The sequence below is a fragment of the Flagellimonas pelagia genome (assembly GCF_003584135.1).
Classification (GTDB): Bacteria; Bacteroidota; Bacteroidia; order Flavobacteriales; family Flavobacteriaceae; genus Flagellimonas; species Flagellimonas pelagia.
Map to the genome: position 1 here is coordinate 346,029 of NZ_QXFI01000033.1, position 115,343 is coordinate 461,371.

The 115,343-nt window shown below is 43.9% G+C and carries 111 protein-coding genes and 2 tRNA genes (2 of these 113 cut by a window edge); 50 read left to right on the top strand and 63 right to left on the bottom strand.

Annotation, left to right across the window (positions count from 1 at the left end; all coding sequences use genetic code 11):
• From polA to D2V05_RS15640, 7 genes are all read left to right on the top strand, one after another.
• Positions 1-759: the 3' portion of a DNA polymerase I gene (gene polA, locus D2V05_RS15610; protein WP_119648503.1), read on the top strand. 2,076 nt of this gene lie to the left of the window's left edge; 759 of the gene's 2,835 nt are visible here — the last part of the coding sequence; its start codon lies beyond the left edge, outside the window; its stop codon occupies positions 757-759.
• Between the two features lie 113 nt (positions 760-872).
• Positions 873-1,391, top strand: coding sequence for a hypothetical protein (locus D2V05_RS15615; protein ID WP_119648504.1), 519 nt, complete (start codon positions 873-875; stop codon positions 1,389-1,391).
• A 21-nt stretch (positions 1,392-1,412) separates the two neighbouring features.
• Positions 1,413-1,925 (top strand): hypothetical protein, encoded by a 513-nt coding sequence (locus tag D2V05_RS15620; RefSeq protein WP_119648505.1) that lies wholly within the window; start codon positions 1,413-1,415, stop codon positions 1,923-1,925.
• Positions 1,926-1,976: 51 nt separating this feature from the next.
• Entirely contained in the window at positions 1,977-3,161 is a 1,185-nt protein-coding gene (locus tag D2V05_RS15625) for an MFS transporter (RefSeq protein WP_119648506.1), read from the top strand.
• A 31-nt stretch (positions 3,162-3,192) separates the two neighbouring features.
• On the top strand, positions 3,193-4,002 hold the full coding sequence (locus tag D2V05_RS15630) for an NIPSNAP family protein (RefSeq protein ID WP_119648507.1): 810 nt from the start codon (positions 3,193-3,195) through the stop codon (positions 4,000-4,002).
• Positions 4,002-4,283 carry a thioredoxin family protein gene (locus D2V05_RS15635; protein WP_119648508.1) on the top strand — a complete coding sequence of 94 codons (282 nt, stop codon included), beginning with the start codon at positions 4,002-4,004 and terminating at the stop codon, positions 4,281-4,283. Before D2V05_RS15630 ends, D2V05_RS15635 begins: the two co-directional genes overlap by 1 nt.
• Positions 4,284-4,384: 101 nt before the next feature.
• Complete coding sequence (locus D2V05_RS15640; RefSeq protein WP_119648509.1) at positions 4,385-5,005, top strand: SET domain-containing protein; 621 nt, start codon at positions 4,385-4,387, stop codon at positions 5,003-5,005.
• Positions 5,006-5,049: 44 nt separating this feature from the next.
• Here D2V05_RS15640 and D2V05_RS15645 read toward each other — a convergent pair whose 3' ends face one another.
• Positions 5,050-5,613, bottom strand: coding sequence for a hypothetical protein (locus D2V05_RS15645; protein ID WP_119648510.1), 564 nt, complete (start codon positions 5,611-5,613; stop codon positions 5,050-5,052).
• 276 nt (positions 5,614-5,889) lie between these two features.
• Here D2V05_RS15645 and D2V05_RS15650 point away from each other — a divergent pair, with 276 nt between their 5' ends.
• Positions 5,890-6,639 (top strand): sulfite exporter TauE/SafE family protein, encoded by a 750-nt coding sequence (locus tag D2V05_RS15650; RefSeq protein ID WP_119648511.1) that lies wholly within the window; start codon positions 5,890-5,892, stop codon positions 6,637-6,639.
• Here D2V05_RS15650 and D2V05_RS15655 read toward each other — a convergent pair.
• The gene (locus D2V05_RS15655; RefSeq protein ID WP_119648512.1) at positions 6,624-7,070 is read right to left on the bottom strand and encodes a MarR family winged helix-turn-helix transcriptional regulator; all 447 of its coding nucleotides are present in this window, start codon (positions 7,068-7,070) and stop codon (positions 6,624-6,626) included. The two genes, D2V05_RS15650 and D2V05_RS15655, sit on opposite strands and share 16 nt — an antisense overlap.
• Before the next feature lie 178 nt (positions 7,071-7,248).
• On the opposite strand from D2V05_RS15655, the gene hppD reads away from it, so the two are divergent.
• The 6 genes from hppD to hisC all read left to right on the top strand — a co-directional run bounded on the left by hppD (position 7,249) and on the right by hisC (position 13,869).
• Positions 7,249-8,382, top strand: a complete 1,134-nt coding sequence (gene hppD / locus D2V05_RS15660) for a 4-hydroxyphenylpyruvate dioxygenase (RefSeq protein ID WP_119648513.1) — start codon at positions 7,249-7,251, stop codon at positions 8,380-8,382.
• 77 nt (positions 8,383-8,459) lie between these two features.
• Complete coding sequence (locus tag D2V05_RS15665; protein ID WP_119648514.1) at positions 8,460-9,617, top strand: homogentisate 1,2-dioxygenase; 1,158 nt, start codon at positions 8,460-8,462, stop codon at positions 9,615-9,617.
• Positions 9,618-9,700: 83 nt separating this feature from the next.
• Positions 9,701-10,921: a fumarylacetoacetase gene (gene fahA, locus D2V05_RS15670; protein WP_119648515.1), complete on the top strand. Its 1,221-nt coding sequence runs from the start codon at positions 9,701-9,703 to the stop codon at positions 10,919-10,921.
• Between the two features lie 79 nt (positions 10,922-11,000).
• On the top strand, positions 11,001-11,870 hold the full coding sequence (locus tag D2V05_RS15675) for a flavin reductase family protein (RefSeq protein ID WP_119648516.1): 870 nt from the start codon (positions 11,001-11,003) through the stop codon (positions 11,868-11,870).
• 131 nt (positions 11,871-12,001) lie between these two features.
• Positions 12,002-12,460 carry an SRPBCC family protein gene (locus tag D2V05_RS15680; protein ID WP_119648517.1) on the top strand — a complete coding sequence of 153 codons (459 nt, stop codon included), beginning with the start codon at positions 12,002-12,004 and terminating at the stop codon, positions 12,458-12,460.
• A gap of 308 nt (positions 12,461-12,768) precedes the next feature.
• Positions 12,769-13,869 (top strand): histidinol-phosphate transaminase, encoded by a 1,101-nt coding sequence (hisC, locus tag D2V05_RS15690; RefSeq protein WP_119648519.1) that lies wholly within the window; start codon positions 12,769-12,771, stop codon positions 13,867-13,869.
• Between the two features lie 255 nt (positions 13,870-14,124).
• Here hisC and D2V05_RS15695 read toward each other — a convergent pair whose 3' ends face one another.
• Positions 14,125-16,683, bottom strand: a complete 2,559-nt coding sequence (locus D2V05_RS15695) for a DUF5916 domain-containing protein (protein ID WP_119648626.1) — start codon at positions 16,681-16,683, stop codon at positions 14,125-14,127.
• Positions 16,684-17,025: 342 nt separating this feature from the next.
• Here D2V05_RS15695 and rplM point away from each other — a divergent pair, with 342 nt between their 5' ends.
• The 4 genes from rplM to tsf all read left to right on the top strand — a co-directional run bounded on the left by rplM (position 17,026) and on the right by tsf (position 20,071).
• A complete protein-coding gene (gene rplM / locus D2V05_RS15700) occupies positions 17,026-17,481 on the top strand; it encodes a 50S ribosomal protein L13 (RefSeq protein ID WP_119638541.1) in 456 nt (151 codons plus the stop codon).
• Positions 17,481-17,867 carry a 30S ribosomal protein S9 gene (gene rpsI, locus D2V05_RS15705; protein ID WP_119648520.1) on the top strand — a complete coding sequence of 129 codons (387 nt, stop codon included), beginning with the start codon at positions 17,481-17,483 and terminating at the stop codon, positions 17,865-17,867. Before rplM ends, rpsI begins: the two co-directional genes overlap by 1 nt.
• A gap of 210 nt (positions 17,868-18,077) precedes the next feature.
• On the top strand, positions 18,078-19,163 hold the full coding sequence (rpsB, locus tag D2V05_RS15710; RefSeq protein WP_119648521.1) for a 30S ribosomal protein S2: 1,086 nt from the start codon (positions 18,078-18,080) through the stop codon (positions 19,161-19,163).
• Between the two features lie 83 nt (positions 19,164-19,246).
• Positions 19,247-20,071: a translation elongation factor Ts gene (gene tsf, locus D2V05_RS15715; protein ID WP_119648522.1), complete on the top strand. Its 825-nt coding sequence runs from the start codon at positions 19,247-19,249 to the stop codon at positions 20,069-20,071.
• Positions 20,072-20,140: 69 nt separating this feature from the next.
• Here the strand turns inward: tsf and D2V05_RS15720 are convergent, their stop codons facing one another.
• The 4 genes from D2V05_RS15720 to D2V05_RS15735 are packed head-to-tail and all read right to left on the bottom strand — an operon-like array spanning position 20,141 to position 23,203.
• Positions 20,141-20,950: a DUF4097 family beta strand repeat-containing protein gene (locus tag D2V05_RS15720; protein WP_147378297.1), complete on the bottom strand. Its 810-nt coding sequence runs from the start codon at positions 20,948-20,950 to the stop codon at positions 20,141-20,143.
• A gap of 4 nt (positions 20,951-20,954) precedes the next feature.
• Positions 20,955-21,821, bottom strand: coding sequence for a DUF4097 family beta strand repeat-containing protein (locus D2V05_RS15725; RefSeq protein WP_147378298.1), 867 nt, complete (start codon positions 21,819-21,821; stop codon positions 20,955-20,957).
• A gap of 60 nt (positions 21,822-21,881) precedes the next feature.
• Positions 21,882-22,679, bottom strand: coding sequence for a HEAT repeat domain-containing protein (locus tag D2V05_RS15730; protein ID WP_119648525.1), 798 nt, complete (start codon positions 22,677-22,679; stop codon positions 21,882-21,884).
• Complete coding sequence (locus D2V05_RS15735; protein WP_119648526.1) at positions 22,676-23,203, bottom strand: RNA polymerase sigma factor; 528 nt, start codon at positions 23,201-23,203, stop codon at positions 22,676-22,678. Before D2V05_RS15735 ends, D2V05_RS15730 begins: the two co-directional genes overlap by 4 nt.
• Positions 23,204-23,391: 188 nt before the next feature.
• On the opposite strand from D2V05_RS15735, the gene pyrH reads away from it, so the two are divergent.
• The 6 genes from pyrH (at position 23,392) to D2V05_RS15765 (ending at position 30,790) form a co-directional block, all read left to right on the top strand.
• Positions 23,392-24,099 (top strand): UMP kinase, encoded by a 708-nt coding sequence (pyrH, locus tag D2V05_RS15740; protein WP_119638533.1) that lies wholly within the window; start codon positions 23,392-23,394, stop codon positions 24,097-24,099.
• A gap of 36 nt (positions 24,100-24,135) precedes the next feature.
• On the top strand, positions 24,136-24,690 hold the full coding sequence (gene frr, locus D2V05_RS15745; RefSeq protein ID WP_119648527.1) for a ribosome recycling factor: 555 nt from the start codon (positions 24,136-24,138) through the stop codon (positions 24,688-24,690).
• 75 nt (positions 24,691-24,765) lie between these two features.
• A complete protein-coding gene (locus D2V05_RS15750; RefSeq protein ID WP_119648528.1) occupies positions 24,766-27,162 on the top strand; it encodes an efflux RND transporter permease subunit in 2,397 nt (798 codons plus the stop codon).
• 88 nt (positions 27,163-27,250) lie between these two features.
• Entirely contained in the window at positions 27,251-28,684 is a 1,434-nt protein-coding gene (asnS, locus tag D2V05_RS15755) for an asparagine--tRNA ligase (protein WP_119648529.1), read from the top strand.
• A 46-nt stretch (positions 28,685-28,730) separates the two neighbouring features.
• On the top strand, positions 28,731-30,188 hold the full coding sequence (gene rpoN / locus D2V05_RS15760) for an RNA polymerase factor sigma-54 (RefSeq protein WP_119648530.1): 1,458 nt from the start codon (positions 28,731-28,733) through the stop codon (positions 30,186-30,188).
• Positions 30,188-30,790 carry a hypothetical protein gene (locus tag D2V05_RS15765; protein WP_119638528.1) on the top strand — a complete coding sequence of 201 codons (603 nt, stop codon included), beginning with the start codon at positions 30,188-30,190 and terminating at the stop codon, positions 30,788-30,790. The genes rpoN and D2V05_RS15765 overlap by 1 nt, the downstream gene beginning before the upstream one ends.
• On the opposite strand, the gene D2V05_RS15770 is transcribed toward D2V05_RS15765, so the two are convergent.
• The 8 genes from D2V05_RS15770 to D2V05_RS15805 form a co-directional block, all read right to left on the bottom strand.
• Complete coding sequence (locus D2V05_RS15770; protein WP_119648531.1) at positions 30,785-31,486, bottom strand: porin family protein; 702 nt, start codon at positions 31,484-31,486, stop codon at positions 30,785-30,787. The genes D2V05_RS15765 and D2V05_RS15770 overlap by 6 nt on opposite strands.
• A 72-nt stretch (positions 31,487-31,558) precedes the next feature.
• Positions 31,559-32,041, bottom strand: coding sequence for an ExbD/TolR family protein (locus D2V05_RS15775; RefSeq protein ID WP_119638526.1), 483 nt, complete (start codon positions 32,039-32,041; stop codon positions 31,559-31,561).
• A gap of 14 nt (positions 32,042-32,055) precedes the next feature.
• On the bottom strand, positions 32,056-32,661 hold the full coding sequence (locus tag D2V05_RS15780; protein ID WP_119638525.1) for an ExbD/TolR family protein: 606 nt from the start codon (positions 32,659-32,661) through the stop codon (positions 32,056-32,058).
• Between the two features lie 10 nt (positions 32,662-32,671).
• Complete coding sequence (locus D2V05_RS15785) at positions 32,672-33,109, bottom strand: hypothetical protein (RefSeq protein ID WP_119648532.1); 438 nt, start codon at positions 33,107-33,109, stop codon at positions 32,672-32,674.
• 27 nt (positions 33,110-33,136) lie between these two features.
• On the bottom strand, positions 33,137-33,859 hold the full coding sequence (locus D2V05_RS15790; RefSeq protein WP_119648533.1) for a MotA/TolQ/ExbB proton channel family protein: 723 nt from the start codon (positions 33,857-33,859) through the stop codon (positions 33,137-33,139).
• A 79-nt stretch (positions 33,860-33,938) separates the two neighbouring features.
• Positions 33,939-34,026 (bottom strand) — tRNA-Ser (locus D2V05_RS15795).
• 66 nt (positions 34,027-34,092) lie between these two features.
• Complete coding sequence (locus D2V05_RS15800) at positions 34,093-35,124, bottom strand: asparaginase (protein ID WP_119648534.1); 1,032 nt, start codon at positions 35,122-35,124, stop codon at positions 34,093-34,095.
• Between the two features lie 2 nt (positions 35,125-35,126).
• Positions 35,127-35,894 (bottom strand): TatD family hydrolase, encoded by a 768-nt coding sequence (locus D2V05_RS15805; RefSeq protein WP_119648535.1) that lies wholly within the window; start codon positions 35,892-35,894, stop codon positions 35,127-35,129.
• A gap of 104 nt (positions 35,895-35,998) precedes the next feature.
• Between D2V05_RS15805 and D2V05_RS15810 the strand changes: the two genes are divergently transcribed.
• Positions 35,999-36,439 carry a retropepsin-like aspartic protease family protein gene (locus tag D2V05_RS15810; RefSeq protein WP_119638519.1) on the top strand — a complete coding sequence of 147 codons (441 nt, stop codon included), beginning with the start codon at positions 35,999-36,001 and terminating at the stop codon, positions 36,437-36,439.
• Between the two features lie 72 nt (positions 36,440-36,511).
• Here the strand turns inward: D2V05_RS15810 and odhB are convergent, their stop codons facing one another.
• Positions 36,512-37,729, bottom strand: a complete 1,218-nt coding sequence (gene odhB, locus D2V05_RS15815; RefSeq protein ID WP_119648536.1) for a 2-oxoglutarate dehydrogenase complex dihydrolipoyllysine-residue succinyltransferase — start codon at positions 37,727-37,729, stop codon at positions 36,512-36,514.
• A gap of 22 nt (positions 37,730-37,751) precedes the next feature.
• Positions 37,752-40,550, bottom strand: a complete 2,799-nt coding sequence (locus tag D2V05_RS15820; protein ID WP_119648537.1) for a 2-oxoglutarate dehydrogenase E1 component — start codon at positions 40,548-40,550, stop codon at positions 37,752-37,754.
• Positions 40,551-40,760: 210 nt separating this feature from the next.
• On the opposite strand from D2V05_RS15820, the gene D2V05_RS15825 reads away from it, so the two are divergent.
• Entirely contained in the window at positions 40,761-41,861 is a 1,101-nt protein-coding gene (locus D2V05_RS15825; RefSeq protein WP_119648538.1) for an acyltransferase family protein, read from the top strand.
• Positions 41,862-41,866: 5 nt separating this feature from the next.
• On the opposite strand, the gene D2V05_RS15830 is transcribed toward D2V05_RS15825, so the two are convergent.
• The 3 genes from D2V05_RS15830 to D2V05_RS15840 are packed head-to-tail and all read right to left on the bottom strand — an operon-like array spanning position 41,867 to position 44,437.
• Positions 41,867-42,223, bottom strand: a complete 357-nt coding sequence (locus tag D2V05_RS15830) for a hypothetical protein (RefSeq protein ID WP_119648539.1) — start codon at positions 42,221-42,223, stop codon at positions 41,867-41,869.
• 26 nt (positions 42,224-42,249) lie between these two features.
• Positions 42,250-43,281 (bottom strand): UDP-glucose 4-epimerase GalE, encoded by a 1,032-nt coding sequence (gene galE / locus D2V05_RS15835; protein ID WP_119648540.1) that lies wholly within the window; start codon positions 43,279-43,281, stop codon positions 42,250-42,252.
• Between the two features lies 1 nt (position 43,282).
• Entirely contained in the window at positions 43,283-44,437 is a 1,155-nt protein-coding gene (locus D2V05_RS15840; RefSeq protein WP_119648541.1) for a DegT/DnrJ/EryC1/StrS family aminotransferase, read from the bottom strand.
• Positions 44,438-44,519: 82 nt separating this feature from the next.
• On the opposite strand from D2V05_RS15840, the gene D2V05_RS15845 reads away from it, so the two are divergent.
• From D2V05_RS15845 to D2V05_RS19730, 3 genes are all read left to right on the top strand, one after another.
• Positions 44,520-45,761, top strand: coding sequence for a 3-deoxy-D-manno-octulosonic acid transferase (locus D2V05_RS15845; protein WP_119648542.1), 1,242 nt, complete (start codon positions 44,520-44,522; stop codon positions 45,759-45,761).
• A gap of 32 nt (positions 45,762-45,793) precedes the next feature.
• The gene (locus D2V05_RS15850) at positions 45,794-47,185 is read left to right on the top strand and encodes a sugar porter family MFS transporter (RefSeq protein WP_119648543.1); all 1,392 of its coding nucleotides are present in this window, start codon (positions 45,794-45,796) and stop codon (positions 47,183-47,185) included.
• 105 nt (positions 47,186-47,290) lie between these two features.
• On the top strand, positions 47,291-47,437 hold the full coding sequence (locus D2V05_RS19730) for a hypothetical protein (RefSeq protein WP_182859079.1): 147 nt from the start codon (positions 47,291-47,293) through the stop codon (positions 47,435-47,437).
• Here the strand turns inward: D2V05_RS19730 and D2V05_RS15855 are convergent.
• The 5 genes from D2V05_RS15855 to D2V05_RS15875 form a co-directional block, all read right to left on the bottom strand.
• Positions 47,434-48,060, bottom strand: coding sequence for a hypothetical protein (locus D2V05_RS15855; RefSeq protein ID WP_119648544.1), 627 nt, complete (start codon positions 48,058-48,060; stop codon positions 47,434-47,436). The genes D2V05_RS19730 and D2V05_RS15855 overlap by 4 nt on opposite strands.
• 47 nt (positions 48,061-48,107) lie before the next feature.
• Positions 48,108-48,407: an HPF/RaiA family ribosome-associated protein gene (locus D2V05_RS15860; protein WP_119638508.1), complete on the bottom strand. Its 300-nt coding sequence runs from the start codon at positions 48,405-48,407 to the stop codon at positions 48,108-48,110.
• An 80-nt stretch (positions 48,408-48,487) separates the two neighbouring features.
• Positions 48,488-49,810 (bottom strand): ATP-dependent 6-phosphofructokinase, encoded by a 1,323-nt coding sequence (locus D2V05_RS15865; RefSeq protein ID WP_119648545.1) that lies wholly within the window; start codon positions 49,808-49,810, stop codon positions 48,488-48,490.
• Positions 49,811-49,821: 11 nt separating this feature from the next.
• Positions 49,822-51,438 (bottom strand): phosphoenolpyruvate carboxykinase (ATP), encoded by a 1,617-nt coding sequence (pckA, locus tag D2V05_RS15870; RefSeq protein ID WP_119648627.1) that lies wholly within the window; start codon positions 51,436-51,438, stop codon positions 49,822-49,824.
• Positions 51,439-51,633: 195 nt separating this feature from the next.
• Positions 51,634-52,425, bottom strand: a complete 792-nt coding sequence (locus D2V05_RS15875) for a universal stress protein (protein ID WP_119648546.1) — start codon at positions 52,423-52,425, stop codon at positions 51,634-51,636.
• A gap of 195 nt (positions 52,426-52,620) precedes the next feature.
• Between D2V05_RS15875 and D2V05_RS15880 the strand changes: the two genes are divergently transcribed.
• Together D2V05_RS15880 and D2V05_RS15885 are read left to right on the top strand one after the other, a co-directional pair.
• Positions 52,621-53,589 (top strand): ROK family protein, encoded by a 969-nt coding sequence (locus D2V05_RS15880; protein WP_119648547.1) that lies wholly within the window; start codon positions 52,621-52,623, stop codon positions 53,587-53,589.
• A gap of 90 nt (positions 53,590-53,679) precedes the next feature.
• Positions 53,680-54,408, top strand: coding sequence for an energy transducer TonB (locus tag D2V05_RS15885; protein ID WP_119648548.1), 729 nt, complete (start codon positions 53,680-53,682; stop codon positions 54,406-54,408).
• Positions 54,409-54,468: 60 nt separating this feature from the next.
• On the opposite strand, the gene D2V05_RS15890 is transcribed toward D2V05_RS15885, so the two are convergent.
• Together D2V05_RS15890 and D2V05_RS15895 are read right to left on the bottom strand one after the other, a co-directional pair.
• A complete protein-coding gene (locus D2V05_RS15890; RefSeq protein WP_119648549.1) occupies positions 54,469-55,671 on the bottom strand; it encodes a succinylglutamate desuccinylase/aspartoacylase family protein in 1,203 nt (400 codons plus the stop codon).
• 2 nt (positions 55,672-55,673) lie between these two features.
• On the bottom strand, positions 55,674-57,518 hold the full coding sequence (locus tag D2V05_RS15895; protein WP_119648550.1) for a CBS domain-containing protein: 1,845 nt from the start codon (positions 57,516-57,518) through the stop codon (positions 55,674-55,676).
• A 183-nt stretch (positions 57,519-57,701) separates the two neighbouring features.
• Here D2V05_RS15895 and hemN point away from each other — a divergent pair, with 183 nt between their 5' ends.
• The gene (gene hemN, locus D2V05_RS15900; RefSeq protein WP_119648551.1) at positions 57,702-59,060 is read left to right on the top strand and encodes an oxygen-independent coproporphyrinogen III oxidase; all 1,359 of its coding nucleotides are present in this window, start codon (positions 57,702-57,704) and stop codon (positions 59,058-59,060) included.
• Between the two features lie 17 nt (positions 59,061-59,077).
• On the top strand, positions 59,078-59,899 hold the full coding sequence (locus tag D2V05_RS15905) for a universal stress protein (RefSeq protein WP_119648552.1): 822 nt from the start codon (positions 59,078-59,080) through the stop codon (positions 59,897-59,899).
• Positions 59,900-59,988: 89 nt separating this feature from the next.
• Here D2V05_RS15905 and D2V05_RS15910 read toward each other — a convergent pair whose 3' ends face one another.
• From D2V05_RS15910 to D2V05_RS15950, 9 genes are read right to left on the bottom strand one after another with little or no spacing between them, the layout of a single operon-like run.
• Positions 59,989-61,257 (bottom strand): acetyl-CoA hydrolase/transferase family protein, encoded by a 1,269-nt coding sequence (locus D2V05_RS15910; RefSeq protein ID WP_119648628.1) that lies wholly within the window; start codon positions 61,255-61,257, stop codon positions 59,989-59,991.
• 16 nt (positions 61,258-61,273) lie between these two features.
• Entirely contained in the window at positions 61,274-61,984 is a 711-nt protein-coding gene (locus D2V05_RS15915; RefSeq protein WP_119638498.1) for a sulfite exporter TauE/SafE family protein, read from the bottom strand.
• Between the two features lie 2 nt (positions 61,985-61,986).
• Positions 61,987-62,433: a FixH family protein gene (locus D2V05_RS15920; RefSeq protein WP_119648553.1), complete on the bottom strand. Its 447-nt coding sequence runs from the start codon at positions 62,431-62,433 to the stop codon at positions 61,987-61,989.
• A gap of 11 nt (positions 62,434-62,444) precedes the next feature.
• On the bottom strand, positions 62,445-63,854 hold the full coding sequence (ccoG, locus tag D2V05_RS15925) for a cytochrome c oxidase accessory protein CcoG (protein WP_119648554.1): 1,410 nt from the start codon (positions 63,852-63,854) through the stop codon (positions 62,445-62,447).
• 49 nt (positions 63,855-63,903) lie between these two features.
• Positions 63,904-64,863 (bottom strand): cbb3-type cytochrome c oxidase N-terminal domain-containing protein, encoded by a 960-nt coding sequence (locus tag D2V05_RS15930; RefSeq protein ID WP_119648555.1) that lies wholly within the window; start codon positions 64,861-64,863, stop codon positions 63,904-63,906.
• 4 nt (positions 64,864-64,867) lie between these two features.
• On the bottom strand, positions 64,868-65,056 hold the full coding sequence (locus tag D2V05_RS15935) for a CcoQ/FixQ family Cbb3-type cytochrome c oxidase assembly chaperone (RefSeq protein WP_119638494.1): 189 nt from the start codon (positions 65,054-65,056) through the stop codon (positions 64,868-64,870).
• A 2-nt stretch (positions 65,057-65,058) separates the two neighbouring features.
• Entirely contained in the window at positions 65,059-67,260 is a 2,202-nt protein-coding gene (gene ccoN / locus D2V05_RS15940) for a cytochrome-c oxidase, cbb3-type subunit I (RefSeq protein ID WP_119638493.1), read from the bottom strand.
• 2 nt (positions 67,261-67,262) lie between these two features.
• A complete protein-coding gene (gene ccoS, locus D2V05_RS15945; protein ID WP_119638492.1) occupies positions 67,263-67,469 on the bottom strand; it encodes a cbb3-type cytochrome oxidase assembly protein CcoS in 207 nt (68 codons plus the stop codon).
• A gap of 59 nt (positions 67,470-67,528) precedes the next feature.
• Positions 67,529-69,913 carry a heavy metal translocating P-type ATPase gene (locus D2V05_RS15950; RefSeq protein ID WP_119648556.1) on the bottom strand — a complete coding sequence of 795 codons (2,385 nt, stop codon included), beginning with the start codon at positions 69,911-69,913 and terminating at the stop codon, positions 67,529-67,531.
• Between the two features lie 119 nt (positions 69,914-70,032).
• Between D2V05_RS15950 and D2V05_RS15955 the strand changes: the two genes are divergently transcribed.
• The 3 genes from D2V05_RS15955 to D2V05_RS15965 all read left to right on the top strand — a co-directional run bounded on the left by D2V05_RS15955 (position 70,033) and on the right by D2V05_RS15965 (position 72,717).
• Entirely contained in the window at positions 70,033-70,722 is a 690-nt protein-coding gene (locus D2V05_RS15955; protein ID WP_119648557.1) for a Crp/Fnr family transcriptional regulator, read from the top strand.
• An 81-nt stretch (positions 70,723-70,803) separates the two neighbouring features.
• On the top strand, positions 70,804-71,715 hold the full coding sequence (locus tag D2V05_RS15960) for a universal stress protein (RefSeq protein ID WP_119648558.1): 912 nt from the start codon (positions 70,804-70,806) through the stop codon (positions 71,713-71,715).
• A 66-nt stretch (positions 71,716-71,781) separates the two neighbouring features.
• Positions 71,782-72,717: a threonine ammonia-lyase gene (locus tag D2V05_RS15965; protein WP_119648559.1), complete on the top strand. Its 936-nt coding sequence runs from the start codon at positions 71,782-71,784 to the stop codon at positions 72,715-72,717.
• Between the two features lie 10 nt (positions 72,718-72,727).
• Here D2V05_RS15965 and D2V05_RS15970 read toward each other — a convergent pair whose 3' ends face one another.
• From D2V05_RS15970 to D2V05_RS15980, 3 genes are all read right to left on the bottom strand, one after another.
• Positions 72,728-74,179 (bottom strand): sensor histidine kinase, encoded by a 1,452-nt coding sequence (locus D2V05_RS15970; RefSeq protein ID WP_147378299.1) that lies wholly within the window; start codon positions 74,177-74,179, stop codon positions 72,728-72,730.
• 56 nt (positions 74,180-74,235) lie between these two features.
• Positions 74,236-74,628, bottom strand: coding sequence for a response regulator (locus D2V05_RS15975; RefSeq protein WP_119648561.1), 393 nt, complete (start codon positions 74,626-74,628; stop codon positions 74,236-74,238).
• A 324-nt stretch (positions 74,629-74,952) separates the two neighbouring features.
• Positions 74,953-75,037, bottom strand: a tRNA-Leu gene (locus D2V05_RS15980).
• 97 nt (positions 75,038-75,134) lie between these two features.
• Here D2V05_RS15980 and D2V05_RS15985 point away from each other — a divergent pair.
• Positions 75,135-76,523: a dipeptidase gene (locus D2V05_RS15985; protein WP_119648562.1), complete on the top strand. Its 1,389-nt coding sequence runs from the start codon at positions 75,135-75,137 to the stop codon at positions 76,521-76,523.
• On the opposite strand, the gene D2V05_RS15990 is transcribed toward D2V05_RS15985, so the two are convergent.
• Positions 76,520-77,098, bottom strand: coding sequence for a PhnA domain-containing protein (locus D2V05_RS15990; protein ID WP_119648563.1), 579 nt, complete (start codon positions 77,096-77,098; stop codon positions 76,520-76,522). The two genes, D2V05_RS15985 and D2V05_RS15990, sit on opposite strands and share 4 nt — an antisense overlap.
• Before the next feature lie 132 nt (positions 77,099-77,230).
• On the opposite strand from D2V05_RS15990, the gene D2V05_RS15995 reads away from it, so the two are divergent.
• From D2V05_RS15995 to D2V05_RS16010, 4 genes are all read left to right on the top strand, one after another.
• A complete protein-coding gene (locus D2V05_RS15995; RefSeq protein ID WP_119638483.1) occupies positions 77,231-77,596 on the top strand; it encodes a BlaI/MecI/CopY family transcriptional regulator in 366 nt (121 codons plus the stop codon).
• Positions 77,597-77,598: 2 nt separating this feature from the next.
• Complete coding sequence (locus D2V05_RS16000; protein ID WP_119648564.1) at positions 77,599-80,037, top strand: M56 family metallopeptidase; 2,439 nt, start codon at positions 77,599-77,601, stop codon at positions 80,035-80,037.
• Positions 80,038-80,145: 108 nt separating this feature from the next.
• A complete protein-coding gene (locus tag D2V05_RS16005; RefSeq protein ID WP_119648565.1) occupies positions 80,146-81,246 on the top strand; it encodes a DUF4407 domain-containing protein in 1,101 nt (366 codons plus the stop codon).
• Between the two features lie 176 nt (positions 81,247-81,422).
• Entirely contained in the window at positions 81,423-82,871 is a 1,449-nt protein-coding gene (locus D2V05_RS16010) for a serine hydrolase domain-containing protein (RefSeq protein WP_119648566.1), read from the top strand.
• 217 nt (positions 82,872-83,088) lie between these two features.
• On the opposite strand, the gene D2V05_RS16015 is transcribed toward D2V05_RS16010, so the two are convergent.
• Genes D2V05_RS16015 through D2V05_RS16040 form a run of 6 tightly spaced genes read right to left on the bottom strand, consistent with a single transcriptional unit; the run spans position 83,089 to position 87,356 of the window.
• The gene (locus tag D2V05_RS16015; RefSeq protein WP_119648567.1) at positions 83,089-84,858 is read right to left on the bottom strand and encodes a MutS-related protein; all 1,770 of its coding nucleotides are present in this window, start codon (positions 84,856-84,858) and stop codon (positions 83,089-83,091) included.
• A 6-nt stretch (positions 84,859-84,864) separates the two neighbouring features.
• On the bottom strand, positions 84,865-85,224 hold the full coding sequence (locus D2V05_RS16020) for an MmcQ/YjbR family DNA-binding protein (protein WP_119648568.1): 360 nt from the start codon (positions 85,222-85,224) through the stop codon (positions 84,865-84,867).
• A 2-nt stretch (positions 85,225-85,226) separates the two neighbouring features.
• The gene (locus D2V05_RS16025; protein WP_119648569.1) at positions 85,227-85,625 is read right to left on the bottom strand and encodes a Dabb family protein; all 399 of its coding nucleotides are present in this window, start codon (positions 85,623-85,625) and stop codon (positions 85,227-85,229) included.
• Between the two features lie 6 nt (positions 85,626-85,631).
• The gene (locus tag D2V05_RS16030; RefSeq protein ID WP_119648570.1) at positions 85,632-86,255 is read right to left on the bottom strand and encodes a DUF4230 domain-containing protein; all 624 of its coding nucleotides are present in this window, start codon (positions 86,253-86,255) and stop codon (positions 85,632-85,634) included.
• A 1-nt stretch (position 86,256) separates the two neighbouring features.
• A complete protein-coding gene (locus tag D2V05_RS16035) occupies positions 86,257-86,607 on the bottom strand; it encodes a DUF4260 domain-containing protein (protein ID WP_119648571.1) in 351 nt (116 codons plus the stop codon).
• Positions 86,604-87,356, bottom strand: a complete 753-nt coding sequence (locus D2V05_RS16040; RefSeq protein ID WP_119648572.1) for a cyclase family protein — start codon at positions 87,354-87,356, stop codon at positions 86,604-86,606. The genes D2V05_RS16035 and D2V05_RS16040 overlap by 4 nt, the downstream gene beginning before the upstream one ends.
• 167 nt (positions 87,357-87,523) lie before the next feature.
• Here D2V05_RS16040 and D2V05_RS16045 point away from each other — a divergent pair, with 167 nt between their 5' ends.
• Positions 87,524-88,273: a hypothetical protein gene (locus tag D2V05_RS16045; RefSeq protein WP_119648573.1), complete on the top strand. Its 750-nt coding sequence runs from the start codon at positions 87,524-87,526 to the stop codon at positions 88,271-88,273.
• Between the two features lie 119 nt (positions 88,274-88,392).
• Here D2V05_RS16045 and hemW read toward each other — a convergent pair whose 3' ends face one another.
• The 9 genes from hemW to D2V05_RS16090 all read right to left on the bottom strand — a co-directional run bounded on the left by hemW (position 88,393) and on the right by D2V05_RS16090 (position 97,232).
• On the bottom strand, positions 88,393-89,520 hold the full coding sequence (gene hemW / locus D2V05_RS16050; RefSeq protein ID WP_119648574.1) for a radical SAM family heme chaperone HemW: 1,128 nt from the start codon (positions 89,518-89,520) through the stop codon (positions 88,393-88,395).
• Positions 89,521-89,554: 34 nt separating this feature from the next.
• Entirely contained in the window at positions 89,555-89,911 is a 357-nt protein-coding gene (locus D2V05_RS16055; RefSeq protein WP_119648575.1) for a four helix bundle protein, read from the bottom strand.
• A 113-nt stretch (positions 89,912-90,024) separates the two neighbouring features.
• Entirely contained in the window at positions 90,025-90,582 is a 558-nt protein-coding gene (ruvC, locus tag D2V05_RS16060) for a crossover junction endodeoxyribonuclease RuvC (protein WP_119648576.1), read from the bottom strand.
• A gap of 3 nt (positions 90,583-90,585) precedes the next feature.
• A complete protein-coding gene (locus tag D2V05_RS16065) occupies positions 90,586-91,065 on the bottom strand; it encodes a hypothetical protein (protein ID WP_119638469.1) in 480 nt (159 codons plus the stop codon).
• A 44-nt stretch (positions 91,066-91,109) separates the two neighbouring features.
• Positions 91,110-92,246 (bottom strand): tetratricopeptide repeat protein, encoded by a 1,137-nt coding sequence (locus D2V05_RS16070; RefSeq protein WP_119648577.1) that lies wholly within the window; start codon positions 92,244-92,246, stop codon positions 91,110-91,112.
• Positions 92,247-92,255: 9 nt separating this feature from the next.
• On the bottom strand, positions 92,256-93,914 hold the full coding sequence (locus D2V05_RS16075) for a M56 family metallopeptidase (RefSeq protein ID WP_119648578.1): 1,659 nt from the start codon (positions 93,912-93,914) through the stop codon (positions 92,256-92,258).
• Positions 93,911-94,273, bottom strand: a complete 363-nt coding sequence (locus D2V05_RS16080) for a BlaI/MecI/CopY family transcriptional regulator (protein WP_119648579.1) — start codon at positions 94,271-94,273, stop codon at positions 93,911-93,913. Before D2V05_RS16080 ends, D2V05_RS16075 begins: the two co-directional genes overlap by 4 nt.
• A gap of 120 nt (positions 94,274-94,393) precedes the next feature.
• A complete protein-coding gene (locus tag D2V05_RS16085; RefSeq protein ID WP_119648580.1) occupies positions 94,394-96,622 on the bottom strand; it encodes a TonB-dependent receptor in 2,229 nt (742 codons plus the stop codon).
• Between the two features lie 172 nt (positions 96,623-96,794).
• Positions 96,795-97,232, bottom strand: coding sequence for a hypothetical protein (locus D2V05_RS16090; RefSeq protein WP_147378300.1), 438 nt, complete (start codon positions 97,230-97,232; stop codon positions 96,795-96,797).
• 113 nt (positions 97,233-97,345) lie between these two features.
• On the opposite strand from D2V05_RS16090, the gene D2V05_RS16095 reads away from it, so the two are divergent.
• The gene (locus D2V05_RS16095; RefSeq protein WP_119648582.1) at positions 97,346-97,858 is read left to right on the top strand and encodes a DUF456 domain-containing protein; all 513 of its coding nucleotides are present in this window, start codon (positions 97,346-97,348) and stop codon (positions 97,856-97,858) included.
• On the opposite strand, the gene D2V05_RS16100 is transcribed toward D2V05_RS16095, so the two are convergent.
• On the bottom strand, positions 97,855-98,409 hold the full coding sequence (locus D2V05_RS16100) for a nitroreductase family protein (protein WP_119648583.1): 555 nt from the start codon (positions 98,407-98,409) through the stop codon (positions 97,855-97,857). The genes D2V05_RS16095 and D2V05_RS16100 overlap by 4 nt on opposite strands.
• Positions 98,410-98,572: 163 nt before the next feature.
• Positions 98,573-99,460 carry a LysR substrate-binding domain-containing protein gene (locus tag D2V05_RS16105; RefSeq protein ID WP_119648584.1) on the bottom strand — a complete coding sequence of 296 codons (888 nt, stop codon included), beginning with the start codon at positions 99,458-99,460 and terminating at the stop codon, positions 98,573-98,575.
• 75 nt (positions 99,461-99,535) lie between these two features.
• On the opposite strand from D2V05_RS16105, the gene hutH reads away from it, so the two are divergent.
• The 4 genes from hutH to hutG are packed head-to-tail and all read left to right on the top strand — an operon-like array spanning position 99,536 to position 105,341.
• The gene (gene hutH / locus D2V05_RS16110) at positions 99,536-101,113 is read left to right on the top strand and encodes a histidine ammonia-lyase (RefSeq protein ID WP_119648585.1); all 1,578 of its coding nucleotides are present in this window, start codon (positions 99,536-99,538) and stop codon (positions 101,111-101,113) included.
• A 1-nt stretch (position 101,114) separates the two neighbouring features.
• Complete coding sequence (gene hutI / locus D2V05_RS16115) at positions 101,115-102,347, top strand: imidazolonepropionase (RefSeq protein ID WP_119648586.1); 1,233 nt, start codon at positions 101,115-101,117, stop codon at positions 102,345-102,347.
• 2 nt (positions 102,348-102,349) lie between these two features.
• Positions 102,350-104,365 (top strand): urocanate hydratase, encoded by a 2,016-nt coding sequence (locus tag D2V05_RS16120; RefSeq protein ID WP_119648587.1) that lies wholly within the window; start codon positions 102,350-102,352, stop codon positions 104,363-104,365.
• A gap of 4 nt (positions 104,366-104,369) precedes the next feature.
• Positions 104,370-105,341, top strand: coding sequence for a formimidoylglutamase (hutG, locus tag D2V05_RS16125; protein WP_119648588.1), 972 nt, complete (start codon positions 104,370-104,372; stop codon positions 105,339-105,341).
• A gap of 713 nt (positions 105,342-106,054) precedes the next feature.
• Here the strand turns inward: hutG and D2V05_RS16130 are convergent.
• Both D2V05_RS16130 and D2V05_RS16135 read right to left on the bottom strand, forming a co-directional pair.
• On the bottom strand, positions 106,055-106,504 hold the full coding sequence (locus D2V05_RS16130; protein ID WP_119648589.1) for a LexA family protein: 450 nt from the start codon (positions 106,502-106,504) through the stop codon (positions 106,055-106,057).
• Positions 106,501-107,760: a Y-family DNA polymerase gene (locus D2V05_RS16135; protein WP_119648590.1), complete on the bottom strand. Its 1,260-nt coding sequence runs from the start codon at positions 107,758-107,760 to the stop codon at positions 106,501-106,503. The genes D2V05_RS16130 and D2V05_RS16135 overlap by 4 nt, the downstream gene beginning before the upstream one ends.
• Positions 107,761-107,808: 48 nt before the next feature.
• On the opposite strand from D2V05_RS16135, the gene D2V05_RS16140 reads away from it, so the two are divergent.
• Both D2V05_RS16140 and D2V05_RS16145 read left to right on the top strand, forming a co-directional pair.
• On the top strand, positions 107,809-108,177 hold the full coding sequence (locus D2V05_RS16140) for a DUF7009 family protein (protein WP_119648591.1): 369 nt from the start codon (positions 107,809-107,811) through the stop codon (positions 108,175-108,177).
• 9 nt (positions 108,178-108,186) lie between these two features.
• The gene (locus D2V05_RS16145; RefSeq protein WP_119648592.1) at positions 108,187-110,487 is read left to right on the top strand and encodes an FdhF/YdeP family oxidoreductase; all 2,301 of its coding nucleotides are present in this window, start codon (positions 108,187-108,189) and stop codon (positions 110,485-110,487) included.
• A 4-nt stretch (positions 110,488-110,491) separates the two neighbouring features.
• Here the strand turns inward: D2V05_RS16145 and D2V05_RS16150 are convergent, their stop codons facing one another.
• Positions 110,492-111,670 carry an acyl-CoA dehydrogenase family protein gene (locus D2V05_RS16150; protein WP_119648593.1) on the bottom strand — a complete coding sequence of 393 codons (1,179 nt, stop codon included), beginning with the start codon at positions 111,668-111,670 and terminating at the stop codon, positions 110,492-110,494.
• 145 nt (positions 111,671-111,815) lie between these two features.
• Positions 111,816-112,526: a tRNA1(Val) (adenine(37)-N6)-methyltransferase gene (locus tag D2V05_RS16155; protein WP_119648594.1), complete on the bottom strand. Its 711-nt coding sequence runs from the start codon at positions 112,524-112,526 to the stop codon at positions 111,816-111,818.
• 213 nt (positions 112,527-112,739) lie between these two features.
• Between D2V05_RS16155 and D2V05_RS16160 the strand changes: the two genes are divergently transcribed.
• Complete coding sequence (locus D2V05_RS16160) at positions 112,740-113,315, top strand: OmpW family outer membrane protein (protein ID WP_119648595.1); 576 nt, start codon at positions 112,740-112,742, stop codon at positions 113,313-113,315.
• 63 nt (positions 113,316-113,378) lie between these two features.
• Here the strand turns inward: D2V05_RS16160 and D2V05_RS16165 are convergent, their stop codons facing one another.
• Positions 113,379-114,809, bottom strand: coding sequence for a sulfatase family protein (locus D2V05_RS16165; protein WP_119648596.1), 1,431 nt, complete (start codon positions 114,807-114,809; stop codon positions 113,379-113,381).
• A 37-nt stretch (positions 114,810-114,846) separates the two neighbouring features.
• On the bottom strand, positions 114,847-115,343 hold the 3' portion of the coding sequence (gene rimM, locus D2V05_RS16170; protein WP_119648597.1) for a ribosome maturation factor RimM. Its footprint extends 34 nt past the window's final position; only the last 497 of its 531 coding nucleotides appear in the window; the start codon falls outside the window, past its right edge; it ends in the stop codon at positions 114,847-114,849.

The following is a 115,343-nucleotide window of genomic DNA, read 5'->3' on the forward strand; positions in this document are numbered from 1 at the left end:
AACATCCCCATCCGCACGGAGCGGGGAAGACAGGTGCGCAAGGCCTTTATCCCAAGGGATGAAAACTACCTGTTGCTTTCTGCGGATTACTCCCAGATAGAATTGCGCATCATTGCGGCCTTGAGTGAAGAGGACACTATGATCTCCGCCTTCAAAAATGGGGAGGACATCCACGCGTCCACGGCATCTAAAGTATTCAATGTGCCGATTGACCAAGTGACCCGCGAACAGCGTAGCAATGCCAAAACGGTGAACTTCGGGATCATTTATGGGGTATCAGCCTTTGGGTTGAGCAACCAAACGGATTTGAGTCGCACCGAGGCCAAGGAACTCATCGATACCTATTACAAGACCTATCCGAAGTTGCGCAATTACATCAGTGAGCAGATAGATTTTGCCCGCGAGCATGGCTATGTACAAACGGTTTTGGGCCGAAGAAGGTATTTAAAGGACATCAACGCGGGCAACCAAGTGGTGCGTGGGGCGGCGGAACGCAACGCGGTGAACGCCCCCATTCAGGGAAGTGCGGCGGACATCATCAAGATTGCCATGATCAACATCCACAACAAACTTTCCGAAGGAAAATACAAGACCAAAATGTTGTTGCAGGTACACGATGAATTGGTGTTCGATTGCTATAAACCGGAACTGGAGGACATGAAAAAACTCATCAAGACCGAAATGGAACATGCCTATACCCTAGCGGTACCGTTGGAGGTGGAAGTAGGCGTGGGCGAAAATTGGTTGGAGGCGCATTGATAGGTTATTTGCATGATTAGTACATAGTCATTAATCTTATTAGGCTTTGGGCTTGCACTTGAAAAATGTAATTTACATATTGGGACTGCTAGTTTTGGTTTGCTGCAAACCAGATGCGAAGCCTCGAAAAGTATCTTATTACCCCATCAAAAGAACATTTTGATGACAAATCTGTACTAACCCCTATTGATTTGGACACCACAAGCTTAAGCTTTTGGGACATATTTTTAATGACACCAGATATTGATTACCGGAAAAACGTGCCTTTTTTTGAAATTGAAAATGATTCCAATATTAAAAGAATAGTTCCATTTATTCCTACGCATGTCAAGTTAACCGAATTGATGACCATCACTATGGATTCTGTCATCACCGACAAAAGATATAATCTTTCAGATTTGGACACTGTGATGCAAAATACTTTCGGGAATCAAGAGGTTTCAGCCTTTTATGATTACAGGGAAAGCCAACATGCTGTTCGGGTATTAATTGATATCGATACTAGTAGTTCGGGAAAGGAATTAAAGAAAATTCTACTGAAAACGACCGATGCATTTGATAAGGTAAAAAATACTGCCTCGGATTCGTTGTATCTATACATATATTTTTCAGCATTGCGTAGTCTTTATTAAACTAATTGCTATTACTTATAGATGTTAAAAGAGCAGATAAAATCTACCAAAGTTTATTACAAAATAGGATCACACGAATGGTTAACATATTTTGGACTTCCAATAGCTCTTATTTTTCAAGGGATTTTTGGCTGCTCATTTTATCTACGAGATACCACCTCTATAAAAGCAGATAATTTTTTGAGGGTTGGCATTCCTGTGTTAATAGTTGGAATTTTGACCTATTGGTGGCAATCCAAGAGATTGAATTTCAAAAAATTAAGTCTAAATCAAGATTTAGAAGAATTCAAAAGACTTGCAAGAGAAATATTCATAGAGTACAATTGGCAAATTGAAAATGATAATAAAAACTTCATGGTTGCCTCTTCTCAAAAGAAACTGTTTAGCTCTGATATGATTGTCCTTAAATTTGGCAAAAAAGAGATACAATGGAATTTATTGGAACACCCTTGGACTCATAATTCCGGTGCAGCACTATTGGGTCTAAAATTAGAGGGAAAGAAAGTTTTGAAAAAGATAAAATCCATAGCTTGAAAATTGAATTTTTATAATCCTGAAAAATTATAAAACCCAACCACACCTAAAATGAAACCCTCCAAAACCATACTTCCCATTATTGTGGTATCGCAGTTTTGCTGTACTTCGCTTTGGTTTGCCGGGAATGGGGTCATGCATGACCTCATCGCAAATTTTGGTTTGGCCGAAAGTGCCTTGGGCCATTTAACCTCTGCGGTGCAATTCGGTTTTATATTGGGTACTTTGATCTTTGCCGTGTTGTCCATTGCAGACCGGTTCTCTCCCTCCAAAGTGTTTTTATGCTGTGCCATATTGGGCGCCATTTTCAATTTGGGCACCATTTGGAAAGGCAATAGTTTGGGCAGCATACTCACTTTTCGGTTTTTTACGGGTTTTTTCCTTGCCGGGATCTATCCCGTAGGCATGAAAATTGCCGCCGATTACTTTGAAAAAGGTCTTGGTAAATCGTTGGGCTATTTGGTCGGCGCCTTGGTGGTGGGCACTGCCTTTCCCCATTTATTAAAAGACATGACCACGGCATTTCCATGGAAATATGTATTGATCGGCACGTCTTCTTTGGCGGTATTGGGCGGTGTTTTGATGGCAAGTCTGGTCCCCGATGGTCCATACCGAAAACCAGGTCAAAAAATCTATTTATCCGCTTTTCTACAAGTGTTCCGAAATCGTAATTTCCGCTCCGCGGCTTTCGGGTACTTTGGCCACATGTGGGAACTGTACGCCTTTTGGGCCTTTGTTCCCGTGATGCTAAAAACCTACAGCACCATCCATCCTGATGTTGCCTTCAACATACCCTTGTTATCCTTCCTCATCATTGCAACGGGAGGGTTGGCCTGTGTGCTGGGAGGGTATTTGGCCCAAACTTTGGGCACTAAAAGGGTTGCCTTTTTGGCATTGATGCTTTCTTGTGGCTGTTGTTTGGTTTCTCCCTTGGTTTTTGCCCAAAGCGAAGCCATTCTTTTTGTGGCATTCCTGCTCTTTTGGGGCATGGTGGTCATCGCCGACTCTCCCTTGTTTTCCACTTTAGTGGCCCAAAATGCCCAACCCGAAATAAAAGGGACCGCACTCACCATTGTAAACTGCATCGGTTTTGCCATCACCATTGTCAGCATCCAATTACTTACCGGAATAAAAGAAGTGACTACATCAAATTCCGTTTACATGCTATTGGCCCTGGGACCCATTCTGGGATTGATGGTTTTATCGAAAAAAAAGCCAACAAAGTGGTATCTTTAACCTTCACACCACAAACCAAACTACACTTCAAATGAAAACATTCCAACTTCTTGCATTATTGGTAACCGTAGCGTTAGCCAGTTGCGGCAATCCCAACCCTGAAACCACTGAAACCACCGAAACTGTTGTCAACGAACGGGAATTTTACCAACTCAAGGTATACACTTTCAGTTCGGAAGACCAAATTGCCACTACGGACAATTACCTTCAAAACGCTTTTATCCCTGCCGTAAAAAAACAGGGCATCGATAAGGTCGGCGTTTTTAAATTCCGCACCAACGAAAAGGACACGGTTCAAAGAACCTATGTGCTTCTTCCCTTCAAATCTATGGAGGAATTTTTGGCGTTGGAGGGCAAACTGAGCGAGGATGCCGAATATGCAGCAGCGGGAAGTGCATACCTTAATGCACCGTATGACAATACACCGTATGATCATATCGAGTCCATCCTCATGCAGGCCTTTACCGATATGCCCATGATGCAGGTTCCCAATCTGGACAGTCCAAGATCGGAGCGTATATACGAATTGCGTAGCTACGAGTCCCCTACCGAAAAATACTACTGGAACAAAGTGGACATGTTCAATGCTGGTGGCGAAGTAAAATTATTCGACCGTTTGCAGTTCAATGCCGTGTTCTATGGCGAAGTGCTTTCTGGTCCACGTATGCCCAATTTGATGTACATGACCACCCATGCCGATATGGCCACCAGGGACAAAAACTGGGAAGCTTTTGTGGATTCCCCTGAATGGAAGGCCCTTACTGCCATGCCCAAGTATGAGAACAATGTTTCCCATGCCGATATTTGGTTTTTGTATCCCACGGAGTATTCGGATTATTGATGGAAACACCCAAAATTGAACTCCTTTATTTTACCGGCAAAACCTGCGGGGTCTGCAAAGTTTTGAAACCAAAGTTGTTGGAAGCCGTCCAGGAAAACTTCCCAAAAGTGGACATTCGCGTGGTGGATGTGGAAGAGGAAATCGAATTTACAGGACAGTCCATGGTCTTTACCTTACCTGTCGTGATTCTAAAGGCCGATGACAAGGAAATGTACCGTTTTGCCAGAAGTTTTTCGGTGTATGAAGTGTTGGACAAGCTAAAGCGATTGAGTGGAGAGTGAGACCATGACACTCCTTTTTTAGTTCATTTTCCACCCTCTAAAATTCCCACCAACGGATCGAACAATTTTATACCTTCATTCGAAAATTCATTACGTATAAAATGATTCATCCAGATACAGAATTACGCTTTATCAGCAACGAAATTGGGTATGGCGTTGTGGCCACCAAGTTCATTCCCGCAGGTACCATTACCTGGGTACTCGACGAATTGGACCGTGAGTTCACCCCATTGGAACTGCAACAAATGGCCCCTATTTACCAAAACATTTTGGACACCTACACCTTCCGCAACAACAAGGGCAATTACATCCTCTGTTGGGACAACGGCCGGTACGTGAACCACAGTTTCAATTCCAACTGTTTGACCACCGCCTACGATTTTGAGATTGCCATCCGCGACATTCAGCCCGGGGAACAACTCACTGACGATTATGGCTACCTCAACATTCCCATTCCATTCAGGGCCGTAGATGAGGGCACGCGCCGAAAAGTGGTCTATCCTGACGATTTGTTGAAATACTATAAGGTGTGGGACAACAAGATCAAGAAAGTTTTTGGGACCATTACCAAACAACAACAGCCGCTACGTCCAATTTTAAATGAAGGACTTTGGGAGAAAATTGGGGACATCACTTCAGGCAAAGAGGAAATGGAATCCATCTTGACTAATTTTTATAATGGTAGCCACACTGAAGACTTGGAATACCATACCAACAATTAAAAAAGGCGCCTCATCGGCGCCTTTTCCATTCCTTTTTCATAGTATTAATTGCCAAAGCTGTTGACCAATCGTGGTTTAGGGCTTTTGCTCCTTATAAACAAATCCGTAAGCGGTTTAAAGTGTCGCTTCCACTGAAATGGAGCAAAATCGAACCACAATTTAACTTCCAGGGCCTCTCCACCTTTCACTTGGAAGCCGTTCTCCACGGCAAAATCCAAGCGTTCAAATTGGTTGGCGGATTCCTCTACCCCATCCTGATAAATGAACTGGTTACCCCATCCTGCCAAATAAAAACGTAGGGTGGTGTAGTTTCCTTCGGGCAAGGAAAGAACGCTTTTGGAACGTAAGAAGCTTCCAGAAGGAATTCCCTTTAGGGAAACAGGGTTCTGACCAGGAAAATCGATTATAAAGTGCTCATTGCCATGCTCGTCCAATGCGGAGAACTTAACAATGTTAAGGGACATTTCAGAAACTTTGAGAGCCTCAGCAGCCTCATTTTTCAAGATCAACTCGGCCCCCTTCTCTGGGGAGGCGTACCAATCCGCCATTACATTTGGGGTGTAAGGCGATGTTGACCATAACGTTGGATAAAAGCTCATTTTTTTCATAGCTGTATAGTTTAACGTATACAGGGACAAAGTTGCAGCAGTTTTCCTACCCCTACTTCCAATAAATTGACCAGTTTCTATGCTCTATTACCCCAATTATCCTATTTTAAGATTTTATTTGGTTAAAATGACATAATTCATGAAAAATTGAATCAAAATTCAATGTCATAAAGGCCCATTATATCCAAAAAGACCATATAAAGAATATGCGCTACAAACTTAAGTCAGCTATTACCTGTGCTAAAAAGAGTATCTTTCTTTTTGTAAAGTCAAGCAATGAAAATCAACTATATTTTTCTGTTATTGGCATTAGTGGCCGAAATTGTGGGTACTATCGGGGGATTTGGTTCCTCGGTCTTCTTTGTGCCTATCGGTAATTTTTACTTTGATTTTTATTCCGTCCTGGGGATGACGGCAATTTTCCATCTATCCAGTAACCTTAGTAAGATATGGCTCTTCAAAAAAGGGTTGGACAAAAGATTATTGCTGTACATTGGACTACCTTCAGTGGTTTTTGTGATCTTGGGTGGATTTATGTCAAAATGGGTCAATAGTGGTGCACTGGAAATTGTTTTGGGGGTTTTCTTGGTAGTCTTCAGCCTTTTATTTCTCATAAAAAGCGAGATCATAGTATTTCCAAATAAAAAGAATGCCATTATCGGGGGGACATTATCGGGATTTTCCGCAGGACTTTTGGGAACTGGGGGTGCCATTCGAGGACTTACCATGGCCGCCTTCAATCTGGAAAAAAATGCTTTCATCGCCACTTCGGCTTTTATCGACTTTTTGATCGATTTCTCCAGAACTTTTGTATACTATGAAAATGGCTATATCGGAAAACTGGAACTCACCTACCTCCCATTTCTATTTGTCATCGGTTTGGTGGGCACCTATCTGGGCAAACGGATATTGTACCACATTCCCCAGGATAAATTCAGGAACTTGAGCTTGTTGTTCATTCTTCTTATTGGTTTGGCCACCATTGCCAAGTTGGCTTTTGACCACTTGGGTCAATTGTCCTCGTAATTATCCCCGATTTGGTCCAACACCTTTAAAAAAATCTCGAATTCGGAAGAATCGATTTGCTTCACGGCCAATTTTCGCAACTGCATGGCCGAAGGAAGGGTCAAGTCCAAGATTTTTTGCCCTTCCGGTGTCAAGGCCAATTTAAAACGCTTTTGGTCTCCCTCGAATCGGGTTTTGGTAATCCAGCCCTTGCGTTCCAAGCCGCCGATGACCCGTGAAGTAGTGGCCCGATTACGGAAATTACTCTTTACAATATCCCTTTGGCTGGCCTCTTCACCCAGCTGATGGATTTGGTACAAAATCACCCATTGCTCAATGGTGATATCCACCCCAAGTGCATCAAAAGCAAGTAGATAGGCTTTTTGAATTTTTCGGAGTACCAGGTCCAAGTGTAGACCCATCCCCTGTATTTCATCGATTCGATTGAGCATTTTTCCAACAATTGCCACAAAAATAGCAATTCAGTTTTTGATGCGGTTTATGACATTCTGACCACAACCATCAATTTTAACCTAAAATTTGATCTACGAAAACGCTTTCGTATCCAAAAATAGTTATTTTTGTTGCATCAACAACAAAATTGACTGAACAACAAAAAGATAGCACATTATGCAAACATCGACCCTAAACAAAACAGCGGATACCTCACAAGATTTCATGCCCATCAACGGCACGGATTATATTGAATTATATGTGGGCAATTCCAAGCAGGCGGCCCACTTTTACAAGACCGCTTTTGGATTTCAATCCTTGGCCTATGCCGGATTGCAAACCGGACTCAAGGACCGTGAAAGTTATGTGGTGGTACAGGACAAAATCCGTTTGGTGCTGACCTCCCCGTTAAAAAGTGGCACCGAAATCGGGAAACATATTGACAAACATGGTGATGGTGTTAAAGTAGTTGCCCTTTGGGTAGACGATGCCACCTACGCCTACAATGCTGCCATGGAGCGTGGCGCCAAATCCTATATGGAGCCCAAAGTTGAGGAAGATCAAACTGGAAAAGTGGTTCGCTCCGGTATCTATACCTATGGTGAAACGGTTCACATCTTTGTGGAACGAAAGGATTATAAGGGCACGTTTTTACCCGGTTTCAAAAAATGGGAAACCCCTGATTATAATCCAACTTCCACAGGACTCTTGTATGTAGATCACATGGTAGGTAACGTAGGTTGGAACAAGATGAACCATTGGGTGGGCTTTTACGAAGATGTGCTTGGGTTCCGAAATATCCTATCATTCGATGACAAGGACATTTCCACAGAATACACCGCACTGATGAGTAAGGTGATGAGCAACGGGAATGGACGTATCAAATTCCCGATCAACGAACCTGCAGAAGGAAAGAAAAAATCCCAAGTGGAGGAATACCTCGATTTTTATGAAGGTGAAGGTGTGCAACACGTTGCCGTGGCCACCGATGACATTATCAAGACTGTTCGCGATTTAAGAAGCCGTGGTGTTGAATTCCTTCAGGTTCCCGCTTCGTATTACGATGCTGTTACCGACCGTGTGGGTGAAATCGATGAGGATATCGCACCATTGAAAGAACTGGGTATCTTGGTAGATCGTGATGACGAAGGCTACCTACTTCAAATTTTCACCAAACCGGTGGAACCTAGACCTACAATGTTCTTCGAAATCATCCAAAGAAAGGGTGCACAATCGTTTGGAAAAGGTAACTTTAAGGCACTGTTCGAAGCTATTGAACGCGAACAGGAACTACGAGGTACGTTACATTGATTAATTGTAAGTGTTCAATGTTAAGTTTTGAATTAGAATAACCCAACATTTAGCACTTAGAACTAAAAACTAATCCAATGCCCATCTATCACAAACTCGGGAAAATTCCGCAAAAACGACATACCCAGTTCGAAAAACCGAACGGAGGGCTCTATTATGAGCAGCTTTTCGGCACTATCGGTTTCGATGGCATGTCGTCCCTGTCCTATCACGTCCATCGCCCTACGCAGGTAAAGGACATTGGGAAGGCTATTGACATGTCGCCCAAAATTGCGGTGGAAAAGAACATCACCAGTAGAAAACTTATTGGGTTCGATGTGCAGCCCAAGGATGATTTTTTGGAAGCCCGCGAGCCTCTTTTGGTGAACAACGATGTGCACATTGGCTTGGCTGCGCCGAAAAATTCCATCACGGATTATTTTTACAAGAATGCCGATGCCGATGAGATGCTCTTTATCCATAAAGGATCGGGAACCTTGAAGACCTTTTTGGGCAACATTCCGTTTGAATATGGGGATTACCTCATCATTCCCCGCGGGATGATCTACCAAATCGAATTTGATACCGAGGATAACCGCATCCTGTATGCGGAATCGTTTCATCCCATTTACACCCCAAAACGGTACCGAAACTGGTTCGGGCAGTTATTGGAACATTCGCCCTACTGTGAACGGGACTATAAATTGCCGCAAGACCTTCTGACTTTTGATGAAAAAGGAGATTTTTTGATGAAGATCAAAAAACAGGGCATGTTGCACCAATTGGTGTATGCCAGCCATCCTTTTGATGTGGTCGGTTGGGACGGGTATAATTTCCCCTATGGATTTTCCATCCACAATTTTGAACCCATCACGGGCCGTGTACATCAACCGCCACCAGTACATCAAACATTTGAGACGAGTGCCTTTGTGGTTTGTTCGTTCTGCCCAAGGCTGTACGACTACCATCCCAAAGCAATTCCGGCTCCCTACAACCATTCCAACATAGACTCGGACGAGGTCTTATATTATGTGGATGGGGACTTTATGAGCCGCACCGGGATTGGCCCCGGGTATATTTCGTTACACCCGGCGGGTATTCCACACGGGCCACATCCAGGCACCTATGAGGCCAGCATCGGCAAAAAGGGCACAGAGGAATTGGCAGTGATGATCGATACCTTCAAACCGTTGATGGTCACCGAAAATGCCCTGAAAATTGATGACGGCAAGTATTACAAATCTTGGTTGGAGTAAAGCCCATGCTGTCATTCCTGCGAAAGCAGGAATCCATAAAGAAAAGATTCCCGTTTTCACGGGAATGACATAAAAACGCATTCATGATCATAAACATCCCTGAAAACTCAGACTTTTCAATCCATAATATTCCCTTCGGGATTTTTTCCGCCGAAGACAGGAGTCCACGTGTAGGTGTGGCCGTTGGGGAACATATCCTCGATTTGGCCGCCGTGGCGGAACTCGATGTGTTCGAATTCAACACCGCCGTTTTGGAAAAGGACACCCTCAATGATTTTATTTCCCTCGGAAAGGAAATCACCAATCGGGTGCGGAAAAAAATCCAATATTGGCTAAAGGATGACCATTCACCCTTGGCTGGAAAACCCGAGCTTTTTGTAAAGCAATCCGAAGTCCAGATGCACATGCCCGTTTCGGTTGGGGACTATACCGATTTTTACTCCAGCATAGAACATGCTACCAATGTGGGAAAAATGTTCCGCGACCCTGAAAATGCCCTTTTGCCCAACTGGAAACATATTCCCGTAGGCTACCATGGTAGGGCCAGTTCCATTATTGTGAGCGGACAGCCCATCCATCGACCCAAAGGCCAGACCTTGCCCAACAATGCGGACGCTCCGGTATTCGGACCCACGCAACGTTTGGATTTTGAACTGGAAATAGGCTTTATCTGCGGCAAGGATACCCAATTGGGTGATTCCATCCCCACTGAGGAGGCCGAGAATTACATCTTCGGCTTGGTCTTGTTCAACGATTGGTCGGCACGTGACATCCAAAAATGGGAATATGTGCCGCTTGGACCTTTCTTGGCGAAGAATTTCGCCTCTTCCATTTCGCCTTGGGTGGTGACCTTGGAGGCCTTGAAACCTTTTCAAGTGGCAGGTCCAACACAAGAACCAAAAGTATTGCCGTATTTGGCTTATGAAGGTGACAAAAACTACGACATCAACCTGGAAGTGGGCATCACCCCCGATGGAAGCGAAGAAACCACCGTTTGCCATAGTAATTTCAAGTATATGTACTGGAACATGGCACAACAGTTGGCACATCATACCGTGAATGGCTGTAATATCCATGTGGGTGATATGATGGCTTCAGGAACCATTTCGGGCAAGGAAGACGATTCCTTCGGCTCCATGTTGGAGCTGGCCTGGATGGGCACCAAACCCGTAAAAATGAAGGATGGTTCGGAACGTAAATTTATCAACGATGGGGATACGGTAACCCTACGAGGTTTCGCCCAAAATGGCGATATTAGGGTCGGATTCGGGGAAGTTTCCACGAAAGTGCTTCCAGCGAAATAAATGGGGTAGCTGAGCGTAGTCGAAGCTCCCAATTGACGACTTCGACTCCGCTCAGTCACCCATTCTTTAAAAATATACTATGATCAAAACCGTAGACCCAACCCAAGTAAGCCAACCCGAACTGCACAGCATTCTGCTCACGGCGGTAGCCCCAAGGCCCATCTGCTTTGCCAGTACCATCGACAAAGATGGGAACGTGAACCTGAGCCCGTTCAGTTTTTTCAATGTGTTCAGTTCCAATCCGCCCATCATGATCTTTTCGCCTTCGCGAAGCGGTAGGGACAATTCCTTGAAGCACACCCATGAAAACGTATTGGAAGTCCCCGAGGTGGTCATCAACATTGTAAACTACAACATGGCGGAACAGATGTCGCTTTCCAGTACGGCTTATGCCAAAGGGGTAAACGAATTTCAAAAGGCGGGCTTTACCGAAGTACCCAGTGAAAAAGTACGACCACCCCGCGTGGCGGAATCCCCAGTTTCTTTTGAGTGTACGGTGCAAGAGGTCATCGAATTGGCTCAAACGCCAGGAGCGGGCAACCTGATCCTAGCCAAAGTGGAGCTCATTCATGTGGACGATGCCTATTTTACCGACGGCATTCTGGACACCGAAAAATTGGATCTCGTGGGCCGTATGGGTGGCAATTGGTACATCCGGGCCATCAAGGATTCGTTGTTTGAAATCCCGAAACCGCTCCGCACCCATGGTATTGGGGTGGATGCCTTGCCAAAAGGCATTCGGGAAAGCGAGGTGCTTACCGGCAACAATCTGGGACGACTGGGCAATGTGGAGAGCCTGCCCACCACATCCGAAATTGAAATGATCATAAAAGCCGATGACGTTGGTACATTAACCAAAAGGGAACTCCATACCTTGGCCCAGCAGCTTTTGGAGGCCGGGGATACGGAAAAGGCTATGGCGTATTTGTTGTTTGGAGAAAATATATAACGACCCTAAGATTTGAATGTCAATGTAATCAAGCGAAGGGATTTGATCATTGTTTTTTGCGTTTCAATGAAGGTGATGTACCTTGAAACTTTCACATCTAGAAACCACTATTTTAGAACCATCCACACATCATGAAAAAAATACAATACAAAAAAGACATTAAGGCATCTGCTGAAAAGGTATACAACACCATGCTTGGCATGGAAACGATTAAGACCTACGAGCAATGGACCGCTGAGTTTAACCCCACTTCCACATATGAAGGAAGCTGGGAAAAGGGATCAAAAATATACTTTGTGGGAACGGATGAAAACGGAAAAAGAGGTGGAATGGTTTCTGAAATTGCGGACAATGTTCCCTTCCAGTTTGTTTCCATTCGCCATTACGGAATATTGGACGGTGAAAATGAAATAACCGAAGGTCCAGAGGTTGAAAAATGGGCAGGCAGCCTGGAAAATTATGACTTACAGGAGCATAACGGCGTAACCACGTTAACCGTAGAGACCGATGTGGCAGACGACTACCTTGATTATTTTAACACGACTTGGCCAAAGGCTTTAAACAGGCTTAAAGAGCTAGCTGAAAAATAAAACATGGGAAGAGATTTGGAAAAGGTTATGGCCAATTTGTTGTTTGGGGAGGGTTTGTAAATGAGAATATCGATAATCAGATTCTTACTTGATGAAAATCGTTACACCTATTTAATTTGAATTATGTGGAAAGGAATTTTTAGCATTTTAATAGGTGGTTTATGGATAGTCATCATTTATAAAGACAGAAAAGAAATAGGTAAAGGTGATTATGAAGGATCGTTTGATTTCAATACCAGAGGATTCGTCTTCGCTGTAATACTAATTTTAATAGGAATCTACATTTTGATTTCTTCACTTTATTAAAAATGAAAAAAACCATCGAATCCATCTTTAAGGCCCATTTGGAGCCCAAAGAGGTGTATAAAGGAGGAAAGAACATTCCGCCCTCCGATAAAAAAATCTATAAACTATCCTCCAATGAGAACCCATTGGGCGCATCGCCCAAAGCGGTTGCGGCCATGAAAGCGGCCTTGGAGCATATCGACATCTACCCCGATCAAACCGATATCCGCCTTCGGGAAGCCTTGGTCAAGGATTTTAACGGGAAACTTAGTGCCGAGCAATTCCTATGCGGCAACAGTGGTTCCGAAATCATTGATATCCTTTTGAGGGCCTTTATTAATGAAGGGGACGAGGTCATCTATTCCAACCCCTGTTTTTTGCCTTACTCTGTTTTTTCCAGATGGTATGGGGCCAAAACCATTGACATTCCTTTATTAGCTCCCCACTATGATTTGGATGTGGAAGGGATTTTGAACGCCATTACGGAGCGTACCAAAATTATTTTCCTCACCAGTCCGAACAACCCAACAGGCACTTATATTCCCAAATCCGTGTTGGACGACTTTTTGGAAAGGGTCCCCAAGAACATTCTCATCGTTTTTGATGAAGTATACCGCCACTTTGCGGATGCGGAGGATTATGTGACCGCCCTACCCTATGTTTTGGCTGGACACAATGTGCTTGGCCTGAACAGTTTTTCCAAAACCTATGGTTTGGCAGGTCAGCGTATCGGCTATGCCTACACCACCCCGACCATTGCCAATTACATTCGTTTGATCCAAAAACCTTTTCTGTTGCCCTTGACTTCTATTGAGGCGGCCATTGGTGCTTTGAACGATTCGGAGTTTATAGAGAAAACCGTGCAAACGGTTCTAGATGGCAGAAAATATCTCGCCCAGGCATTTGATACCATTGGTATCCAATACTGGCCAAGTCAAGCCAACTTTTTTATCATTGACCCTCCACTACCCGAAATGGAATTCACGGATCGGATGATGGAAGAAGGCATTATGGTGCGGCCCGTTTCGCAATTTGGTGCCCCGGGAAAGGTGCGCATTACCATAGGTGACCAAGAAGCCAATGAAGCCTGCGTAAAAGCGATTCGGAAAATAATGAACATCTAGGATGTCGTTCCGAATGGTGCTTCCACTCCGCTCAGCATCCCATCACCTGTGAGAAACTGAAACCAGTTCAGGTTGACGGATTTACTTATGGATTCCGCATCAAGTGCGGAATGACAAAATACTCCCCATATAAAAATCCCCTGTCATTCCTGCGCCCCGTTCTTCAACGGGATAAAAAAGCAGGAATCCATTATTCACCACGAGATTCCGAATCGTGCTTCGACTGCGCTCAGCACCCTGGGAATGATAACTGCATCAAAGAACAAATCGATACGTAGCTTTCAGCAAAAAGATATTGTGCGGTTTTTGCCCAAAAATATTGTCTCCCAAACTTGGTAGAAGCCCATCTGCCGGATTTCCAGATTGGGTAACATCTTGGGACCATACCAAAAAGATTTCGGATCCTGGAATATACTCCCATCGAATCACCAAATTGGAACGGAACTGAACAAAGGAGAAATCGGGGTCATCAAAACTAAAATCCGTTACACCATCCAAGTTTTCATCGATGGAATAGACCTCATCAGCATAGGAGGTCTGGGCAGCACTGTATTGCATAAAACGATCTTCAAATCGTTTGGCAACAGGGTCTGTAATGTGTTTAAATTCAGAATATCTTCCCCTGGAGATAAAGGGTTGCCCCCAATATTGGATAGTCAGGTTAGGGTTGATGGTATAGTTCAACCGAAAGGACATGCTCAAGGTACGCTGGTCAATCTTCCCATTGAGATATCGTGGAGACCCGTTCACATCATCAAAATTATCAATGAATTGCAACTGGTCACGGTTGATTTCCAAGGATGGATAGGCCGAAATCCTGAGAGCATTGATGGGTTGGTACACAAACCCTCCCTCCAAATAATAATATTTGGATGAATTGTCCACTGCTTTTCGTCCATTGTGGAAAATAGAGAACCTGATCTTTTTTCTATTATCGGTATTGATACCGTTCCAAAAACTCATCCAAGGTGACTGTCTCAACCTTGGCCCGCCACGAAGGGCAAAATTGGAATAGTCAATAAGAGCATAGTTGAAACCTATATTGGTAGACCAGTTTCCTTTCCAGTTTTGCCAGCTGTTGGTGTTGAACTGAAGATAATTGTGATTGCCCCCAAAATCCCATGCCGTCCAATGGTTATAATTGATTCCTACCTGCCTAAAGGTCTTGTCCGGTTTCAGGGTCTGGTACCCTATCCAAGTATAATGACGGATATCATCTGCCTGACGTTGAAAGCCAATATCATTGAGTTCTAGCTCCGGTGACCTAAAGGTCGCTCCCGACTCAAACTTCCAATGGCCATTCCCTATTTTTCCAATCTGAACGTTACCCCCGGAACCCGTGAGCGAGGTACGGGTGGTATCGACAGCAACATGATCAGCGTCTACCCTATTGAACAAATGCGTAATGGACTCTTGGGTACTGATGATGGCCTCCGTGCTGCCCTGTACATGGCTAAGGGTAATATTGCCGCCCAGATACCAGTCCCTATTGTTCCATTGGTGCTTGAAATCAACACCCCCCGAATAAGCGGCTTCGTGCAAGAAGTTGAGCTCCTGGGGAAGGGTTTCCCGATTGGTGGCCGTAAAAATACCCCCGATATAGGAATTGCGTTGGTTAAAATCCTTCTGAAGACGGCCCACAAAATAATTGGTGAGAGGTTCTACCATTTCCTTTCTTCGTGTACCATTTTCGTCAACAATGGTAGCCTGTCTTTGTGCGGTCACACTTTCCAGCACCCCAATGGCCCAACCATTTTTGGTCTTTCCACTGAACTTTGCCGCTCCGATGATTGGGGTATTGTCTGGTTGGTCCACAAACTCGTTGTCGCCCGTATCAGGATATCCCTGTGGGCTGCGACCTATACGCCTGGAATAAAAAATATTGTCTGAACCAAAGGTATTGCCTGCTTCAGATTGCGAAATACTGAAATCGAAGATGTTCTTATTCTCCACAAAGAACGGACGTCTTTCCTGAAAGAAAATTTGAAACCCATCCAAGGCAATGGCAGAGGGATCAGCATCGACCTGTCCGAAATCGGGGTGTACGGTAAGGTCCAAAGTCAGGTCATTGGTAATTCCGATCTTCGCATCCAACCCTCCCGTGATATCATTGTCGCTCCCATCCCTAAAGGGATTTCCGGCCTCTGCCTCATAGGTTTCCATTTTGGCAACGGTATACGGTTGGATCTCCAACTGCTTTTGGGGCTCAATGTTCTTTAACCCATGAAGTTCCCCAAACTCACTGATGAAACCGGCCACATCCCTTGGTAAACGCTGCCAAACGGAACGTTCCTCATCCCTAAAATAACGTCTCATTACCTGGAGTCCCCAAACCTGGTCCTCTTCATTACCGAACTTGATCTGACTCAAAGGAATTCTCATTTCGGCAGTCCAACCTTCATCATCAACATTGGTGGCCACGTACCAAATGGGGTTCCAGCTGTCATCTTCATTGGAACCATTGTTGGATTCCAACACATCGCCCTTTACACCGGCCGCGCTAACGATGAAACCAAAACCGGTTCGTTTATCGTGATAACTATCGATAAAGACCCCGATCCAATCCCCTTCAAACCCATCTCTTCTGGACAACCGTTTTACAATCTTGTCAGGTTCGGAATCGTAACAACGTATACCTATATATAAAGACTTTTGACCATAAACAATTTTAAATTTAGTCTGATGGCTCGGTGGTGTATTTTCATCCGGACGCTGCTCAATAAAATCATCACCCCACTCCACCAGGTTCCAAGCGGCATCGTCCAAAATACCATCGATTACCGGATGGGTCTCTTCACCCAAAGACTGGGTCATGTATATTTTTTTGGGAACTTCTACCTGGGTAGAATCTTGTGCATTGATAAAAAAAGAAAATAAAAATAGTGCGAGAAAAAGACGTACTTGCTTCACTAGGTTAGTTTTTTGATTGATTGATATCGTAAAGACCACCAAAAATGGAATCAGTTACAGTCTTTGTCTTTTTTAAGGTTTTTTTAACAGAACGAAGCCGAATTTTGATGTCGCTCTAGATGCTTTGTAGGAAAACTAAAAAAAGCGAAAAAATATTCCCGACCAACCGTTTGTAATTCAATCTAATAATTGTACATTTGCAGCCCGTTTATCGGGATAGGTTATTAAATCAATAATATTCGAGAAGTGGATACATTAAGTTATAAGACTATTTCCGCCAATAAATCTACCGTTGACAAGCAATGGTTATTGGTTGATGCTGAAGGACAGACCTTGGGAAGATTGGCGTCTAAAGTAGCCAAATTGCTTAGGGGGAAATACAAGACCAACTATACCCCCCATGTTGACTGTGGAGACAATGTTATTGTCATCAATGCCGAGAAGATCACCATGACCGGCAACAAGTGGGATGACAAAGTATATTTGAGATATACCGGCTATCCAGGAGGACAACGTTCCGCTGGTGCCAAAGAAGTATTGAACAAGCATCCTGAGCGTATCATCGAAAGTTCTGTAAAAGGTATGTTGCCAAAAAATAAGCTTGGTGCAGAAATTTTCAGAAACCTTAAAGTATACGCTGGTGCCGAACACGGACAAGAAGCACAAAAACCAAAGGCAATAAACTTAAACGACTACAAATAATGGAAGTGGTTCACAAGATAGGGAGAAGAAAAACTGCCGTAGCAAGAGTATACGTTTCCGAAGGTTCCGGTAACATCACCGTGAACAAAAGAAATTTGAACGATTACTTTACCACGGCCACATTGCAATACAAAGTGAAGCAGCCTTTCACTTTGACCGAAACCGAAGACAACTACGATGTAAAAGTAAATGTTTACGGTGGTGGTATCACAGGTCAGGCAGAAGCTGTTCGTTTGGCTTTGTCCAGGGCCATGTGCGAGATCAATGAAGAAAACAGAGGAGTCCTTAAGCCAGAAGGCCTATTGACAAGGGACCCAAGAATGGTGGAAAGAAAGAAATTCGGTCAGAAGAAAGCCCGTAAGAAATTCCAGTTCTCCAAACGTTAATATTTTTCGGTGCCTTTGCACCCATACAATAAGTTCATTGAAAACCCTGGAAACAAATTTCAGGGTTAAATTTTTAACCAAGTTGTCGTTGTTCCAAAAAGGAAAAGTATCGACTTTTTGGAATTTAGTTTAGCATCTAAATGCATCGGGCGAACCAAAAGTGACCACCAGTGCATTGCTACTACAACGGAACGTAAACTAAGTACTAAAATGGCAAGTAAAATTGAAGTAAAAGATTTACTCGAAGCAGGTGTACACTTTGGACACCTAACAAGAAAGTGGAACCCCAACATGGCTCCTTACATCTACATGGAGCGTAATGGGATCCACGTGATCAACCTCTACAAAACGGTTGCAAAGCTTGAGGAAGCCAACGAAGCCCTTAGCAAAATTGCTGCCTCTGGAAGAAAAATCCTTTTTGTAGCCACTAAAAAACAAGCTAAGGACATCGTTGCGGACAAAGTCTCCAAAATCAACATGCCCTACATCACAGAAAGATGGCCAGGTGGTATGTTGACCAACTTTGTGACCATCCGTAAGGCCGTTAAGAAAATGGCTTCCATCGATAGGATGAAAAAAGACGGAACCTTTAATACCCTTTCCAAAAAAGAAAGACTACAAGTAGACCGTTTGCGTGCCAAGTTGGAAAAGAACTTGGGTTCCATTGCCGACATGACCCGTTTGCCAGGTGCCCTTTTCATCGTGGACACCATGCGTGAGCACATTGCCGTGAAAGAGGCCCAAAAATTGAACATTCCAATCTTTGCTATGGTCGATACCAATTCCGACCCAAGGCCAATCGATTATGTGATCCCATCCAATGACGATGCCAGCAAATCTATCGAAGCCATCTTGGAAGAGGTGACCAAGGCCGTTGCCGCTGGTTTGGCAGAACGCAAAAACGACAAGAACAACGATAAGGAAGACGAGGAAGAAGATGTAATGGACACTAAAGCCGTTACGATCGATGATGAGGATGACGATGCCACCGAAGCCAAGAAAGCCAAAAAGGCCAAGCCTGCAGCTGCACCCAAAAAGGTAAAGGCAGATGAGCTTACCAAAATTGAAGGTATCGGACCAAAAGCTGAAGAAGCCCTTATCGGAAAAGGGGTTGCCACATACGCCGAGCTTGCCAAGACCGCTCCTGAAAAAATCAAGGAAATCTTGACCGAGGCCAGCTCAACCATGGCGCATTTGGATCCAACTTCCTGGCCAAAACAAGCCAAATTGGCCGCTGCTGGTAAGTGGGACGAATTGAAAGAATGGCAAGACAGCGTTAAAGGAGGAGTTGAATAAACTAATCCTGATTTAACGTTGTCCTAAAACAAAACACTTGAATAGTGTTTTACTTTACATAAATTTTTAAAAAGCATAAAAAAATGGCACAGATTACCGCCGCAGAAGTAAATAAACTAAGACAGACCACAGGGGCTGGAATGATGGATTGTAAAAAAGCTTTGGTTGAGGCTGAAGGCGATTTTGAAAAAGCGATCGAAATCCTTCGTAAAAAAGGCCAGAAAGTAGCCGCCAACAGAGCTGATAGGGATTCCTCTGAAGGTGCTGCCATTGCAAAAGTAAGTGCAGACAACACCCAAGGTGTCGTTATTTCATTGAACTGCGAAACCGACTTCGTTGCCAAAAACGAGAGCTTTGTTAAATTGGCCAACGATTTGGCCGATCTTGCCCTAGGTTTTGACAGCAAGGATGCTTTCCTTGCCGCTTCTTTTGAAGGAATGACCGTTGCCGACAAATTGACCGAGCAAACAGGTGTCATCGGTGAAAAAATCGAAATCGGAAGCTTCGAGAAATTGAGTGCTCCTTTCGTGGGATCTTATATTCACGCTGGTAACAAAATTGCCACTTTGGTAGGGATGTCCGCTAATGTTGATGGTGTGGCTGAAGCTGCCAAGGATGTTGCCATGCAGGCTGCCGCCATGAACCCTGTTGCCCTTAACGAAGAAGGTGTAGATCAATCCATCATCGATAAGGAAATCGAAATCGCGAAAGACCAATTACGCCAAGAAGGTAAGCCTGAGGCTATGTTGGACAACATCGCCAAAGGTAAATTGAACCGTTTCTTCAAGGACAATACCTTGGTAAACCAAGATTTCATCAAGGACAGCAAGCAAAGTGTTGCCCAGTATGTGAAATCTGTTGACTCTAACTTGGTTGTTACCGGTTTTAAAAGAGTAGCATTGGGATAATCCATTTGCAGTATAAATAAAAAAGGCCCCATTTTATGGGGCCTTTTTTATGTTTGGATTTTTCCTCTTTTACTTAGACTTGATCATGATGTCCCCATTAAAGGTCTTGAACAGAAATTCAGGGCCACCCCCATTGATCTTTCCCTTCACCCACTGCTCCAATTTCACCTTGTAACTGCCAGAAGACTGTTTTTTGTCCACCACCGGTTTGTTCTCCGAAATGGCCATATCAAAATCGGTATAGACATCGCCCATATCCGATTTGGCCTTTACATTGGCCTTAATGGAGTTCGGAAAGGTTACCTCAACGTTTCCATTGAAACTGCTGAAAGCCATGTCAGACATATTTCCCATGCTCTTAAAATCCACTTTTACAGGACCGTTGGTTGTATTTGCCGTTACGGCCCCTTCCACGTTTTGAAGGGAAATACCCCCGTTCACATTGCTGATTTCCAAATCACCGGACACTCCCTGCACAGCGATGTCCCCATTGTTTACCGTGCTCAGCTTCAACGAAAAATTGTAGGGCACCTTGATGTCGAAATCGGCCTCTTTACTCCACATCTCATTGTTGATCCTTACCACATTGTTCTTTTCTTCTGCACTGATGTTAAGCCCGGAACCCCCAATGCGTTTCATACCGTTTTTCTCCTTACTGGATGATTTTCCATCTTCCACTACCGAAACCTTCACAATCACCTCCTTACCTTCATAACCGGCCACGGTGATCGACCCACTGATTTGGTCAAGCTCCAATTTTCCTGCTTGCCCCGGATTGCTCAAAGGAATGGCAAACAAATCGATTTCCTTATCCTGTGCGGACAACACACCCGTAAATAATGCAAGGGCAATAACAACTATAGTTCTAATCTTCTTCATGACTTTATATTTTTTTGATGAATACATTTCCGTTCAACGTTTCAAAATCAAATTCTACTTGACCGCTCCCGATTTGGACCACGGGCCTCGACTCAAACTTGAATTTGGGCTTATCCCCATCACCTTCATTTTTACTCGTTTTTACAAATTGTTTGTTGATGTCGAAGTCGGTGAACATTTCCCCGTTCATGCTTTTAAAGGAAATATTGGCCGAGAGGGATTGTTGGTACGAAATATTGATATCCCCGTTCAAGGCATAATACCGAGAGGCTACCTTGGGATTTTGGGCATACGAAATATCCACGTCCCCGTTAATACAGCTCACTTTGGTCTTACCCGTAATGTTGGTCAAAGAAATACCTCCATTGATGTTGTCGGCCTCCACGGACTCTCCGTTTGTATTCTTGACCAAGATATCGCCGTCGTTGACGGTACTCACATTGATCTTGACCGAGTTCGGGACCTTTAGGGTAAAGTTCAACTTGTGCTCATAAGGAATGTCATCATTATTGTTGCACCAATTGTACCTCAATTTATCCTTGTCGAATTGTATGTAAGGAGCATCAGGATGCAGAATGACACGGTTTGACTCTTCAATGACTTTGAGTTGAAGCTCCTTTTTACCCAACTCCAGGTCATCCGTGTTTTTTGCGGAAATGATGCGCTCCACTTCCAAGACCACCTCATTGCCGTTATACCCCTCTACGTTCACGGATCCGAAAACATTTTTCACCACTAAAGTGTTGTTTGCCTTATTGGCAAGGGGGACACTTTTTTTGATAACCTCCTTAAATTCCTTTTTCTGTGCCGTGGCACCCAACATCCCTACCCCCAAGGACAGACATGTCATAAAAAATAACCGTTTCATCATTTTAAAAATTTAGACTGTTCGTAATTTGATTTGTGCCCAAAGGGCAGATTGATAAATAAACTATATAATGGATTCAATACTCCTTTCAATTCTCTTCTTGACTGTGGTGTCCAACTGTTTTTCCTTCAGCAACTGTTTGAAGGGTTCTATGGAAGCCTTTTCCTGAAGGGCCACCATTAAATTGGCCAAAGTTATCTGCAAAATGGGCGATTCCTGGTTTGGAATGGATTGCACCAAGCCTTGGCGAACCTCTGGTTTGTTAACATAATTGGTCAAGGATTCTATGGCGGCCAACCGTACATTCACGTTGGGGTCACTATTGAGTGTTTTCAAAAGTGCCTTGATTACAATATCGTCGGCGTTCTCAAACTTATTGGCCTCACTCACCCCTTGCAACCGCTGGTTGGCCGAAGGTTGGTCCAACAAGGTCAAAACCAGTTTTTGCCGAACTTCTTCCGTCTCGTTGTTAGCAGCCATGTTTTGTATAGGGATCGTTTCCCCTTCGGGTCGCAAAAAATATCCGATACCCAACCCCATCAGCAGTAGAAAAACTCCGATGGCCCATTGCGGTCTAAAAATTCCCGTAAGCATCGATATGACATTTTGTTTGGGTGCCGTTCGTTGCTCCCTTTCCATTTCAGCGGACAACATGTCAAAAAAGGCCTTGTCCATGTTTTCCGAAGGTTCGGGAGCTTGCATGGTTTGTAACAGTTCCCAAGCTTTCAATAGTTCATCATATTTTTCTCGATACTCCACATGTTCCTTAAGGAACCTTTCAAAATCCTTTGCCTCCGTATCCGACATATTTCCGGACATAAAGTCCATGGCTTGTATTTCAAACTTTTTTTCGTCCATCATCTCGTTTCCAGTTGTAAAAAAATCGTTTTCAAATCCTTCAAGGCCCGGTGGACCCTAACCTTGGCCGCTCCCTCAGTGCAGCCCAATATTTCACCGATCTCTTGGAACTTCAATTCCCTGTATTTGCTCAATAGTAGTATTTCCCTTTTATCGCTGGACAAGAGTCCGAGTGCTCGGTTCAACAACAAAGAATCACCTTGGTGGTCCATTGCCTCATTCAAATAATCTCCCGTTCCTTTTTCCACATCCTCTGGAGAAATTCCCCATGAAACACCTTCCTTGGACACTTTTTTATGGTGGTCATAATTCACGTTGCGCGCCATACTGAACATCCACGCAGTAAAGGGGCCCTCTCCGGAATAGGATTGCCTATATTTCAAGATTCGGACAAAAACATTCTGAACAAGGTCCTCACTTACCGAAGGGTTGTTTCCCATGTTATAGAAAAAACCGAACAACTTCTTTTTATGCCGCTCGTAGAGCAGGCCCAACTTGTCCAAGTCGCCACTTTTAACTTTCATCATTAAGGCATTATCGGTCAGCGTTTGCAATGTGTTCTTTTTTAGGCCGGTTGTAGGATATACCGTTGTTTTTGAAAAAGGTTACAGAATGTATGGAATTTTTATCCATTCGAATCTAGGGCCATCCCATTTTTCAATGGTTTCCCATAATTTTTTTTGATTATTTTTGTCCGGACTTCAAGAAACCTTCAATGCGATACAAGAGAATTTTATTAAAACTGAGTGGAGAAGCCTTGATGGGCAAAAAACAATACGGAATCGATGGAGACCGTTTGGCCGAATATGCCGATGAGATCAAAGGTGTTGTGGACAAAGGCATTGAAGTGGCCATCGTTATAGGTGGAGGCAACATTTTTAGGGGCCTTGCCGGTGCCAGCCAAGGCATGGACCGCGTGCAGGGCGACCATATGGGAATGTTGGCGACCGTAATCAATGGGTTGGCCCTACAGAGTGCCTTGGAGCTTAAAGGAATCCAAACCCGTTTGCAATCCGCCATCAAGATCAACGAAGTAGCCGAACCTTTTATCAGAAGAAGGGCCATACGCCATTTGGAAAAAGGTAGGGTAGTGATTTTTGGAGGTGGAACAGGAAATCCCTATTTCACCACAGATTCAGCTGCCGTGTTGAGGGCCATCGAAATCAATGCCGATGTGATCCTGAAGGGAACAAGGGTAGATGGGATTTACACTTCGGACCCTGAAAAAGATAAAAATGCCACCAAGTTTGACTCCCTTTCCTTTCAAGAGGTACTTTCCAAAGGTTTGAAGGTGATGGACACCACGGCCTTTACCCTTAGTCAGGAAAATGAACTGCCCATTGTGGTCTTCGATATGAACACCAAGGGTAATTTGATGAAGATCGTATCCGGAGAGAATATTGGAACGGTGGTCAATGTTTAAGTTGACACATTTGATATTGTAATAAAATTTAAGAGCATGGACGAAGAAGTAAAATTTGTACTTGATAGCGCAAAAGAGAGCATGGATGGCAGCATTGCCCACTTAGAAAAAGCCTTTATAAAGATCCGTGCCGGAAAGGCCAGCCCTATAATGCTATCATCCGTAATGGTTGATTATTATGGTTCCCAAACACCACTTTCACAAGTATCCAATATCAATACCCCGGATGCCCGTACCATTTCGGTCCAACCTTGGGAAAAAAGCTTGATCGGGGAAATAGAAACGGCCATCATGAACGCCAATTTAGGGTTCAACCCCATGAACAATGGTGAAACCGTCATCATCAGCGTACCGCCCCTTACCGAGGAACGCAGGGTTCAATTGGTGAAGCAGGCCAAGGCCGAGGCAGAAGATGCCAAAGTAAGTATCCGAAGCGCCAGACAAGAAGCCAATAAGGAACTGAAATCCCTTGAAATTTCCGAAGACCTGCTAAAAAATGCAGAGGTCGATGTACAGGAACTCACCGATACCTACATCAAAAAAGTAGATTCCCTCCTCTCCGTTAAAGAAGGTGAGATCATGAAGGTTTAAAACTTGATCATTGATAAGCTGCTTTCCTAGGAACACAGCCGATGATTTTTTACCTTTGCGCCCAATTAAACCAAAATGGTAGCAAAGCTCACAAAAGGTTTTTGGACCAAGGTCGCACGCATTATTCTTCGAAATAGGATTTTGATCCTAGTTGGCATAGTCGCCATTACCGTTTTCTTGGCCTTGCAATGGAAAAACATCAAGTTTTCGAACACCGAGGCCAACATTTTGCCCGACGACCATCCCGCAACCATCCAATACAACGCCTTCACCAAAATATTCGGGGAAGAAGGCAATGCCATTGTATTGGCCGTGAGGGATACCGCTTTGTTCACTCCCAAGAATTTCAACCGTTGGAACCGATTGGCCAAGCAGTTGGATGCCCTTCCTGAAATTGATTTTGTGGTTTCCCTGGAAAACTTGAAGGTCTTGGAGAAGGATGACAAAACCCAAGCGTTTGTCATGGAACCCTTCATCAAAACCCCGCCAAAGACCAAAGCGGAAATCGATTCCCTAAAAAACCACCTTTTCAACGAATTACCTTTTTATGACAATCTGGTCTATAACCCCAAAAGCGGCACCATACAGACCATTGCCTATTTGGACAAGGACATCCTGAACACGGCCGTTAGGAACGAGTTTATATTGAACGATCTTGGTGACTTGGTAAAGACCTTTGAGGAAGACACCCAGTTGGATGTAAGGGTATCGGGCATGCCCTATATCCGAACTTGGAACACCAAGTCCATTGTGGATGAGATCGGAATCTTCATCGGGGCCGCCCTTTTGGTCACTTCTTTGATCTTCTTCTTTTTCTTCAGGAGTTTCAGGGCCACCTTTATTTCGATGTGCATCGTAATCATTGGGGTAATGTGGGCCTTTGGAATATTGGGACTATTGCAGTACGAAATCACCATTCTTACGGCATTGATTCCCCCGTTGATCATTGTAATCGGAATCCCCAACTGCATATTCCTCATCAACAAATATCAACAGGAGGTAAAGAAACATGGCAATCAAGCCCTGTCATTGCAACGGGTCATTTCCAAGATCGGTAATGCCACTTTGATGACCAACATCACTACTGCATCGGGTTTTGCCACCTTTATTATTTTGGACAGTGACCTATTGAGAGAGTTCGGCATTGTGGCTTCCATCAATATCATAGGAATCTTTGTGCTTTCCTTATTGATTATCCCGATCATTTACAGTTTTATGGCACTTCCCAAAACGAAGCACCTAAAACACCTCAACAAAAAGTGGATCGACTTTTTTGTGCACAGGATGGAGCGTATCGTTCGGGACCACAGAATCGCCGTCTATATGGTCACTGTTGGGGTTTTGGTCTTGAGCGTCATCGGTATTTACCAAATGAAGATTACCGGAAGCAGGATCGAAGACTTGCCGAAGAACACCCAATTTTATAAGGACATCCAATTTTTTGAGGAAGAATTCGATGGTATCATGCCCATGGAGATTGTGGTGGATACCGAACGAAAAAACGGTGTGATCAAGCCTACGACCCTTAAACGGATGGACCAGTTGGGAACTGTTATTGATGAAATTCCAGAATTGTCCCGACCCATTTCCATCGTGGATTTGATAAAATATTCAAAGCAGGCCTTTTACAACGGCATCCCAAAGTATTACCAATTACCGACCAGCCAAGAAAACACCTTTATCATGGATGCGGCCAGAAAGTCATCCACCGACGGTAATCTTCTGGAGAGTTTTGTGGACAGTACGGGACAGATTGCCCGATTGACCACCTATATGCAGGATGTTCCCATCGACCGGATGGAGGAAATAGAAAAGGATGTACAGGAAGCCATCACCAAATCCTTCCCTCCTGATAGGTATAATGTATACATGACCGGAAAAGCGTTACTGTTCTTGAAAGGCACCAAGTACTTGGTGAAAAATCTTGTCATGTCCCTCGCTCTGGCCATTGGCCTTATTTCGTTGTTCATGGCCTATTTGTTCCGTTCGTTTAGGATGGTCATCATTTCTTTGGTCCCCAATTTATTGCCGCTTTTGATCACTGCAGGGCTCATGGGCTATTTAGGTATACCCATCAAACCTTCAACCATTTTGGTTTTCAGCATTGCCTTCGGGATTTCGGTAGATGACACCATACACTTTTTGGCCAAATACCGGCAAGAACTGGCCACACACAAATGGCACATCAAAAGGTCGGTCTATGCCGCTCTACGGGAAACTGGGGTGAGCATGTTCTATACCTCCATCGTATTGTTTTTTGGTTTCTCGGTGTTCATTCTCTCCAGTTTTGGGGGAACCAAAGCGCTGGGAGGTCTGGTTTCGGCCACTTTGCTTTTTGCCATGTTGTCCAATCTGATCTTGTTGCCTTCCTTGCTCCTATCTCTGGAAAGAAGCATCGCGAACAAGGAGGTGCTCAAAAAACCACAGATCGACATCCTGCCCCAAGAAGAGGACAATCCCAAGGACAATTAGTGCGAAAGGGCCATAAATTACGCCCTTGCATTGCCATCGTTTTTGACCAAAAACCTATCTTTACCGACTAAATTACGATAGCCTTACAATGAAGTCTTATTCCATAAAAGAATTGCTAGAAAAGCAGCCCGTAGGAGATTCCGTAGAAGTAAATGGATGGGTAAAAACATTTAGGAGCAACCGATTTATAGCCTTGAACGACGGTTCAACCATACATAATTTGCAATGTGTCGTGGATTTTGAAAATCTGGATGAAACAGTGCTCAAACAGATTACTACAGGCTCTGCCCTAAAAATTTCCGGAACCTTGGTGGAAAGCCAGGGAAAGGGACAGACCGTGGAGATCCAAACCGAGGATGTTTTTGTTCACGGTAGTGCAGACCCGGAAACCTACCCTATCCAACCCAAAAAACACTCTTTGGAGTTCTTGAGGGAAAAGGCACATTTAAGGGTGAGGACCAACACTTTTGCCGCGGTGATGCGGGTGCGTTCGGCTTTGGCCTTCGCCATCCACAGTTATTTTCAGCAAAATGGGTTTTACTACATGCACGCACCGATCATTACCGGCTCCGATGCCGAAGGTGCAGGCGAAATGTTCCGGGTGACAAGCTTGGATGCCAAAAACCCGCCTTTGGACGAGAGTGGCAACGTGGATTATTCCGAGGACTTTTTCGGAAAAGAGACCAACCTCACCGTATCAGGGCAATTGGAAGCCGAGACCTATGCCATGGGATTGGGCAAAGTGTATACCTTCGGACCCACGTTTAGGGCTGAAAACTCAAACACCTCCCGCCACTTGGCAGAATTTTGGATGATCGAGCCCGAAGTAGCTTTCAACGATTTGGATGCCAATATGGATTTGGCCGAGGATTTCATCAAGTCCATCATTCAATATGTTTTGGATCATTGTAAGGACGACCTGGAGTTTTTGGAAAGCCGTTTGTTGGAGGAGGAAAAATCCAAGCCACAAACCGAGCGTTCCGAAATGACCTTGTTGGAAAAACTCAAATTTGTGGTCGAAAACAACTTTAAACGGGTTTCCTATACCGAGGCGATCGACATCTTGAGGAACAGCAAACCCAACAAGAAGAAAAAATTCCAATACTCTATTGATGAATGGGGTGCCGACCTACAAAGTGAACATGAACGCTTTTTAGTAGAAAAACACTTTAAATGCCCCGTGATTCTTTTTGATTACCCCGCCAAGATCAAGGCCTTCTACATGCGATTGAACGAGGACGGCAAAACCGTTCGTGCCATGGATGTACTTTTTCCCGGCATTGGCGAAATTGTGGGGGGATCGCAACGTGAGGAGCGTTTGGAGGTACTGCAACAAAAAATCAAGGACCTTGGCATTGACGATAAAGAACTTTGGTGGTACCTGGACCTACGCAGATTTGGCACGGCCGTACACAGTGGATTTGGACTCGGTTTTGAACGCATGGTACAGTTTGCCACGGGAATGGGCAACATCAGGGACGTGATCCCTTACCCCAGGACCCCACAGAATGCTGAGTTTTAAATTGAATTTATAACTTTATAGCAAGGAAGATTTCAATACCATCCTTATGCTGAAACAACATCTACAGTTTAAGCTTTCCCAGAAACTGTCTCCACAGCAGATTCAGCTCATGAAGCTCATTCAATTGCCCACACAGGCCTTTGAACAGCGCTTAAAGCAAGAGTTGGAAGAGAATCCTGCGCTTGAAAGTGGAAAGGCGGAGAGTGAGACCGTGGATGATGTTTATGATGATACTTACGACGATTCGGGGGACAATGAGACCATTGAGGCGGAGGACATCAACATTGATGACTATCTGAGCGATGACGAAATCCCTGATTACCGTACACAAGCCAACAACTATAGCTCGGACGATGAGGAAAAAAGCATTCCTTATGCGGCCGGGATTTCCTTCAACCAGCATTTGATCAACCAGCTCAATACGTTTTATCTGGATGACGAGGAATGGGCCATTGCTGAATTTTTGGTAGGAAGTGTGGATGAAAGCGGGTATATCAGAAGACCTATTTCCGACATCATGGATGACCTTGCCTTTACCCAAAACATCTACGTGGATGAAAGCAAGATCGAATCCGTGCTCAAAATTGTACAGGAACTGGATCCACCAGGTGTGGGAGCACGTTCGTTGGATGAATGCCTTATCATCCAACTAAAAAGAAAAGAACGAAAGCCCTCTGTAGAACTGGCCATAAACATCTTGGAAAAATCCTTTGAGCAGTTCACCAAAAAGCATTACGACAAGCTTATCCAAAAGCACCATGTGACCGAGGAGGAACTCAAGGATGCCATATCAGAAATTGAAAGGCTGAACCCAAAACCGGGAGGTTCCTATTCCGGAGGGACTAGGATGATCGAGCATATCGTTCCGGATTTTTCCATCAGGATTGTGGACGGAGAACTGGAACTCTCCTTAAATGGCAGGAACGCCCCGGAACTTCACGTTTCCAGGGAATACAGCAACATGTTGGAAGGGTACAAGAATTCCAAGGAAAAATCCAAGTCTCAGAAAGATACGGTATTGTTCATCAAACAGAAATTGGACGCAGCCAAATGGTTCATAGATGCCATCAGACAACGACAACAAACGCTGTACATTACTATGAAGACCATTATGGACTATCAGGAGGAATATTTTCTGACCGGGGATGAGCGCAAACTGCGGCCTATGATCCTGAAGGACATTGCGGACAAAATCGATATGGATGTATCCACGGTTTCCAGGGTAGCCAACAGCAAATATGTGGATACCCCTTACGGCACCAAATTGATCAAGGACTTTTTCTCGGAGGCCATGAAAAATGAACAGGGGGAAGATGTTTCCACCAAGGAGATCAAAAAGATATTGGAGACCGTTATTGGCGATGAGCAGAAGAAAAAACCATTAACGGACGATAAATTGGCAAAAATACTAAAGGAAAGAGGCTATCCCATTGCAAGGCGTACCGTTGCCAAATATAGAGAACAGCTGGGCATTCCCGTGGCCAGGCTAAGAAAGCAGATCTGATGCGCCATGTCTTCAATATCATCTCGTATCTCTTCCATCCCCTTTTTATCCCCATTGGAGGCACCGTACTTTATTTTGTAATGGCCCCTTACAGTTCGTTGGAAATGGAGAGCGGGAACATTCTTCCCATATTCATTTTAACGGTCATCATTCCGATTATCTTTTTCTTGATTTTAAAGAATCTGGGGGTCATCAGTTCCATTTTTTTACCCACGCTCCATGAACGCAAATACCCGCTGTATATCAGCTGTATCATTTTTTTGATGATCTTATATAAGGTTATACCGAATAACTACGTAAACGAGCTCTTTTACTTCTTTACCGGTCTATTGACCGCTACCGGAGCATGCCTTATTCTCCTATTCTTCAAGTTCAAGACAAGCATGCACCTTTTGGGCATGGGAAGCATCTTAACCTTCATGATTGCGTTGAGCATTCATTTTGAGAAGAACATCACCCTTGCCATAAGTTTGTTTACCTTGTTCACGGGGTTGGTGGCCACATCCAGACTTTATCTGAAGGTCCACAACAAAAATGAGCTTTTAATAGGGTTTTTGATGGGATGCTGTTCTCAGTTGATCATCCTTAAATATTGGCTATAGGATATAGAAGATGACCCCTATCCGTAGGGCCCTAATGTCAATGGATTCTCCAGTATCTAGAGCCGTACCATCTTTTAGTAGTGGATTAAGGGCATAATAGACATGAATGTTCCATGTATTGTACCCGAAATTCACCATGAGCCCGTATTGAAGTTTTTCAATGTCATCATTGGCGAATCCGGTAGTTCCTTCATCGGTCACTACCCGTGACCTTCCTGAAAAAACATATCCCAATTTGGCACCGGCATAAATGCGCCAAAACTTGTACTCTTCGGTCGTTGATGTCCTCCATCTGAGCTCAAAGGGAAACTCCACCGCATGGGTTTCCAATTTACTACGTTTAAAATCTGAGGTATTCATTACCTCATAGAGGAAAGTGTTGGCATTTTGGGATACGACCATATTTGAGTAATAGGAATTGACCGCATACCCAACTCCAAGTCCTACGCCAAAATTCCTCCGCTGGTTTAAGGGGATATCCTTGATAATGCCAAACTGGAGATTATAGGAAAGGTTCCGCTGTACCACTCCCTCCGGTTTCCCCAAGAGTACATTATATCCAAATCCAGCATAAAACTGATCTTCCAGATATCTTGAAAAATCTTCTTGATCGGATGTTTCGTTTGTTTGGGAATATACACAGCATGTGAGCAGCCCCACAATCAATACCAAAAAATGCCTTATGACCTTCTCCATTGTATTCTTTATAAACAAAAAACGCTCCAAATTAAGAATCTGGAGCGTTTCCCACTAAATCTAAGCTATTGCCTACTGTAGATTGTTAAAAGCATCTCCCTCATAAGTAGTATAATTCACTTTTAGGGCATTCACTTTCCTCAATTCTTGTTTTATATCGGTAATAAGACCCATGTTGGCATTCTTATCGACCTTTAATGCAGTAGTCAATACGTTTTGAAGTTCTTGAGGCTTTTTTGCACGCTCTGCCAAAATAAAGGACCCAACTTCGTCCACATTGGCAAATTTATCATTCAACTGGATTTTTGGTTCAGAACCAAAAACCTTTTGATATTCTTGGGTAGGTTTTCCCACGTAGATATAGATTACGCGGTCCTTCTTTTCCAATTTCTTTACCTCCGTTGCATTGGGAAGCGTGTTTTCAACCATTAACGAACTGTCTTTCATCGTGGTCACGGTCATAAAAAAGAACAGCAACATGAACACGATATCCGGCAAAGATGCTGTAGATACCGCTGGCAAATCCCCGTCCTTCTTTTTTGTAAACTTAGCCATACTAAATTCTAGTTTTAATTGGTTGATGTTTCTGCTTCCGAAAGCTTCTGTGGGAACATATCTTGGATACGCTTCACTTTGTCTTTCAACTCATCTCTAATGGCAGAAGGTGTTTCAGGGTTGAGATACTCGGCTTCCATTTTGGTGAAGTCGCGATTATATAGCCTTTGGGCCTCGCGGTTCCTCAAATCATTATAGGCACCTACCAATTCGTTCTGAACGGTGATATAAGTACTGTACTTGGTTTCCCTGTCATTCTTCAAAGAGATGATCGCTTTTGTTGGATTATCCGATGAAGATTGATCCTTCTTCCCTTTACAGAAAGTACAGGAACCATCTGCGTTGTTTTCAAGAAATGCAATAGCAGCCTTTCTCAAATCCTTCAATTCCATCAAATTATCCTCTACCAGCAATTGACCATTTTTATTGATGTTAACCGTAAAAATGTTCTTTTGCTTAATCACTACATCTGTATCTGGCGGTTCGATCGGCGGCAACATACGATCCAGACCTGCATCCGTTTCAATGGTGGTGGTCACCAAGAAAAAGATAAGCAAGAGGAAAGCGATGTCCGCCATGGAACCGGCATTGACTTCCGGCGCTGCTTTTCTTCTAGGCATAATTCAACTTTTACTTTACAAACATTTTCTTCAATCCTGGGAAAACCATTAGGACCACCGCTACTACGGTCAGGATGAAGAATACGTTCAATCCCATTCCAATGTTTTTCACAGTTCCTTCCGTGGTCGTGATACCTCTTCTTGCCATTTCCTCAACAACGGGTGCGTTGTTGGAAGAAAGTCCGTAGGAAACGGCCACAACAATGGCCAATCCACCAAGGGCGAACAAGGTTTTCTTAAGACTTCCCGGAGTGGAAAGTAGTTTTGTCAATCCAAAGAACAGTGCTGCCACAACGGCAATGGCCAATAACAAGTACATGATAATGAACATGAAGTTCATTGACCCACTGCTGATTGCATCCGGATCTTCTTGTGATGGCAATGAGAACCACAGTACAGCAGAAATCAATCCGATTGCAATGAGTGCTATTTTAACTATTTTATTCATGTTTCCCGATAGTTTTTAGTTCCGTAATTATTTCTTGTGTGCTGCCAACATATCAATCAAGGATATAGAGGCATCTTCCATGTCGTTTACGATACTATCGATCTTGGCAATGATATAGTTATAGAAAATCTGAAGGATGATGGCCACGATCAAACCAAATACCGTGGTCAACAAGGCCACCTGAATATCACCAGCGATCAAAGAGGCGCTCAAGTTACCAACAGCGGCGATTTTTTGGAAGGCCTGAATCATACCGATTACCGTACCCATGAACCCAAGCATTGGGGCCACAGCGATAAACAAGGACAACCAAGATACATTTTTCTCCAATTGGCCCATTTGTACACCACCATAGGCAACAACTGCTTTCTCAGCAGATTCCAAACCTTCGGAAGATCTGTCCAATCCTTGGTAGAAGATGGAAGCAACTGGTCCTTTTGTGTTCCTGCAAACCTCTTTGGCCGCTTCTACACCTCCAGAAGCCAAAGCATCTTCAACTTGTTGTTTCAATTTAGCCGTGTTGGTAGTTGCCAAATTCAAATAGATAATTCTTTCGATGGCTACAGCCAATCCCAATATCAAACAAAGAAGTACAATACCCATGAAGGCAGGACCCCCTTGAATAAATTGTTCTTTCAATACCTGGGTGAAACTTGCACTTGGCTCTTCTTGCAACATTGCTGCAGATGCAGTTGAAGTTCCCATCACAAACATTCCGGCAGCAGCCAGAGTAAAGGATATTTTTTTCATTTTACTTAAAACTTAAATTTAGTTAGTTAATAATGTTAAAGATATAAAAATTTTACAATTGAAAAACTAAAATACCTTGCAGAGAGGAAGGGATTCGAACCCTCGATACACTTTTGGTGTATACACACTTTCCAGGCGTGCGCCTTCGACCACTCGGCCACCTCTCTATTCCTTCATTTAGGCCGACCAATAAACAAAAAAATAATCAGTTATAGAAATTTGAGGCGTTAATTTTACACCATTTCACCACGGAGCGGTGTCTCGAAAATTGTCTTGAACAATGTATCGGGAACGCCCGTCCCCAATAGGTACATGGCCTTGGTCACAGCGGCCTCGGTTGTAATATCCTTGCCATTAACCAGTTGCATTTCCTTGAGCTTTTCGCTGGTCTCATAATGCCCCATAAAAACGCTACCTCCAGAGCACTGGGTCACGTTAATGATGTGTAAACCTTTTTTTACTGCGGATTTCAACTCTTGCAGGAACCAACCATCCATAGGGGCATTTCCGGCACCATAAGTTTCCAGAACGAGTGCCTTCAATTGAGGTATGTTCAACACGGCCTTTAACACTTCTCGGTTAATCCCAGGAAACAATTTGAGAATCGCCACCCGGTCATCCATTTGTTTGTGCACCAATAAGGACTTGTTCTTGGCCTGCTTTTTTAACAGATAGTTGTGGTGCACTTTTAAATGTACCCCCGATTCCACCAAAGGTGGATAGTTCAAGGAAGCAAAAGCCTCAAAATGTTCGGCGTTGATCTTGGTGGTCCGGTTGCCCCGATACAATTTATATTCAAAATAGAGTCCTACCTCCTGCACCACCGGTTTGCCGTTTTCCTGAAGCGAAGCAATTTCTATGGAAGTGATCAAATTCTCCTTGGCATCGGTCCTAAGGTCCCCAATGGGCAATTGCGATCCTGTAAAAATGACCGGTTTGTCTAGGTTTTCCAACATAAAACTCAATGCGGATGCCGAATAGCTCATCGTATCACTTCCGTGAAGCACCACAAAACCATCATGACCCGCATAATGTTCCTCGATGATGGAAGCGATCAAGGACCAATAACTAGGGTTCATATTAGAGGAGTCGATCGGGTTTTTAAAGGACACTCCGCTTAACGTGCAATCCAATTGGTTCAGCTCCGGGATGTTTTTGATGAGCTCATCAAAATTGAAGGCTCTTAAGGCACCCGTTTCATAATCCTTGACCATTCCTATGGTACCTCCGGTATAAACGAGCAATATGTTCGGTTTTTTTTTCATGGTTAAATACCAAAAATTTCTTTTGAATTATCGGTCGTAATGCGTGCAATCTCCTCATAAGGCCTACCATATATAAAGGACAGCTTTTCCAGCACCTGAACAATATAAGAGCTTTCATTGCGCTTGCCGCGATACGGAACCGGGGCCAAATAGGGCGAATCGGTCTCCAAGACAATATGCTGCAAATCGATTTGATCCAAAAACTGGTCTATTTTCCCGTTTTTAAAGGTAGCCACTCCCCCAATGCCTAACTTCATGTTATAGGAAATGGCCTGATGGGCTTGTTCCAAGGCTCCGGTAAAGCAATGAAAAATCCCAAAAAGGTCATTGCCCTTCTCTTGTTCCAAAACCTCAAAAATTTCATCAAAGGCATCCCGGCAATGGATCACGATGGGCAATTGGTATTTTTTTGCCAAACGGATTTGGTAGACGAAGGCTTCTTGCTGTTGTTTCAAAAAGGTCTTGTCCCAATATAGGTCGATACCGATTTCCCCCACGGCATAGAATTTTCGTTTGGAGAGCCATTCTTCCACCAAAGCTAGTTCTTCCTTAAAGTTTTCCTTGACATGGGTGGGGTGAAGTCCCATCATCAAAAACACATTTTGGGGATAATTGGACTCCAAATCCAACATGGCCTGGGTGTAGGTGGAATCGATAGCGGGGATAAAAAAGCGTTCCACGCCAGCTTTCAGGGCACGTTGCATCATGGCATCACGGTCGTCAACAAATGCTTCACTATATAAATGGGTATGGGTATCGGTGATGATCATGTCACAAAAATAGATTTATCTTAGTTGTCCCAAAACTTTCATATCCAATAAAACATTTTGAGATGCTTCGCTTGCGCTCAGCATGACATCAATCAATCAACAATATGACATCACTTAAAAAGTTTCTGAAATCCAAAGATTACATAAAGGTGCCGCTTGTGTTCACCGAAACCAACCATTTTGAAATCGTGGCCAAGATCAATGGGGTGTCGGGCAAGTTCATTTTGGATACCGGAGCTTCCAACACCTGCGTGGGCATCGATAAAATCGAGTTTTTTAAAATGGCCTCCGAAGCTACCGACATCAAAGCGGCTGGAGCAGGTGCCACCGAAATGGAAACCCTTATTTCCTCCAAAAACAAGATCCAGATCGGGGATTGGAAAAAGAGCAAGCTTAAAATCGTATTATTTGACCTCGTGCACGTAAACCAGGCCCTGGTATCGCATAACGCTTTGCCCGTGGATGGCATCATCGGTGCCGATGTCCTCAAAAAAGGAAAGGCCGTAATCGATTACAATAAAAAATGCCTCTACTTGAAAAAGTAAAGGCATTTGTATTATTTACCTCTCGACTACACTTCGACTTCGCTCAGTGGCCATGCTCGAGGTGACATTATTTTAAAGCTCCAAAGCTCTTTTCACATTTCCATCCATCAACAATTCTTCAGGACTTTCCAAAGCTTCTTTCACAGCAACCAAGAACCCAACGGATTCCTTACCGTCAATGATTCGGTGGTCATAGGAAAGGGCCACGTACATGATAGGTGCAATAGCAATGGCACCATCCCTTACGATAGGACGCTCCACAATATTGTGCATACCCAAGATACCACTTTGTGGTGGGTTGATGATCGGCGTACTCAACATAGAACCGAATACACCACCGTTAGTAATGGTAAAGGTACCACCGGTCATTTCATCCACAGTGATTTCCCCTTCCCTGGCGCGGATGGCCAATCTCTTGATCTCGGCCTCAACACCCCTAAACGTCAAGTTTTCGGCATTTCGGATTACCGGAACCATCAAGCCTTTGGGCCCGGAAACCGCAATACTGATATCGCAGAAATCATAAGTGATCATTTCCTTGCCATCGATCATGGAGTTTACGGCTGGGTACATTTGCAATGCCCTGATCACCGCTTTGGTGAAAAAGGACATAAAGCCAAGTCCCACATTATGCTTGTCCTTGAACTCATCTTTGTACTGAGCCCTTAGATCGAAGATAGCGGTCATATCCACCTCATTGAAGGTGGTCAACATAGCGGTTTCATTTTTGGCGGCTACCAAACGCTCGGCCACTTTTCTGCGCAACATGGACAATTTGGAACGGGTTTCACCACGGTTACCGCCAGTCGGGGTTCCCATGGATGGAACAGCCTGCACGGCATCTTCCTTGGTGATGCGACCATCCCTTCCGGTGCCCGAAACAGAGGAAGGCTCTATCCCTTTTTCATCCAATATTTTTTTGGCTGCAGGCGATGGCGCCCCTGAAGCATAGGTTTCTTTTTTAGGCTCTTCCTTTTTTGGTTCCGCTTTGGGCCCTTCTTTTTTAGGCTCCTCTTTTTTCTCCGCTTTTGGAGCAGCACCATCAGGTTTTGCCGCACTGGTATCGATAAGGCAAACCACCTCACCAACGGCCACGGCATCCCCTACCTCGGCTTTAAGGGTAATAATTCCGCTTTCCTCCGCAGGAAGCTCCAAAGTTGCCTTGTCCGAGTCCACCTCGGCAATGGCCTGGTCCTTCTCCACATAGTCACCATCCTCTACCAACCATTCGGCGATTTCAACCTCTGTAATGGATTCCCCTGGAGAGGGAACTTTCATTTCTAAAACCATGCTATTATAGTTTATACTTGTATTATCGAATTAACATATTGTCCTTACTCTTGTCGAAAACATACTCCAACACCTGGGCATGTCGTCTTTTGGAACGCACCGCGCTACCTGCGGCAGGAGCTCCGTAAAATCTTCGGGATGCCACCCTGAATTGCTTGGCTTCGTCCAAATGCATCAACATATGGCCCCAAGCGCCCATGTTCCTTGGTTCTTCCTGTGCCCAAACGATGTCGTCCGCATTCTTGTATTTTTTGATGATGTCCCTCATTTCGTCCGCCGGCAACGGGAACAATTGTTCCACCCTTACCAAAGCTACGTCATCCCTGTTCAATTCTTCTTTTTTATCCAAAAGATCATAATAGAACTTACCGGTACAGAACACCAACGTTTTTACTTTGGACACCTTGGCTTCCGCATCATCAATGACCATTTGGAAGCTTCCGTTGGCCATTTCCTCTTTGGTGGATACCACCTTGGGATGCCTCAAGAGACTTTTAGGCGTGAAGACTACCAATGGTTTCCTGAACCCAGCCTTCATTTGTCTACGGAACAAGTGGAACAGGTTGGCCGGCGTGGTTACATCGGCCACAAACATGTTGTCCTTGGCACAAAGTTGTAAATATCTTTCCATACGTGCCGAAGAGTGCTCCGCTCCCTGACCTTCATAACCATGGGGCAACAATAGCACCAATCCGTTCTGCAATTTCCATTTATCCTCTGCCGCGGACAGATATTGGTCGATGATGATCTGGGCACCATTACTAAAATCCCCGAATTGTGCTTCCCAAATGGTCAACGTTTTGGGACTGGCCATGGCATATCCATAATCAAAGCCCATAACGGCATACTCCGAAAGCAAGGAATTGTAGATATGGAACTTACCATTTTGATTGGAACCCAATTCGTTCAATAAGGTAATTTCCTCTTCGTGCATTTCGGTCTTGATCACGGCGTGGCGGTGGGAGAAGGTTCCCCGTTCCACATCCTGACCTGACATACGCACATCATACCCTTCTTCGATCAAAGATCCGTAGGCCAAAAGTTCACCCATGGCCCAATCGAGGTTGTTGTCCTCAAAATACATGGCATGACGGGCCTCGACCAAACGTTCCAATTTTCTCAAGAATTTTTTCCCTTCGGGAAGTGCGGTGATGCTCTTGGCAATCTCATCCAACTTCTTAAGGTCGTAGGTGGTATCCATGGGCGCAAGCATCACCTCTTCGGTCACTTGCTGAAACCCTTCCCACTCATCCTGCATGAAAGGAGTAATCCTGGTCTTTTCTATTTTACGGGAATCCAAAAGATCTTCTTCCAAGCTCGTTTTGTAATCCTCTTCTAATCGACTTACATAATCCTTGTCGATAATGCCTTCTGCCAATAACTTTTGTGCATAGATATCCCGTGGATTATCATGCTTGGAGATGGCCTTATACAACAATGGTTGGGTGAATTTAGGTTCATCCCCTTCGTTGTGACCATATTTTCGATATCCCAAAAGGTCAAGGAATACATCACGTTGATATCTCATCCTGTACTCCAGGGCAAAGGTGGCTGCATGAACCACAGCCTCTGCGTCATCCGCATTTACGTGAAGTACGGGTGATAAGGTTACCTTGCCTACATCGGTACAATACGTGGATGAACGGGCATCCAAATAGTTGGTGGTAAACCCGATCTGGTTGTTCACCACAATATGTATGGTGCCGCCAGTTGCATAACCGTCCAAACGGGCCATTTGTATTACTTCATATACCACACCCTGACCCGCAAATGCGGCATCCCCGTGCACCAAAATAGGAAGCACTTCAGAGACATTGTCAACGTGGTCATGGTCTTGCTTAGCTCTTGCGATACCTTCCACAACGGAATTTACCGTTTCCAAGTGGGAAGGGTTGGGGGCAATGTTCATGTTGACCATTTTACCTGAATCGGTCTCCCGCATGGAGGTCCAACCCAAGTGATATTTTACGTCCCCATCAAAGATGGTCTCTTCGTAATCCTTACCATCGAACTCGCTGAAAATATCCTTTGGCGACTTTCCAAAGATATTGGTCAACACGTTCAAACGTCCGCGGTGGGCCATACCCATCACAAACTGCTTCACCCCTTGATCGGCAGCTTTTTCAATGATCACATCCAAGGCAGGGATCAAGGTTTCGTTCCCTTCCAAGGAAAAGCGTTTTTGCCCCACATATTTGGTATGCAAAAAGCTTTCAAAGGAAACGGCCTCATTTAATTTTCGGAGGATGTTCTTTTTCTCATCCGCGGTAAAATTGGGATGGTTGTCGTTCACGTTCAACCAATCCTGGATCCATTGGATACGTTCCGGAGTGCGGATGTACATGTACTCCACCCCGATGGAATTGCAATAAATGCTCTCCAAGTGGGTAATGATCTCCTTTAAGGTCGATGGACCAATGCCCAAAATCTTTCCTGCATCGAACACCGTGTTCATGTCCTCTTGGGTGAGGCCAAAATTGGCAATCTCCAAGGTAGGCTCATATTTTCTACGTTCCCTTACCGGATTGGTCTTGGTAAAAAGGTGTCCCCGGGTACGGTAGCCGTCAATAAGGCGAATGACCTGAAACTCCTTTTGAAGGGTTTCGGGCATTTCCACCTGCTTGCCATTGGTAAGCACGACCATCCCGGTCTTTTCGGATTCGATCCCCAAATCGTCCAAGGAGCTTTCGAGACCGAAATCAAATCCTTGAAAAAAAGCCCTCCAACTGGGCTCAATACTATCGGGGTTCGTTAGGTATTTATCGTACAGCTCCGCAAAAAACGAGGTATGCGCAGCATTTAAAAATGAATATTTGTCCATTCTTCCTGTTTCTCCAAAACTTTATGGAAAATTTTGTCAAAAATACGGGTTTTACCATTCATACAAATGGCTTTTAACCAAATATTGTCCAAAAATTACAACTCTGTTACAGAACTAACGGGAAAGCCTGAATAATGAAATTTTTAACTCAAATCTGCCCCATAAACTAAAAAAAACATAACTTGGTTTCCACCAAAAAACCAACCTAACATGTCCGAACTTAAAAATCGATATCTTTCCCTTGATGTTTTCAGGGGTTTGGACGTCGCCTTAATGATCGTAGTTAACTCACCCGGCAATGGAGCCACTACTTTTGCCCCTCTCAACCATGCCAGTTGGAATGGTTTTACCCTGACCGACCTTGTATTCCCCACCTTTCTATTTGTGGTAGGAAACTCCATGAGCTTTAGCATGAAAAAATACGAGAGCATGGGTAGCGGTGCCGTTTTCAAAAAGGTATTCAAACGGACCGCTATTATTTTCTTGTTGGGATTTTTAATGTATTGGTTCCCTTTTTTTGACGACGGACATCTGAAACCCTTTGCGGAGACCCGAATTTTTGGTGTGTTGCAGCGCATTGCCCTGTGTTACATGTTTGCCTCGATCATACTCCATTTTGTAAAGTCGAAGACCGCTATCTGGCTGAGCCTTATTTTTCTGGTGGCCTACCATCTCATACTGATTGGTTTTGGCGACCTGACCCTTACCGGGAACGCCGTGCTGAAATTGGACGAATGGCTCATCGGCCCCAAACATATGTACCATGGTGAAGGAATGGCTTTTGACCCAGAGGGACTCTTGAGCACGTTACCAGCCATAGTAAACGTGATTATCGGTTTCTTGGCTGGGAAGTTCATCCAAAAGAACGGGCAGAACTTTGAAACTATCGCCAAATTGATGATGGTTGGTTTTGCACTGGTTTTTGCCGGTTTGGCCTGGGATCTCTTATTACCTATCAATAAAAAATTATGGACCAGTTCCTTTGTGTTGCTCACCTGTGGGATAGATTTGGTTGCCATTGCCACCCTGATCTATTTCCTCGACATGAAAAAAACCAAGGGATGGAGCTACTTTTTTGAAGTGTTCGGCAAAAACACCCTCTTCATCTATCTGTTATCGGAATTGTTCGTGATCACCCTATTTTCCATTGACGCGAACGGCTCCTCGCTTTACCGGTGGATTGCCGAAAATATATTCATATCATGGTCAGGAGGCTATATGGGATCCCTGTTGTTTGCTCTCTGGATCATGCTCACCTGCTGGGCAGTGGGGTACTTTATGGACAAGAAGGGCATCTATGTGAAAGTATGACGGGTTCAGCTGCTGTATTTGGCCTTGTACCAAACTTTTTGCCACTCGCGTTTCAACAATAAAAAGGCTACTTCCGCGGCAACATCCACTGCGTCGGAAGGGGCTATCTTTTTTACTTCATTCTCCGAAATATCCACCACGTATAACAGGTTGAGATACTCAGGGAATTTTTCCACGATAAGGAAATAGATTTTTTCATGAAGGAGACTCTTCAATTCAGTTGGCGTTACATCCATTGAAATTTGGATGGGTACATTGGCAAGGTCAAAATCCTTTTTGAGCTGGAGCAACAACTTTTTATACAATTGTTCCCGCTGGACTACCTCGAGCAACTCCAAACTAGTATTGTAATTGGACAGCATATCTTATTTACGTCCAAAAACTCCTTTTAGGACTTACCTTTCTTTGAATTTCTGACCTTTTTCTCCCAGTCCCAGGCAGTTTTCATGGCTTCATCCAAAGTGGCTTTGGCTCTCCAGCCCAAAACTTGGTTGGCTTTAGTAGTATCTGCATACGCCTGAATCACATCTCCTGCTCTTCTGTCCACAACCTTATAATTGAGTTTTTGTCCAGATACTTTTTCAAAACTTTGAATCACTTCCAAAACGGAGCTTCCTTTGCCCGTTCCCAGGTTGAATATTTCGTAGTTGGATGCATTATTACCATCCAACAAACGCTGCAATGCTTTCACATGGGCCTTAGCGAGGTCTACCACATAAATGTAATCGCGGATACAAGTGCCATCTTCCGTTGGGTAATCATCCCCAAATACCGAAAGTTGCTCCCTTAACCCAATTGCTGTTTGGGTAATAAAGGGCACCAAATTTTGGGGCACTCCGATTGGCAACTCGCCTATCTGTATGGATGGGTGCGCACCAATCGGGTTAAAATATCGGAGTGCAATGGCCTTTATATCTTGATTTACGCTGCAGGTATCCCGTATGATTTCCTCTCCTATTTGTTTGGTATTGCCATAAGGAGATTCTGCAGGTTTTACAGGCGCATCCTCTGTAATCGGAAGCTTATCTGCTTGCCCGTATACAGTGCATGAAGAACTGAAGATGAAATTACCACCTCCTTTTTTCTCCAATTCTTGAAGGATATAGACCAAAACTCCCAAGTTGTTCTCATAGTACAAAAGCGGTTTTCCCACACTTTCGCCCACAGCTTTGGAAGCAGCAAAATGGATAACCCCACCAATGTCATATTTTCCGAAAAATTCCTGGACCTTCAATTTATCCCGAAGATCAAATTTTTCAAAAATGGGTCTTTTCCCAGTGATGGCCTCAATACCATCCAAAACATCAATGGAGGAGTTGGAAAGGTTGTCTACCACCACAACATCAAAACCTTCGTTCAGTAATTCAACAACTGTGTGCGAGCCTATAAAACCAAGGCCTCCCGTTACTAGTATTTTCATTTTATTGGTTTACAAAGTCGATGACCAATTTGGTGATGAACGCTATCTGCTCATCATCCAACTCGGTATGCATGGGCAATGAAATCACTTCCTTTACCAATTGGTTGGTCACTGGAAAATCCGCTTCATTATACCGACTATCCGCATAGGCTTTTTGCTTATGTAGGGGAACAGGATAGTACACTCCACAAGGAACGTTGTTTTCATTCAAATGTTTTACCAGATCATCCCTTTTCCCATTTAAAATTCTTAGGGTATACTGATGGAAAACATGACAATCACAGGTATTCTGCCCCATACCACAGGCACAAGTAATCTTAGGCACAACAATATGCTCCTGCCCTTGGAAAGCCTTGGTATATTTTGCTGCGGATTGCCAACGTTGTTTGTTGTATCCATCCAATTTGGGTAGTTTCGCCTTAAGCACAGCAGCTTGAATAGAGTCCAAGCGGGAATTTACACCAACTACATCATGATAATACCGTTCATACATCCCATGGTTCACAATACCGCGAATGGTGTGGGCCAATTCATCATCATTGGTAAAAATGGCACCGCCGTCTCCATAACATCCTAAATTTTTGGAGGGAAAGAATGATGTAGAAGCCACATGACCGATGGTGCCCGCTTTTTGTTTTTTACCATTTTTGGAGGTGTACGTTGCCCCGATAGCCTGCGCATTGTCCTCGATTACATAAAGATTGTGCTTTTTTGCCAAATCCATGATGGCATCCATATTGGCACATTGCCCGAACAGGTGCACGGGAACAATGGCTTTGGTCTTTGGGGTGATAGCTCTTTCAATCGCAGCAACGTCTATGTTGAAGGTATCCGGTTCCACGTCCACCAAAACCGGGGTCAGGTTCAGCAAAGCGATTACCTCAACCGTGGCGGCAAAAGTAAAATCGGCCGTAATGACTTCATCACCGGGCTGAAGCCCTAATCCCATCATACAGATCTGAAGGGCATCCGTGCCATTGGCACAGGGAATCACATGTTTTACCCCCAAATATTCTTGTAGTTCTTTTTGGAATGCATGCACATAGGGGCCGTTGATGAATGCCGAGGTTTCCATAATCTCAGCTATCGAATCGTTGACCTCTTTTTTTATGCCTTCATATTGACCATTCAGGTCAACCATCTGTATTTTTTTCATCGGATTTGATTATGCTGCAAAATTAAGAAATTAAGATACCATAATGGCCTCTTGGGGAAAGAATGTATTTTAGCAAAAATTGATGCCTTTGCGTTTTTTGTACAACATTTTGGTCAATCTTGCCTGGACCGGGCTTCATGTGCTCGCATTGTTCCAACCCAAGATAAAATTGTTCGTGTCTGGGAGGAAGGAGACATTTCCACTTCTAAAGGAAAAACTTTCTCCAAACGCCAAGACTATTTGGATGCATGTGGCCTCTTTGGGCGAATTTGAACAAGGCCTCCCGATTCTGGAACGCCTTCGTTCACAACACCCAAATCATCAAATTGTGCTTACCTTTTTCTCCCCTTCGGGATACGAGGTGAAAAAGAACACCCCTGTTGCGGATGTGACAGCCTATCTGCCCATGGACACCCTTTCCAATGCCACACGATTCCTGGACTTGGTGAAACCAGAACTCGTCATCTTTGTGAAATATGAAATCTGGCCCAACTATCTTGACCAATTAAAAAAGAGAGGCATTCCCACTTTTCTTGTCTCGGCCATCTTTTCCAAAAGGCAGGTGTATTTCAAATTTTACGGCGGGTTTATGCGAAACAGTCTAAAGACCTTTTCCCACTTTTTTGTCCAAGACGAAAACTCCAAAATCCTCTTGCAATCCATCGGTTTTGAAAATGTTACCGTTGGCGGTGATACCCGACTGGACCGTGTTTCCGAGATTTTGAAAAGAGACAACCGATTGGAGTTCATGGATCGTTTCAAAAACGGGCAATTTTGTTTCGTAGCCGGAAGCACTTGGCCCGAGGATGAGGAAATATTGATTAACTATATCAATTCGGTACAGGAACCTATTAAATTTGTCATCGCACCACACGAGATCAAACCCGCCCATGTAGAAAAAATCATCGGTGCCCTTCAAAAAAAGGTCGTGTGTTATTCCGATATGGAAGATAAAAATCTAAAAGATTTTGATGTGCTTATTATCGACACCATTGGCATCCTCACCAAAGTGTATAGCTATGCGGATTTCGCTTATGTTGGGGGGGGCTTTGCCACAGGGCTGCACAATACTATGGAACCCGCCGTTTTTGGAATCCCCATCATCATCGGTCCCCAGTACCATGGCTTTAAGGAAGCGGAAGACTTGGTGACCAAAGGAGGTATCCTTTCCATATCCGATCAGGATGGGTTTAATGAATTGATGCGTAAGTTGATAGAAAATCCAGCAAAAGCAAAGGAACAGGGCATTATCAATTCCGCCTACATCAACGCCAATGTTGGGGCAGCCAATCGCATTCTGGATCATATTTCCCAATTTTTATAAAATTTGGTTAGCTTTAACAAATTTCAACCAACATGGACAAACGTATTTTCAGAATTTCATTGACCGCTGCCCTTGCAGGTTTTTTGTTCGGGTTTGACACCGTGGTCATCTCCGGGGCCAACCAACCCATAAAAGAACTTTGGAACACCAACTGGTTTTTGGGCGATTCCATTTTTACTTTTCACGGTATTTTCATCATGTCCATGGCCCTTTGGGGCACCGTTTTGGGATCGCTTTTTGGAGGTATTCCTACCGACCGTTTGGGGAGAAAAAATACGTTGTTCTGGATTGGAGTCCTTTATTTTGTGTCGGCCGTTGGTTCAGCCTTGGCCCCAGAGGCCTATAGTTTTTCGCTTTTTAGGTTTATTGGCGGTGTGGGAGTTGGGGCCTCGTCCGTTGCGGCACCGGTCTACATTTCAGAAATATCCACCGCCGAAACCAGAGGAAGGTTGACCGCCATGTACCAGTTCAATATTGTATTCGGTATCCTCATCGCCTTTATATCCAACTACCTTATCGGAATAGTATTTGATGAGCACGTGGCTTGGCGATGGATGCTCGGTGTGGAAGGCATACCTGCCTTGATCTATACCTTAATGGTACTGAAAATCCCCAACAGTCCACGATGGCTGTTGATGAAGGAGCGTGCCGATGCCATTGTAATGGAATCCATAACCCTTTTGGGCATTGAAAAGGAGAGAGCCACCGTTTATCTTTCCGAAATCAAAGTAGCACTTTACGACACTGCTGAAAAACATAAGGAAAACCTGTTTTCCGGCAAGTACAACAAATCTTTGGTCTTGGCTTTTTTGATTGCTTTTTTCAACCAGTTGTCCGGGATCAACTTTGTACTGTACTATGCTCCCGAAATTTTAGAGCGTGCGGGACTTGCCTCTGGAGAATCCCTTTTTAGTTCCATATCCATTGGTGTCATCAACCTCATCTTCACCTTTGTGGGTATTGCTTTGATCGATAAGTTGGGCCGGAAACAATTGATGTACATCGGATCCATCGGATATATTTTGAGTTTATCGATGGTCGGTTGGTGTTTCTATTCCGGGGCCAGTTCTGTTTTGCTGCTCATCTTTATATTGATCTTCATCGCCTCCCACGCTGTGGGGCAAGGCGCGGTAATATGGGTGTTCATCTCGGAAATTTTCCCCAACAAGGTACGCTCCTACGGACAAGCTTGGGGAACGGGTACCCACTGGGTATTTGCCGCCCTAATCACTTTGCTCACACCCACTTTTTTGGACTCCGAAATCGGCGTTTTCAAAGAAAACCCATGGCCTATTTTTATCTTCTTTGCCCTTATGATGGTGCTCCAACTGCTATGGGTAATCTTTATGATGCCAGAGACCAAAGGAATCAGCTTGGAAGAATTGGGTAAATTGCTCAGCAAGAAAAAACAGAAGCCCAATTAATTGGTTTACAGCACATGCCATAAATCCATCCGTTAATCGAATATCGGGTTGATCCTTTGCAGGGAACAACAAATAATTCCGTACATTGATAGAAATTACACTATTATGGCAAATGAAGCTTCTTTTGGGGATAAGCTAATGGTCAGTTTTTTGCGGGTAATGGTCTTTGTACTGATCATTATCTTGATTGCGATTCCCGTTTGTATCCTATTGGATTTTTTGGGCGTGATGGACGCCTTGGGCTTCGCCTAAAAAATGACGTCCTGTTCGCCCATGGATTTTGTGATCACCTTTACGTAGTTACCTATCGTTTTTTCAATATTCGAGGGTTCGGTCACATCTACTTCGCCCCTCCATATCAACTCTCTTTCCTTGCCCACGCATATGCAGTATAGAGAGGTCTCCGCATGGTATATATTGAAGCTATCGTAGTACTCCGGATCGTAGTAAATGTCTTGGTGCTCTAAATAATCATTGCTGAAACGCACGAACATTTTATCAATATTGTTGAGGTGTTCCTTAAAGGTCCTTCTATTTTCAGTACCCACCACCTTAGTGAACAATATAGCATCGAAACCTTTGTCCAAAAGCTGTTGTTCCACCTCCTCGATCTCCTTTTCGGATCTTTGCGATGAGGTGAACTCCACATCAAATAGATCAATGCTGCGCATGGCATCCACACCCTGTTCTTTCAATTCGTCCACAAACTTGGTCTCAAACTCCATCCTGGCATTATCATCCTGGACCATGCCCACTACTAATACTTGGTATGCATCAAAAAGCACAATGTCAGGGTTCTTCCATGTGCCAACGAGTCTGGTAGAGGAACATCCCATGAGGAGAAACAGACTTAATATGAGCGATTTAGATTTCATTAGAGTTGATTTAGTGGTTCATGCGCAGCAAAGATCCAATTTATTGATTAATGTGTTGCAAAGGTTGCCTGTCTTTTCTCAAGCTGCCTTCTCAGGTCTTCAACGGTATTGGCCATGGACTTTTCAAAATCATCAGAACTGGATTTGGCAAAGATTCTTGGACCCGGTGCGCTAAGCTCGATCTCGCATACTTTGCCTTCTCCGGATTTATCGTTCTCTGTTTTAAAAAGCACGTTGGCCTTAATCAACCAACTGTATTTTGTTTCCAAACCTTCCAGTTTTTTCATCAACAATTGTGTCAATGATTCACTGGTCATCATTTTCTGATATTGAACATGTACTTCCATGATAATTGTTTTAATATATACTAAAGCTAATACTACATAAATTGATATTAAATGACAATTGTCAGTTTAATACCCGATCATTATCCCAAGGAGAAAGGTTGCCCTGTACTTTGCAGCACCGAAAACCAAAACTCCCCTTCCAGATTTATCTTTTTCCTTTTTTTGGTGACTTCGGAAATGGGCACGTAGACATATTTATTGTTCACCTTGCTGGCCACAAATTTGGTCTTGCCCGCCATAGCCCCGTGAACAGCATGATAGGCCAACCTGCTACAGTAAACGCTATCGCTGGAATTGGCCGGAGCACATCGCACAATGTAACTGGGGTCGATATATTTTATGGTCACCGGGGTTTCCTTGCCTTTAAAATAGGCTGTTATTTTTTCCTTTAAGAAAACACCTATATCCTCGTGTTTAATGTTCCCCGAAGCATCCTTGATTTCCTGTCTATGCTCGAACAATTGCTGACCGGCCCCTTCTGCAACTACGATCACAGCGTGTTTTTTCTGCTGCAAACGTTGCTCCAAAATGTTGAGAAATCCGTTCTCCCCTTCCAAACCAAAGTTCATTTCGGGCACCAGCACAAAATTTACAACAGGCATGGCCAAAGCCGCAGAAGCTGCTATAAAACCACTATCGCGCCCCATCAGCTTAATAATGGAAATACCGTTGTATGCCCCAGTGGCCTCATTGTGTGCATCCCTCAAAATAGGGCTGGCCACATCAAAAGCAGTTTCAAATCCAAAGGATTCATCAATAAGGTCAATGTCGTTGTCTATGGTCTTCGGAATGCCCACAACACTGATCTTGGCATTTCTTTTGGAGATTTCCTCCCCAAGGGCATTCACCCCTTTCAAGGTTCCATCACCCCCAATGGCAAACAACATATCCACATGGTTTTCTTGGAGGGTGTCGACCATGATTCCCACATCCTGGGCTCCCCTTGATGATCCCAAAAAAGTTCCCCCAAATTGATGGATGTCCCTCACCTTTTCAGGAGTAAGCTCAACAAAACCATGTCCCTTGGCCGGATTTAGCCCTTCATACCCATAGGGAATGCCTATGATTCTTTTTACTCCGTAGAAATAATGGAGGGCCATCACCAAACCGCGAATCACATTATTGATTCCCGGACATAATCCCCCGCAGGTAACAATGGCTGCCGTGGTCTTGTTAGATTCAAAAAAAATATGCTGCCGAGGGCCTGCCTGCTCCATGCATATTGGGGTTTCCCCTGTATTGAGACAATGATTGTAACGTTCAAGGGATAAATCAAAGACCAATCTATCCGTTTCACTTACAAAGTTGAACAGATGATCACCTTTGGTTGTGCTCAGTTTTAATGGGGATTCGTATTGGGATGCTCCCAACCGCTCTATTTCAAATGGATTTGTATCGCTCACTGTGTTGTATATTACAGGTGTTCGGTTAACGTATGATGCGAATCGATCAACGGGCCGCCATTAAGAATTTCTTCGGAGGCTTGGCTCGCAAACTTATCAAAGTTAATATGAAATGAATGTGCCAACTGAATCGCTTTGCTCACATAGGCCCCTTTTTGCAACCAAGTGTTCATCGGATCCAAGATTTCGGAGGGCACTCCCGGACAATACTTGGGCATGTGCAAACCAAAGATTGGATGGGTCTCATAATCCACATCATCCAATTTGCCTTCGAGAATGGCAGAGATCATGCCTCGGGTATATTTCAGTTTAATCCTGGAACCTACCCCGTATGGGCCACCACTCCATCCCGTATTGAGCAACCAAACATTCACTCCTGCCTCCGTCATTTTGCTGCTCAGCATCTCCGCATAAACCGTTGGATGCAAAGGCATAAAGGGCTCCCCAAAACATGCAGAGAACGATGGCACAGGCTCATTGATACCTGCCTCTGTTCCCGCAACTTTGGCGGTATAGCCAGAAATAAAATGGTACGCTGCCTGACCGGGTGTCAATTTAGAAACCGGTGGCAATACCCCAAAGGCGTCACACGTCAGGAAGAATATATTTTTTGGGTTTGAAGCGTAGGATGGCACCTGAATGTTATCAATATGGTCGATGGGATAACTCACCCTTGTATTTTGGGTAATGGTACTATCGAAGTAATCCACTTCCTTGGTTCCCTTTTTAAACACTATGTTCTCCAATAGGGCCCCAGGTCGGATGGCCCTAAAAATATCGGGCTCCTTTTCTTCGGTCAGATCGATTACTTTGGCATAGCATCCACCTTCAAAATTGAAAATGATATTTTCCTTGGTCCAACCGTGCTCGTCATCCCCGATGAGTTTTCGGTCCGGGTCAGCAGAAAGCGTGGTTTTTCCCGTTCCTGAAAGTCCAAAGAAAATGGCAGTATCGCCATCCTCCCCTACATTGGCGGAACAGTGCATGGGAAGTACTTCTTTTTCCACAGGAAGAATAAGGTTAAGGGCTGAGAATATACCTTTCTTCATTTCACCGGTATAGGCAGAACCCGCCACTAAGGCAATCTTCTTGGTAAAATTCAAAATGGAGAAGTTACCACTCAAGATACCAAAATCGGAAGGGTTTGGGGCCTCATACCCAGGCGCGCACAATACCAACCATTCTTCTTCAAAGTTATCCAACTCATTTTCCTTCAATCGCAAGAACATATTCTTGATGAAATAGTTGGACCAAGGATACTCGGTTATGGTCCTTACGTTCATCCGATATTTGGGATCCGCACATACAAAGGCATCCCTTACGTATACCTCCTTCCCTCCTAAATACTTGGCGACCTCGTCATAAAGCTTATCAAAGTTTTCTGGTGAAACGGGCTTGTTGATCCTTCCCCACCAGACCTTGTCCGTGGTATAGTCATCCTTTACCAAAAAACGGTCTTTGGGAGAGCGCCCTGTAAATTTTCCAGTATTCACACAAAGGGTCCCGTTTTCAGTCTCAACGCCCATACCCTTTTCTAAGGTTATCCTTTGCAAGGTTTCAGCGTCCAGGTTCCAATGGGCCGTTACATTGTGCAATCCATACTTGCCTAGGTCTTTGGTTGTGTCCATGTTTTTTTGTTTTTCAGTGGTTAAGAAACTCCATAGCATGGAGTCAAACATTAAATCAATATAAAGAAAGAGGAGGGCCGTTGCCCCCTCTTACTTAACATAATCAATGAACTTGTTGTCTTCTGCCGATATACCCAACGGATTTATGGCAATCCCCAAATTGATCCGCAGTGGCAGCATACTTTCTCCATCGGGTCAATCCAAGGCCAGTACCGGAACTTCCGAGTGAAGGGTCAACAATTTTGTCAAACGTCCTTCGGATGGAGTGCTTCTCATGGTATGGTTTCTTGGCAATATGGTCAATAGGTCAATATTCTTTTCTTTGATATAGTCCAGAATACCTTCCTCCACATCTTGGTTTTTATTGAAGGTATGCTCGGCATAAAAATGCTCCAAGTAGTACTCCAAAAGGTTTTCCGTATTCTCTTCAACAGCCTCTTCGGCATAAACGGATTCCTTGTAAATGGTCAGTACGTGTACCCGGGAGTCAAAGGTCCTCGCAATATCCAAAAGGGTTTTCAGCACATCTTTATCATCTATTTTATCACCTCCCAAGACCAATGCAATATCCTTGGGTTCCTTTATACTGCATCCATATGGAACGGAAATAACCGGACAATTGGCCTGAAGAACCAATTTTGAAGTATTTGTAATCGCTTCGTCCGTAATCTTATCGCCCATCGTACCCATCATGATCAAATCGGCACTGCTTTTCTCTTGGGCGGACAGAATGGTTTTGATAACATCACCTGTCTCTGTGGCAAAACTCGGCATCACTTTTAACCTTACGCTGATGGATTCCAACACCTTACCAAAATCCTTGATAAGCTTTTCCTGATCGCTAGGATCAATGGGCATACTGCTCACATAAAGGGCAAAAATTTCTATGGAACGTTCCGTGCCGACAAAGTTGGTCACATACTCCAATGCATTCAAGGAAGCCTCCGAAAAATCAAAGGGAACCAATATTTTTTTTAAACTGCTCATACCTATTTATTTAATTATTCCATAACTCCTATTTCAAAAATAGAGTCGACCCACGACCTAAAATATGACAGGAGTCAGGTTTTGAACTTTTGCATGATATTAGGAAATATTCTTCCTTTTTAAAAGCAAGGCGGGTTATTTTTTTGTCCCCATATTGGTTATATTTAAAAACTTCAAAAAATTGTAGCCCCAATTATGGATATAGTAATAGGAATCGACATAGGTGGTACCCAAACCAAAATGGGACTTGTGGACCAAAATGGTGAATGCCATGACAAGATCATTTTCAGAACCAAGGATTATCCGGATTTGGACAAGTATTTGGACAAGATCAAGGAAACTTCGGAGGAACTCATCAAGAACTTTGGGAAACCCGTCAATGTCTTGGGATGTGGTATCGGCGCGCCCAATGCATCCAGTAAAAATGGTACCATTGAAAATGCAAGTAACCTCGCCTGGAAAGGAAGCGTACCCTTGGTCGAAAAGCTCAAACAACGAATGGATATGCCCACCCGGATCATGAACGATGCCAGTGCGGCCGCCTTGGGCGAAATGCTCTTTGGCTGTGCGAAGAACATGACGGATTTTATCGTGATAACCCTGGGCACAGGATTTGGTGCCGGCATTGTGGCCAATGGACGATTGATCGACGGTTTTGATGGCTTTGCGGGAGAACTGGGCCATGTTGATATGACCATGGGAGATGGAAGGCTTACCGGACTTGGTGTTCGCGGTGGTCTGGAAGCCTACGTGTCCGCAACGGGACTTAAAAGGACCATTATGTACATGCAGAGCAAATATCTCACTGAAAGTAGGTTTCGTAGTATTGCTTACAATGACCTACATGGAGAGGACATCACCAAGGCTGCGGAAGAAGGGGATGAAATTGCCTTGATGGCCTTTGACTATACCGCCCGGATTATGGCACAGGCCCTAGCCAATTTTACGGCCTTTACCCAACCCGAAGCTTTTATCCTTATGGGCGGACTCACCAATAGTGGTAAATGGATCATGGACCCCTTGAAGGAATACTTTGAAAAGTTCCTATTGCAAGTCTACAAGGGAAAAGTGAAATTGATCCTTTCCGGTATGGAAGGAAAAACGGCCGCCATCTGTGGGGCGGCAGCCTTAATTTGGGAAAATCATAAAAATCAACCTAATTGATTAAAATATCCGCATTTTAAATACCTGATTATTATCATGTTTTTTGATTTTAGGCCTAGCTATCTTTAACCTAGTTAAATAGTAAAAGTCATGAAACCAAAAAAGAACCCAAATGCCGAAATAGGACGCAATAGTAGTCTTTATTTCATGTTAGGCCTTACTTCGGTATTGTTTGTAACATGGCAATCCTTAGAAGTAAAGGTCTATGAAAAGGAATCCAAAGCTTCAGAAATTGTGCAGGTAATGGACGAGCTTAAGGAAGATGTTCCCATCACAGAAATGATAAGAACCACTCCCCCACCCCCACCCCCATCCGCACCGGATGTGATCGAGATTGTGGAAGACGTGGAAGAAGTGGAAGAAACTGTGATCGAGAGTACAGAGAGTAGTCAGGATACCTACATTGAAGATGCCATTGTTAAAGTGGATGATGTAGATGTAGAGGAAGTGGAAGAGGAAATCGTGGTACCCTTTGCCATTATCGAGTACGTGCCTGTTTTCCCTGGATGCGAAATCTATCAAACCCAAGAAGAACGCAAGGAATGCTTCAACCAAAAGGTACAGGAGCATATCAAGGAAAACTTTACATACCCTCCCGCTGCATTGGACATGCAGATTACAGGCAGAGTATATGTACAGTTTGTGATCGATGCCCAAGGAAGGGTGACCGGCATTCAAAAAAGAGGTCCCGATAGGTTGTTGGAAGATGAAGCAGCTCGGATCATATCTTCCCTACCCAAAGTGAAACCTGGGCAACAACGCGGTAAAGCCGTGAGTGTAAAATACAGTATACCGATTAACTTCATCATGAAGCAGTAAGGGTTGGCTTAGCAGATGAAGCGGAAAAGGTCCAAAATATAATTTGGACCTTTTCTTATTTTATGATTTGAACCAATTTGTTCCTTTATAGTCTTGGGATTTTGAGGCTCTTTCCCTGTTCTTTGCAACGAGATGGTTCTCATCAAACTTACGGGCCCTGTATCCCAACAAGTGGAAAAATGATTTGGCAAAGAAACGCGCTACCCTTTGGTCCACGACCAAAGTATCCTTTTCCTTGGACTTCCATTTTACCCCGGGCAATCTCACCAACAAATGATCCACTTTGAACCTTCTCAACTCTTTGGACATCCATAAAAGTACTTTGGGAATAGGTCGAATAAAATAAAATCCTTCATTGCCCTGCTCTTGGTAAAGGGGCATGAAGATTTGTCGCCGTTTCCTTGTTTTCAACTCTTCCCCATGCACCAAGGCAATACTTTTCCCTTTGGGAATCTTCTGAAAATTCACAAATCCGGGGAGCATTTTAAAATCACTTTGAGGGCTAATAAGGTGTTGGTGATAGATTTCGTAGAACCTATGCGGCACTTCATCAATGGCAGAAATAGCCGCTTTCAATTTCTCTTTCTCCTTTTCTGAAATAGGTACAGTTTCGGTAAGGGCCAAAGAATATCGGATAAAATCGATACAATTTTGGATGGCCTTGCCATCGTTGTGCTGTCCACTTTCAAAACCTAGGGATACATAACCCAGTTCGTTAATGTAGCTGAGGAGCGCTCCTTCCAAATATTCCTCAATACCCAAAATAATGGGCAATGGATAGTGAGACGCATACTTCCTGTTCAACAGACTGTCGTTCATGACCATAAACGGAGTAGTGTCACTGGAAGTGGTATGAAGGTCCAAAAAATAAAAAGGGGGCTTCCCATTTTCCAAAATATCCCGGAGCAGATTGTAAAGGTGCTTCAATTCATCTTCTTCCGCATGCTGAACCTGCCTTTCATCCATAATGGTGCTTATCCGCTCCGGAAACCAAATCCTGTTCAGGTCTTCCTGCTGATATCGCATACTTCGCTCCAAGGCCCCCAGATTTCCTGTAATGGCATATACTTCTCCATGAATGGGAATATGTTTGGACCGTATTTCTTTAAAAACATGCCGAAGGGCGAACACCCCCGCGGGTTCATTTCCGTGGATGCCTCCAAAAAAGACCACGGTAGGCCCTCTCGATTTCCCCTGTAAATGGTCGAGAACGCGATCTACCTCCATGGTTTCATCCAATGCTATGCTATGAACTTTTGACATGCTTAAAAATCTACTTTGCTAATGATGCCTACTATATGGTTTTCAACACACACCGGAAGACATCCTATTTGATGGTCCTTCATCAATTTTTTAGCGGTTTCTATTTCTGTTTTGGGCTGTACGGTGATGACCTCCTTGATCATAATATCCGACACTTTGGCCTCATACTTGTCCAGTTTTTCCAATTTTTCGATATGGCTCCATGTGAGCAAGCCTACCAATTCCCCTTTGCCATTTTCCACGGGAAGATGGTGGATGTTGTTCCACTGCATGATGGCCACGGCCAGATTGGCATAATCGTCCTCGTAGAGTTTCATGAGTTTGGTGCTCATAATCTGGCTTACCCAATGAAACGTTTCCGTGGTTTGGGCCATTCCCTCGATGGGCTTCCATTCATGCACGGGGAGTCGGGTCTCCTGATTGTTGTGCATAGCCTTGGTCAATTGTACGATGGCGCTATCCAATTTCATTTGGTTCCGAAGGCCTCTGAAATTCTTGATCTGCCATTCAGCTCCCGTACCATTTCTGATCCTTGCCTCGATTACCCCCAGGAGTCTACCGATATCCTTTTCATCGATATTAAACTTTCTTAAACCAGCATAGGCAATCGGTAAAAGTTCTTCCTTGGCCAGTTTTTTTGCCGTTACGGCTCTGCCGAGCCATGAGAACATGGCCTGTCTTCCGTTCATGGCCGCCCTCAAAAAATTAAGTTTGGCCTCCCTAAAATCCATAATGGACGGCATATCATCAAACTGTTGGGGCCTTCCGGCCATCAGCCCCACCCAAAAGGCAAAATTGGCCATCTCATCAATAACGGTCGGGCCAGAGGGTATGTACCGGTTCTCGATCCGCAGGTGCGGTTTTCCATTTCCCACACCATAGCAGGGACGGTTCCAGCGGTATATGGTACTATTGAAGAGATGTAACGCCTCCAACTTGGGCACTTTACCCTCTTTTAAAAGTTCCGTGGAATAGGGTTCAATGGGTTTGGTGAGCAGTATGCGGTGTGTGGATATGTCCTGCTTGAAAATTTCGGCTGCGGAATCCTTTTGCCAATGTTCACCAAAACCCACGCGGGCCACCTGCTCCTTTACTGCCTTGGTCCATTTTCGGGTATCCAGACTTTGTTGGAATAGGGCAATACGGGTCTCTCGCCAAAGCTCCCTGCCTAAAAGCAGGGGTGAATTACAACAAACACCTAGCACGGGACCCGAAATGGCCTGCGCCCAATTGTAGCTTTTAATGAAATCCTCTGGGGCAATCTGCAAATGCAACTGAAAACTGGTATTACAGGCCTCAAAAAGAACCGAATCATGATGGAGCGACAATTCGTCCACCCCCTTGATCCGCACGGAAAAATCATCTCCTCTCCATGCTTTCAAAATATCATTGATCCGATAATATCGCGGTATAGGGGTCATAAAATCCATCCCCAGTTCATCCTTGCTTATGGTGGGAAGAATGCCCGTCAACAATATTTTGGCTCCCACAGCGGAGGCCTTTACATTGGCTTTGTTCAATAGTTCTTCCAACTGTTGTTGTACAAAATGGAAGCATTTCTTTTCCAGGACAACGGGGTCAAGATTGGCCTCCAGATTATAGCTGGCCAGTTCGGTGGTAAAATGGGGATCGTTCAAAGCCTCTATGACCTCCAAAGATCTTGGAGCGGGCCGATAGTCCTGATTAATCAGGCACATTTCCTGCTCGGCACCGATTCGGACCACATCATTTTCTATGAGTCCTTCTTGGATCATAAGCTCCAAGGCCTTGATATCGTCAATCAAATGCCGTACAAAGGCTTTGCGCTCCTTCTCATCAAACTGGCTTGCAACTATATGTTCTCCCATGGGAATAGCATTTGGACTTCTTTTGCAATCCTATAAATTTACAATCTCCCATATCCTGAAAATATGATAGTTGTCAGCCAACTACCCCAATAAGTGGCCCGTTTTGGCCTGACACTGACATTTGTCATATTTTGAAAGAACTCCCCAAGGTAATTTTGAACTATAATGTAAAGGTATGCACCAATGTGTGAATTAGTTCAAAAATATAATGTGCCAGGCCCCCGATACACCAGCTACCCCACGGTTCCTTATTGGGACTTGGACAGTTTTTCCGGAAAAAAATGGCAATCCTCTGTTTTGAGGGCCTTTGAGGAAAATCCTGGTGAAGGAATCAGCATCTATATACACCTCCCCTTTTGTGAAAGTATGTGCACCTTTTGTGGGTGCCATAAACGCATCACCAAAAGACACGAGGTGGAAGTTCCCTATATAAACGCTGTTTTAAAGGAATGGCAATTGTATGTGGACATTATGGAGTCCAAACCCGTGATCAAGGAATTGCATCTGGGGGGCGGTACTCCCACCTTTTTCTCTCCAGAGCATTTAAAAATGTTGATCGAGGGCATTCTTCAATTGGGCAAAAAAGCCAATGACATCGAGTTTAGCTTTGAAGGACACCCCAACAATACCACCAAAGCGCATTTACAGGCCCTTTATGATGTAGGGTTCAGAAGGGTCTGCTTTGGCGTTCAGGATTACAACTTGACGGTACAACGGGCCATCAATAGGATACAACCATTCGAAAATGTGAAGAACGTAACGGAATGGGCAAGACAGATTGGATATACATCCGTAGGACACGACATCATTTATGGATTACCTTTTCAAAATTGTGATGATGTAGAGCAAACCATCATCAAGACCAATGCACTAAAACCCGATCGTATTGCGTTTTACAGCTATGCCCATGTGCCATGGTTGAAAGGTAACGGGCAAAGAGGTTACAACGAATCGGACCTTCCTTCCTCCGTGGAAAAAAAGGCCCAATATGAAATGGGAAAAAGAATGCTTACTGAATTTGGTTACAAGGATGTGGGTATGGACCATTTTGCTTTGCCTACCGATGATTTATACTTGGCCTTGTTGAATGGCACCCTACACCGAAATTTTATGGGCTATACCGCTTCCAAGACCCAACTTATGATCGGCCTTGGGGTATCCAGCATCAGTGATAGCTGGTATGGGTTTGCCCAAAACGTGAAGAATGTGGAAGAGTACGAAGATTTGGTGGCGCATGGAGTTATTCCTATTTTTAGGGGACATATTTTGAGTTCCGAGGATCAGGTCCTGAGAAAGCATATCCTCAACATCATGTGCCAATTCAATACCACATGGAATGAAGAGGAAGAGCAAGTGGCCGATTTTCAAAAAATTCGAGACAATCTATCCGAATTGGAGACTGATGGGTTGGTCGAAATTGAGGACAGCACAATCAGGGTGACCGAAAAAGGCAAGCCTTTTGTGAGGAACATCAGTATGGCATTTGATTTAAAATTGCATAGAAAAAAACCAGATACCCGAATATTTTCCATGACCGTTTAACCTAAAAAACAAAAAAGATGAAAAGTATAATTGTACCCGTTGATTTTTCAAATCAATCCGAAAAGGCACTGAAAGTTGCCGCCTCACTGGCCAAAGAGCATGGGGCCGAGCTATTGGTGTTACACATGTTGGAGCTTTCTCCCGCCATTATGGGTGAATCGGGCTATATCTCCCAAGAACAGGTGGTACATCTTATCAAGATCGGAGAAAAAAGATTCACCGACTTTTTGAACAAACCCTATTTGAAGGACATCAAGGTAACCCCGGTGATCAAACACTACAAAGTGTTCAGCGAGGTGAACGAAATTGCCGAAAAACACAAAGCAGACCTTATTGTAATGGGATCTCATGGTGCCGATGGCCTGCAGGAAATCTTTATCGGTTCCAATACCGAAAGGGTCGTAAGGACCTCCGATGTTCCTGTTTTGGTCATCAAAGGTGACGTTGAGGATTTTCAGCCTAGAACCTTTGTGTTTGCGAGCGATTTTGAGGAAGAAAGCCTACCTGCCCTCAAAAAGGCCAAAGAAATGGCTGACTTGCTAAAATCCAAGTTCCATTTGGTCTACATCAATACCCCAGGGGATGAATTTTTGAGCACTGGCGATGCCTATGACAAAATTTCCAAATTTTTGGATGCGGCCGGCATGGGATTGCAAGTAGAAATTTACAATGACTATACTGTTGAGAAGGGAGTACTCAACTATTGTGACAAGGTTTCCGCCGATCTTATCGGAATCCCTACCCATGGTAGAAGAGGCCTTTCGCATTTCTTCATGGGCAGCATTGGAGAGGACATAGCAAACCATTCCGAAGCTCCCGTGATCACATTTAAAATCTAATGGATTGCATTTTTGATTGGTTTCATGTAATTCAAGAAAGGGGACAATTCCAAAAAATTGTCCCCTTTTTTTATGCCTTAGGTTGACGTTTAGCCGTTAAACCTTTCGAAAGCCGCTTTCTCCAACACTTCCCGATGATCGGGGTGCGCTATGGATGTAAGGGCCTTGGCCCGTTGTTGTAGGCTTTTACCGTACAAGTCAACCACTCCATATTCTGTCGCCACATAATGCACGTGGGCCCGTGTGGTGGTCACCCCAGCACCCTGCTGCAAAAAGGGTGCGATCTTGGAAACTCCTTTATTGGTTATGGAAGGCATGGCGATAATGGGTTTGCCACCTTTGGAAAGGGATGCCCCCCGTATAAAGTCCATTTGGCCCCCAACACCGGAGAATTGTTTAAACCCGATCGTATCGGCGCAAACCTGACCGGTAAGATCAATTTCAATGGCACTGTTGATGGCCGTAACTTTCGGGTTTTTTCGGATAACCGCTGTATCGTTTGTGTAGGCAGCCTCCTTGAAATCGCAAAGGGGGTTGTCATCAATAAAATCATAGAGTTTTCGGGATCCCACGGCAAAACAGCTTACGATCTTGCCCTGTTTTACCTTTTTCTCTTCCCCTGTAATGACCCCCTGTTCAATGAGCGGTAGGATGCCATCGGAGAACATTTCGGTATGGATACCCAATCTTTTATGATTTTCGAGGTTGGAAAGTACCGCATTGGGAATATTACCGATTCCCATTTGTAGGGTAGCGCCATCCTCAATCAAAGAGGCCACGTGGTATCCGATCTGTCTTTCCACTTCGGAAATTTCCGTGGGTTCATGCTCATGGATGGGATGATCCACCTCAACGGCATAGTTGATATGGCTGATATGGATGATACCATCGCCATGTGTTCTTGGTACTTTCGGGTTGATTTGTGCCACGACCGTCTTGGCCTTTTCAATGGCAGGAAGGGTAACGTCCACGGAGACGCCCAAGGAACAATATCCGTGCTTATCCGGTGGTGAAACCTGGATGAATGCCACATCCAAAGGAATGATGTCCCTGCGGAACAACAAATGGATCTCGCTCAAAAAAATAGGAACATAATCCCCGCGAAACTGGTTTACGAACTTGCGCACATTTCCCCCAACAAATAGACTGTTGAGACGAAAACTGGTGTTACAGGGCGCCTGCGTATATCTGGCCTCTCCTTCGGTGTGGATGGATACAATTTCAATATCGTCGATTTCCGTGTGTCTGTCACAAAGAGCATCTATAATAATATTCGGGGTCATGGCCGCCCCTTGAAAAAATACTCTGTCTCCTGATTTTACTACACGTACCGCTTCTTCAGCTGTTGTTATTTTCACTTTGGATATATAGATTTTAGGGTTGATGGCATTCAATGGTCGCTGTTACAGAACCTGTGGACATTGGTTTTGGGGACACATAGGGAATCCCAAGACCAAGTCCCCGTACAATAAACAAAATACCTATGAGCACCACAAATACGGGAATCAATTTTTGAATCTTAAATTTAATGGAATTGCTGAACATTCCTTTGGAATAGACCACTAAGGACATCAATGGGACCGTTCCCAATCCGAACAGAACCATATAAAGACCTCCCTGTAATGGCCCTCCCAATGCAATGGCTCCCAAGAGGGCCATATATACGAGCCCACAGGGCAAAAAGCCATTGAGAAACCCAATGGTCAAAAAGGCATCGGGGGTCTTTTTCTTAAGTTCACCCCCAAGTTTGGATTTCACTTTTCCCAATATGGAATAAATGGGGGTCAAAATTTTATGGCCGTTCAAATATTTACTGGGGATGAGCACCAACAAAATCATGAGTACACCTATACCTATGGACAGTTTTTGCTGCATCCCGAAAAGGGACAGACCCTTACCAAGGAACCCGAACAGTATTCCGATAATGCCGTAGGCCAACAATCTTCCCGCGTGGTAAATGGATAGTTGTACTGTTTTCTTTGCCACGTTTTCATGGTCCAGGGGCAGCATAAAAGCAATGGGGCCGCACATGCCCAAGCAGTGCAAGCTTCCCAATAATCCCAATACCAACGCGGAGGTCAACATAATCAATAGGTCAGTTTCTCTTTATGTAAAAAGGGCTTACCTTCGTATTGCCAGTTAATGGTAATGTCCCAGCGACCGTCTACCAAGCGATTGTCAGGTATGAGCAAATGTGTATTGGACAAACTTATAGGAAAGTTGGAATCCAAGTGCTTGTTAGACGGTCTATATAGGGACACTGTTCCTGTTATCTTTTTGGGGTCGAAGCGCTCCGGAAAGGAAATCAACAAACCTTCATCCGTTTTTTCAACCTTTAGGTTGGCGTTCATTTCGGTAGCCGATTCCGAGGCATCTATCTGTTTTTGATAGGACAGTTCCTCCTTGTAATATTCCTCCGTCACCAAATCGTGATTGGCCCTATCATCGGTGCTCATCCTAACCACAAAATATAGGATAAAGCCAATAAAACCGATAAATGCCAACACGATGCCTGTTCCCCAATTTATTTTCATTTCATTATTTTTTAATTGTAACTCCGTGGTGCCAAAAACTGGGTCACCGTGGTTTCAATGAGTTTATCACCACTGTACACTCCTATTTTCAACTTGTCCTTGTCCCCAGTTAATGCCGATGCATTGATCTCAATAAACAACGTTCCTTCTGACAGTTGCTCTGCAGGAACGGTAAACTTGTCCTGGGACACCATTTTGATCTCTCCACTATGCGACATCAACTTGAAAGATACATCCGGAATATCCTTGGTGGTCTTGTTCACCAATTTGTAGGTGTATACATTACTGATGATATTGTTGTCCTTTCTTTCATACAACTGGCCCGGCAACCTCAAAACGTTGGCCTCCACCTCGTTCCTAAGGAAAAGCATCCCGATCAATATGCCTACCAATACAACAAGTACAGCGGTATATCCTTTCATACGAGCGGTAAACTTGAACTTGTCCTTTTTGGTAATCTCATCCTCACTCGCATAGCGGATAAGTCCCCTTGGTTTGTTGATGCTGTCCATGATATGGTCGCACTCATCGATACAGGCCGTACAGTTCACACATTCCAATTGTGTTCCATTCCTAATATCGATACCCGTTGGGCACACATGGACACACTGGAAGCAATCGATACAGTCGCCATATCCCAAAGCCTCACGGTCTTCATTCTTTCTGAACTTCTTACGACCATTTTCTGCCTCACCGCGTTTGTGGTCATAAGCCACTACAATGGATTTATTATCCAAAAGCACCCCTTGCAATCTTCCATAAGGGCAGGCTATGATACAAACCTGCTCCCTAAACCACGCAAAGATGAAATAGAACACCCCGGTAAAAATCAATAGAGGAACCATAGTACCAAGGTGTGCCATGGGACCATCGGTAATGTAGGCGAGTAATTTATCGCTACCAATCAGATAGGCCAAAAATACGTTTGCAATGAAAAAGGAAATGATGAAAAATATAATCCATTTCAGCACTCTTTTCCTGATCTTTTCGCCATTCCATGGGGCTTTGGCCAATCGCATTTGGGCACCGCGATCGCCATCGATCCAATATTCGATGCGGCGAAAGACCATTTCCAAAAAGATGGTCTGGGGACACATCCATCCACAGAAGATACGGCCGTAGGCCACTGTGAACAGTGCGATAAAAATAACCCCGATGATCATGGAAATCACCACCAAATGGAAATCTTGGGGCCAGAATGGAAATCCAAAGATATTGAAGCGGCGCTCCAATACATTGAACATCAAAAACTGATGGCCCTTGATCTTGATAAAGGGAGCTGCTATCAAAAAAATCAGTAAGAAGTAACTAACGTACTTCCGGTAATCATAATACCGTCCACTGGGTTTTTTTGGAAAAATCCACGCCCTTTTACCTTCTTCTGTGATTGTGCCTATGGAATCCCTAAAGTTCTCTTCCATTGCATTTTTTGGTTTATAAAAATAAATTGTAGGCCATGTCCTCTGTGGACTAGTTCATGGCCACTGTTGTTGAATCTGAAACCTGTTCCGTTGGTGGTGTTTCAGATTCGGTTCCCTCTGGCTGTTGTGGTGCATCTGGGTCAACCCAAATATCCCCTTGGGGTTCCTTTGGATTGGCAGGTGTGGTACCTCCCAACGTTAGCACATAACTGGCCACTTGGGCTATTTCGGCTGGTTTAAGGCTTTGTTTCCAGGCGATCATACCCTTTCCGTCACGACCCCCTTCGGAAATGGTGTGGAAGACATTTTTGATGCCGCCTCCCAAAATCCAATATTCATCGGTAAGGTTGGGACCAATACCTCCACCACCATCGGCCATATGGCAAGCCACACAATTGCTTTGGAATATTTTTTCACCGGCACTCAAATCCGATTCATCCGAAAGGAACTCCACCGTATTGACATCCACAAGGTCCTTGGCCGTTTTCTTATACTCTTCAATGGCTTGTTGGGCTGCGGCCACCTCTTGTTCGTATTCCAATTTTTGGTCGTAATCCCCAATAATATGAAAACGCACCAAATAGACCACGGCAAAGATGATCGTACCATAAAAAAGGTACACCCACCACGGAGGGAGTACGTTGTCCAACTCCCGGATTCCATCATAGTTGTGGTCGAGGATGATCTCTCCCTCACGTTCGATGGAACGGCTACGGGTAAGACGGCTCATGGCATTCTTGGCCCACGTCCACTCGTATTTTTTGTTCTTGGCAGCAAGATATTTTTCCTTTCCTTCTTCGGAAAGGGTCTGGAACATGATGTTCTCAATGGAACTCAGAATCAGTTCAATGGCAATCAAGATCATCAAGACCAAGAGCATAAAAAACTGCGTAATGGGGTATTCGATGATTGCTGGTTTTTCACCAGAGTCTATAAAGTATTCCATCAATCCGAAGATCAAAAAGAATAATACGGGTACGCGTATCCACCAAGGTGTTCTTGTGCTCATAGTCTTATAGTTTGTTTTGTTGATCGTTGTCGTCCAAAGGCAGCTCTTCCATCTCCTTGATGTGTTCCTTGGTGGCGGTCAGTACCCACCAGCCCAATAGAACAAAAAATACAAAGAAGATCAGCAGGGAAATCATGGGGTAGTTTGCTACCCCGTCAATGGTTTCCATATGGTTCTTTACAAATTTCAACATGGTTATTTGTTTTGAGATAGTGTTTCTTCAGTATTCTTGATCTTGATGTCCGTACCCAATCGTTGTAGGTAAGCGATTAGCGATACAATCTCACGATCGCGCATTTCCACAAAATCCTGACCGTTCTCCGCAGCGAATTTTTTATCCGCTTCGTAGGTTTTTACAAACTCGGGGTCGGAGTACAGGTTTTTCTCGATCTGTTCTGCTTGTGCCGCCATGTTTTCAGGCGCATTGGCTATATCCTCCTCAGTGTAGGGAACACCCAATTTTACCATGGTTTCCATCTTGGCCTGAACGCCACTGCGATCGTGCCTATCCCTTACCAACCACTTATAGGATGGCATAATGGATCCGGCAGAAGTACTCTGTGGGTCATACATGTGGTTCAAGTGCCAGTTATCGGAATACTTACCACCCACCCTCAACAAATCGGGTCCGGTACGTTTACTACCCCACAGGAATGGGTGGTCGTAAACAAACTCGCCTGCTTTGGCATATTCACCGTAACGTTCCACTTCACTACGGAAAGGTCTGATCATTTGGGAGTGACATCCCACACATCCTTCCCTGATATACAAGTCACGTCCTTCCAGTTCCAATGGCGTATAAGGTTTTACACTGGAAATGGTCGGTATGTTCGATTTCACCAAAATGGTCGGAATGATCTGTACAATACCGCCGATCAATATGGCGATGGTAGCCAAAATCGTCAACTGAACCGGTTTTCTTTCCAACCAGTTGTGGAAGGTCTCACCGGCCACACGTCTTTTGGATACCCTTGTCAACGCAGGTGCTTCGGCCAATTCGTCCTCTACCCTGCTACCTGCCCTGATGGTCATGACCACATTGTACAGCAGTACAAACATTCCAAGGATATAAAGGCTACCCCCAATGGCCCTCATCCAGTACATCGGGATAATCTGGGACACAGTTTCCAAGAAGTTTCCGTATACCAAGGTGCCATCTGGGTTAAAATCTTTCCACATCAAGGCTTGGGTAAACCCAGCTACGTACATAGGCAATGTATAAAGGACAATACCCAAGGTGCCTATCCAGAAGTGGAAGTTGGCCAATCCTTTGGAGTGAAGGTCGGTCTTGAACATTCGAGGTACCAACCAATAGATCATACCAAAGGTCAAGAAACCATTCCAAGCAAGTGCCCCTACGTGAACGTGGGCAATAATCCAGTCACTGAAGTGGGCAATGGCGTTCACATTTTTAAGGGAAAGCATTGGTCCTTCAAAGGTTGCCATACCATAACCGGTGATGGCCACTACCATAAATTTCAAGGTGGCATCGCTACGTACTTTGTCCCAAACACCCCTTAGTGTCAATAAGCCGTTGATCATACCACCCCAAGAAGGAGCGATCAACATCACGGAGAACACCACACCAAGGTTCTGGGCCCAATCCGGCAAAGCTGAATACAACAAATGGTGAGGACCTGCCCAGATATAGATGAAAATCAAGGACCAAAAGTGCACAATGGACAACCTATAGGAATAAATGGGCCTATTGGCCGCTTTGGGCACGTAATAGTACATCAGTCCCAAAAAGGGCGTAGTCAAGAAAAACGCCACCGCGTTATGCCCATACCACCATTGCACCAAGGCATCCTGTACCCCGGCATAAACCGAATAACTTTTCAAGGCCGATACAGGCAACTCCAAACTGTTGAAAATATGGAGTACCGCTACGGTAACAAAGGTGGCCAGATAGAACCAAATGGCCACATACAGGTGCCTTTGTCTTCTTTTGAGGATTGTACCGATCATGTTCCAGCCAAAAACCACCCAGACCACGGCAATGGCCAAGTCAATGGGCCATTCCAATTCTGCATATTCCTTGGAGGTCGTGTAACCCAAGGGCAGAGTAAGGGCCGCAGCCACAATGATCAACTGCCAGCCCCAAAAATTGATATTGCTCAGCACATCACTGAACATTCGGGCCTTGAGCAGACGTTGTAGGGAGTAATAGACCCCTGCAAAAATGGCGTTACCCACAAATGCGAAGATCACCGCATTGGTGTGCAATGGACGCAAACGTCCAAAACTCAACCACGGAATACCCTCTGTAACATTGGGGAATAAAAACATGAAGGCCAACAAAAGACCTACCGACATACCCACTACGCCCCAAAGAATTGTGGCGTATAAGAACTTTTGCACGATTTTGTTATCGTAGCGGAACTGTTGTATTTCCATATTTATTGGTTTGTACTATTCTTGTTTGATTTTTGATTATTCTGGTCTGATTTATCCTTGTCCTTGACAATCTCGTCTTCGAAAAGCATGCGAACGGAAGGTGTGTACGTATCATCGTACTGTCCGCTTTTTACCGACAGGACAAAGGCCGCAAAAAAGGCTACGGCCACAGTGACGCTAATGGCCAACAACACATAAATAACACTCATACCTACCTTAATTTGAGGGTAAAACTACTGTTATGCTCTACTGCAAAAAATGACATTTATCAGATTTCAATATTTTTTAATCCCTTACCTAAATAATTTGTCGCCACGGTCGTGAACACCACTATACTGATGGAACTCAATGGCATCAATATGGCCGCAATGACCGGTTGCAACTGCCCCGTAACAGCGAAATACAACCCCACTACATTGTAGCAGAGGGACAATAAAAAACTCATCTTTATGACCTTCACCGAACTTTTGGACAACTTGATGAACTTGGGCAACAACTTCATTTTCGTGGCATCCAAAATACCGTCGCAGGCTGGGGAAAACACGTTGATGTTCTCCGAGACCGCAATACCCACATCGCTCTGCGCCAAAGCCCCTGCATCGTTCAGTCCATCGCCAACCATCAATACGGTATGTGCTCTTTGAAGCCCTTTGATGTACTCGAGCTTATCCTCAGGTTTTTGATTGAAGGCCATTTCGGTCTTCTCCGACAATATCTGCTGTAAAAGTTGACGCTCCCCATCATTATCCCCAGAAAGCACTCCCAAATCCATATCGGCGCCCAACTCTCCGAAAATGCCGCCAATTCCTTCCCGGTAGGTGTTCTTGAAAACAAATCGCCCCTTTACATCCTCATCGGCACTTACATAAACCGCGGTACTGGTCATGGAAGGCGATGCCTCTTTCCCAACATAGGCTGCTGAACCCACTTTGATGGAATGCTGTTTTGCCCTTCCTTCAATCCCCTTGCCCGTGTGCTCCTGGAATTCATCCAAGGTCATAATGGCATTGGATTTTAAAATATCATATAAGGAACGGCTCAACGGATGGTTGGATGCCCTCAGTGTGGTCTTCAACAACGCCGTCTCTTCTTCTGTGAGTTCCATGCCCTCGTAGACAATGGCATCTTTCTGATTGGTAGTGAGCGTTCCAGTCTTATCAAAAATGGCGGTATCAATTTTGGCCAACCTTTCTATGACATTGGCATTTTTTAGGTAGAACTTGTGCTTACCGAAAATGCGGAGCATGTTGCCCAATGTGAACGGGGCCGCCAATGCAATGGCACATGGACAGGCTATGATCAACACCGAGGTAAACACATTCAAGGCCATACTGGGAAGGTAAATCAACCAAAAAACAGTGGCCAGGGTTGCAATCGTTAAAACTGTAATGGTAAAGCGTTTTCCTATACTGTCCGTCAGCGATTGGAAATGGCTCACCTTGTCCTTGGAGAAAATGGAATTGCCCCACAATTGGGTCAGATAACTTTGGGAGACGGATTTGAGCACCTCCACTTCCAACACATCACCCAATTGTTTTCCTCCCGCGAACAATTTTTCACCCGATTCCCTAAAAACAGCTTCGGATTCACCAGTCACAAAACTGTAATCGATTTCGGCATGGCCCTTAATCAAAATAGCATCCACGGGGATAATCTCGTGACTTCGGATCAAAATCCGGTCGCCGACCTCAACATTATAAATCTGGACGTTCTCCTCTTCCCCGGAACTTTTCAGTCTTGTAATCGCAATGGGAAAATAGGATTTATAGTCGCGCTCAAAGGAAAGATAGGCATAGGTGCGTTGTTGAAAGAATTTCCCCAATAAAAGAAAGAACACCAATCCAGTAAGGCTGTCAAAAAAGCCAGAGCCCAAGTTGAATACAATATCGATGGTGCTCCGCAGAAAAAGGGTAAGGACTCCCAAGGCGATGGGTACATCAATGTTCAACAATTTGGAACGAAGCCCTTTATATGCCGAAATAAAATAATCCTGGCCCGCATAGAATACCACGGGAAGGGAAAAGGCGAACATCAACCAACGGAAGACTACTTTGTATTGGTCCAGCCAAAATTCCTGTACCTCAAAATATTCCGGGAAGGAAAACAACATCACATTGCCAAAGGCAAATCCGGCCACTCCCAATTTATAGATCAGGGAGCGATCTACTTTTTTGTCCTTCTTATTGTATTCCTCCAAGGAGATATAAGGTTCATAACCAATGCTTCCCAAAAGTAGCACCAAGGCCTTCAATGAAAAATCTTCGGTCTTATAAGTAACCCGAATGGTCTTTTGGGGAAAATCGACTTGGGAGACGGTAATGGCAGGATGCAAACGGTTCAGGTTTTCCAACACCCAGATACAGGAACTACAATGAATGGTGGGAATACTCAAACTTATCACCTGTACACCTTCTTCATTGAACTCCACCAACTGTTCCACAATTTCTTGGTTGTCCAAAAAATCGTACTTTTTCCGGATTTCATTGGGTGTGGTTCCCGCCTTGGCCTCTATTTCATAATAGGTAGCCAGACCATTGGATGTAAAAATCTCGTAAACGGTCTTGCAACCGTTGCAACAAAAATCCTTATCATCAAACCGAACCCCATGGTTTCCGCAATCGTCCCCACAGTGATAACAGGTTGAGTCTGCCATTATACATTTGCTTTACCTGACGCAAATTTGAGATAGTCCGCTTCTTAAAAATATGATATTTATCAGTAAATTGTGGACACATATCCCTTAATTTTGTTCAATCAGGTAAACTAAACAGTATGGAAAGCAGATGTGAAAATTGTATCATTAGACAATTTAACTCCCTTCGTGCCATGAGCAAGGAAGAGTTAAAACACGTGTCTGACTCCAAGATCACAAAGACCATTAAAAAAGGTGAACCCCTCTTTGAAGAAGGCGATAAGCTCAACGGGGTCTATTGCGTGAGAAATGGTATTTCCAAGCTTTCCAAACTTAGTTCCAACGGTAAGGACCAAATCGTGAAATTGGCCACCAAGGGCGAAGTGCTGGGCCAACGTTCGGTGATTGCCGAAGAGAGTACCAACCTATCCGCCATTGCCGTTCAGGACATGGAGGTATGCTTTATTCCAAAAGAAAGCATTACCAATACCTTGCAAAAAAACCCCAATTTCACCTTAGAGGTATTGCGTCATATGGCCCACGATCTTAAAGAAGCCGATGACGTGATCGTGAACATTTCCCAAAAAACGGTAAAACAACGCATTGCCGAAGCCTTTCTTTACCTAAAGAACAATTTTGGCGAGGACGAGGATGGCTTTTTGGCCCTTACCCTCTCCAGAGAAGATATTTCCAATGTTGTGGGCACCGCCACAGAATCTGCCATCCGTATCATTTCCGAGTTCAAGAAGAAAGGGCTCATCCATACTTCCGGTAAGAAAATCGGTATTAAAGATGAGCGCAAGTTGATGGAAATGGTAGAGGGTTTTTAAGCCCACATTCCCAAACCTGACAATTGTCATAGAATCCCCCTATCCATAGGTTTAATTTTATCGCATCATATTCTTAGTCAGATGCAAAAGATTTTAATACCTACGGATTTTTCGGAAAATGCATGGAATGCCATCGACTACGCCATGCAATTGTTCCGCAACAAACGTTGTACTTTTTATCTGCTCAATACCTACACCCCGGTGATTCCAAGTAGCCGTTTTATGGCGAAAATGGTGGATGGCGTTCGTATTGTTGATGCGGTGAGGGAGACTTCTGAACGAGGATTACAGAAAACTGTGGCTCGGATAAAAAGCAAGTATGGCAATCCCAACCATACTTTTGAGACCATTTCATCATTCAACCTATTGATGGAAGAGGTAAAGGATATTGTGGAAACGTTGGGTATCCATTTAGTGGTTACCGGAACCAAGGGAGCTTCAGGTGTGGATGAGGTTTTTATGGGGAGCAATACGGTGCGAATCATAAAGAGCACCAAAAAATGTCCCATCCTGGCCATACCGTACAATTTTGAATATGTGACTCCATCGGAGATTGCATTCGCCACCGATTTTAATAGGTTCTATACCACTTCGGAGCTTTCCCCCTTATTGGAAATGGCCAAAATGTTCAAGGCCACCATACGGATCGTGCATGTACAATATGGCATTAAGGCCCTTTCGGAATTGCAGCAGTTCAACCTGAACATGTTGCGAAGGTATCTGGGCGACGTGGAACACTATATACATACCGTTTCGGAACTCAACTCGGTATCCCATACCCTTGAAATGTTTTCAAAGGAACTTGACATCCATTTGCTGGCCCTGTTAAACTATCAGCACAGCTACATGGAAAAAATGACCCGGGAACCCATCATCAAAAGAACAGCGTTCCACACGCAAATTCCCTTGTTGGTGATCCCGGAATTGGGCATGGAAGGCATTAGTGTCGAGGAAGAGCAAGAAGAGGAACAAAAGATGGAATCGCATCATTAATTAACTCTCCCTTCCTATCTTTAAGCCCGGATCCGAAATTCCCAGATCCGGGCTTAATTTTCATATATGACCAAGCAAGACCTCATCGAATGCCACAATCGGATAAAGCCGTTCATCCACAATACCCCTGTCCTTACCTCCCGTTTGATCAATGGTGTTTCCGGAGCTGAACTGTTCTTTAAGTGTGAAAACTTCCAACGAATGGGAGCCTTTAAAATGCGGGGGGCGGCCAATGCCATTATGCAGTTGAGCGAGGAACAAAAGCGACAAGGTGTGGTGACCCATTCCTCGGGGAATTTTGCACAGGCCCTTTCCCTTGCCGCGCAAGGTCTGGGGGTGAAGGCCTATATCGTAATGCCCAATACCGCTCCCCAAGTGAAAAAGGACGCGGTAAGGGGGTATGGAGGACTCGTAATTGAATGTGAACCTACCTTGGAGGCCCGTGAACGTGAATCCAAACAAATCGAGGAAAAATACGGGGCAACCTTCATCCATCCATCCAACGATGACCAAGTTATTTTGGGACAAGGAACGGCTTGCATGGAATTGTTGGAGGCATATCCCAACCTAGATTACGTGGTGACCCCTGTAGGCGGAGGTGGCCTGATTGCCGGAACGGCCCTTGCTGCACACTATTTTGGAAAAGAATGCAGTACGATTGGTGGGGAGCCTTTGGAAACGGACGATGCCTATAGATCCCTGTTGAGCGGTAAAATAGAGTCCAATGAAACCACAAATACGATCGCGGATGGGTTAAAAACCCAATTGGGAGATAGAAACTTTCCTATTATCCAACAGCATGTAGAGGAAATTATACGGGTGAAAGAAGCTGAAATCGTTACCGCCATGCGGATTCTTTGGGAGCGGTTAAAGATTGTATGTGAACCTTCCAGTGCTGTTGCCTTTGCCGCTATATTAAATCAAAAGGAAAAGTTCAAAGGAAAAAAAACAGGTATCATCATTTCGGGTGGAAACGTGGATCTGGCCCATTTGCCCTTTTAAAAAAAGATTATTATTTCTGGAAGTGCATAATGAAAGTGGTACCCACATCTTTCTCACTTTTCACCTCTATCTTTCCGTTCATGGCTTCCACTTGGGTCTTGACCAAATAAAGCCCTAACCCCTTACCCTCTGTGGCACCGCTCAATCTTCCATACATATCAAAGATTTTTCGCTCCCTTTCCGGTGTCAATTCTATTCCAATCCCGTTGTCCGACACCGTTAATATCACTTCGGATTCAGTTTCTTCCGTGGAAAGTTCTATGGAAGGTTTTTCCTCTTCCTTGGAATAATGCAAGGCATTGAGAATTAGATTGTACAGGATATTGTTAAAATAGCTCCTGATCCCCATAATCCCTTCGGCCCTGGAAAAATCCGTCAGGACCACGGCCTCTTTCTTATCAATCTCATCGGCCAAAAGGCCATCCACATCCTTCATGACCTCTTTTAACTTGATTTTCTTGAAGTTTTCCTTGTCCACCCTTTTTAACGACAACGATAGGTTTAGGTCTTTTATGGTCTGGTCCAACGCTTCTGTAGTGTTCTCTATTTTTTTCATGATATCATCATTCATGTCATGGGTTCCCCAATCATAAATTTTAGATAGCATTAAAAGATTTGAGATAGGCGCTCTTAAGTTGTGTGATATGATCCGGACAAAATTCTGAAGTTCGTTGTTCTGTTGCACTATTTGATGATTGTACATAACATCCTTCGTAATATCCTGTGTAGTCCCGGACATCCGGTATGGGATACCGTTCATATCGTAAAACGCCCTACCTATCTGGTGCACATAACGTATCTCCCCATCGTTTACCACTATTCTGTGCACAATGTCATGCAGCACTTTTTCATTGATACATCGTTCTACATCCTCATTGAATACTTGCTGGTCCTCTGGGTGAATAATGTTCATCAATGCCTCAAAAGTGGCCTCAAACTTTCCTGGAACTTGGCCAAAAATATGAAACAACTGATCAGACCATGTAATTTCATCCTTGATCATGTCCCAGTTCCAATGACCAAAATTGGCAATCTCTTGGGCCTCCTGGTACCGCTCTTCACTTTCTTCAAGTTGGTGAATGTTATCGAGCTCTTGGGTTATGTCTTTCTGCCAAATACAGCATCCAATAACATTGCCTGTATCATCCATAAATGGTTGAAAAGAAAACTCGTGTACAAAGGTACTGTGATTATGTAGGAAAGTATGTTCCGAAGTAGTTGCATACCTGTTGAGTGCTTTTTCGCAACCCTGTTTGCATGGACTGAAGAATACTCCTTGCTCGTAGATTCTCCGAAGGTCCATCCCCTTTATGGTGTCACCTAAATGCTCATCCCTTATTCTTTTTTCAAATGAGGAATTAAAGGCCGTAAGTCTGTAATCACTATCCATTGCCCAAACAACGTCGCCTCTATCCCCAACAATTTCTATCTTGTTATGAATAAGTATCTGTTTCTCTTTCACTGCTTAGGCTGGTGTAAAGTAACCCATTAAAGATTGTATCATTAAAAATAGAATCTTTACTTTTTATAAGAACTTTGTAGATAATCTTCCAAATGTGATATCTGTAATGGCTTAGTAATAAACTCCTTAACGTATTTTTCGTATTTTTTGGCTTCTTCTTTATCCGCATCGGATTCTGAGGAAGTTACGAGCAAAACTTCATTACTTTCTGAAAAATCCTCCAACATCATAAATTCCAAGAATTCAAAACCGCTCATCTCAGGCATATTGATATCCAACAAGATCAGGGTTTTGGTGTTGGGGTTCTCCCTAAAACGAAGATCATCCAGGGCAAGTTCCGGATTGGTAAAACTTTTTACCCTTTCCTCCAATCCCATTCTTCTGAAATGGATTGCATTAATCGTGTTTACCAAGTCTTCGTCATCAACCAAATAAATTTCCTTATACATAATGTCTGGCAATAATAAATTAAGTTAGTTTTTTTAGTTTGCGTACCTTAAATATTGATAGCATACAGAATATAAAACTCCAAATCCCATCTTTTATTATATTATTGAATTGGCAAAAAAATCCTCTAATTATGCCGATTATTACACTGTTTTAAGAATTTTCGTTACACAGAAAATGATATGGATTTCTACAAATTCTTTCAATACCGATATTCGGGCACGCTATACTTAAAGATATTGTTTTATTTTAACATTTAACAAAAAATTACAACAAATGTAATTTTTGCACATAAAAAAAGCTCCCGAAAAAGGAGCTTCTATCTTTGGTGCGGATGACAGGAATCGAACCTGCACACCTTGCGGCACTAGATCCTAAGTCTAGCGTGTCTACCAGTTCCACCACATCCGCAGAAAGGAGTGCAAATATAAATCAATTTTCCGATTTGCAAATCTGATACCTTTAAAAACTTGTTTTTTGTACTTTTAGGGTCGTTTTTAACACATTTATGGAAGACATCAACAACTACATCCACTCCAACAAGGACAGATTCATCAACGAACTTATTGAACTGCTAAAACTTCCCTCCATCAGTGCGGATACCGCTTATTCCCACGATGTACTGGAAACTGCGAAGGCCGTTGAAAAATCCTTGATCGACGCGGGTTGCGACAATGCCGAGATTTGTGAGACCAAGGGCTATCCCGTGGTTTATGCCGATAAGATCATCGACCCCAATTTACCCACTGTACTGGTCTATGGCCATTACGATGTGCAGCCACCGGATCCCATGAACCTTTGGGACTCCCCTCCTTTTGAACCCGTCATCAAAAAAACAGAAAAGCACCCTGATGGTGCCATTTTTGCCCGTGGCGCCTGTGACGATAAAGGTCAGTTTTTCATGCACGTGAAGGCGGTGGAATTCATGATCAAGAACAATCAGTTGCCCTGCAATGTCAAGTTTATGATCGAGGGCGAGGAAGAGGTCGGCAGCGATAGTTTGGCCGGTTTTCTGGATGCAAACAAGGAAAAACTCAAGAACGATATCATTTTGATTTCCGACACCGGGATGATTTCCAACCAAAACCCTTCCATCACCACCGGTTTGCGTGGCCTTAGCTACGTGGAAGTGGAAGTGACCGGGGCCAACCGTGACCTGCACTCCGGAATTTATGGTGGGGCAGCACCCAACCCCATCAACGTATTGGCAAAAATGATTGCTGCCCTTCACGATGAGAACAACCATATTACCATTCCTGGGTTTTATGACAAGGTAGAAATCATTTCCGATGAAGAACGTGCTGAAATGGCCAAGGCTCCCTTCGACCTAGAGGAGTACAAAAAGGCTTTGGACATCGGCGATGTACATGGGGAAAAAGGGTATACCACCACGGAACGTTTCGGTATACGGCCCACGTTGGATGTAAACGGTATTTGGGGCGGCTACACCGGTGAAGGCGCCAAAACTGTTATTGCCAGTAAGGCCTATGCCAAAATTTCCATGCGATTGGTGCCCAACCAGGATTGGCATGAAATCACGGACCTGTTCACCAAGCACTTTATCTCCCTTGCGCCCAAAAGTGTAAAAGTAAAAGTGACCCCGCACCATGGTGGTCAGGCTTATGTGACCCCTATTGATAGTGATGGGTACCAAGCGGCAGCCAAAGCCATAGAAAAAACATTTGGTAAAAGTCCCGTACCCCAACGAACTGGGGGCAGTATTCCGATTGTGGCCCTATTTGAAAAGGTATTGGAAAGCAAGACCATTCTATTGGGGTTTGGGTTGGACAGTGATGCCATCCATTCGCCCAACGAGCATTTTGGGGTGTGGAATTTCTTGAAAGGAATCGAGACCATCCCCTATTTCTACCAATATTATGCGGAGATGAAAGCTTAAAGCTTCTTCACGTATTTGGTTAGGATGACAATCTGTTGACCGTCCACCTTGCCTTCAATATATTCGGCATTTTCGCGATCCAGGGAAATCCGTCTCACGGCGGTTCCCTGTTTTGCGACCATGCTGGAACCTTTAACTTTCAAGTCTTTGATGAGCACCACATTGTCTCCGTTTTCCAATACTACCCCATTGGAATCGCGATGCACCACCATGTCCGCGGCATCCTGACCTTCGCCGGTTGCCTTGGCCCAGGCCAAAACCTCGTCATCCAAGTACATCATATCCAACAGATCTTGCGGCCAACCTTCGGATTTTAATCGATTCAACATACGCCAAGCCACCACCTTAACAGCGTCGTGCTCACTCCACATGCTATCGTTCAAACATCGCCAATGATTGGAATCCATGCTTTCGGGATCTTCAATCTGACCTAAACAGGTGGCACAGGCCAACACACTGCCATCCAATCCTCCGGTAGACACTGGTGGCACTTCATATACCTTCAAATCTTCCGTTGCGCCACAAAGTTCACATTGGTTACCGCTCCTGTTCTGTAAATCTTCCAATAATCCCATGATGTTGTATTTGACGGCAAACTTAACATTTTTGGAAAGTAAAACATCCTATTATCAATTTTAACAAACTCTACATTTGTAGAATTAAAATTTTTATTCTATATTTGTAGAGCACAATTAAAAATACCACAGATGCAGTTGTCAAAAGCAGAAGAAGAATTGATGAACATTGTTTGGATGTTGAAGAAGGCCTACATGAAAGACCTTTTGGACGCTTATCCGGAACCCAAACCGGCCACCACTACGGTAGCGACCCTTTTAAAACGGATGGCGGACAAAGGCTTTGTTGCCTACAACACTATAGGAAGAAGTAGGGAATACTATCCACTGGTGAAAAAGCAGGATTACTTTTCCAAACACGTGAACGGGCTCATCAAAAACTTTTTTAACGACAGTGCCAGCCAATTTGCTTCCTTCTTCGCCAAAGAAACGAACTTGAGCAAAGCCGAATTAGAAGAATTGAGAAAATTGATAGACAACGAAATCAAAAAGAAATAACCATGTTGGTCTTCCTATTAAAATCCACCGCATGCCTTGTCATTTTCCTAGCCTTTTATAAACTGGTTTTGGAAAAGGAAAGCATACACCAATTCAAACGATTCTTTCTGTTGGGAGCATTGATTACCTCCTTCTTAATCCCAGCTGTAGTCTTCACAGAATATGTGGAAATGGCACAACAAACTACCCAAACCACCTCTCCCATCACTGGGCAAATTTCGGACACAGTAACTGGTCAAGTAGTTACAGAAGAGCCCTATTTTGATTGGGAAATTGGATTGTGGATGGTTTATGTTTTGGGTGTTATCGGATTTGGAGTTCGATTTTTAAGGAACCTAGCTCAAATTACTCTACGTATACGCAAAAATCCCAAATTCAAGGAAAACTTCATTACCAGGGTACTCTTAAGACAATCCCTTCCACCCCATACCTTCTTCAACTATATCTTTTTGAACCAAAAACAATTTGAGGAGAAACATATTCCACAGGAGGTAATCTTACATGAAGAAACTCATGCCAAGCAACGGCATAGCCTGGATATCTTACTCATTGAATTGGCCCAGGTCATTCTATGGTTCAACCCCATCATCTACTTGTTTAAATCGTCCATTAAGCTGAACCACGAATTTTTGGCGGACAGGGCGGTAATCAAAGGGAGTAATGACCACCATTCCCAATATCAAAATACTATCCTATCGTACTTATCACACGGTAGTTTTGAACAATATCAGTCGACCGGCATTGCCAATGCCATTAATTATTCATCAATCAAAAAAAGGTTTACAGTCATGAAAACAAACACATCAAGAAAATCATTTGTATTGAGGAGCCTGCTCGTGCTTCCACTTACGGCCCTGTTATTATTGGGGTTTAGTGAAACTGAGAAAGTCCCCGTGGTAAAAAACGTGGGTTCGGAAACGTCCATTTATCCAAAGTCCAGCAATCTAAATGCAGTCGAAAGTCTGTCCCCGAGATCAATAGAACTGGCTGGTTTAGTGGTAGATTCAGAAACCCTTTTGCCCTTGGAAAATGCAACCATATTGGGGAACGATGGGCAAATTCTCTCCAAAACCGACAACCGAGGTTATTATACGGTTGAGCTTGAAGTTTCAAACCCAGGAGAGATTTATTTTGATTTCTCCGTGGTCAAAGAAGGTTACAATTCAATTGCACAAAAGGAACACTGGGGGGATCTACAGGGCAACATTAGTTCCGCCATGTATTTTGCCATGCGACAAAAGAAGTCAAGTGCAAAAGAACTTTCTTCCTTGGTAACCAATCCTAAAAATCTTGATTACGAAACAATTCTAACGAGCTATAACCAAGTTAAAGAGGATTTCGAGTTTCATAAAAAGATGGACGAGGCCAAAAAGGGCAATCAAAATATTTTTATGCAGGTGGAGGGCCAATACTATTTGGTGAGCGATAGTTGGATCAAACTAAATTCCAAGGATGATTTGGTCATGGTCGATGGCAAAACCCTCCTACCAGCCTTCAAATTGAATAAAACCATCAAAAGAAATCAAATAACTGGCATGACACCTTTGGAAAAAGGACAAGGAGCAGGCTTTGCCATATACACGGTGTCTGCCCAAAAAGCCATCGATTTCATTGAAATCTACATCAATAATAACGGCAAATTATTATTTCAAGGGAAGATCGTTCCTTTGGAGGATTTAAAGCAAACGCTTTCCAAAGTCAACGAACATCTTTCCTTTGATCAACGCAAAAAAATAGTTCGTTCGGTTATACACGTAGAAGCCAAAACACCAAAAGATGTCATCCAGCAGGTGGATAAAATCCTTGCGGAATATGGTGCTGCCACCATCAATATTGTAGGTCCTGAAACTTCTCCGCAATCCAGTGCTTCTCGTGAGGAGATGAAAGAATACAATGCCTTGGCCAAAAAATACAATGAAATGGATCGTAACCATATGTACATTCAAAAGCAAGAGGTGATGCGGTTAAAGGAAATCTACGGTAAAATGTCCAAAAAACAACAGGAAGATGCGGAACCCTTCCCTAATTTTCCGCCACCGCCTCCAGCACCAGATGCACCTGAACCTCCTAAAAATGTTTCGGATACAGAGTATGCTTCAAATCAAATTCAAAAAATAATTGATACAAATGATCCCTATGATGTTGTTGGCGGCAATATTGCACAACCAGCATCACCAATAGCCCCAACAAATGTTAATGACATAAATATTTATAATCCGTCTTCTCCCCCTGCTCCACCAGAGCCCAAATCCCCTATGGAGCATATCAAGGAAATGGCAGCCAAGGGGGCCACCTTCATGCATAATGGAAAAGAAATAACCGCCAAGGAAGCTATCAAGGTGTTGGAAAACAATAAGAGCATCAATATTGATACCAGAGGATCAGATAGTGGCAAACCTATCGTGAAACTCTCCACGGAGCCCATCGTAATAGAAAACTAGCCTTCCAAGAAGCCTTATTATGTTAAAAGCCCCTTAATTGGGGCTTTTTATGTAACAATATTTCCAAAATCACGTTCTAATACCCTATCAATCAAAGAGAACACGATCATGCTACAACGTTTTTTTATTTTTTGTTCAGGAGCCGATACTGAAATTCTAAAAACCTGCTCCAACGGGGAACAGAACAAATATGCCGGTATTGGCGCCACGGTATTCTTCACTGCCGTTATGGCTTTTATTGCCAGTGGTTATGCCCTTTACACAGTATTTGACAATATCTACACGTCCATCTTTTTTGGGTTGATATGGGGTCTGTTGATCTTTAATCTGGACCGATATATTGTGTCCACCATCAAAAAGAGGGACAATTTTAAAAGTGAACTGCTACAGGCCGCACCGAGGATCATTTTGGCGATTATCATTGCCGTGGTCATTTCCAAACCGTTGGAAATGAAAATCTTTGAAAAGGAAATCAACCAAGTGCTCTTGGAAGAAAAGAACTCCATGACCTTGAACAACAAGGAGCAATTGGCCCTGCAATACACACCTAAAATCCAAAGTCTTAATCAGGACATTGCCAACCTGAAGGGAGAAATCGCCACCAAAGAAGCCGAAACCAACGCCTTATACGACACTTATATTTCCGAGGCCGAAGGTACTGCCGGAACAGGTCTTTTGGGCAAGGGACCCGTTTACAAGGAAAAACGTGATAAACACGATGCTGCCTTGGCGGAACTCAACACCTTAAAGGAAACCAACACAGCCAAAATAGCAGGAATTGAAGCTCAAATTGTTGCCCTGGAAACGGATTATAACTCGGCGGTGACCAACTCCCAGCCCATCATCGATGGTTTTGATGGACTTATGGCGCGCATCAATGCCTTGGGTAAATTACCTTGGTTCCCTTCCTTCTTTATCTTTTTGCTGTTCTTGGCCATCGAAACGGCCCCCATCATTGCCAAACTGTTGGCACCAAAAGGGGAATACGACTTCAAGTTTGAAGAGCAGGAAAGTGTGGTGGCCACTTGGGTGACCCAAAAAGTGGAACAACGCAAACTGTTGTTGGCCACCGATGGGGAAATCAATGAAAAGATCTACACCGACATCAAGAACGAGGAAGAACTGTACCGTTACAAAAAACAAAAAGCAGAGGAATTGTTGCGGCTGCAGGCCGACTCCTTCCACAATGTGCAGGTAAAGGGCTTATAGCCAAATTTGTGCCCAAAGCCCAATGATCTCACTACGTTATCAATTTAAAAAGGATGTTCATCCATTGGCGATGGAATTTTAACCGGAAAAACCCTAACGTCACTTATCGGTCGATATAATTCATTGAAACGAATCATATCTTTAACGTTATGGGCAATTAAAATACAACTAGACTAATGAAAAGATATATTTCAATAATAGTAATAATTATAACTCTTTGTGTTTCCTGCAAAAACAAAACCAACTCAAATGACATAGTCAACTCTTTGAAAAACAGACTTGAATCCTATATGGTCGAGTGTAATGAAAATGGGCTTTCTGCAAGCGTTTTAGTCGCCAAAGACGGAGAAATACTTTACTCTGGTGGCGTTGGACTAAGAAACAAAAACGAAAATCTTCCTGTAACTGAAGAAACCATTTTCACAATAGGTTCATTGACAAAGCAGTTTACAGCAACTGCTATTCTAAAACTACAAGAAGAAGATAAATTATCGGTACACGATTCCATTTACAAATTTTTTGAAAATGTGCCGAAGGACAAACAAAACATTACTATTCATCAATTACTTACCCATACTTCAGGAATAGTGGGAAATCTTGGTTACGGAGTGGATTTCGTTCCCATCTCAAAAGAGAAGTTTTTAAGCGAAGTTTATAATTCACCATTAGATTTTGAACCGGGAAAACAATTTAGTTATTCCAACGTGGGTTACAGTATTTTAGCTATGATAATTGAAAAAGTTACGCAAACAGATTATGAGACCTATTTGCAGGAAAATCTTTTTCAAAAAGCAGGTATGAAACATACGGGTTATCTTTTCCCAAAATGGGATACAACGCAAATTGCCCACGGTTATAAATGCGGGGAAGATTGGGGAACCCACCTTATGAAATGGCAAGCAGATTCAAATCAAATATCATGGCATTTAAAAGGCAATGGAGGAATACTTTCCAATCCTTCCGATTTGTATAAATGGTATAAAGCATTAAAAGAAAATAAAATAATTTCTAAAAAATCATTTGAGCAACTCACTTTTCCCCACGTAAAGGAAAATGAATCGGGAGATTCACACTATGCATACGGATGGACCATAATGAATAATGACAGGAATACAAAAATTATAGCACACAACGGCTCAAATGGTGTTTTTTATGCCGATTTCATACAACTACCTATAGAAAATACTGTAATCATTTATATGACCAACGAATTAAGATACGACACTCAAATTGTTGCGTGGGAAATAGAGCAATTACTTTTTAAGGAAAACTATACTCCCATTGTACCTAAAATGAAAAGCATAAAACATGGCAGTACCGATATTACAAGTAAACAACTTGAAATCATACATCAGTTTGTAGAACTAATTTTGACCGATGATGAGAACATTGATGATTTCATCAACAAACATGTCGCTAGTAAAGAAAGAGAACGAAGATTCAAAATGTGGATGAAGGACATGCAGAAAGAGTTTTTGGAATATCGATTGAAACATATTTTAGAATATGGGGATATGAGCTACGATATTGTTTTGGAATCGAAAGATGGAAAAATTGTTGATTTAACCCCATGTTTTGACCTGCAATTCAATGAAAGTAATCAAATTGTGGCTTTCGGATGGTAAATCAAAAACAGCTCATAGCAATGTATAAAAATCATAGCAACACAAGTAATAAATTGATGGATTGTAAACCGCTTCAACTTTTTTGTAACTGACAGGAAAGTGCCACGCAGTCGGCTACTATTCTTATACTCACCGATAAGTGTAATTCTTTTTTTGGCTTCATTAAATCATCAGTACATCCCCTGTGGCAGAAATTCAAAAAGGATCATTTGGGGCACTAATCCACAATTCCCATTTTTTTCAGGAGGAAAGAGGCATTCATGTTCTGGCAAATGCCTTCCTTAAAACGGTAGTCAAAATAGAGTTCCCCGTTTACGATCTGGGCATCAAAATAATGGTTTTCCACTTGTGGGAGTTCATTGGCCAAGGTACATAGGCTCAAATCGTGGGTAGCGACCAATCCCGTGGCTCCGGAGCGCACCAGCTTTTCCACAAATTTTTTGGAGCCTTCAGCCTTGTCCACACTATTGGTCCCTTTCAAGATCTCATCGAGGACCACAAAACAATTGCCTTTTTCCAGTTCGTCCACAATGTATTTCAACCGCTTCAACTCTGCATAGAAATACGAGGTTTCATCCGCAAGGGAATCCGAGGAACGCATACTGGTGAGCAATCGAATTGGTTGGTATTGCACCTCTTTTCCTTTGACAGGCAACCCCATGTTGGCCATGACGATCTGTAGGGCCACCGCACGCAAAAAAGTACTTTTCCCGGCCATATTGGCACCGGTCACGATACTGAATCGGCCTTCATCCAAGGAAAAGTCGTTGAGCACGTTCTTTTTTGGGTCCACCAAAGGATGACCCACCGCTTTGGCCTGCAAGGTCATCGGTCCATCGGTGATTTGTGGATACGTGTGATCAAGATGATTGAATGCATAATTGCCCAAGGAGTTGTAGGCATCAAAATAGGCAATGGCCTCGAACCAACCTTCCACTTGTTTGCCATATGTACCGATCCAGTTTTCTACTTGGTAAGCAAAATACAGGCTCCACAAGGCAAGACCCTGACCGAACATCATAATCAACAAGTTGTTCTGCTGGTCCAACATGGCCATATGTCTGGTGAATTTCTTCAATATCTTAGAGGTCTTTTCCCCATCCAAGATCAATTTTTGTTGTAGATTCCGAAGCAGCTCCGAAGCAAATTCCTTTTGCTCCAGTTCCGAAATCAATTTTTGATATTGCTCTATGGTATCTTGGGCTTTGGACACATCGGAAGAGAAGCGCAAAATGTTTTTGCCGTACCGTCCCACGATTCCGACCCCAACCACATACCAATACAACACCACCACCTCGGGAATCCATCCAGAAAGAGCAGCAATGACCAGACCGATAGAACCCAAAGCAAATGCCGGGGCCACATATTTGATCCATTTAGGCACAAAGGCCACATGTTCCTTCAACCACTTGGAAACCACATGGTGGGGTACTTCGGGATGCGTACCTCCTGCCAATGCAGAGAACCGTTGGCGCCATTCGGGCAACTGGGCCAATTCTTGAATGGCCTCTTGCTTTTTGGTAATATCCTTTGGATATCCATCCAATAAAAGACCTGCAAAAACTTGGCTCCCCTGTTTCAATGCTGTTCTGTTGGCATATTGATAAAAGGAACCTCGACCAAAAAGATCCAAATCTTGGGCATACGGATGTTCGGGCACCAAAAATTCCTTTCCATCTGGCAAATGATGAAATCGGCGGGCGGCCACTTCCAGTTCCGTGTTGTTGATGGCAATCAATCGCTCTACATACCCTTTTTGCCATTTTAGGTCACTGTACCTAGAAACGAGATATAAAAACCCCGCCAATCCCAAAGGGAAAATCCAATACACCAAGCTGGTCGTCCAGAGAAAATACATCGCCAAACCCGTTATCACAAAAACGAGCAGTCGCAATGAAGCCAATAGGGCCAATTGCTTTTTTAACCGTTTGAGTTCTTCGTTATGCTTGTCCCGTTGCTGGGTATAAAAAATCGTAATCCCGTCCATTCAGATTTACTGTAGGTCTTTCAATTCTTGTTGTAGTTTTTTGGTGAGGCTGGCAACCACCAGTTCATAGGAATGGTCTACCAATTCCCTGATCAGTTGGGGAGGCAATTGTTCCACATACAAGGTGTTCCAATGTACCTTGCTCATATGGTAGCCCGGGGTAATGATCCCATCATAAGTTTCACGCAATTCTTCGGACCGTTCGGGATCACACTTGAGGTTACATTGGGAGGGTACACGCTCCAAGGGCACCAAAGCGAACATTTTCCCCATGACCTTGAAGACCAAAGTCTCTGCATCAAAAGGGAATTCTTCCGTTACGCCTTTTTTGACGATGCAATACTCCCTCAGTTCCTCCACGTTCATGGTCAGATGCCTTCAGAATCGTACACGATCACCTTCTCCCACAAATCCTGACACTCCTCGATAAAGATCAAATGGGGAGGTTCTGTTTGATAGGCCGCTTGATCTTCCGCAGACTCAAAAGTCAAGATCAAGGAATACGTAAAGGAATCGTCCACCACGTCACGAGTGGCCTTGGGTGCGGTGCCAATAAATTTGGTCTTGGCATATTGGGAGTTCTCCAAGAACTTCTTCAACGAGGCCTCGAACTTAACCCTATCTGCATGGTTGTTGGGTTCTTTGAACCAAAAATAGACGACGTGGGTAAAGGTGGGATCAAAATTACTGTTCATTTCGTTTTTGAATTGTACACAACTGGAGGCAAATACACCCACCAATAGTAAGATTACGATTTTGATTTTCATGGTTGTTTATTCTTCTATAAATTGTTTTTCCCTGTTCGATATTTCCAAAGAGGAGTAGTCCAGCTTCCACCCGATGGTCTCCACTATCTTCTCCACCACAAAAACGGCCTGCAAGGCTTCTTTCCTTGCTGTTTCCATCAAACCGCTTTCCGGTATTTTTTGTTTGATGTGGTCCTTGGCCTCTTGATTCAATTTGGTAAGGTCCGTGGGTGAAAAACTATTGAAAATACCGTTCTTGATATCGTAAAATTGAAGATCTGGCTCAATCGACAGGACTTCCGGTTGCGGAAAATGGCTTAAAATAATCTTGCGCTTGTCGTTGTCCGCCTTCAATTCCAATTTATTCAAATCATACCCGATATGTGCCTTTGCCTTGATCACGATCAACGCTTTCTTTTTGCTTTTGAACAGGCTCATAAAACTGTCCTTGGTGTTTTCGTAGTGATAGATTTCGGCAAAATCCCCTTCCACGGAAACCAACTTGCACACACTGCGGATCTTGTTCAAAATAACGGTGGACTGCTGTTCGGTGATTTCCTTGCTCTTCTTCTTTCCAAAAAAGGAATAGACCCAATACATCAATATTGCACCCAAAATCAGTCCCAAAATGCTGTCGATCACTTCGCCCATATCAATTGCCTATTTCACCCAAATGGGTAAACTTGAATCCTTTGTCATATTTCAGTCCGTAGCCCATGGCCCTGTCCAATGCGGAATGCGAAAACAGGATGATTCCAACGAGCTGGCATAAAGGTATTGAAAAGTAGACACCCGCCAAGTAGACCAAAATGGCCAACCCTTTGTGATGAAACAGATTGTAGGTGAGCGCGCCTATCTTGTTGTTGAAAAGATAGCCGACCATCCCAATATCCGGGGCCAAGATCAGGACCAGAAACCACCACCAGGCGTAGTCCAATTGGTTGAACAGATAAATACCCAACACGAACATGAGCACTTCCTCCAATTTTAGAACGGTCTTCATTTTTCTTCGATTTTATAGAGTACGGGGCGACTGGGACTGGCATCATTTTCAAAAGGTGCCACTTGAAGGTTCAAAAAGTAGGTGCCGTCCTTTACCTTGTTCGGCACATAGATCAGTTCCGTGATGGTGGCCTTTTCACGAGGCTTTCCTTTGATGTTCCAAAAGGCATTATGGCACAAAAGTGCGCCACCGTCCCGTTCCTTGTCGACAGAAGGCAGGTCGATCAACAAATGCTCAACTCCTTTTTTTACCAAATAACGGGCCGCTTCTTCCAATAGGTAAGGCGGATTGGTATCGGAATAGTTTCGGGAGCGTTTCTCCTTGGTGTTGGGTATGGTGCGGATGACCACGGCTTCCCTTTTTTTGTTGCCCAAAGCGTATTGCAACTGCTTTTCGGAAATGATAAAATCGTCCCCCATTTGTTCGGGGGCCACGGTGATCACTTCGGCCAAAAAGAAGAACTTTTTCAGTTTTTGGTTGATGGAATGAAACCCTTCGGTGATATGTCCCAAGCATTCCGTGTGGGTTACATGCGAATGCGGATTGAAAAAAATATCATTGAAATTGGTAGATGCGCCTTCCGTGACCTTGCCTACAAATCCCTCCTCGGCATGGGGCTCAATTTTGGGTGGGCCCAAATACCAGGCATTGATGTTGGCCTCCCCTCCCGAAATGGCGATGGAAATGTCCAACGGTTTGGAAAGGTCGATCTTGTAATTTTTGGAAAGGTGTTTTAGGGTTGCAATCATGTAATTGGACTTGTTGCAGTAATTAACTCAATTCCCTTGAGAAATGCAATACTAGCCAAGCAGAACTTTGATTTAAATCCAGTATCTTCACTTTTAGATTGGTGTAATTCATTAAAAATGAATCATATCCAATAACGTTGTGCTTCATTATAACTGACCATTGACCAATGATAAAATTCTTTAGAAAAATTAGACAAAATCTACTTTCAGAAGGCAAAACCGGAAGATACCTGAAATATGCCATTGGTGAAATCATCCTAGTTATGATTGGTATTCTATTGGCACTTCAAGTCAGCAACTGGAATCAAAACCGTATTGAGCAAAAAGAAGAAAAGGAGGTAATTACTAAACTTCACAAAGACTTCAAAGAAAATAAAAAGATTTTGAAAGATTTTTTAGTTGAAGTTAATAAACAAATGAATGCGCAAGAAACTTTAATGCATTTAATTGGAGCCTCAAAGGAAGAACTTTATAAACATAATTTAGACAGTATATTTTATGTTTCTTTCGGATATAGCGAAATAGCTTTTGCCGATAATACAATTGAAAATATTATACAAAGTGGTAAGTTAAACCTTTTAAAAAATCAAAAAATAACGGACTTACTGTATAAATGGAACACATTATCTGAAATTAGAAAAACCCGATTGACAAAACTGGATAATTGGTCGAATAACGAGCTTATACCCTATCTATTACCTAAAATATCTTTTAAACAAATGGATATGACGAGTAATTATCCTTGGGCAGGAATTTCTAAAGTAAAACCAGATTACTACCCTTTGTTTCAAGAAATCACATTCGAAAATTATTTAGATAATAATCTTTGGTACTTTCAACAAGTTAAGGAACGTTGTCAAGAAACAGATATAATCATCGATAAAATAATTGAAGCCACTAAACCAAGCGTACAATGACAAATAACGAAAGCACAACAATGTATAACCGCAATTAATCGCTAATTTAACCCTTAACTGACGGTTATACTAGACCGATATGAGCACCCTATACAATTGAGACATCAAATCAAACAAGGTTATTCCAAGAAAAACAAATCTGCCGCAATTCCATCCGCTAAAAACTTGCCTTGCTTGGTGGTGTGTAAAAGGGCTTCTTCCCAAAATAGCAATTGCTGTTCTGTGAATTTTTCCGATTGGTGCTCCAAATAGTTCGCGTAGTTCGGTCCAAATTCCTTGGCAATCTTCTCTTTGGATACGCCCCAAATAGTCCGGAGTCCCGTCATCACATATTCGTTGTACCGGTCGGTCAGGGTCAAGGTTTCCTTTTCACTTGGCAAGATCCCTTGTTGGATTTGTTTGATGTAGATGGAATTGTTTCGGATGTTCCAAGTGCGGGAAATTCCATCATACGAATGGGCAGACGGGCCGATGCCCAAATACTTCTTGCCTTGCCAATAGGCCGTATTGTTCTTGGAAAAATAGCCCGGTTTCCCAAAGTTGGAAATCTCATAGTTCACAAAACCGTGTTCTTCCAACACATCCACCAATATATGAAATTGCTCCTGTGCCTGACCGTCATCCACTTGGGGCACCGTTCCTTTTTGGATCAATTTTTCCAGTGCGGTTTTGGGTTCCACCGTTAAGGCATAGCTGGAGATATGGGGCAATCTGAAATCCAAGGCTTTTTGGATATTCGCTTTCCAACGGTCATGATCCATTCCTGGAATGCCATAGATCAGGTCGATGGTGATGTTATCAAAATGCTTGACCGCTTCCTCAATACAATTTTCGGCCTCTTGGGCATTGTGGGCACGGTTCATCAGTTTCAGATCTTCCTCAAAAAATGATTGGATGCCGATGCTGAGTCGGTTCACTGGACTTTTGGACAGTTGGATGATTCGATCATTGGACAAGTCATCGGGATTGGCCTCCAAGGTGATTTCTGGGTTTTCGATTACTTTGTAATGGTCATACACGGCTTGGATCAAGCGTTCCAATTCCTGCAACTCCAAAACCGAAGGGGTTCCACCTCCAAAATAAATGGTCTCGACAACCTCATCACCCAACTCGTTTTTGCGCAATTCCATTTCCCGTATTAAGGCATCCACCATCGCGTCTTTCTTCTTCATTTGGGTGGAAAAATGAAAATCGCAATAATGGCAAGCTTGTTTGCAAAAGGGGATATGGATGTAAATACCGCTCACTTATTTTCAATTAACAATAAACAATTTACAATGATCATTTGGTCCTTTTGGTGGTTTTGAGAATGGAGAACATGATTTTGGAAAGTTCATCTGCATCAACAATCAATTTGTGGGCAATTTCTTTGGAAATATACTCGGAATCCTTCAACAAGGACAACCAATATTTCACTTCCAAGCTCTCTTTATAGGCAATGGAAATCTTCGCGGAAAAATCAGCGTTGGAAATGGCCCCATTCGCTTCGGATATATTGGCCCCGATGGAAGTACCCGAACGCAGCAACTGTTTGGACAAAATGTATTCTTTGTTCGCGTGAATGATAGACTTGTACAGCTTGATAATTTTCAAAGCAAAGTCATATGACTTTTTCAATAATGGGTTCTCGGCTTGCATAAAGTAGGTTTTGGGATTCTAGAAGAAAATAATTGATTATTGTAAATTGTTTATTGTTAATTGGTCATTGACCATTGTTCATTGTTCATTGTTCATTGTTCATTGTTCATTGTTTATTGTTTATTGATTTTACCAGGGTTCTGTTTAACGAACGCCTCCCAACCTGTATAGCTTTTGCCGAGTTCCACCTTACCTTCATTATAAAAATGACAAACGGCCGCGGCCAGTCCATCCGTGCTGTCCAGATTTTTGGGCAAGGTTTTCAGTTTCAATACACTCTGAAGCATTTTGGCCACTTGTTCCTTGCTGGCATTTCCATTGCCGGTAATGGCCATTTTTATCTTTTTGGGCATGTATTCCGTGATGGGTATCTGCCTGGAAAGTCCGGCCGCCATAGCCACACCTTGGGCCCGACCCAACTTCAACATGGATTGGACATTTTTACCATAAAAAGGAGCTTCAATGGCAATTTCATCGGGATGGAAGGTATCGATGAGCTCAATCGTCCGTTCAAAGATGAGCTTGAGCTTGGTATAGGGATCATCGTATTTTTTGAGCATCAATTCGTTCATCTGCACAAAGTGCATCTGTTTGTTGATGACCTTGATGATTCCAAAACCCATAATGGTCGTTCCGGGGTCTATTCCCAATATGATCTTTTCCGTAGCCAAAATTTAAGGGGTATTTAAAACCAGTGGAAGCCTAAACCTAAGGCTTACCGGGTTGCCGCGTTTCAGGGCGGGTGCCACTGTGGTCAAATCGTTCAAACGCTCGGATATTTTATGGTTGAAATCTGAAATTTCATTGAGCACATCGGTTTTTTCCTCCACGTTCAGCACCGAAATAAAACCGTGTTCGTCCACCAAAAAATCGATATATACCGTATCATGCAATTCGTGGTCCACTTCAAAGGTAAGTCCGGCCAAGGCCTTGGAAAAGAAATCCAACATCACGCTTTCAAAACATTCCTTTTGTGCCTGCTTGGTCGCTGTTTCATCACAATTGTCAAAATGTGGGTATTGGTCCACATCGTTCCAATCAATGGCCATAAGTTCCTCATTGACCAGTTTTTGGGTCTTTTCCTCTTTGGACTCAAAGAGCTCGCAACTGCAAAGCAGACCAAAAAGAAAGAATAAGAACAAAAGCTTCCGCATAACAGCCCCGAGAATTTGGCTGAAATTACGATATTTTGAAGAAATCAGTTGCCCGCGTAGTGTATTTCCTCCTTGATCTCCGATACGCGCTTGATCACCCGCTCCTTGATGAAGGGGGTTAGATCGGGATACATTTCCAACAAGGATTCATAATACTGCAATCGGGTTTTGGGGTCTTTGTAATATTCATCGGCCAAAATACAGAACTGGTAATAGTTGTAAGGGTTGTCCTTGTTTTCTTCCCATGCTTTTTTGTAGTAGTCCATCGACTCCTTGGTCTTGTCCTGCAAGCGGGCGATGCGGCCCAAGTCGGCATACTCTTTTTCAAAGGTTACCGTGCGCTCCTCAATTGATTTTTTGATGTAGTATTGGGCACTGTCCAATTCCTTTTCCTGAAGGTACACCTGCCCCATACCGGAATAGGCATCGGCCAAAGACCAGGGATCTAGGGCCAACATGCGATACGCTTTGATGGCTTTTTCCGCATCGTAATTGCGGTAATAACTGAATGCCATGCGCTCCAAAATAAAAGGTCTGTCCTCTCCAAGTTCAATCAATCTTTCGAACCATGGAATGGCTTGCTTGTACTGCCCGTTGTTGTAATACGCCTGTGCCTTCAAATTGATCATGGAAACATCATCCTCATAAAATTTAAGCCCTTGGTCCACATAGACCAATGCGGAGTCCCGAATTTCTTGACCCACAAAATATTTGCCCAAAGCGTAGAGACTGCGCAAATGGGTACTGTCTTTGGCGACCGCCTTGCGGAAAGCGGTATTGGCCTCGTCCTGATTTTTTATTGATTCATAGGCTCTGCCCAGATAATAAAAGTACTCGGGGTTTTCCTGTCCTTTGGCAACCAAATCAAGAAAAGCCTCCAAAGCAGGTTGGTAGCTTTTGGTCTTTAAAAGGAGTTTGCCCAGTTCAAACCGGGCAATATCCATTCCGGGGTTATGGTTCAAGGTAGCTTTATATTGTGCAATGGCCTTTTCAAAATTCCCGATGGCATTGTAGGCACGGGCAATCTGAAGGCTCGCATTGGCATCCCCTATTTTGGCATACTCGTTTATGGCCGCGGTGTAATTGCCCAAGGTGTACAGACTATCCGCAACGGACAAAGCCGATGACTGTGCACCGGCTTTGGTCAATATCAACAAGAACAGAACTAAGAGTTTTCTCAATGGATTACATTATTTGAGTTTAAAGGTTATGGGGATGGAAAACACGACCTCGGCCGGTTGGCCATCCAATATACCTGGTTGCATTTTGGGGAGTCTTTTAATGATTCGTTCAGCTTCTGCCTCCAAAATAGGGCTTGGACCTCTTTTTTTAATATCGACAATTTCACCTTCACCATTTATGGTGAACATAATGGCTACCCTTCCTTGAATTCCCTGTTCCTGTGCCTCTTGGGGGTAATTAAAATGCTTACGGATATGGGTTCGAATACTTTCCATGAAACACTCCCGAGTGTCAGAAGCGTTTTCGCAGCCTGGAAAAATTGGTGCTTCATCAACGGTGGAAAAAGGAACCCAGCTTTCATCCCGTTCAGTCCATTTCTGTATCTCAGCATTGAGTTCTGCTTCATCACTACCCTCAAGTCTAAAGGTTATTGGAATGGAAAATGGCACATTTACAGGCTCCCCATTTTGCTTCCCTGGTTTCATTTGGGGCAATTTTGCCAAAATTCGTTCGGTCTCCTTTTCTAAAAGTTCGTGGGGACCTCTCATTTTTATATCCACAATATTTCCTTTTGGATCTATTCTAAAAATAGTGCTAACCCTTCCTTGAATCCCCTGTTCCTGTGCTGCTTCAGGATAATGGAAATTCTTGCGGATATGTTCCTGTATTTTTTCATTGAAACAAGCTCTTTTATCCTCAGCATCTTCACAGCCAGGAAAAACAGGCACCTCATCCACAGCTCCAAACGGGACCTCTTCTATTGCTTTCAACGAAACACTGGAATCTATTTCTTCGGTATTTTCTTCTTTCCCCGTTTCACAGGAAGTATATACCAACATCCCTAAAACCAAGGGCAACAACAATACATACTTTACCTGCCAAACGGCCTTTGATCGCTTTTTTTGTAACATGACTATTCGTTTTTTGATTAGTGACTTATTGAAAAATTGATTGACAAAACTGATATGCTGTGTCTTGAACGCTTCGGATAACAGCATTTCAAAATGCTCCCTTTTATTGTCCTTTACCACCTGGGCATCGGCAATAAATTCGTGCAATTCTGCCATCCGGTTTTGGTATACATAGGTCAACGGATTGAACCAAAACACAATCCTGGCGAGTTCAAAAAAGAGCAGGTCAAGAGTGTGCCTTTGTTTTACATGTACCAATTCGTGTGCAATGATGTTGGCTTCCTTTTCTTTTTGGATTTCTGTCCCCAAAAAGATGTTCCGGAAAAAGGAGAAGGCCAAGGTGCTACTTTGCACGGTGATCTTGTCATACTCTGGAAACTGTTGAATGGTTCCCGAACGCTTTAATCTTCTAATCTGAATCAGTTTTATCACAAACCAAAGAATGGACAACATACTTCCAAAAGCCAAGACTCCATAATACCAAGGCCAACTGGACCAAAAAGAAGTTTCGACACCTTTGGGCGTCAGGACCACCCCATCCAATTGCGTTAGGAATATGGTGACATTGCCCAGTTCTTGGGGCATGGTAGTCTTTAACATTTCAAACTTTACCCAGGGCAACACTAGGGACAATACAAAAGTGGTCAGCAGATACACCCTGTTCCATTGGAAAAAAGTTTCTTTCTTTAGAAAGAGGTCATAGGTCAACAAAAAGACCAACTGAAAGGCTAGGGTTTCCAAAATATAAGTGATCATTTCTCCTCTTCTTTAATGTTCTTCATGATTTCTTCCAGTTCTTTTAGGCTGATATCGTTCTTCTTCATAAAAAAGGACACCATGCTTTTGAACGATCCTTGAAAATATCCATCGACCAAGGTATTGAGCCGTTGGTTGCTGTACTCTTCCTTTTTAACCAAAGGAAAATATACATGCCCCTTCCCTACTTTTTCATGGGACACAAAACCTTTGTCCTCCAAAATCCGAATAATGGTAGAGACGGTGTTATACGCCGGTTTGGGTTCCGGCAATTCGTCCAATAGAGAGGCTACATTGGCCTTTTGCAATGTCCAGAGCAATTGCATAACCTCTTCTTCTGCTTTGGTGAGCTGTTTCATTTTAACTAACTTTTTAGTTCAATATGAAGCAAATATAACTAAATATTTAGTTTAAACTAATTTTTTAGTTAAAAAGTGAATAAAAAATCCGCCAAGGTATATTCCCCAGCGGATTCTTGTTTAAAACGAAACCGTGACTTTCCCTCGTAAATAAAAGGGCGTTCCCGGTGTAAAATGGATTTCCTCCACAGCCGTTGGTTCATTAAAAAGGCGGCTTTCCGTGGCAAATTGGGTTTCGTTCCATTTCGTGTCGAATAGATTCTCCACAATCAAACCAAACGTCCAATTCCTCAGACTGTAGTTCAATGTGGCATCGGTAACAAAATATCCTTCCGCTACGATGGAATTGTCCTCATTGGCAGGCCTGTCATCTACATACCGGTAGCTGATTCCACCTGAAAACCCTTCATTGTTGTTCCCGAGCGTAATACCTCCCACCATGGTAAAATCCGGCGCCAATGGAATATAATCCTCACCTTTTGCTTCTTCGGTACTGCGACCTTGGGTAACATTGGCGTCGGAATAGAGGTAGATCCAATCCAAGGGCTGGTACCTTGCCCCTACCTCAATACCCAATCTTCTGGTCTTGCCGCTAGGTTCCACTACCCCAGCATCACCCACGTACACAAATTCCTGATCCAGGAACAAACTCCATAAAGTGGCGTTCAAGACCAATTTGTCCACTGGTCTGATAATGGCACCCAAATCGACCCCATAGGCTGCTGGGAGTATATCCTTCCCATTATTGGCCACTACCACTCTGGCATCATTGGAGTGGAACCCGATTCCCGTTTTCAAGAAAATCTGGGTGTTCTCCGTTGGACTGTAGATGGTATTGAATTTGGGACTAAAAGCCACTTTTTCATCGCTCTGGTTATCATAAACCGTGCTGATTTTGTTCAGGTAATCGAACTTGAAATAATCCAACCGAACCGCAGGCTCCAAAGTAAACTTGCCCGATTTAAAGACTGCCCCTGCAAAGCCGTAGGTATTCACCTCATCAACATCGCCATAAGCCAATCGTTCCAATAGTTCCTGTCGGTTTCTGGTATGCGAGAGTTCCATGTCATCCACGTTATCATATCGAAAACCGATGCCTGCATTGTACTTAAAACGGAGTTCCCACAATTGTGCAGAATTGTCTTGGAACACGGTTTTTGCACCCATCAGAACCCTATTTTCCTTTTGCCTGATCTGATCTCCGTTCACTGGGTCTTCCAAGAAAAAGGTAAAATTGGAATAGAGTTCAAAATCATAATGGGACACAAAAGCCATGGTATGGAGCGATTTACCAATCCCAAGGTTCTTGTTGTGATCCAATACAAAGTTGGTCCTGCTTGTTTGCCCCCCTTCGGTGTCATCGATTGCGCCAAAGCGACCTATCAGTCCTTGGTCAATGGCCCTTTGAGGAACCTGCCCCGATGCATCCCATTTGCTAGAAAAATGCGATGCGGTCAACATCAACTCCTGATTACCGGGCAAGGCGTATCGGTACCGACCCATGATATTGAGACGGTTAAAATTTTGGGGCGAATCGAAAGCTCCATCAGTCAAGTACAGTTCCGAAGCCAAATACGCCGTACTGTTCCCTTGATCCATTACATTGAACATGCCCATAAACCTTCGTGTATTGAATTGGCCGACTTCTGTGGAAAGCATGCTTTTGTCCAAACGCTTCCGTAATCGGAGGTCCACATACCCCGCCGTGTTGAAGTCACCCTGTTCCATATAATAAGGACCTTTGCCGAAGTTTACATTTTCTATGGTCTCCGGAATCACAAAATGAAGATCGGCATAGCCTTGCCCATGGGCATGGGAGACCATGTTCACCGGCATTCCATCCACACTGATGGCCACATCGGTACCGTGGTCCACATCAAAACCCCGTAAAAAAATCTGTTCGGCTTTTCCTCCCCCGGCGTGTTGGCCGATGATCAATCCGGGGACTTTTCTCAGGATTTCCTGCGAGGATTTCACGGGATTGGTCTTTACGTCTACATCCACAACCCTGCTCAGGGCATCCACTTTGGCCACCAGCACCACTTGATCCAAGGAAATGGAACCTTCCTTGAGCATAATGGTCACTGGTTTATTTAAATCCGATGGCGCAATCACCTTGGTGAGGGTCTCAAATCCCAATCGGGAAAAATAAATGGTATCGTTTACTGATGTTTGGTCCAAAACAAAATGTCCCGTACCGTCAGAATGGCTATGTTGGCCGTTGGTCTTGTTGAAAATGCCCACATCCTCCAATGCAGAATCAGCTTCGTCGACCACTTGTCCTTTTAAATTTTGCGCAGCAATTGTGCCCATGCAAAGCATGGACAGAGCCGCCATAAAATATTTCATGTCGTTGTCTTTAAAATTGATTTGTAAAAAAACTAGTATCTGTCTAGCGCGTCAGAAAAGTTCATTTGAATGTCATGCTGAACAAGTTTCAGCATCTCTTTCGTAATGTGACCCTGAAACAAGTTCAGGGTGACGGTTTAGGAACGCTTCTAGTAAATCAGCTAAGATTAATTCAGCTGTGTCGGGGAGGAGGTGTGGTCACATCTTCGTACCCAATAGAAGTTGTGTTGTGGTACACCCAATGGGTTTTGGTATTCGTGGAAAGTATATACTCAAATACAATATCCTGTCTTTCAACAAAATGTTTGTCAAACTTAAAACTAATGGTGTTATTGGATTCCTGCTCGTCCTGCTGATTGGTATTCAACAACTCTTTCAAGGCCTCCAATGCCTCGTGGGAGTGTCCGGCCATGGCTTCCAAGGATGAATAATCCACTTCTTCTTCGGCAAAAAAACTGTGGTGGTGCGTCTTTGGCCCCATGAAGTGGGACACCTCGTGCAATCCTTCCAACACCAGACCATTAAAAAGTCCAATGATGTAGAACGTGCAAAGTAAAGCGCATCCTACCTGTGCAAACCTTGATTTCCGATATGTTTTTGTCGTTTTCAAAACCTATGGGCTATCTTCTTCAAATCTACTTACGAAATTTGAAAGCGAAGGGTTTTATTATCACTTGTTTGTAACATTTGTGGGCTACATTTGTCTAACAGGAAAAGAAAACCATGGACATTGCCCTATTGATTTTGGGATTTCTATTGATGCTGGTCGGCATTTTGGGTAGTTTTTTGCCCGTGTTGCCCGGACCACCCATAAGTTGGGTTGGACTTCTATTGCTCTATTTGACCAAGGCAGTCCCCGATAATTGTTGGGTTCTAGGCATTACCTTGGTTATTGCTTTGACTATTACCATATTGGATTATGTGATTCCGGCAATGGGTACCAAACGCTTTGGGGGCACCAAAGCAGGCATGTGGGGTACCATTATAGGCCTACTTGTTGCCATATTTGTCCCTGTTTTTGGTCCTTTCGGGATTATCATCTGGCCCTTTATTGGAGCTTTGGTAGGCGAGTTAATGAACAAGGCCAATCAAAAAACCGCCCTGAAGGCGGCTTTTGGTTCTTTTTTGGGCTTTTTGACGGGTACCTTTATGAAACTTGTATTAACCGTCATGTATGCCATTTTCTATGTGTACATTGCTGTGAAATACGCTGGCGAACTCTTTACCTTTAGTTAGTCCAACCACTCTACTTTTTCCGCAATGGGTGTACGGCTAGATGATTCCACTTCACCATCATAATAACCCATATACAAAAATCCAAGACATTTTTCACCTTCGTTCAGGTCAAAGAATTCACCCATGAACTTGATCAGTCCCGGTGATGCCCAATAACAGCCTATGCCCAGTTCGGTACAGCACAACCACATATTCTGTACAGCCATGGAAACAGCCGCTATTTCCTCCCATTCGGGCAGACTTTCCATAGGATCACGTTGCATGCAAATGGCAATGGCAGCAGCGGAACGAACCGCATTGTCCTCCAATTTTTTAATAGTGACCTGCTTTGGCTTGGGGTCTACTGCTTGGTATTTTTGAGAAAGAAATGCACCCATTTCATCCTTTTTCTTACCAGTCAACACCTTGAAACGCCACGGCTCCGTTTTCTTGTGGGTTGGGGCCCAATTGGCGGCCTCCACAATTTTTTCCAACGTTTCTTTGGAAATAGGCTTATCGTTGTATTGAACAGGAAAAATGCTCCTCCTTTTCGCTATAAGATCAAAAATCATACTTATTAAAATTAAATAGTAAATAATATGTCAGTTCGAGTTTTTCCTTTAGGAAAAGTATCAAGAACTTAATTTGTCCGTAATTCTCGATACTATTTTCTTCATTTCACTTCAAAAATCACTCGAATTGACAAATTCAAAGGTACTCCCCAAAAACATGTCGTCATAATTTCAAGAGCAAATCCATACAGTTTTTTAACGCTGGATTCCGATTATCAGCTTTCCAAACCATGGACAATACTGCCCTTTGCTTAATCTGTTTCATCTCGATGAACTTTACCTCCATCTGAAATCCATGTTGCAATGTGGTAGGGACAATGGCAATACCCAATTTGTTCTCCACCAACTTAAAAATGGTCTGTGCATGAACCGATTTATGGGACACTTTCGGCACAAAACCACTGTCCTCACAAATGCTCAATACCGTATCGTAATACTCAGGGCTGTAATCTTGGGCGAAGAGTATAAAATCCTCAAGGACCAACTGGTCAATACTCTTGAAGTTTTTGCTATCAATAGGATGGTCTTGGGGCAACACCAATGAAAAAGTATCTTCAAAAACAGGTTTGACCTCCAAGCCTTTGGGCACTCTGGACATCCGCACAAACCCCAGATCCAACCGATCAGAAAGGATGGCATTCATCTGTGCCCGGTTAGACAATTCTTCCAAAGTGGTGTGCAACAAAGGATATTTTTCCTTTAATCCCACTAAAAGATCAGGGACCACGTTCTGCATGGCCGAACCCAAAAATCCGATCCGTACCTCGCCCATGTGGCCGTGCCCGATAAGTTTCAATTGCTTTTTTGTCTGATCCAGATGGTTCAGGATGAATTCCACTTCCTTTTTTAGAAATTCCCCGGCCGGGGTCAAACGCACCTTCTTTTTGTCCCTCACAAAGAGTTGGGTCTGTAAGATTTCTTCCATCTGCTTGATTTGGGTACTCAATCCTGGCTGCGAAATGAAGAGTTTCTCGGCCGCTTTTCTATAGTGCAATTCTTCGGCCACGGCCAAAAAGTAGATGAAATGTCGAAGTTCTACTTGATAATTCATAGTTATTAAATAATACAAAAATAAGTATTGGTAATTATCATATGCAAATGCTAATTTTATATCAAAAGATATCCCATGTCGCACATCAAGACATTTCAATATGGTGAGGACCACCTGACTGCCGGTTTGGCCCTTGGTCTGGCAGACGACACTGTAAAAGGAATTTTATCCGATACCTGCCTCAAAAAAGTCAATGCCAGCCACCAAAGGGTACAACGCATTGTGGAAAAAGGCCATACAGTATATGGTATCAACACAGGTTTTGGCCCCTTGTGCAACACCAAAATTTCGAAGGAAGACACCAAAATCCTTCAATCCAACATACTACAGAGCCATAGTGTTGGGGTGGGCACACCCATTTCCAACCAATTGGCCAAGATCATGCTTATCCTGAAGATTCATGCACTCGCCAAAGGCTTTTCGGGCATTGCCGAAACCACTTTACAACGCATGTTGTGGCATTTGGAACATGATGCGATTCCAGTGGTTCCCAGTCAGGGTTCAGTAGGGGCTTCAGGCGATTTGGCTCCGTTGTCACATTTGTTCCTTCCGTTGATCGGTTTGGGCAAAGTGGAATACCAAGGAAAAACTATCACCACCCAAGAGCTTTTCCAAAAAACCGGATTACAACCTTTGGAGCTGGGTCCCAAAGAAGGATTGGCCTTGATCAACGGCACACAATTCATTGCGGCCCATGGGGTGCTTGTGCTTCATAAATTGCAACATTGCCTAAAACATGCCGACATTATTGGAACCATGATGATCGAGGGACTGCAAGGATCTTTGAAACCGTTTCATGAAGAACTGCACCAACTCCGTCCTTTTAAAGGCAACCAACATGTGGCAGGTAGAATCCGCACCTTGCTCCAAGGTTCCGAAATATTGGAAGACCACATCGATTGTGAACGGGTACAGGACCCCTACTCCCTTCGTTGCATTCCACAGGTACACGGAGCATCAAGAAATACGTGGTTGCATCTAAAAGAATTATTGGAAATCGAACTCAATTCCGTGACCGACAACCCTGTCATCATTGATGACGAACTCACCATCAGCGGAGGAAATTTTCACGGTCAGCCTTTGGCCATGGCTTTGGATTATGCCGCTTTGGCCGCATCTGAAATCGGGAATATTTCGGACCGACGCATTTACTTGGCGCTGGAAGGGAATAGTCCAGGTGTTCCCAAATTGTTGATGAAGGACACCGGGATCAATTCGGGCTATATGATCCTGCAATACACTTCGGCCGCTTTGGCCAGTGAGAACAAGAGCCTTTGTTTCCCCGCCAGTGCCGATAGCATCCCCACATCCTTGGGACAAGAGGACCATGTGAGCATGGGTTCCATCAGTGGACGAAAGGCCCTGCAAATCATTGAAAATGTTGAAAAAATATTGGCCATTGAACTGTTGACTGCTGCCCAAGCCTTTGAGTATCGCAAACCTTTAAAATCAGGGATTGTGTTGGACGAAATCCATACCTTCCTAAGAACCAAAGTCGCGTTTGCCGAGCATGACAGGGTATTTGCTGATGATATCGAAATAGGAATCGAAATCATCCAAAACAACGACATTATTCATTTGGTGGACCAAGTGATGAAAGACAACAACCTCTCCTGGAACACCCCGCACCAGGAAGCATTTGAAATCTACTAGTATGAAACCACTTTTGATCGGACCCTTTTCCCAAGTATTGCCAATGACAGGTTTACCCATGAAAGGGGCTTTGAAAGATGAACAATTGCTCCTAATTGAAAACGGGGGCATTGTGGTATCCGAAGGAAAAATTGTGGCCATCGGCATTTTTGAAGACTTGAAATCAAATGAAGTCGACATCCATCACATAGAAGGCAAGACCGTTTGCCTCCCCGGATTTGTGGATTCCCATACCCACATCTGCTTTGCAGGAAGTCGCGCTCGGGATTATGCGTTCAGAAATGCTGGAAAGTCCTATTTGGAAATTGCCAAGGCAGGTGGAGGCATATGGGACACGGTGACCCAGACCAGAAAAGCTACCCAAGAGGAATTGGTTTCGGGAATCATTTCCAGAAGCAAAACACACTTTCGTAACGGCATCACCACCCTAGAGGTGAAAAGTGGGTACGGTCTTTCTGTGGATGAAGAACTAAAAATGCTTCGGGCCATTAAACAGGCCAATGAAAAAGTAGCGGCCACCTTAGTGCCGACTTGCTTGGCGGCCCACATGAAACCTAAGGATTGGAACCATCAGACGGAATATCTTGAAGAAATAAGCACGACTCTTTTTCCCATCCTGAAATCTGAAAACCTGGCCCATCGCATCGATGCCTTTGTGGAGGAAAGTGCCTTTTCTCCTGAAGAAATCAAACCCTATTTTCAAAAGGCCAAAGCCATGGGATTTGACATTACTGTACATGCCGACCAATTCACTACTGGGGGAAGTCAAATAGCGGTAGATTTTGGAGCATTAAGTGCCGATCATTTGGAAGCCAGCACCGAAAAGGAAATACAGCTTTTGGCGAAAAGTGAAACCATCTCCACGGCATTGCCCGGCGCTTCGCTAGGTTTGGGCTGCGCCTACACACCGGCCCGAAGAATTTTGGATGCCGGCGGGGCATTGTCCATCGCCAGCGACCACAACCCAGGCTCTGCCCCCATGGGCGACCTGTTGACCCAGGCCAGCATTTTGGGTACTTTCGAAAAACTTTCAAACACCGAAGTTTTGGCTGGCATCACGTTTAGAGCCGCAGCAGCATTGCGCTTGGCCGACAGGGGAAAATTGGAACCAGGGACTTGGGCCGATTTCGTCGTTTTCCCAACGGATAATTACCAAGATATCACCTATTACCAAGGGCAAATGAAACCCAGTGAAGTCTGGAAAAAAGGAGAACCCATCCATCAAAACGATTGAGCATGACCACAACATTGACCAATTTTCAAGCACAGCTATTACAAGGAATTCCGGAGCAACTTCCCGCTAAAAGGCCCTATCCCAAAAACGGGAATCCAGCACCAAAACGGAAAGACATCCTCTCCAAAGAAGAGAAGAAATTGGCCGTGCAAAATGCGCTGCGTTATTTTCCGAAAAAATGGCATGGGGAACTCGCCCATGAATTTGCCGAAGAACTGAAAACGTATGGAAGAATCTACATGTACCGCTTTAAACCGGAATATGATATGTATGCCCGGCCTATTTCGGAATATCCTGCCAAAACCCATCAAGCGGCGGCCATTATGCTGATGATCCAAAACAATTTGAACCCAGCGGTGGCACAACATCCCGAAGAACTCATCACGTATGGAGGCAACGGGGCCGTTTTTCAAAATTGGGCTCAATACCTGTTGACCATGAAATATTTGGCGACCATGACAGAGGAACAGACCCTGCACATGTATTCCGGGCATCCGATGGGATTGTTCCCATCATCCAAAGAGGCCCCAAGGGTGGTGGTCACCAACGGGATGATGATCCCCAACTATTCCAAACCCGACGACTGGGAAAAATACAATGCTTTGGGTGTTACACAATATGGACAGATGACTGCCGGTTCTTACATGTACATAGGTCCACAAGGCATTGTGCACGGAACGGCCATTACCGTGATGAACGCCTTCCGAAAAGTGTTGGACAAGAAGGATTCACCAAAGGGGAAAGTGTTCCTGACCGCAGGATTGGGAGGCATGAGCGGGGCACAACCCAAAGCTGGCAACATTGCTGGCTGTATTACTGTTTGTGCCGAAGTGAATCCCGAAGCGGCCAAAAAAAGGCACGAACAAGGTTGGGTGGATGAACTTTTGGTAGACCTTCAATTGTTGATGGTTCGGGTAAAGGAAGCCATTGCCAACGAAGAAACCGTATCCTTGGCCTACATAGGTAATGTGGTGGATGTTTGGGAGCATTTTTATGAGGAAGGCATTTTTGTACACCTAGGTTCCGATCAGACTTCCTTGCACAATCCTTGGGCAGGCGGGTATTATCCCGTTGGGCTTTCGTTTGAAGAAGCGAATACCTTGATGGTCGAAAATCCCGAAGCGTTCAAGGAAAAAGTACAGGAATCCCTCCGCAGGCAGATCAACGCCATTAACAAACACACGGCCAAAGGCACTTACTTTTTTGATTACGGGAATGCCTTTTTGTTGGAAGTTTCCCGTGCCGGTGGCGATGTGATGGCCAAAAACAACATCGATTTTAGATATCCTTCGTATGTACAGGATATTTTAGGGCCCATGTGTTTTGATTATGGTTTTGGACCTTTTAGATGGGTGTGTACTTCGGGCAATCCAAAAGATCTTCAAAAAACGGATGCCATTGCGTTGGAAATCATGAAAAAAATCAAAGCGGAGGCTCCGGAGGAAATCCAACAACAAATGCAGGACAACATCAAATGGATCTCCGAAGCGGAGCAGAACAAATTGGTAGTGGGTTCCCAGGCCCGTATCCTATATGCCGATGCCGAAGGGAGAAGCAAGATTGCCGATGCCTTCAATACGGCCATTGCCAATGGCGAGATCAGTGCCCCAGTGGTTTTGGGTCGCGACCACCACGATGTAAGCGGAACCGATTCTCCCTTTAGGGAGACCAGCAATATTTATGACGGCAGCAAGTTCACTGCTGATATGGCCATCCACAATGTGATTGGCGACAGCTTTAGGGGAGCCACCTGGGTATCCATCCACAATGGTGGTGGTGTAGGTTGGGGCGAGGTCATCAACGGGGGCTTTGGTATGGTGCTGGATGGTTCGGAGGAAGCTTCCAACCGATTGAAAAAGATGTTGTTCTACGATGTGAACAACGGTATATCCCGAAGAAGTTGGGCCCGTAACAAAGAAGCGTTGTTTGCCATTCAACGAGAAATGGACCGTACTCCAAATTTAAGGGTAACTTTACCAAATCTGGTGGAACCGAATATACTGGACGACCTTTTTTAATGTGATGAAACACTACGAGCCCCCAAAAAAGAACCTCTGGACAGGACGCATTTCCAACAAGTGGTTGTACCTCCACGAAAAAGTGCATTGTACCCCCTTGGTCGAAATTCCCGAAGCCCAGAAAAAATCCATCGCCCTATTGGGTTATGCCTGTGATGCCGGGGTGCACCGCAACCAAGGAAGGGTCGGAGCCGTGGATGGACCGGATGCCATAAAAAGCAGTTTTGGAAAAATGCCCAACCACTTGGCCAGTCATGTTTTGTTGCACGATGTGGGCTCCATCACCTGCACCAATAGTGATATGGAAGCATCTCAGGACCAACTTGCCGAAGCCGTTGCCATTCTTTTGGAAAAAAAGCAATTTCCTATTGTGCTGGGTGGCGGGCACGATATGGCCTATGGCCATTATTGTGGCATTAAGCAATACCTGGATGCAAAAAAGGAAGGCCAGACCATCGGTATCATTAATTTTGATGCCCATTTCGACCTTCGGAAAAATACGGAACAGGGCAATTCCGGCACCCCATTTTATCAGATCGCCCAAGATTCCCAGAAAGAAGGCATCAATTTTAATTACCTCTGCCTCGGTATCCGAAAAGATGCCAATGACCGCAATCTTTTTCAAACCGCCCGGGATCTGGATGTTACTTATGTCATGAACGACACCTTTCAAGTTCCACTATTACAAGAAATTACCACTTGGATCAACGCTTTTGCGAAAAACGTGGACCAAGTGTATGTCACCATCGATCTGGACGGGTTTTCCTCGGCGTTTGCTCCAGGGGTAAGTGCTGCTTCACCCATGGGTTTTACCCCGCACATTGTTTTGGAATGCCTAAAGACCATTATCTCCACTGGTAAACTGATCAGTTTGGACATTGCTGAGATGAACCCCAAGTATGACATTGATGGGCAAACAGCCAAACTGGCCGCTTCTTTGGTGCACCATGTAGCGCATACGGTTTCAGGGAGTTGACATTACCTTGAATCGTCATTCTGAGATTTCTCACACTCTACCGATACTTAATCGGTATTCGGTTCGAAATGAAAATAGGGAAATTTATGATTCCAGAACAAAAACAATAAAAAGAGTAACACGTCATTTCGAAATGAGGAGCTTAGCGACGATTGAGAAATCCAATTGTCATTCTGAACGGAGTGAAGAATCTAATGCAAGGAATGGTTTGACACGAATGGCACTAATTTTCACTAATACATATCAAGAAGAGGATTCCGCTTTTCGGCGGAATTAGTTCAACCACAAACAAAAAAAGCCTTCCAAACGGAAAGCCTTTCATTGGCAAGCATCGCTTCGATGCTTCAACCTGATTCCAATCGCTGGGATTGAAATCCAACACAACAGGACAAAGATAGTAAAGGTTTTGGATTTATAGGATTCAATTGCTTCTTTTTGAAATAGCACCTTTTAAATTCGCTATTTATTGTCAGGCCGAGCGCAGTTGAGACCTCATAAAATTGCTGCTCTCAAAACTATCTCTCGACTACGCTCGAGATGACCCATGCCTATCCAACCTCAGAAAGCTATCCAAATATGATATTAGATTTCTCACATTCGTTCGAAATGACAAACCAATCTATGATTGTCAGTAACAAAATTCACTGTTTGTTTCATATATCTAATGACCCCAACGTCATTTCGAAAGAGCTTGCGACTAAGAAATCTATTGGCTATAATGCTTTTATGACATAAGTGACCACTCCCCAAATCAATAAATCGCTGTCCTTGGAGACTTTTATGGGTTTGTAATTTTCATTTTCGGGCATCAATGTGATGGAATTCTTTTCAATATGCAATCGTTTTACCGTGAACTCTCCATCCAAAAAGCAAACGGCTATTTTTCCATGCTCCGCCTCCAAACTCCGGTCTATGACCAAAAGGTCTCCGTCATCGAGCCCAGCCCCGATCATCGATTTTCCACTTACCCTTGCATAGAAGGTAGCCTCCTTGTTTTTGATCAATGTTCGATCAAGACTGATCCGCTTTTCCTTAAAATCATCCGCAGGAGAAGGAAACCCCGCAGAAACGGCATTGTTGGACAGAGGAATGCCCATTTCCCCTTCCTCATCGGGAGAAAAAAAAGTGAGTGATTCAGTGTTTATCGGTTTTTTAGGAATCATTTCACCGTAATAATTTCATTGATGTTTGTCGTGTACCTTGGCGAAAGGTGTTCTTGGCGCATCTTCCAGGTTCTTTCCAAATCTTGGTTGGCAATCTTCATCTTATAGCCCCCGTACTTATCGTTGATGTCATCCATCACCTCCATGATTTTATGGTGCTTTGGATTTTCGGATAGAAACAGATCCAATTGCCTTGCATTGGTGGGCACCAAACCCGATACGATCACCCCTGCCCTCTTGTATTTGATTCCTGGCCTAAATATGGAAATCGCGGCCTTAACGGCATAATTGCTTATGGTCAAGCTTGAATCCGTGGCATAAGGCAATGTAACGATGACACTACTCCTGTCCTGTGGCTCGTCCTTTTTATGCCTATCGCTTCGCAACAGCACCACAATGTGGTTGCAACTACTGCCTTGGTTCCGCAATTTTTCGGCACAGCTACTGGCAAAGGTGGAGATACGCTCCTTGATATTTTCGACATCGGAATATGTGCTTTCAAAACTTCTTGTAGTGGCAATGGCTCTTTTGTCCCGTGTATCATCATCCAAATCCAATGTTGGGATGCCTTGCAAATCCTTTTTCAACCTCAACCCTATGATTGCCATTTGTTTTCTCACCCATTCATCCGACAATTGGGTAAAGTCATAGGCGGTTTTTACATTTTGGGTCTGTACCCGTTTCAAATTTCCGTGCCCGATGCCCCAAACCGTTTCTATCTTGGTCCATTTTAATGCTTTTATACGTCTTTCTTCGGATTGGATCACATATACTCCCCCTGTTTTGGACCTCATTTTTTTGGCAATCTTATTGGCAACCTTGGCCAAAGCTTTTGTAGGTGCTATTCCTATACTGACGGGAATTCCGGTACACTTTTGAACGGTTCGTTGGATCTCCCTTCCGTACACATCAAAATCATAATTCTTGAAACCATCGAACTTAAGGAAAGCTTCATCCACACTGTACACTTCCATGTCCGGTGTGAATGTGCCCAAAATATTCATTACCCGGGTACTCATATCCCCATACAAGGGATAATTGGAAGAAAACATCTTAATGCCATGGTCCTCACAAAACTTTCGATACTTGAAGGCAGGGGCGGCCATAGGCAGGCCCAATTCTTTGGCCTCATCACTTCGCGAGATGAAACAGCCATCATTATTGGACAAAATGGCCACGGGAACATTGTTGAACTGCGGTTGAAAAGCCCGTTCACAAGAAGCATAGAAGTTATTACAATCCACCAAGGCAAACATGCTCCAAAGTACTCGATTTTTCCTAAATTACATAGGAAATTTGTTGTAATGAAGATACGAATCAAAGGCAATTCAGTGCGTTTTCGACTGACCCAGAGTGAAGTGAAACAGTTATCCGAAACCGGATCGGTACAAGAGACCACCGAATTTGGCGCACAAACTTTTCAATATCGGGTACAGTTGATGAAAGGAATCCAAAACCTAGAAGCATTCTATGCCCAAAACGGAATAGTGTTATCCATTCCCGAAACGGACGGCAAGGATTGGTTCCAGAAAGAAATCGTTGGTTTTGAACATGAAATGCCACTTCCCGAAGGAAAAAAACTCCATCTACTCGTGGAAAAAGACTTTACCTGCTTGGAGAATACTTCTGAAGACCAATCGGACAATTACCCCAACCCAAAATTACAATGCTAAGCCGAACCAATGGATAAAGACATCAAACGGAATATTTCACTGACCGGCGATACCCAATTCACTGGGCTGAGACTTAAGGAACCCATGCATACCGCAGCCGGACTTTTGGGGGTTACGGAAGCGCTTCGGCACAGTTTTAAGGAGATGGGGATTGCCAAATCCATGAAGGCCTTGCTCGAAATGAACCAAGAGGACGGGTTTCGCTGTCCAAGTTGCGCCTGGCCGGTTCCAGAACATCCCTCCAAGATTGCCGAATATTGTGAAAATGGCGCCAAGGCCTTGGCCGATGAGGCCACCAAAGAGCAGATTGGGGCAGATTTCTTTGCCCAACACTCCGTGGAAGAATTATCCCAGCTCTCGGATTACGAACTGAACAAATTGGGAAGAGTTGTGGAACCTCTGGTTCTAAAACCAAACAGTGTTCATTACGAGCCGATTGCATGGACGAAAGCCTTTGAATTGATTTCTGAAGAGCTCCACCGACTCAACGATCCCAATGAGGCCATTTTTTATACTTCGGGCCGATCCAGCAATGAGGCCGCTTTTTTATACGGGATGTTCGCACGTGCCTTTGGCACCAATAACATGCCGGATTGTTCCAATATGTGCCATGAATCATCTGGTGTGGCCCTTTCTGAAACCTTGGGTATAGGCAAAGGTTCCGTGACCTTGGATGATTTTTATGGTGCGGAGGTCATTTTGGTGGTGGGGCAAAATCCGGGGACCAATCATCCCAGAATGTTATCGGCACTCGAAAAATGCAAAAAAAACGGTGGAAAGATTATCAGCATCAACCCTTTAGCAGAAACGGGATTGGTACATTTCAAAAATCCGCAGAGCGTATCTGATATGTTAGGAAGTGGACAGGCCATGGCCGACATCCATTTACCTGTTAAGATCAATGAGGATATCGCCTTAGCCAAACTCATTTTGAAAAAATTGGTTGCCTTGGATGCCAAAAAATCCAATGTGCTGGACCATGAATTCATTGTGGACCACGTAGATGGCTATGATGCCCTTTTACAGGATTTGGCCCGTTACCATAATGAAGCGCTTCAACGAAGGACTGGGGTTTCCATGCGAAAAATTGACCAAGCTGTCCAATTATTGGCAGAAAATTCCAAGATCATCGTTTGCTGGGCCATGGGACTCACCCAGCACAAAAATGCGGTACAATGCATTCAAGAATACGTGAACATATTACTCCTGAAAGGCGCCATTGGAAAACCTTTTGCCGGCACTTGCCCTGTTCGTGGACACAGCAATGTGCAAGGTGACCGTTCCGTTGGCATCATGCACTATGTGAACCAAACGTTGAACAAAAAAATCAAGGAGCATCTCAAGTTTGACCCACCGACCAAACCTGGCTTTGATACGGTCGATGCCATAAAAGCAATGCATGATGGCCATGCAAAAGTATTCATCTGCCTGGGAGGCAACTTTTTGATGGCTGCTTCAGATACGGCATACACCGCAAAGGCCGTTCAACAATGCAACCTTACCGTGCAAATCAGCACCAAATTGAACCGCAGCCATTTGGTCACTGGTCAAACAGCGTTGCTGCTACCAACATTTGGACGTTCCGAAAAAGATGAAAAGAACGGGACCCTACAGTTTTTGACCATGGAAAGCAGTACGGGCAAAGTGCGTCAAAGTAAAGGGTTGCTGAAACCTGCTTCGGAACACATCAAAAGTGAACCGGAGATCATTGCATTGATGGCCCACACTTATTTTAAAGGAAATCATCCCATGGATTGGCACGCCTTGGGACAGGACTATAATCTTATCCGAGGTTATATTGACAAGACCGTAAAGGGTTTTGAAAATACGAGCAAGCGTTCCAAGGGTTTTGGCTATTACCTACCCAACAATGTGAGGGAACGCAATTTCAGGATGTTGCCCAACGGAAAGGCACAACTCACCTTCAACACCTTACCGGACCATCAGCTTAAAAAAGATGAATTATTGTTGATGACGATTCGGTCGCATGACCAATTCAATACCACTATTTACGGATTGAACGATCGCTACCGGGGCATCCACAATGAACGCCGGGTGGTTTTTATGAATCAAGAGGATATGGATAAACGAAAATTGCAAAAACTGGATGTGGTCAACCTGCATAGCCTTTACGATGGCATCAAACGTACCGCTGAACAATTTTTGGTGGTCCCTTACGACATTCCCAAAGGGAACATGGCTGCTTATTTCCCGGAAACGAACATGCTGGTGCCCTATAACCATTTTGCGGACAAGAGCCACACTCCCATCAGTAAATCAATCAGGGTTACCGTGGAAAAAGTAACCTAACCTGTTATTTGAAAGCTGGGATTCCAGTAATGTCAGCCCCTGTAATCAATAGGTGGATGTCGTGGGTTCCTTCATAAGTAATCACACTTTCAAGGTTCATCATGTGGCGCATGATGCTGTATTCGCCCGTGATACCCATACCTCCCAACATTTGCCGTGCCTCACGGGCAATTTTGATGGCCATTTCCACATTGTTACGCTTCGCCATGGAGATTTGGGCCGTAGTTGCCCTACCGTCATTCTTTAATTGACCCAAACGAAACGCCAACAATTGTGCTTTGGTAATTTCTGTGATCATTTCTGCCAATTTTTTCTGCTGAAGTTGAAAGGCTGCGATCGGTTTCCCGAACTGAATGCGTTCCTTGGCATATCGAAGGGCGGTATCGTAACAATCCATGGCAGCACCAATGGCTCCCCAAGCAATGCCATATCGGGCGGAATCCAAACACCCTAGTGGAGCACCCAAGCCACTTTTACCAGGAAGTAAATTTTCTTTGGGCACTTTAACGTTATCGAATATCAGTTCTCCTGTAGCGGATGCCCGCAACGACCATTTGTTATGAGTTTCCGGAGTGGAGAAGCCTTCCATTCCACGTTCCACAATCAAACCGTGGATCCTTCCTTCCTCATTCTTGGCCCAGACCACCGCAACATCAGCAAAAGGCGAGTTGGAGATCCAAAGTTTGGCACCATTCAAAAGATAATGATCGCCCATATCCTTGAACTTGGTTTCCATACCACCAGGATTGGACCCGTGGTTGGGTTCGGTAAGTCCAAAACAGCCCATCCATTCCCCAGAAGCCAATTTAGGTAAATATTTTTGCCTTTGCTCTTCGGAACCGTAGGCATAAATGGGATACATGACCAAGGAGGATTGTACCGATGCCGTGGAGCGCACCCCACTATCACCACGCTCAATTTCCTGCATGATCAACCCATAACTGATCTGATCTAAACCAGCCCCTCCATATTGTTCGGGAATGTACGGACCAAAAGCACCGATCTCTGCCAATCCACCAATAATTTGTTTGGGAAATTCAGCCTTTTGGGCAAATTCCTCAATGATGGGGGATATGTCCCTTTTTACCCACTGTCGGGCCGCATCGCGCACCAGTTTGTGTTCTTCGGAAAAAAGATCATCGAGATTGTAGTAATCCGGGGCTTCAAATAGATCGGGCTTCATATATTATCATTTAATATGTCATTCCTGTAAAAGCAGGAATCTTAATTTTAGTGTGAGTTCTGTATTATGCTTCGACTGCGCTCAGCACCCATGCGGAGTGTCCGCCAAATATAATAACGAAATATAACATTTCACTTCAGTATTGTTACATTTTTAAATAAAATGCTTCGGTCAGTTTAATGTATGCATCCGTATACTGATGGCGTTCCGTTTCAATGATAAGTTCATCAATCTGCACTTCCCCTTTTTCAAAACCGAATTCCATTAAACTTCTTTTGTATTCCACATTGGCATTTCCTTTCACCCTTGTGATCCGTTGGGGGTACAATTGATTTTGATTGGCCAATTCCAATATATTCAATTCTTCCTTGTGGGGAACAATGACCGAAAAGCGTCCATTTTCCGAAAGCAATTGGGCAACACCCACCACTAATTCATCAAAAGGAAGGGAGCTGTTCTGTCTGGCCTGGTCTCTCGACACATCACCACTAGCAACTTCTTCTGAGTAAAATGGTGGATTGGAAACGATTAAATCGTATTGATCTTCAATTTCGTCCACAAATTCATCAAAACCGGCATGGTAGCAAAACAATCGGTCCGCCCAAGGCGATCCTTCAAAATTGGAAACACATTGTTCATAGGCGGCCTCATCCAATTCAATGGCATCAATGGTTTCAGCAACGGAACGCTGTGCGAGTTGTAATGCAATCAAACCCGTTCCTGCTCCCACATCCAAAATGGTTTCAGGCTGATGTTCCAAAGAGGTCCAAGCACCCAAAAGCACACCGTCCGTACCCACCTTCATGGCGCATTGGTCTTGATAAACCGTGAATTCTTTAAACTGAAATGGCTTCATTTTACCAAAGGTACTTTTTCTTCTTTTAAAGAAATAGAGTCTCTCAGTAATTGAACTACATATATCAATTCAAACCTTGGTCTGATAAATTCAAATATCCCTTCCATAAGATCTAAGATGTTTTCTTTAATCGATTAAGGTTATTTCGCAACCCAAGTAGACAAGGAAAAACCTTGTCCAAATCATTTACCAATCTTATACACACTATTTATTATGAAAAAAATCATTTTTGTCATCATCGCTTTGGTTTCCATGAGCCAACTGAGCCACGCACAGGAACAAGGAAAATTTAGGGTCGGAATGGATTTGGGTTACGCCATGCCCGATGGAGGAGGCGGAGTCCTGATTGCCTTGGAACCTAAGTATAATATTGCCGACAACATGAACATAGGTCTGCGATTTGAATCTGCAGCTATGGCCAAAAACATTACTGAAAGTGGCATTTCTGTAGAAGCAGAACTGGCAGCCAGTATGTCCTATTCCGCCACTTTTGACTATTACTTCAACTCTGGAAGTTCTTCTTTTGCACCCTTTTTGGGAGCTGGTGCAGGTTATAATTCCTTGGCCAATGCAAAATTGGATATTGGCGGGGTTGGATCAGGCGAAGTTAAGGTCGATGGTAAATTTGGAGGGCTTGTTAGAGCTGGTTTTGAGGCAGGAAAGTTCCGACTGGCCGCAACATACAACTTAATTGGAAAGACCGATTTTGGTGATGGGGTTGAACAGAAGAACTCCTATTTTGGAATTTCATTAGGCTTCTACGTTGGCGGTGGCAAATGGAAAAAATAAAACTTTCATAATTCTTAAAACAGAAAGGGGCGGGATTGCCCCTTTTTAATTTCCTGAAAATTATTATCGTTGTAACCTTCCAGGTTCCCTAGTTTCTGCGCCTTTCATGTCTTTGAGGGAATCCCCCAACCTGTACCTCATGTCATTGGCCAATTTTTCGATTTCGGCAACCACATCAGGGTGTTGGGCCGCCACGTTGGTGGCCTCACTTATGTCACTCTCCAAATCGTACAATTCAATTTCTTTTAAATCGACCATACGATACTCTCCCGGTTGCCCATCCTTGCCAGGTTCCTGTCCTTCCATAGTACGGTATCGATGGGGAAAATACAATTTCCATTTGCCGTAACGCACCCCGAACATTTCATTCACGCGATAATAAAAGAAATACGCTTCCTGCACCGGCTCTTCCCGTTCTCCAGTCAAAATTTTCCACACACTTTTACCATCAATGACCTGCTCTGGCAGTGGAGCTTGGGTAAGTTCTGCCAGTGTTGGCAAAAAATCAATGGCCATCATGGGAACATCAATGATCTTGCCCCCTTTTAATTTTTTAGGATATTTGATGATACAGGGTTCCCGTTGACCTCCTTCCCAAGCGGTACCCTTACCTTCCCGAAGAGGCAAAGCACTTCCAGCGTGATTACCATACGACAACCAAGGACCATTATCGGAAGTAAAGATGACCAAGGTGTTTTCCTCCAATCCGTTATCCTTTAATGCCTTCATGATCTGGCCAACCGACCAATCGATTTCCATGATCACATCACCATACAAACCTCTTTCCGATTTTCCCTTGAATTTTTCCGAAACAAACAACGGTACATGCGGTTGCGGATGGGGCACATACAAAAAGAAGGGCTTATCCTTGTTTCTTTTGATGAAATCTACGCTTCGTTCCGTAATCTGTGTGGTCAGCTGCGATTGATCTTCGAGAATACCGATGACTTTTTCGTTTTCATACAATGGAAGATCTGGAAAGTTGAAAATGGTTCCTTGTTGCGGATGCTTCGGCCACATATCATTGGAATAAGGGATGCCGAACCATTCGTCGAACCCATGGCGGGTAGGCAAAAATTGTTTGTGATGACCTAAATGCCATTTTCCATAGATTGCCGTAGCATACCCTTTTTCCTTCAACATTTCTGCAATAGTGGTTTCCGATGCATTGATGCCATGGGTATTATCGGGGCCCAAAGCATTGTGGATACCAATCCGGTTTGGGTAGCAACCCGTTAAAATCCCTGCCCTAGAAGCGGAGCAGACCGCTTGCGCGGCATAGTAACTGGTCAATTGCAGTCCTTCAGCGGCCATTTGGTCCAGGTTCGGGGTCTTGATGTTTGGGGAGCCAAAAACGCCCACATCTTGATACCCTTGGTCATCAGTAAAGATCAATACAATATTGGGTGGGGTATCGGGCTTTTTAACTTGTGGCTTGTCTTCGACAACAAGTCCCATACCAAAAAGTATGGCCAGAACAATAAATCGGTGCATGAAAAAAGGTTTTGATAAATATAGCCAAAAAGCTTATTTACTCACCCAGATATAGATCTACCAACCCTTCAGGGGTTTTTACATGGATGGTTTTGTTCTTGCGGTCCACTTTGGTGATGATTTCATCGCTGATGGGAATCAGGAGTTCCTTACCATCCTTAGTCACCTCAAAAAGCTCTTGGGAAGCATTATCGTTTATGGATTGGATCACACCAATATCGCCATGCACCTCATCCATTAAAGTGAAACCTATCACCTCATGAAAATAAAACTTGTCACCCGTCAACGGAGGCAAAAGGGAAAGAGGAAGGAACAATTCGCAACCAATAATCTTGTCCGCAGAGGATTCATCCTTTACTTCTTCAAAGTCGATGCGGAGCAGATCGGATTTGTGCAGTCGACAGCGGTCAATAAAAAATGGAACCAGATTGTTTCCCAAAGAAACAAATACTGATTCCATATTTTCGTAGATATCGGGTTCATCGGTGTCCAATTTAACCAACACCTCACCCTTAAAACTATATTTTGAAACGA

What these genes read in the sequence shown, in the direction of transcription:
- D2V05_RS15615 (WP_119648504.1), top strand. Translation starts at nt 873, where the DNA reads ATGCGAAGCCTCGAAAAGTATCTTATTACCCCATCAAAAGAACATTTT.
- D2V05_RS15620 (WP_119648505.1), top strand. Translation starts at nt 1,413, where the DNA reads ATGTTAAAAGAGCAGATAAAATCTACCAAAGTTTATTACAAAATAGGA.
- D2V05_RS15625 (WP_119648506.1), top strand. Translation starts at nt 1,977, where the DNA reads ATGAAACCCTCCAAAACCATACTTCCCATTATTGTGGTATCGCAGTTT.
- D2V05_RS15630 (WP_119648507.1), top strand. Translation starts at nt 3,193, where the DNA reads ATGAAAACATTCCAACTTCTTGCATTATTGGTAACCGTAGCGTTAGCC.
- D2V05_RS15635 (WP_119648508.1), top strand. Translation starts at nt 4,002, where the DNA reads ATGGAAACACCCAAAATTGAACTCCTTTATTTTACCGGCAAAACCTGC.
- D2V05_RS15640 (WP_119648509.1), top strand. Translation starts at nt 4,385, where the DNA reads ATGATTCATCCAGATACAGAATTACGCTTTATCAGCAACGAAATTGGG.
- D2V05_RS15645 (WP_119648510.1), bottom strand. Translation starts at nt 5,613, where the DNA reads ATGAAAAAAATGAGCTTTTATCCAACGTTATGGTCAACATCGCCTTAC.
- D2V05_RS15650 (WP_119648511.1), top strand. Translation starts at nt 5,890, where the DNA reads ATGAAAATCAACTATATTTTTCTGTTATTGGCATTAGTGGCCGAAATT.
- D2V05_RS15655 (WP_119648512.1), bottom strand. Translation starts at nt 7,070, where the DNA reads ATGCTCAATCGAATCGATGAAATACAGGGGATGGGTCTACACTTGGAC.
- hppD (WP_119648513.1), top strand. Translation starts at nt 7,249, where the DNA reads ATGCAAACATCGACCCTAAACAAAACAGCGGATACCTCACAAGATTTC.
- D2V05_RS15665 (WP_119648514.1), top strand. Translation starts at nt 8,460, where the DNA reads ATGCCCATCTATCACAAACTCGGGAAAATTCCGCAAAAACGACATACC.
- fahA (WP_119648515.1), top strand. Translation starts at nt 9,701, where the DNA reads ATGATCATAAACATCCCTGAAAACTCAGACTTTTCAATCCATAATATT.
- D2V05_RS15675 (WP_119648516.1), top strand. Translation starts at nt 11,001, where the DNA reads ATGATCAAAACCGTAGACCCAACCCAAGTAAGCCAACCCGAACTGCAC.
- D2V05_RS15680 (WP_119648517.1), top strand. Translation starts at nt 12,002, where the DNA reads ATGAAAAAAATACAATACAAAAAAGACATTAAGGCATCTGCTGAAAAG.
- hisC (WP_119648519.1), top strand. Translation starts at nt 12,769, where the DNA reads ATGAAAAAAACCATCGAATCCATCTTTAAGGCCCATTTGGAGCCCAAA.
- D2V05_RS15695 (WP_119648626.1), bottom strand. Translation starts at nt 16,683, where the DNA reads ATGACCCAGTCTTTGGGTGAAGAGACCCATCCGGTAATCGATGGTATT.
- rpsI (WP_119648520.1), top strand. Translation starts at nt 17,481, where the DNA reads ATGGAAGTGGTTCACAAGATAGGGAGAAGAAAAACTGCCGTAGCAAGA.
- rpsB (WP_119648521.1), top strand. Translation starts at nt 18,078, where the DNA reads ATGGCAAGTAAAATTGAAGTAAAAGATTTACTCGAAGCAGGTGTACAC.
- tsf (WP_119648522.1), top strand. Translation starts at nt 19,247, where the DNA reads ATGGCACAGATTACCGCCGCAGAAGTAAATAAACTAAGACAGACCACA.
- D2V05_RS15720 (WP_147378297.1), bottom strand. Translation starts at nt 20,950, where the DNA reads ATGAAGAAGATTAGAACTATAGTTGTTATTGCCCTTGCATTATTTACG.
- D2V05_RS15725 (WP_147378298.1), bottom strand. Translation starts at nt 21,821, where the DNA reads ATGATGAAACGGTTATTTTTTATGACATGTCTGTCCTTGGGGGTAGGG.
- D2V05_RS15730 (WP_119648525.1), bottom strand. Translation starts at nt 22,679, where the DNA reads ATGATGGACGAAAAAAAGTTTGAAATACAAGCCATGGACTTTATGTCC.
- D2V05_RS15735 (WP_119648526.1), bottom strand. Translation starts at nt 23,203, where the DNA reads ATGATGAAAGTTAAAAGTGGCGACTTGGACAAGTTGGGCCTGCTCTAC.
- pyrH (WP_119638533.1), top strand. Translation starts at nt 23,392, where the DNA reads ATGCGATACAAGAGAATTTTATTAAAACTGAGTGGAGAAGCCTTGATG.
- frr (WP_119648527.1), top strand. Translation starts at nt 24,136, where the DNA reads ATGGACGAAGAAGTAAAATTTGTACTTGATAGCGCAAAAGAGAGCATG.
- D2V05_RS15750 (WP_119648528.1), top strand. Translation starts at nt 24,766, where the DNA reads ATGGTAGCAAAGCTCACAAAAGGTTTTTGGACCAAGGTCGCACGCATT.
- asnS (WP_119648529.1), top strand. Translation starts at nt 27,251, where the DNA reads ATGAAGTCTTATTCCATAAAAGAATTGCTAGAAAAGCAGCCCGTAGGA.
- rpoN (WP_119648530.1), top strand. Translation starts at nt 28,731, where the DNA reads ATGCTGAAACAACATCTACAGTTTAAGCTTTCCCAGAAACTGTCTCCA.
- D2V05_RS15765 (WP_119638528.1), top strand. Translation starts at nt 30,188, where the DNA reads ATGCGCCATGTCTTCAATATCATCTCGTATCTCTTCCATCCCCTTTTT.
- D2V05_RS15770 (WP_119648531.1), bottom strand. Translation starts at nt 31,486, where the DNA reads ATGGAGAAGGTCATAAGGCATTTTTTGGTATTGATTGTGGGGCTGCTC.
- D2V05_RS15775 (WP_119638526.1), bottom strand. Translation starts at nt 32,041, where the DNA reads ATGGCTAAGTTTACAAAAAAGAAGGACGGGGATTTGCCAGCGGTATCT.
- D2V05_RS15780 (WP_119638525.1), bottom strand. Translation starts at nt 32,661, where the DNA reads ATGCCTAGAAGAAAAGCAGCGCCGGAAGTCAATGCCGGTTCCATGGCG.
- D2V05_RS15785 (WP_119648532.1), bottom strand. Translation starts at nt 33,109, where the DNA reads ATGAATAAAATAGTTAAAATAGCACTCATTGCAATCGGATTGATTTCT.
- D2V05_RS15790 (WP_119648533.1), bottom strand. Translation starts at nt 33,859, where the DNA reads ATGAAAAAAATATCCTTTACTCTGGCTGCTGCCGGAATGTTTGTGATG.
- D2V05_RS15800 (WP_119648534.1), bottom strand. Translation starts at nt 35,124, where the DNA reads ATGAAAAAAAAACCGAACATATTGCTCGTTTATACCGGAGGTACCATA.
- D2V05_RS15805 (WP_119648535.1), bottom strand. Translation starts at nt 35,894, where the DNA reads ATGATCATCACCGATACCCATACCCATTTATATAGTGAAGCATTTGTT.
- D2V05_RS15810 (WP_119638519.1), top strand. Translation starts at nt 35,999, where the DNA reads ATGACATCACTTAAAAAGTTTCTGAAATCCAAAGATTACATAAAGGTG.
- odhB (WP_119648536.1), bottom strand. Translation starts at nt 37,729, where the DNA reads ATGGTTTTAGAAATGAAAGTTCCCTCTCCAGGGGAATCCATTACAGAG.
- D2V05_RS15820 (WP_119648537.1), bottom strand. Translation starts at nt 40,550, where the DNA reads ATGGACAAATATTCATTTTTAAATGCTGCGCATACCTCGTTTTTTGCG.
- D2V05_RS15825 (WP_119648538.1), top strand. Translation starts at nt 40,761, where the DNA reads ATGTCCGAACTTAAAAATCGATATCTTTCCCTTGATGTTTTCAGGGGT.
- D2V05_RS15830 (WP_119648539.1), bottom strand. Translation starts at nt 42,223, where the DNA reads ATGCTGTCCAATTACAATACTAGTTTGGAGTTGCTCGAGGTAGTCCAG.
- galE (WP_119648540.1), bottom strand. Translation starts at nt 43,281, where the DNA reads ATGAAAATACTAGTAACGGGAGGCCTTGGTTTTATAGGCTCGCACACA.
- D2V05_RS15840 (WP_119648541.1), bottom strand. Translation starts at nt 44,437, where the DNA reads ATGAAAAAAATACAGATGGTTGACCTGAATGGTCAATATGAAGGCATA.
- D2V05_RS15845 (WP_119648542.1), top strand. Translation starts at nt 44,520, where the DNA reads ATGCCTTTGCGTTTTTTGTACAACATTTTGGTCAATCTTGCCTGGACC.
- D2V05_RS15850 (WP_119648543.1), top strand. Translation starts at nt 45,794, where the DNA reads ATGGACAAACGTATTTTCAGAATTTCATTGACCGCTGCCCTTGCAGGT.
- D2V05_RS19730 (WP_182859079.1), top strand. Translation starts at nt 47,291, where the DNA reads ATGGCAAATGAAGCTTCTTTTGGGGATAAGCTAATGGTCAGTTTTTTG.
- D2V05_RS15855 (WP_119648544.1), bottom strand. Translation starts at nt 48,060, where the DNA reads ATGAAATCTAAATCGCTCATATTAAGTCTGTTTCTCCTCATGGGATGT.
- D2V05_RS15860 (WP_119638508.1), bottom strand. Translation starts at nt 48,407, where the DNA reads ATGGAAGTACATGTTCAATATCAGAAAATGATGACCAGTGAATCATTG.
- pckA (WP_119648627.1), bottom strand. Translation starts at nt 51,438, where the DNA reads ATGGACACAACCAAAGACCTAGGCAAGTATGGATTGCACAATGTAACG.
- D2V05_RS15875 (WP_119648546.1), bottom strand. Translation starts at nt 52,425, where the DNA reads ATGAGCAGTTTAAAAAAAATATTGGTTCCCTTTGATTTTTCGGAGGCT.
- D2V05_RS15880 (WP_119648547.1), top strand. Translation starts at nt 52,621, where the DNA reads ATGGATATAGTAATAGGAATCGACATAGGTGGTACCCAAACCAAAATG.
- D2V05_RS15885 (WP_119648548.1), top strand. Translation starts at nt 53,680, where the DNA reads ATGAAACCAAAAAAGAACCCAAATGCCGAAATAGGACGCAATAGTAGT.
- D2V05_RS15890 (WP_119648549.1), bottom strand. Translation starts at nt 55,671, where the DNA reads ATGTCAAAAGTTCATAGCATAGCATTGGATGAAACCATGGAGGTAGAT.
- D2V05_RS15895 (WP_119648550.1), bottom strand. Translation starts at nt 57,518, where the DNA reads ATGGGAGAACATATAGTTGCAAGCCAGTTTGATGAGAAGGAGCGCAAA.
- hemN (WP_119648551.1), top strand. Translation starts at nt 57,702, where the DNA reads ATGTGTGAATTAGTTCAAAAATATAATGTGCCAGGCCCCCGATACACC.
- D2V05_RS15905 (WP_119648552.1), top strand. Translation starts at nt 59,078, where the DNA reads ATGAAAAGTATAATTGTACCCGTTGATTTTTCAAATCAATCCGAAAAG.
- D2V05_RS15915 (WP_119638498.1), bottom strand. Translation starts at nt 61,984, where the DNA reads ATGTTGACCTCCGCGTTGGTATTGGGATTATTGGGAAGCTTGCACTGC.
- D2V05_RS15920 (WP_119648553.1), bottom strand. Translation starts at nt 62,433, where the DNA reads ATGAAAATAAATTGGGGAACAGGCATCGTGTTGGCATTTATCGGTTTT.
- ccoG (WP_119648554.1), bottom strand. Translation starts at nt 63,854, where the DNA reads ATGGAAGAGAACTTTAGGGATTCCATAGGCACAATCACAGAAGAAGGT.
- D2V05_RS15930 (WP_119648555.1), bottom strand. Translation starts at nt 64,863, where the DNA reads ATGAGCACAAGAACACCTTGGTGGATACGCGTACCCGTATTATTCTTT.
- D2V05_RS15935 (WP_119638494.1), bottom strand. Translation starts at nt 65,056, where the DNA reads ATGTTGAAATTTGTAAAGAACCATATGGAAACCATTGACGGGGTAGCA.
- ccoN (WP_119638493.1), bottom strand. Translation starts at nt 67,260, where the DNA reads ATGGAAATACAACAGTTCCGCTACGATAACAAAATCGTGCAAAAGTTC.
- ccoS (WP_119638492.1), bottom strand. Translation starts at nt 67,469, where the DNA reads ATGAGTGTTATTTATGTGTTGTTGGCCATTAGCGTCACTGTGGCCGTA.
- D2V05_RS15950 (WP_119648556.1), bottom strand. Translation starts at nt 69,913, where the DNA reads ATGGCAGACTCAACCTGTTATCACTGTGGGGACGATTGCGGAAACCAT.
- D2V05_RS15955 (WP_119648557.1), top strand. Translation starts at nt 70,033, where the DNA reads ATGGAAAGCAGATGTGAAAATTGTATCATTAGACAATTTAACTCCCTT.
- D2V05_RS15960 (WP_119648558.1), top strand. Translation starts at nt 70,804, where the DNA reads ATGCAAAAGATTTTAATACCTACGGATTTTTCGGAAAATGCATGGAAT.
- D2V05_RS15965 (WP_119648559.1), top strand. Translation starts at nt 71,782, where the DNA reads ATGACCAAGCAAGACCTCATCGAATGCCACAATCGGATAAAGCCGTTC.
- D2V05_RS15975 (WP_119648561.1), bottom strand. Translation starts at nt 74,628, where the DNA reads ATGTATAAGGAAATTTATTTGGTTGATGACGAAGACTTGGTAAACACG.
- D2V05_RS15985 (WP_119648562.1), top strand. Translation starts at nt 75,135, where the DNA reads ATGGAAGACATCAACAACTACATCCACTCCAACAAGGACAGATTCATC.
- D2V05_RS15990 (WP_119648563.1), bottom strand. Translation starts at nt 77,098, where the DNA reads ATGGGATTATTGGAAGATTTACAGAACAGGAGCGGTAACCAATGTGAA.
- D2V05_RS15995 (WP_119638483.1), top strand. Translation starts at nt 77,231, where the DNA reads ATGCAGTTGTCAAAAGCAGAAGAAGAATTGATGAACATTGTTTGGATG.
- D2V05_RS16000 (WP_119648564.1), top strand. Translation starts at nt 77,599, where the DNA reads ATGTTGGTCTTCCTATTAAAATCCACCGCATGCCTTGTCATTTTCCTA.
- D2V05_RS16005 (WP_119648565.1), top strand. Translation starts at nt 80,146, where the DNA reads ATGCTACAACGTTTTTTTATTTTTTGTTCAGGAGCCGATACTGAAATT.
- D2V05_RS16010 (WP_119648566.1), top strand. Translation starts at nt 81,423, where the DNA reads ATGAAAAGATATATTTCAATAATAGTAATAATTATAACTCTTTGTGTT.
- D2V05_RS16015 (WP_119648567.1), bottom strand. Translation starts at nt 84,858, where the DNA reads ATGGACGGGATTACGATTTTTTATACCCAGCAACGGGACAAGCATAAC.
- D2V05_RS16020 (WP_119648568.1), bottom strand. Translation starts at nt 85,224, where the DNA reads ATGAACGTGGAGGAACTGAGGGAGTATTGCATCGTCAAAAAAGGCGTA.
- D2V05_RS16025 (WP_119648569.1), bottom strand. Translation starts at nt 85,625, where the DNA reads ATGAAAATCAAAATCGTAATCTTACTATTGGTGGGTGTATTTGCCTCC.
- D2V05_RS16030 (WP_119648570.1), bottom strand. Translation starts at nt 86,255, where the DNA reads ATGGGCGAAGTGATCGACAGCATTTTGGGACTGATTTTGGGTGCAATA.
- D2V05_RS16035 (WP_119648571.1), bottom strand. Translation starts at nt 86,607, where the DNA reads ATGAAGACCGTTCTAAAATTGGAGGAAGTGCTCATGTTCGTGTTGGGT.
- D2V05_RS16040 (WP_119648572.1), bottom strand. Translation starts at nt 87,356, where the DNA reads ATGATTGCAACCCTAAAACACCTTTCCAAAAATTACAAGATCGACCTT.
- D2V05_RS16045 (WP_119648573.1), top strand. Translation starts at nt 87,524, where the DNA reads ATGATAAAATTCTTTAGAAAAATTAGACAAAATCTACTTTCAGAAGGC.
- D2V05_RS16055 (WP_119648575.1), bottom strand. Translation starts at nt 89,911, where the DNA reads ATGCAAGCCGAGAACCCATTATTGAAAAAGTCATATGACTTTGCTTTG.
- D2V05_RS16065 (WP_119638469.1), bottom strand. Translation starts at nt 91,065, where the DNA reads ATGCGGAAGCTTTTGTTCTTATTCTTTCTTTTTGGTCTGCTTTGCAGT.
- D2V05_RS16075 (WP_119648578.1), bottom strand. Translation starts at nt 93,914, where the DNA reads ATGATCACTTATATTTTGGAAACCCTAGCCTTTCAGTTGGTCTTTTTG.
- D2V05_RS16080 (WP_119648579.1), bottom strand. Translation starts at nt 94,273, where the DNA reads ATGAAACAGCTCACCAAAGCAGAAGAAGAGGTTATGCAATTGCTCTGG.
- D2V05_RS16085 (WP_119648580.1), bottom strand. Translation starts at nt 96,622, where the DNA reads ATGAAATATTTTATGGCGGCTCTGTCCATGCTTTGCATGGGCACAATT.
- D2V05_RS16095 (WP_119648582.1), top strand. Translation starts at nt 97,346, where the DNA reads ATGGACATTGCCCTATTGATTTTGGGATTTCTATTGATGCTGGTCGGC.
- D2V05_RS16100 (WP_119648583.1), bottom strand. Translation starts at nt 98,409, where the DNA reads ATGATTTTTGATCTTATAGCGAAAAGGAGGAGCATTTTTCCTGTTCAA.
- D2V05_RS16105 (WP_119648584.1), bottom strand. Translation starts at nt 99,460, where the DNA reads ATGAATTATCAAGTAGAACTTCGACATTTCATCTACTTTTTGGCCGTG.
- hutH (WP_119648585.1), top strand. Translation starts at nt 99,536, where the DNA reads ATGTCGCACATCAAGACATTTCAATATGGTGAGGACCACCTGACTGCC.
- hutI (WP_119648586.1), top strand. Translation starts at nt 101,115, where the DNA reads ATGAAACCACTTTTGATCGGACCCTTTTCCCAAGTATTGCCAATGACA.
- D2V05_RS16120 (WP_119648587.1), top strand. Translation starts at nt 102,350, where the DNA reads ATGACCACAACATTGACCAATTTTCAAGCACAGCTATTACAAGGAATT.
- hutG (WP_119648588.1), top strand. Translation starts at nt 104,370, where the DNA reads ATGAAACACTACGAGCCCCCAAAAAAGAACCTCTGGACAGGACGCATT.
- D2V05_RS16130 (WP_119648589.1), bottom strand. Translation starts at nt 106,504, where the DNA reads ATGATTCCTAAAAAACCGATAAACACTGAATCACTCACTTTTTTTTCT.
- D2V05_RS16135 (WP_119648590.1), bottom strand. Translation starts at nt 107,760, where the DNA reads ATGTTTGCCTTGGTGGATTGTAATAACTTCTATGCTTCTTGTGAACGG.
- D2V05_RS16140 (WP_119648591.1), top strand. Translation starts at nt 107,809, where the DNA reads ATGAAGATACGAATCAAAGGCAATTCAGTGCGTTTTCGACTGACCCAG.
- D2V05_RS16145 (WP_119648592.1), top strand. Translation starts at nt 108,187, where the DNA reads ATGGATAAAGACATCAAACGGAATATTTCACTGACCGGCGATACCCAA.
- D2V05_RS16150 (WP_119648593.1), bottom strand. Translation starts at nt 111,670, where the DNA reads ATGAAGCCCGATCTATTTGAAGCCCCGGATTACTACAATCTCGATGAT.
- D2V05_RS16155 (WP_119648594.1), bottom strand. Translation starts at nt 112,526, where the DNA reads ATGAAGCCATTTCAGTTTAAAGAATTCACGGTTTATCAAGACCAATGC.
- D2V05_RS16160 (WP_119648595.1), top strand. Translation starts at nt 112,740, where the DNA reads ATGAAAAAAATCATTTTTGTCATCATCGCTTTGGTTTCCATGAGCCAA.
- D2V05_RS16165 (WP_119648596.1), bottom strand. Translation starts at nt 114,809, where the DNA reads ATGCACCGATTTATTGTTCTGGCCATACTTTTTGGTATGGGACTTGTT.